The following is a 115,343-nucleotide window of genomic DNA, read 5'->3' on the forward strand; positions in this document are numbered from 1 at the left end:
AGAAAAAAATAAAGAGGCGGAATATATTGTGTTTTGCGGCGTGCATTTTATGGCGGAAACCGCTGATATGCTGACTGATGATAACCAAACCGTCATTTTGCCCGACATGCGCGCCGGATGCTCGATGGCTGATATGGCAGATATTCAGCAGACGGACAAAGCATGGCAAGAGCTTCAAGAACTGTACGGTAACACCATCATTCCGTTAACATATGTTAACTCGACGGCGGAAATTAAAGCATTCGTCGGTCGGCACGGTGGAGCGACCGTCACCTCTTCGAATGCCCGGAGTGTGCTGAAATGGGCTTTTAAACAAAAAGAAAGAATTTTATTTTTGCCGGATCAGCATTTAGGCAGAAATACAGCCTATGACCTCGGCATTCCGCTGACAGAAATGGCTGTATGGGACCCGGGGCAGAACCGATTGCTTACTGACCATCCGGAAAACATTAAAGTCATCCTTTGGAAAGGACATTGCTCCGTACACGAAAAGTTTACAGCGGAAAATATTTCTCAGCTGCGGCAGCGGGATTCCGGCATCCGCATTATCGTTCATCCGGAATGTTCGCGGGAAGTGGTCTCGCTCAGTGACGACAGCGGGTCTACCAAATATATTATTGATACGATTGAACAGGCTGAACCGGGAAGCAAGTGGGCGATCGGCACGGAAATGAATCTTGTTCAGCGCCTCATTCACTCGCACCCGGATAAACAGATTGAATCATTGAATCCCGATATGTGTCCGTGTCTGACAATGAACAGAATCGACCTGCCGCATTTATTGTGGTCGCTTGAGCAGCTTGAAAAAGGCGAGCCGAAGGGTGTCATTAAAGTTCCGGAAGCGGTTCGGACAGAAGCGCTTCGTGCTTTGAACAGAATGCTGAGTCATACGTAATCATAAAAATTTCCCCTCCTTCCCAAATTTTTTATCATCATGCCCAGTCCACCGGCATATAGTGTGAAGAAACGTATTGTAATGACAAATGTACCGTTCACGTTTTGTGCATAGGAGGGGAAAACGTTGAAAATTCATATCGTTCAAAAAGGCGATTCGCTCTGGAAAATAGCTGAAAAATACGGAGTTGATCTTGAAGAGTTAAAAAAACTGAATCATCAGCTTAGCAATCCAGACTTAATTATGCCTGGAATGAAGATAAAGGTGCCTTCAGAAGCCGTTCCGGTCAGAAAAGAACCCAAGGCCGGCTTCGGAACGTCTGCGCATAAGCATGAGCATCCATATGCCAAAGAAAAACCGAAATCAGTTGTGGACATTGAAGACACCATACCGGAAGAACCGAAGCCGTCAATTCCGTATGTGCCGCCAATCCCTGAAAAGCATGAAAATGTGCTGCCGGAAGCTGATATGAACCAATATTATCCGTCCAATCAGCTGTTTCAGCCGTGGTCGCCTCCTAAGCCGGAGGAACCGGTGACACATTTTGTCGAGCCGAAAGAAAAAGAGCATGACAATAACATTCCACAACAGGAGGAAATGATCAACATGGAAAACGCGAATTACCCGAATATGCCGAAGGCGCCTGAAGCCGGAAAGATGGAAGAAGAAAACGCCGCTTATCATCTGCCGAACATGCCAAACATTCCGAATGTCCCGTTTCCGAATATGCCGGCCGTTGAACCGCCTTTTATGCATTACCCGATGCCGTGCATGCCTTGTCCTTGTCCGGTTCCGGTGACACCGATGCTGCCGGGTTCGGGACTATGCCATCCGTGCTTCCCGGTAGGCGGAGGTTTCGGCGGTTTTGGAGGAGGTTATGGAGGCTTTCCGGTAATGCCGATGCCGTTACCGTACGGATTCCATCATCACGGATTCCATCATCCGGGATTTGGGCCGCAAGCGGGTTACGGTGAATATGAAAACCAGGCCCATGAAAATGCAGAGCATTACGATGGTTCTGCATCCGGTTTCGGCGGTGTTCCGTACGGTCAAATGCCGTATTACGGCGGATATTCGTCACATTACGCAAACGCGCCTCATCATGATGGGAAATTTAAGGATGATGATTGCGGCTGCCATGATTCACATCACCACCACCATCATCACCACGGTTCACATCACCATCACGCAAATATGCCTGTGCAGCCGTATCCGAATGTGGGTGCAAACGCCGGATATTTTATGCCTTACGGCGGAGCAAATCCTAATGCCGCACCGAATCAGCCGAGTCCAAATCAAGTATTCGGACGGCCGGAGGAAGAAGAAGATTAATGTTTCGGGACGATGTATGTCGTTCCTTTTTTTATGTCCAACTGAGGAATGGACATAACTGACAAGCTTAAACCCGCCGTCGGCCGCACATCCTAAACATGAGCGGAAAACGCTCAAACAGCGATGAATCCACGGGGGGTTTTTCCATTGGGTAAAAAACTGATGACGATCGCAGGCGTTTTAGCCGTGACGGCAAGCTTAACGGCATGCGGAGCAAATAATGCCATGAATGACGGACGCTACAATCAGTCAACACGTCCGGTCGGATATTATTCGAATGATAATGATAACGGCAGACGCCAGTACGGAATGGACCATCAAGGACCCGTTTCTGAAATGATGGAAAACCGAAACGGCCGTCATAATACGACAAACGTGTCTGACCAGTATGCGCCTAATGACGGGGTTCCGTTAACGACGGACGGCACATATAACGGCCGAAATGTCAATACGCCGCCGGCAGCTATGTCTTATAATGGGTATGACAACGCCGAAAACATCAGGCTGGCGGCAAAAGTTGCAAACCGCGTGAAAAAAGTAAAAGGCGTACAGGATAGTCAGGTCATCGTGACTGACACGAGAGTCGTCATTGCCGTCAGAACAAATCATCCTTTTACGAAAAATGATGATAAACATGTCAAACATGCGGCCAAAAGATTTGCGGACGGCCGTACAATTCAAGTGTTTACCGACAACGCTACTTTTACAAAGCTGCAAGACATGAACAGAAACAGCCGTTAAACGGGACTGCCGGATGATTTCATCCGGCAGTATTTTTATGGATAAAGCTTCATCATTTCTTTACATATTCTTAAAACGCTCTTTATGTTGCGGTGTTAACATAAAAGTAATAAAACGTAACGGAGGGGCCGGAATGAAAAAAACGGAGCATGACAAAAGCCGCGGAGAAAAAACTGTGTATCTGACCGTAAGGGGATACCGGCTCAAACTGACGTCCGGACAAATGAAACTGATTTCAGCCGGCCGGGCATAATCATCGGGGCAGCCTTCATAATAGAGGCTGCTTTTATTCGGCTGAAACAGACAAATGAAAGAAAACGGTTAAGCGCCGGCATCTTTGGTCAAACTAGCATCAAGAGTTTGATTGAATAAAGAGGTGTTATTGGTGAAACGAATTTGCGGTGCTCGTCTATTGTTTATGCTTATCTTATCGGCTGCAGTCCTGATTTGCGGAGGAAAAGGCGCATACGGGGCGGAGGTTGAGCATTACGGGCCGCTTCGGGTGCACGTCCAGCTGGAAAAGGTCTATCTGGACGGTGATGTCGGCATCGAACATACGGATGAAACCGTTTTGGCGATGGAGGATTTTTGGGCCGCATATGCGGGCTGGACGCTCGTTGAGCAGAAAAAAGGCTTCGTTCTTTTCCGTAAGCATGTTGATGACATTTCTCCGCTCAGTAAGGTTAACGGTTATATCGGCGTCACGGACGGAGGCGTCATCTCCACTTTTCACGGCCGTCCCGGATCGCTGGCCGAGCCGATTCAATCTTTCTTCCAGATTGATATAGAAAGGCTGGAAAGCCGATTGCAAAAGCACTTGGAACACGGCATACCGTACAGGACAAAAGCGGAGTTTGAGAGCGTGATCGATCATATTAAGACTTACAGCGGCTGACTTTGACGCAAGACATGTGACACATGTCTTTTTTTTCTGAATGGAAGATGTCAAAGCGAACATACGTTAACTTTTCTATAAGACTTTGGCTGTTTTTGTGTTACAATGATAAGCAGTCAAAGAGGTGAATAGGTGTGATTGAATTCGTGAAGGGGACGATTGATTATGTATCTCCCCAATACATCGTGATTGAAAACGGCGGAATCGGCTATCAGGTCTTCACTCCGAATCCGTTTATTTATAAGGTAAGCAATCAAGAGACCATTTTTACGTATCATCATATAAAAGAAGACGCCTTTTCTTTGTACGGTTTTTCAACCCGGGAAGAAAAAGCGCTTTTCACAAAGCTGCTGAACGTCACCGGCATCGGGCCGAAAGGGGCCCTCGCCATCCTCGGTTCCGGTGACCCCGGAGCCGTCATCGAAGCGATCGAACAGGAAGATGAAGCCTTTTTGGTGAAATTTCCGGGTGTGGGCAAAAAAACGGCGCGGCAGATTATTCTTGATTTGAAAGGCAAACTGGCCGACGTCGTGCCTGAAATGATTGACAACCTGTTCAATCATGAAGCGCGCATTGAAAAACAAGAGGCTGAAACGGCGCTTGACGAGGCGCTTGAAGCGCTTAGGGTTCTCGGCTACGCCGAAAAAGAAATTAAAAAAGTGCTTCCTCACTTAAAAGAGGAAACAGCGCTCTCAACAGATCAATATGTGAAAAAAGCATTGCAAAAATTATTAAAGTAAGGTGATGTTCATGGATGAACGGCTCGTTTCAAGTGAAGCAGACAGCCATGAATCAATAATCGAGCAAAGCCTCAGGCCGCAGAATCTCGCCCAGTATATCGGCCAAAAGAAGGTGAAAGAAAATCTGCGCGTGTTTATCGATGCGGCGAAAATGAGGCAGGAAACGCTGGACCACGTTCTTTTATATGGGCCTCCGGGTCTCGGGAAAACAACGCTTGCGTCTATCGTGGCCAATGAGATGGGTGTGGAGATGCGGACGACGTCAGGTCCCGCCATCGAAAGACCGGGAGATTTGGCAGCCATTTTAACGGCGCTCGAACCAGGGGATGTGCTGTTTATAGACGAAATTCACAGGCTGAACCGCTCGATTGAGGAAGTGCTGTACCCGGCGATGGAGGATTTCTGCCTTGATATCGTCATTGGAAAAGGCCCGTCCGCCCGCTCCGTCCGTCTCGACCTTCCCCCTTTTACGCTTGTAGGAGCGACGACAAGGGTCGGATTATTGACCGCACCGCTCAGAGACCGGTTCGGGGTGCTGTCGCGCCTTGAATACTATACGCAGGAAGAGCTGACAGATATCGTGTCAAGAACGGCTGACGTTTTTGAAGTGGATATCGAAGAAGCTCCGGCTCTGGAGATCGCCAGACGGTCAAGGGGAACGCCGCGGGTTGCAAACCGGCTTCTCAGAAGGGTGAGGGATTTTGCCCAGGTGCTCGGCGACAGCCGCATCACGGAAGAAATCGCTCACGACGCGCTCGAACGTCTTCAAGTCGATGCGCTCGGCCTTGACCATATCGACCATAAGCTGCTGATGGGCATGATCGAAAAATTCAGCGGCGGTCCCGTCGGCCTTGATACGATTTCCGCGACAATCGGCGAAGAACCGCATACAATAGAGGATGTGTACGAACCGTATCTGCTGCAGATCGGATTTCTCCAGAGGACGCCGAGGGGACGGGTCGTGACTCCGGCTGTGTATGAACATTTTCGATTGGAGGCGCCCGCCCGTGACTGACTTTCCGAAGGTTCTCATGGTTCTCGGTGCCGTTTTGCTTATTGCCGGCGCAGTCTGGCACTTTGTCGGAAGGCTGCCCGGAGATATTTTCGTTAAGAAGGGAAATGTTACATTTTTCTTTCCCGTTGTCACTTGTATTGTGATCAGTGTGATACTATCCATTCTGCTTAATTTTTTCGGCAGAATGAAATAACAATAGACAGAATAAAGGTGAAATGATGAAAGTCGATTTATTTGATTTTGAACTGCCTGAACGCCTCATTGCCCAAGTGCCGCTGAAAGAACGTGACGCATCGCGGCTGATGGTGCTCGACAAACAGACGGGCGGGCTGACGGACAGTTCATTTAAAGAGATTGTAAGCTTTTTTAATGAAGGGGATTGTCTCGTCTTGAACAATACCCGTGTGCTGCCTGCAAGATTATTCGGCACAAAAGAAGATACGGGAGCGAAAGTGGAGCTTCTGTTATTAAAACAGGAAGAAAATGATACATGGGAAACGCTCGTAAAGCCGGCGAAACGCGTAAAAAAAGGAACGGTCCTGACATTTGGCGACGGCCGGCTGACAGCGGTCTGCACGGAGGAGCTTGATCACGGAGGCAGAAAAATAGAATTCCGGTATGACGGGATTTTTTACGAAGTGCTTGAATCACTCGGTGAAATGCCGCTGCCTCCTTATATCAAAGAGCAGCTTGATGATAAAGAACGGTATCAGACCGTCTTTTCAAAAGAAATCGGATCTGCCGCAGCTCCGACGGCCGGACTTCATTTTACGGAAGAGATTCTGGACGAGCTGAAGCAAAAGGGTGTGCGGATTGAATTTATCACACTTCATGTGGGACTCGGCACATTCCGCCCGGTCAGTGCGGATGATGTGGAAGAGCATAACATGCACGCGGAATTTTATGAAATGACGGAAGAAACCGCCGCCTCTTTAAACGAGGTCAGAAAGGCGGGAGGGCGCATCGTGTCGGTCGGGACGACATCAACGCGCACCCTGGAAACCATTGCCGGCGAGCATGACGGCGTATTTACCGCTTCAAGCGGCTGGACGTCCATCTTCATTTATCCGGGATATGAATTTAAAGCGATTGACGGCATGATCACCAATTTTCATCTGCCGAAATCTTCCCTTATCATGCTCGTTTCTGCGCTTGCCGGCAGAGAGCATGTTCTTTCCGCCTACCGTCATGCGGTAGAAGAGGAATACCGTTTCTTCAGCTTTGGCGACGCCATGCTGATTATCTAATTTGAATGACAGGAGGCCTCATACAAAGTGGCTGAACAACCGATACGTTATGAATTTATAAAGGAATGCAAACAAACGGGAGCGCGGCTGGGCAGAGTTCATACGCCCCACGGCTCCTTTGAGACGCCTGTATTTATGCCGGTCGGCACGCTTGCTACGGTAAAGACGATGTCTCCGGATGAGCTGAAATCTATGGATGCGGGCATTATTTTAAGCAATACGTACCATTTATGGCTCCGCCCGGGACACGACATTGTAAAAGAAGCGGGCGGGCTTCATAAGTTTATGAACTGGGACCGCGCGATTTTAACAGATTCCGGCGGTTTTCAGGTCTTTTCATTGAGCAAGTTTCGTAATATAGAAGAAGAAGGCGTTCATTTCCGCAATCACTTAAACGGAGACAAGCTGTTTTTATCTCCGGAAAAAGCGATGGAAATTCAAAACGCCCTCGGCTCTGATATCATGATGGCGTTTGATGAGTGTCCGCCGTATCCGGCAGAGTATGATTACATGAAACGCTCTGTGGAACGGACCAGCCGCTGGGCGGAACGCTGCCTGGAGGCGCACGGGCGCTCAGATGAGCAGGGGCTGTTCGGAATCGTACAGGGCGGAGAATACGAAGACCTGCGGACACAAAGTGCAAAAGACTTGGTTTCGCTTGATTTTCCGGGGTATGCCATAGGCGGATTATCTGTCGGCGAGCCGAAGCACGTCATGAACCGAGTGCTTGAGTTTACAACCCCGCTTTTACCGAAGGACAAGCCGAGATATTTAATGGGTGTGGGTTCACCGGATGCCTTAATTGACGGCGCCATCCGCGGCGTGGATATGTTTGACTGCGTACTGCCGACCCGGATTGCCCGAAACGGCACGGTGTTTACGAATGAAGGGCGTCTGAATATGAAAAACGCCAAATATGAGCGTGATTTCCGTCCGATTGACGAAGAGTGCAGCTGCCATACATGCCAAAATTACTCCCGCGCTTACATCAGACATTTGATCCGCTGTAATGAAACGTTTGGAATTCGATTAACAACTTACCATAACCTTCATTTTCTGTTACACTTAATGGAGCAGGTCAGACAAGCCATCCGGGAGGATCGTCTTGGTGATTTCCGAGAAGAGTTCTTTGAGCGTTACGGCTATAATAAGCCAAATGCGAAAAGCTTCTAAATAAAACCATTCATGAAAGGAGGGAAACAGATGGGTACTTTAGGCACAATCGTTCCTATTATTTTAATGTTTGCAGTGCTTTATTTCCTGCTCATCCGTCCGCAGCAAAAGCAGCAGAAGGCCGTCCGCCAGATGCAGGAAGAGCTGAAAAAAGGGGATTCAGTGGTGACAATCGGAGGATTGCACGGCACTGTTGATTCAATTGATGAAAGCAAGGTCGTCATTAAAACAGGTGATAACACCCGTTTAACATTTGACCGCCGCGCAATCAGAGAAGCTTCCGCTGAATAACAGCGAAGCTCATACATACAAAAAAAGAGCGGAGAATCCGCTCTTTTTTTATTACGCTGATCTGCTTCCTTTCAAATTCACTCCGAAAATGCCGCCCAGCATACTGACTCCCAAAAAGCCGAGATGAAACAAAAGCTGACCGGATGTAAACGTTTTTCCGAACCCTAAATATTGAAAAAGCAAGATGATTAATGAAAAACAGACGGCGGTTAACGCTCCGATCATCCAGCCTTTTTCCTTCGCTTTGCCGCCCGATATAAAACCTCCCGCAAATAAAGAAAGAAAAGAAAGCGCGGTGATCAGCCAGCTGAAAGATGATTCTTCCATTGAGGTGACTGTCAGTAAAAGCGAAATCGCCAAACTCGTAAGAAGCATCACCGCAAAAATAGCCACTAAGCCGTACAAGACGCCTCTTCCCACTTGTTTCGTTTCTTCCATTTTTATCTCCTCTCCGCTCTGCGGCCTGATATATGACAAGCCGGAGCCCGTCTTTTTCTAAATGTATTCTCTGAATGTTCGAATTAGACGTAAATGCATGATGTTCAGCCCGTTTCTTACATAATTCAGAGCCGATGGCAAATGCTATGACCGTTGGAGGTGCGATATGGAAGATATTTTCATTATTACGTTTCGTACGATTGTGCTTTATTTTATCATTCTTGTGATTTTCAGACTGATGGGAAAACGGGAAATCGGAGAACTGAGCATTTTAGACCTTGTCGTCTCCATTATGATTGCCGAGATTGCCGTATTGGCAATTGAAAATGTAAAAGATAAGCTTTTGCATACAATTGTGCCGATTGTCGTTTTAATGATTATTCAAGTAAGCCTTGCTTTTATTTCGCTCAAAAGCCAAAAAATACGGCAGCTGCTTGACGGAAAACCCACCATTATTATAAAACAGGGAAAAATTGATGAACGGGCGATGAGATCGCAGCGCTACAATTTTGACGATCTTCTTATGCAGCTGAGGGAGAATAACATCGATAGAATCTCTGACGTGTCGTACGCCATTTTGGAGTCTTCGGGCAAACTGTCAATCGTCAAAAAGAAAAACAATAAGGATAAGCAGATGGAAACATCGCTTATCGTTGACGGGGTCATTCAGAACGAGCATCTGGACAGAATCGGGAAAGATAAACACTGGCTTGAAAAAAATTTAGCAAAAAGAGGATATCGCGATCTTTCGGTTATATCATTCTGCACGTTTACGGACGGCGCTTTTTTTATTGATCTCAAAGATGAAAAAGGGGAGCCATAAATCGGTTTCACCGCGTCACGAACTTGCCGATGACCGGAATCCGGATCAGCTCTTCCCTTTTAATCAGCCTGAATAACAGAAGAAGCGCAATGTACAAAATCGCGGTCATTGCAATCCAGCCTGTGAGATTAACAGCTTCTGATCCTGAAAAATGAACGGTGTGCTTGATGATGCGGCTGACATAACCGCAAATGAATATGACGGCAAAACAGAGCGCGTATTCTTTTATTTTAATGCTGATCGGAAGCACCTTGCTTACGGTGGCCGCATGCAGCAGGGTGACAAGGACCATCCCCGTTACAATCGCAAGTGCGGCGCCCATGATGCCTAAGGAAGGCCTGGTCGCCAAAACAAAAATTAGGCCGGTTTTGACAGCGGCGCCGATAAAACTGTTCATCATGGCGGCCCCGGCTAAATTGAGAGCCTGCAGCACCGCCTGAAGAGGCCCCTGAAAATAGTAAAGCAGAAAAAACGGCGCCATCACTTTAACAAATACCGCCGCATTAGTTGATCCGTACATGACGGACATCAGTTCATCAGCGAAAGAGAATAAAATAACCACCGAAATGCCTCCGCTTAAAAGACACAGCCTCATCGCCTGTTCCAGACGGTATTCGACAACTTGCAGCTTTTTTTGCTCCATTCCTTCACTGATCGCAGGAACAAGCGCCGTTGACAGAGAATAGGTTATAAAGCTGGGCAGCGTCAAAACCGTCATGGCAAATCCGGTCAGCTCCCCGTACTGGCTGGTGGCGGCAGCGGTGGCCACTCCTGCAATCGCAAGGCTCTGCGCGACGACAATAGGTTCAAAAAACCAAGATAAATTTCCGATGAAGCGGCTTCCGGTTGTCGGGAGCGACACGCTCATCAGCTGGCGGAAGGTTTCTTTTCCATTTGCAATCGACTTGAAAAATTGTTTTCTGATTCTGATTGTTTTATTTGCTTTAAAACAAATGAATAAATAAATTAGAGAGGCAAGCTCCCCGATGACAGACGAAATCATGGCTCCTGCTGCGGCATATTCAATCCCGTACGGCAGAAACACCGTCGTGCAGACTGCGACAAGTGAAATCCGCACGATCTGCTCAAGCACTTGGGAAAACGCCAGCGGGTTCATATTCTGCCTGCCCTGAAAGTAACCTCGCAGCACGCTGGATATCGCGATAATCGGCACGACGGGCGTAATCGCCAGAAGCGGGTAAACCGTGCGCTGATCCGTCAGCATCGTTTCTGACATAATCGGCGCAAAGCATAAAAACAGCGGCGTGAAGATGAGACTTAATATCCCGGTGACGGTAAGCGCCATCACTAAAATGTGTTTCATTTTCTGCCGGTCCCCCCGCGCGCTTGCTTCAGCGACAAGTTTGCTGATGGCAACGGGGAGGCCGAATTGAGTCAAAGTGGTGGCCAAGAAAAATGTCGGGGCAGCCATCATGTATAAACCGACCCCTTCTTCACCGATAAACCGGGCGATAACCACCCGGTTGACAAAGCCGAGCATTCTCGTAATCATCCCGGCTGCAATGAGAATAAGAGTGCCCCTTAAAAAAGTCTGTTTTGCCATTTTATAAACCCCTGCCTTCTCAAACTACCTGGAATCATATACAATAAAGATATGCGCCGATGTCGTCCGAGCATGACAAGTCTTCGAGAAAAATGGAAAAAGGAGCGAGCGCCCAGTGGAGAAACATCCCGCCGAAATGTACAAAGATCATTTGCGGCCTTTCTTGTACAGTAAACTTGAAGAGTTCAAAATCCTCGGATACGATGATGTTGAGCACGAGAGTTTATGGTCATACTTAATACATAAAAAGTGGAAACAGAAAAAGGAATTGCCGCTGCATGAATTGGCCGGTAATATTTTATCAGTTAAAATTGGCGATTTTATGAACTATGCAACCGTTGAAGCTTTCAAGTCGTCTAATTGGCTGGAAAGCGATGAGGGTCAGGAAGCTTTGGATGAACTGCTGAGATAATGATTTGACGGCATAGGTTTAAGGAGGAAATACATAATGAAAAAAGGACGCTTGATTGCGTTTTTCCTGATCGTATTATTGATCGGCACAGGGCTGGGGTATTTTACAAAACCGGCTGCCAATAATATTACGTTAGGATTGGATTTACGCGGCGGGTTTGAAGTTCTGTACGATGTGCAGCCCGTCAAAAAAGGCGATAAAATCACAAAAGACGTGCTCGTCAGCACGGTGCAGGCGCTGAACCGCCGGGCTAACGTTCTCGGCGTAAGCGAGCCGAACATTCAGATTGAAGGAAATAACCGCATACGCGTTCAGCTGGCGGGCGTCACGAATCAGAACAGGGCGCGCGAAATTCTGTCAACGGAAGCGCAGCTCTCGTTCAGGGATACGAATGATAAAGAGCTGTTAAACGGCTCTGATCTCGTGGAAAACGGCGCGAAGCAAACCTTTGATCCGACGACGAACGAACCGATTGTCAGCGTTAAGCTGAAGGATGCGGATAAGTTCGGAGAAGTGACGAAAAAAGTCAAGAAAATGGCCCCTAATAATCAGCTTGTGATCTGGCTTGATTACCAAAAGGGCGATTCATTTAAAAAAGAAGTCGGAAAAAAACATCCGAAATATGTATCCGCTCCGAATGTGAGCCAGGAATTAAACACGAAGGATGTCACGATTGAAGGTCAGTTCACCGTTCAAAAAGCGAAGGACTTGGCCAATATTTTAAACGCGGGTGCGCTGCCTGTGAAACTGACCGAAAAATACTCTACTTCAGTAGGGGCGCAATTCGGACAGCAGGCTTTGCATGATACGGTAGAGGCCGGCATCATCGGTATTGCAATTGTTTTCTTATTTATGCTGCTTTATTACAGACTGCCTGGACTCATAGCGGTCATTACGCTTTCTGTATACGTGTATATTACGCTTCAAGTGTTTGACTGGATGCAGGCGGTGCTGACGCTTCCGGGTATTGCGGCGCTCATTTTGGGTGTCGGGATGGCGGTTGACGCCAACATCATCACCTATGAACGGATAAAAGAAGAACTGAAACTCGGCAAATCCGTCCGCTCAGCTTTCCGTTCAGGGAACAGACGGTCATTTGCGACGATCTTTGATGCGAACATCACAACGATCATCGCAGCGGTCGTGCTCTTTATTTTCGGGACAAGCTCTGTAAAAGGGTTTGCGACGATGCTGATTTTGTCAATACTGACAAGCTTTATTACAGCTGTCTTCCTTTCAAGATTCCTGCTCGCCCTTCTTGTGGAAAGCAGATGGCTTGACCGGAAAAAAAGCTGGTTCGGCGTCAAGAAAAAACATATTATGGACATTCAAAAAACAGATGAAAATACTGAACCGCATACGGCATTCCAGAAATGGGATTTCACGAGCAAACGAAAATATTTCTTTATTTTCTCAAGCGCTGTAACCATTGCGGGAATTATCATCTTACTGGTCTTTAAACTCAACCTGGGAATCGATTTTGCAAGCGGTGCGCGGATTGACGTGCAGAGCAATCATGCATTGACGGCGCAGCAGGTTGAAAAAGACTTTGACTCTCTCGGCATGGATCCGGAAAACATCGTACTCTCGGGTAAAGAGAACCATGTTGCCGCGGCCCGGTTTGTCGGAGAGCCATCCAAAGAAAAAATCGCTGAAATCAAAACGTACTTTAAGGACAAATACGGATCTGAACCGAACGTCAGCACGGTATCGCCGACAGTCGGAAAAGAACTGGCCCGTAATGCTTTATATGCCGTGGCAATTGCATCAATCGGCATCATTATTTACGTGTCAATCCGTTTCGAGTACAGAATGGCAATCGCCGCGATTGTATCCCTGCTGTATGACGCTTTCTTTATCGTCGCGTTTTTCAGCATTACAAGGCTGGAGGTTGACGTAACCTTTATCGCCGCTATTCTCACCATAATCGGTTACTCGATAAATGATACGATCGTTACATTTGACCGGATACGCGAGCAGATGAAAAAACGCAAGCCGAAGTCATTTGCCGATCTGGAACATATCGTGAATCTGAGCTTGCAGCAAACCTTTACACGTTCGATCAATACGGTCTTGACCGTTGTGATTGTTGTCGTCGTGCTGCTCATTTTGGGCTCATCGTCAATTACAAACTTCTCCGTCGCTTTATTGGTCGGTTTATTGACGGGCGTTTATTCCTCTCTTTACATCGCCGCGCAGCTGTGGCTTGTATGGAAAGGAAAAGAATTTAAAGGGAAAAAATCAATCGAAGAGTAAAAGGAAACAGGCTGTCTTCCGGAAGGCAGCCTGTTTTTTTTAGGCCGCATTGAACTTAAAACCTGCATTTGCTATAATGACATACGCTTACATAATCAATCATCATTGTAAAAACATGTAGGGGGGTTCTTATGAACGTTCGTGAGTCGGAGCTTCCGGGCATCGGCCAGAAAGTAGAAGTCATTACGAAAAATCACGATAAAATCAGTATTATTCTTCATGATGACGGCAGAAAAGAGCTCTATTACTTCGATGAGAATGATTATGACGAATGCTTGGCATCTGTTGAATTTAACGACGAAGAGGCGAGGCAGATTTCCGCTATTTTAGGCGGGATGACGTATAAGCCGAAAGCGCTGGAATCTGTGGAAGTCGCGCTTGATGACCTCGTCATTGAGTGGTTTAAAGCCGAATCTCATGCACCGGCTGTCAGCCGCACAATCGGAGATTTGGAGATCAAGAAACATTACAACGTCCAGATTATTGCGATCGTGAAGAAAAACCGGCAAAAACAGCTGAGCCCCGGCATTGATACCGTAATTGAAGAAGGGGACACCCTCGTTATATCGGGAGAAAGAAGCGGACTGAAAAAGCTGGTCCGCGAGCAATTAACGGCCCGGATTTCCTGAGACCGGGGTTTACTCCCGGGAAAATGGGGGAAAAGATAAGAATCAATAATTGGGGGCAGACGCATGAATAAACAATGGACTATTATATTCGCTTTACTATTTACTCTGATTGTCGCCATCTTTGCTGTCATTAACGTGCGGGCGGTTGAGGTTGATTATCTGTTCGGAACCGCTGAATGGCCGCTGATTTTAGTCATTTTAGGCTCTGTGTTAATGGGAGCGCTGATCGTGTTTTCAGCCGGTATATTTCAAGTGATGAAACTGAAGCGCGAAATTAAAATGCTGCGGAAAGAAAACAGATCCGCAGGTGAATTGACGGCTGATTCGGACGGCAAAAAAACAGCCGCGCCGCCGGAAGAAATGCTTGAAGAGAAAAAAGGATCAGAATAACATTTGAAACCCCTCAGTCCGCTCTAGTATAATAGGGTGGTTGAGGGGTGAATTTATGTTAGCGTCAAAAATGCGCTGGGAAATCCAGCAGCCGGATCAGGAAAAAGTCAAATCACTCACAGAACAATTGGACATAACACCTCTTGTGGCATCACTGCTTGTAAAAAGAGGTTTTGATACTGCCGAAAGCGCAAGGCTGTTTTTACATACAAAGGATGCAGACTTTTATGACCCGTATGAATTAAAGGGAATGCGGGAAGCAGTTGATCGGATAAAACTGGCGGTTTCTCAAGGGGAACCGATTATGATTTACGGAGATTACGATGCAGACGGCGTTACAAGCACGTCAGTGATGCTGACGGCACTCAGACAGCTGTCGGCGGACGTTGACTTTTATATTCCCGACCGTTTTACAGAAGGCTACGGCCCGAATGAACAAGCTTTCCGTTCCATAAAAGAGCGGGGATTTTCGCTGATCATTACAGTGGATACGGGAATCGCCGCCGTCCATGAAGCTGAAGTCGCAAAAGAGCTGGGCTTAGACGTCATTATTACCGACCACCATGAGCCGGGACCCGAGCTTCCTGACGTATTTGCGATCATCCACCCGAAGCAGCCGGGATGCGGCTATCCGTTTAAAGAATTGGCCGGCGTCGGTGTGGCGTTTAAGCTTGCCCACGCGCTTACGGGTTCTTTACCGGAAGCTATGCTGGACTTGGCGGCAATCGGTACGGTTGCAGATCTGGTGCCTCTTCATGATGAAAACAGATTAATTGCGTCACTCGGAATTGAAAGGCTTCGTACGACAAATCGGCCGGGCCTCAAAGCTCTGATTAAACTTTCCGGCGGAGATATCGGACAAGCTGATGAGGAAACGATCGGATTTCAGGTCGCACCGAGGCTCAATGCCGTCGGAAGAATAGAACAGGCCGATCCTGCCGTACACCTGCTGATGACTGAAGATCAGTTTGAAGCGGAGGAACTGGCTTCGGATATTGACCGGCTGAATAAAGAGCGGCAGAAAATGGTGAAAACCATGACCGAAGAGGCTGTTGAAATGGTTCAGCAGCAAGGCGGAAACCCGTCTGCCATTGTAGTGGAAAAAGCCGGCTGGAATCCGGGTGTCGTCGGTATTGTCGCATCGAAGCTGGCTGAACGTTTTTACCGGCCCGCTGTTGTGCTTGGGATAGATGAGGAGCAGGGAATCGCCAAAGGGTCGGCGCGAAGCATCAGAGGCTTCAACCTTTTTACGAGCCTTTCACAGTGCAGAGACATTCTTCCTCATTTCGGCGGGCATCCGATGGCGGCCGGAATGACGCTGAAGGCTGAAGATGTGGCGGAATTAAGGGACAGGCTGAATCAAATGGCTGAAGAAACCCTTACGGAAGAGGATTTTATTCCCGTTCAGGAGGTTGATCTTGTCTGCGGCGTTGAAGACATAACCGTTGAAAGCATTACAGAATTGAATATGCTGTCGCCGTTCGGCATGCTTAACCCTAAACCGCATGTGATGGTGAAAAATGCCGTGCTTGATGATGTGCGCCTGATCGGAGCGAATAAAAACCACGTGAAAATGACGGTGAAAAGTGATTCCGCCGTCCTTGACTGCGTCGGCTTTAACAAAGGAGAGCTGGAAGCCGGTGTTGTTCCCGGATCAACGATTTCCATTGTCGGCGAGATGTCCATTAATGAATGGAACAACAGAAAGAAGCCCCAGCTGATGATTAAAGATGCTGCGGTGCCGGAATGGCAGCTTTTTGATATCCGGGGCAAGCGGACGTGGGAAGATACGGTCGCCGCGCTGCCGAAGGAGAAACGGGTGCTCATCAGCTTTAACGAAAAAACCGCTCAGAAGCTCCGTGAAAAAGAGCTGACGGGCGAGCTTGCCGAGATCACTTCGGAATCCGAGGCGGAAGCTCTCCAGCTTGACGGAAAATATGCCGTTTTTCTGGATGTGCCGCCGTCAGCGGATCGCCTGCAGCATTTGCTTGACGGAAAGAAGCCGGAACGGATTTATTTTGTTTTTATCAATCATGAAGAACATTTCCTGTCCTCATTTCCATCGCGGAATGATTTCAAGTGGTTTTACGCATTTCTCTTGAAAAGGGGCGCTTTTGACTTCGGCAAGCATGGTTCAGAGCTTGCGAGACACAGAGGATGGTCAATTGACACAATCAATTTCATGACAAAGGTGTTTTTTGATCTCGGTTTTGTTAAAATAGAAGATGGTGTGCTGTCTGTCGTGAGCGGCGCGAAAAAACGCGACCTGGCAGATTCGCAAACCTATCAGGTAAAACAGCAGCTGATGGAATTAGACCAGAAGCTCAATTATTCCGCAGCCCATGAGCTGAAGGAATGGCTGAATAAGCTGATGAACCAAGGTTCAGAGGCTTATGAAAGTACGAGGAGGACATAGAACAGATGGATCTTAAAAAATACGTAACAATTGTGCCCGATTACCCGAAAGAAGGCGTACAATTTAAAGATATTACGACATTGATGGACAAAGGCGACGTATACCGTTACGCCACTGACCAAATTGTTGAATATGCAAAAGAAAAAGAAATTGATTTAGTTGTCGGGCCTGAAGCGCGCGGCTTTATTATCGGCTGTCCGGTTGCATACGCACTCGGAGTCGGCTTTGCGCCGGTTCGGAAAGAAGGAAAACTTCCGCGTGAGGTCATTAAAGTCGATTACGGTTTGGAGTACGGAAAAGACGTACTGACGATTCATAAAGATGCGATCCTGCCGGGACAGCGTGTGCTGATTACTGATGACTTGCTTGCAACAGGCGGCACGATCGAAGCAACGATTAAGCTGGTCGAAGAACTGGGCGGCATCGTAGCCGGTATTGCGTTCTTAATCGAGCTTTCTTACCTTGACGGCAGAGACAAGCTTGACGATTATGATATTTTAACATTAATGAAATATTAACCGCATATGGAAAAAAGCACTCGTGTCAGGGTGCTTTTTTCCTATTATTTCATCATCCTGACAGATTCTTTAGGTGTTTTGAACTTCTGCCCTTTACATCTCTCGTTTTTTTCTTGATAATAAACTAATACAGTTTACATTTAAAAAAGGTGATTCCATGGCGAACGAACAAGTATTGACTGCCGAGCAAGTAATAGATAAAGCGCGCACTTATCTGCCGGAGGAGCAGATTGCGTTTGTTGAGAAAGCTTACCTGTATGCGCAAAACGCGCATCGCGAACAGTACCGCAAATCAGGTGAGCCGTACATCATTCATCCGATTCAGGTGGCGGGGATCCTCGTCGATCTGGAAATGGACCCTTCCACAATTGCGGGCGGATTTCTGCATGATGTGGTGGAGGACACGGATGTCACCCTCGACGACCTGAAGGAAGCATTTTCTGAAGAAGTGGCGATGCTTGTCGACGGCGTGACGAAGCTCGGTAAAATTAAGTATAAATCTCAAGAGGAGCAGCAGGCGGAAAACCATCGAAAAATGTTTGTCGCTATGGCTCAGGATATCAGAGTCATATTGATCAAGCTGGCGGATCGCCTTCACAATATGCGGACGTTAAAGCATCTTCCGCAGGAAAAGCAGCGGAGAATTTCAAATGAGACGCTGGAGATTTTCGCTCCGCTGGCACATCGGCTCGGGATTTCTAAGATCAAATGGGAGCTGGAAGACACCGCTCTCCGTTATTTGAATCCTCAGCAATATTACAGAATCGTCAACCTCATGAAGAAAAAGCGCGCGGAACGCGAACTTTATGTCGAAGAGGTTGTCAATGAAGTGAAAAAACGCGTTGAAGAAGTGAATATTAAAGCGGACTTTTCAGGGCGTCCGAAGCACATCTACAGCATTTACCGCAAGATGGCGCTGCAAAATAAACAGTTCAATGAAATATATGATCTGCTCGCCGTCCGTATTCTTGTCGGAAGCATTAAAGACTGCTACGCCGTACTCGGCATTATTCATACGTGCTGGAAGCCGATGCCTGGCAGATTCAAAGATTATATTGCGATGCCTAAGCCGAATATGTATCAGTCTCTGCATACGACCGTAATCGGGCCTAAAGGCGATCCGCTGGAAGTGCAGATCAGAACGTTTGAGATGCATGAGATCGCTGAATACGGGGTGGCCGCACACTGGGCTTATAAAGAAGGCAAGGCTGCAAACGAAGAAGCGACATTTGAGAAAAAACTGTCCTGGTTCCGTGAAATTTTGGAATTCCAAAACGAGTCTACGGATGCGGAAGAATTTATGGAATCGCTGAAAATCGATCTGTTTTCTGACATGGTATACGTATTTACGCCAAAAGGCGATGTCATTGAACTGCCGTCAGGCTCTGTGCCGATTGATTTTTCCTACAGGATCCACTCAGAGATCGGCAACAAAACAATCGGGGCGAAAGTGAACGGAAAAATGGTGACGCTTGACCATAAGCTCCGGACGGGCGACATCGTCGAGATTCTGACGTCCAAGCATTCTTACGGTCCGAGCCAAGACTGGGTCAAACTGGCGCAGACGTCCCAGGCGAAACACAAAATACGCCAATTCTTTAAGAAACAGCGCCGTGAAGAAAATGTCGAAAAAGGCCGTGAGCTTGTCGAGAAAGAAATTAAAAATCTTGATTTTGAAGTGAAAGATGTTTTAACGCTCGAAAATCTTCAAAAAGTTGCCGACAAGTTCAATTTCTCAAATGAAGAGGATATGTACGCGGCGGTCGGATATAACGGCATTACCGCTCTTCAGGTGGCCAACAGGCTCACCGAAAAAGAACGGAAGCTGCGTGACCAGGAAGAGCAGGAAAAAATCGTTCAGGAAGTCACTTCCGAGCCGAAACATTATCCTCAAGGGAGAAAACGGGAAGCGGGTGTGCGCGTAAAAGGCATTGACAACCTTCTCGTCCGCTTGTCGAAATGCTGCAACCCGGTGCCGGGCGACCATATCGTCGGTTTTATTACAAAAGGGCGCGGTGTATCCGTTCACCGGGACGACTGTCCGAACGTCAAAACGAATGAAGCGCAGGAACGTCTGATTCCCGTTGAATGGGAGCATGAATCACAGGTTCAAAGACGCAAAGAATATAACGTTGAGATTGAGATTTTGGGGTATGACCGTCTCGGGCTTTTAAATGAGGTGCTCCAAGCCGTAAATGAAACGAAAACCAACATCTCCTCTGTTTCCGGCAAATCCGACCGCAATAAAGTCGCTACGATTCATATGGCGATTTTTATTCAAAACATTAATCATCTGCACAAAGTGGTCGAGCGGATTAAACAGATCAGAGACATCTATTCAGTCCGGCGGGTAATGAACTAAAAGGAGCTTGCTATGAAATTAGTTGTTCAGCGTGTAACAGAAGCAAGTGTGACGGTTGACGGCGCTGTCGCCGGCCGGATCGGACCCGGTATTATGGCGCTTGTCGGCATCACTCATGAAGATACAGAAGAAGATGCCGCTTACTTGGCGGATAAAATCGTGAATCTTCGGATTTTTGATGATGAAAGCGGCAAGATGAATTTATCGCTTTTGGATACGGGCGGGGAGATTTTATCCGTTTCCCAGTTTACGCTTTACGGCGAAACAAAGAAAGGGAGACGCCCGAATTTTATGAATGCGGCTAAACCGGATCAGGCTGTGCTCCTTTATGAAAAGTGGAACGGACTCCTTCGGGAAAAAGGAGTCAAAGTGGAAACCGGAAAATTCGGAGCCATGATGGATGTTCAGCTGACGAATTCCGGGCCGATTACATTGATTATGGATTCTAAACAATAAAAAAGCTGCCGTTCGGCAGCTTTTTTTTATGATTGAAAATAATGTTCCAATCCGCTTTCAATTCCGTCTGTCACTTTTTCCTGATAAGAGCCGCTATGTATGATTGTTTCTTCTTGCGGTTGACTGAGATAGCCGAGCTCATACAGCATGGCAGGCCGTTTATTTTCCCTCAGGACGTAATAATCGCCAAACAGAACGCCGCGATCAGGAATAGGGGAACGCTTCACTACTTCAGAATGGACGTCTGAGGCAAGCTGGCGGTCCTTAGACGGACTGTAATAATAAGCCGTGCTTCCCCGCGTTGACGTATCGGCATAACTGTCATAGTGAATGCTGATAAAGGCATCCGCATTCCGGTAATGAGAGGTTGAAACCCTGGCCTGCAGGCTGATAAATGTATCATCCTGTCTGGTGATATACACGTTTGCACCGGCCGCTCTCAATTTTCCGGCTAACAGCTTAGCGGTTTTAATCGTTACGTTTTTTTCAAACTTTCCGGAGTAGCCGATCGTTCCGCTGTCTTTTCCTCCGTGTCCGGGATCAACGACGATCGTTTTGTTTTTAAGTGAGCCGCTGCCGCCTGACGTGTTGGGAGAAGGTGCTTCGCCTGTTTCCTCACCGCTTTTTGACGTTTGTACGACCCAGTCTGCCACATATGCGGTTTGTCCGTTTTCAAGCCGGACTTCATACCATTTGCCGCTTGAGCCGACAATCGGGTAGGCTGCGCCTTTATCTGCTCTTTTTACGATAGAAGCGGAAGTCGAGGCCGAGCTCCTTAAGTTGGTGCCGCCGTAAACAATATACGCTTTTTTCGAGGAGCCTGAGCCCGCAGAACCGTCTCCCGAGCCGGATGCGCTGCCCGATGAGTCAGAATCCTTTATGATGTAGTGGCTTGCTGCCCAGCCTTTTTGCCCGTTTGCTTCAATTTTCAGCCAGCCGTGGTCTTCACTTAAGATGGAAACCTTTGTTCCGCGTGATAATTTAGTCATAATCGCTGAATCATGTGACGCTGCACTTCTGACATTCAATGAAGAAACGCCGACCGTCCCGCTTTTTGACCCGCTTCGGGCCGAAGTTGCTTTCGTATCCGATCCGCCGCTGTCCGCGGTGACGTATTCGGAAGAAACCCACCCGGTTGTGCCTTGATAAGAAATGTTCACCCATCCGCTGTTCTTGTCCAGCACGGATGCATGCGCGCCTTGCGGAAGTTTGCCGATGACTTCATACGATGTCCCCGGGCCTTTTCTGATGCGGAGGTCAGGATCGGTGGAAGTGACCGTTCCGCTTTTTGCGGATGAATTGTCTGCTCCCCCGGCTGTTTTTGATATCAGCCAGGAAACGACCCATCCGGTTTTACCGGGGCTCAGCTGAAGCTGTACCCAGTCTCCCTCTTCTTTAACGATCGGGTATCTTTCCCCTTTTTTTACTTCAGCCTTTATTCCGTAGCTCAGGCCGGGACCGCCTCTGACATTGATCTTGTCTGTCGCGATGACCGCTTCTCCCTCTGCGGCGATTGCGGTGTGAAATGACGGAAGAAGCGCTGTGATGATGACGCCGCATAAAATAAGAGCAAGAGTTCTCTTCTTCATGGCTGTCCTCCTTTCTGAACTAACTAAAATACATTCTTGTATAATATCGTATTTTCCTTGCTGAATGTTAAATAAAAATAAAATGGTTTGTTTATACTAGTCATAAATACAGCGAAAAGGTGTGCAAATCATGAAATATCAACCAAAAATGGGACGCGCGCTGCACGATGCGGAAGGAAATCTGCACTTCAGTGATCAGAGCGATAGAGAAAAGGCGGGTTTTCTTGAAGAGACGGCGACGGAGTTCGGTCTCTTATCGAAAGAAGCGGTCGCAAGGAAAAACAGACGGAATAAAACTTGACAGGGGAGTGCAATCCCATTATTATAATAGAAATTGATGTACATAACTCATGATAACGATTTTGAACCGATAATGGAGAAGAGTAGGTCAGAATGCATGGAAAAGAGAGGAACCGTCCCGGGCTGAAAGCGGATCCGCACTGCATCTTTCTCGAAACAACACTCCGGAGGTTCCCTGCTGAACGCTTTTGCAAGTCATTAGGCAGCGGACGTGAACCTGCGTTAAAGGTCAGAGCGGGGATGCTTCGGCATTCCAACTAGGGTGGCACCACGGGTATAACTCTCGTCCCTACTATACATGTATAGTAGGAGCGGGAGTTTTTTTATTTGAAGAAAGACATTAAGGAGGCCTGTAACATGGCATATCACATTCCAAGAGGCACACAGGACATACTGCCGGGTGAATCAGACAGATGGCAGTTCGTCGAACAAATTATGAGGGAGACGTGCCGCACTTATCAATATAAAGAAATCCGCACGCCGATCTTCGAACATACGGAATTATTCGCAAGAGGCGTCGGTGAGTCTACAGATATCGTGCAGAAAGAAATGTACACGTTTGAAGACCGCAAAGGGAGAAGCTTGACGCTTCGGCCGGAAGGAACAGCCGCCGCAGTCCGCGCGTTCAATGAAAATAAATTATTTGCGAACCCGGTGCAGCCGACGAAGCTTTATTATGTCGGACCGATGTTCCGTTACGAACGTCCGCAGACAGGGCGTTTCCGCCAATTTTATCAATTCGGAATTGAAGCGATCGGCTCCAAAGATCCGGCCGTGGATGCAGAAGTCATTGCGCTTGCGATGAGTATTTACCGTAAAGCCGGTTTGAAACATGTCAAGCTTGTGCTGAACAGCCTTGGTGATCAGGAGAGCCGCAAATCCTACCGGGAAGCGCTCGTCAAACATTTTGAACCGCGCATCGGAGAATTTTGCTCAGACTGCCAATCGCGTCTGCACACAAACCCGCTCAGAATTCTTGACTGCAAGAAAGACAGAGAGCATGAACTGATGAAAACGGCTCCGTCCATTCTTGATTACTTAAATGAAGAATCAGCCGCTTATTTTGAGAAAGTAAAACAATACTTAAACGGTCTCGGCATCCCGTTCGAAATAGATCCGAACCTTGTCAGAGGGCTTGATTATTATAACCATACCGCTTTTGAAATTATGAGCAATGCCGAAGGGTTCGGAGCGATTACAACCCTTGCCGGCGGGGGCCGCTATGACGGGCTTGTTGAACAGATCGGCGGACCTGAAGCGCCGGGTATCGGATTTGCGATGAGCATCGAACGACTGCTGGCAGCCATTGACGCTGAGAAAACAGACCTTCCCGTCAATCAGGGGATCGACTGCTACATCGTGACGCTCGGAGAAAAAGCGAAGGATTATTCCGTTTCCCTCGTGTACAAACTGAGAGAAGCGGGCATCTCAAGTGAAATCGATTATGAAAATAAAAAGATGAAGGGCCAATTCAAAACGGCTGACCGTCTCGGCGCACGTTTTATTGCGATTTTAGGGGAAGATGAGCTTGCCCAAAATAAAATCAATGTAAAAGATGCGGAAACAGGAGAGCAGCGTGAAGTGGTGTTAGACGAGCTGATACAAGTGTTAAAGGCAGATCAAAAGCAGTGAAGGAGAGGAACGCTATGTTTGGAAGAACATATTATTGTGGCGAGATAACTGAAAAAGCGATTGGCGAAACCGTCAAACTGAAAGGGTGGGTGCAGAAGCGGCGCGATCTCGGCGGCTTGATTTTCATTGATTTGCGTGACCGCTCGGGTATTGTGCAAGTCGTGTTCAACCCTGACGTATCGAAGGAAGCCCTTGCCGCAGCGGAAGCAATCAGAAACGAATATGTGCTTGATATCGAAGGCACGGTTTCTGCCCGTGAAGAAGGCACGGTGAATCCCAACCTGAAAACCGGTAAAATTGAAATCAAAGCTGAAGCGGTGACGGTGCTCAGTACGGCGAAAACGCCTCCGTTTCCGATCAGTGACCAGGCGGCTGACGTTTCTGAAGACGTCCGGTTAAAACACCGCTATTTGGATTTGCGCCGCCCGGCGATGTTTCAAACATTGCAAATGCGGCATCAAGTCACAAAATCCATCCGCCATTTCTTGGATGAAAACGGATTTCTTGATATTGAAACACCGATTTTAACAAAAAGTTCTCCCGAAGGCGCCCGTGATTACTTAGTGCCGAGCCGGGTGCATGAAGGGGAATTTTACGCCCTTCCGCAATCGCCGCAGATTTTTAAACAGCTTCTGATGGTGTCGGGCTTTGAACGGTATTATCAAGTGGCCCGCTGCTTCCGCGATGAAGACTTGCGTGCCGACCGCCAGCCGGAATTTACGCAGATTGATATTGAAATGTCCTTTATGAGTCAAGAGGACATCATGGCTCTGGCGGAAGAGATGATGGCGAAAGTCATGCTCGAAACAAAAGGCGTTGAAGTATCGCTTCCGCTTCCGCAAATGACATATGAAGAAGCGATGAACAGCTACGGTTCCGACAAACCCGATACCCGCTTCGGCATGCTGCTGACGGACGTGTCAGACATAGTGAGAGATACTGAATTTAAGGTGTTCTCATCAGCCGTGGCAAACGGCGGCGTTGTAAAAGCGATCAATGTCAAAGGCGCTGCCGGCGACTATTCCAGAAAAGATATCGATGCGCTCGGCGTTTTTGCCGGAAATTACGGCGCGAAAGGTCTCGCTTGGGTGAAAGTAGAAGCTGACGGCGTAAAAGGCCCGATTGCGAAATTCTTTGATGAAGAGAAGCAGGCAAAACTGGCTGAAGCGCTTGATGCTTCTGAAGGCGATCTGCTCCTGTTCGGCGCTGATAAGTTTGAGGTTGTGGCTCAATCCCTCGGCGCGCTTCGCTTAAAGCTCGGCAAAGAACGCGGCCTGATTGACGAAAGCCTCTTCAACTTCCTGTGGGTTGTGGACTGGCCGTTATTGGAGCATGATGAGGAAGAAGGCCGTTTCTATGCGGCTCACCATCCGTTTACAATGCCTGTCCGTGAAGATCTTGACCTGATTGAAACGGCGCCTGAAGATATGAAAGCGCAGGCTTACGACCTCGTCTTAAACGGCTATGAACTCGGCGGAGGCTCAATCCGTATTTTTGAAAAAGACGTTCAGGAAAAAATGTTCGGGCTTCTCGGCTTTACAAAAGAAGAAGCGGAGCAGGAGTTCGGATACCTTCTTGAAGCCTTTGAATACGGCGCCCCTCCGCACGGCGGAATCGCGCTCGGCTTAGACCGGTTGGTTATGCTTCTTGCAGGCCGCACTAACTTAAGAGATACGATCGCTTTCCCGAAAACGGCAAGCGCAAGCTGCCTTCTTACGGAAGCGCCCGGCGAAGTGAGCGACGCCCAGCTTGAAGAACTTCACCTTTCTGTCAAAAGAAAAGTGAAACAGTAAAGATCGGCAGTTTGTTTCTTGAAAATCAAAATCTGCTGTGATATGATTTTGACAAGTTAAATAAAGTCCTGATGTGTTAGTTGTACACCTAGTTTTGACCGAACATTTTTTTGATTTGGGAGCCCGCATTTTTAAATGGCGTACATGCCTCTTTTCATTCGCTAAAGAGGACTTACAAGATTTAAAAAAGGGCACCCACCTGCTGAGAGCGGGTTCAAAACGAAGGAAAGCTGCAACGGCACAATTGGGACTTTATTTTTTGTGCGCTAAAACCAGCGGCTTTTTGACAAGCCGAGTTTATAAAACCAGAATGTGGAGTGAGGTTCTTGTTACATCAGTTTTCCAGAAATGAGCTAGCGATTGGAAAAGAAGGGCTGGACACGTTAAAAAACAGCACGGTGGCCGTTCTCGGCGTCGGCGGAGTCGGTTCATTCGCAGCCGAAGCATTGGCGAGGTCCGGAGTGGGGCGGATCGTGCTTGTCGATAAAGATGATGTTGATATTACAAATGTAAACCGCCAGCTGCATGCGCTCTTGTCGACGGTGGGACAGCCGAAAACAGAATTGATGAAAGAGCGGATCGCTGATATTAATCCGGATTGTGACGTCGTCGCCTTAAAAATGTTTTATACAGAAGAGACGTATGAGCAGTTCTTTGAGTATCCGCTCGATTACGTCATTGACGCGTCGGATACGATTCATTATAAAATTCATCTGATGAAAGAATGTCTGAAACGGAATGTTCCGCTGATTTCAAGCATGGGAGCGGCGAATAAAACAGACCCGACACGCTTTCAGATTGCTGATATTTCAAAAACCCATACTGATCCGATTGCCAAAGTCGTCCGCACAAGGCTTCGTAAAGAGGGCATTAAAAAAGGCGTACAGGTCATTTTTTCTGATGAAAGCCCGATCGTCATCCGTGAAGACGTCAGAAAAGAAGTCGGGAATGATGAAGCGAAAATCCGCAAAGCGCAAATGCCGCCGTCTTCCAACGCCTGGGTTCCGTCAGTGGCCGGTCTGATTATGGGCGGACATGTTGTCATGGAGCTCTTAAAGGACATCGACATTAAACGGGTTAAAGATAAGTAAAAAGAAAAACAGCCTTCTTCAGGAAAGGCTGTTTTTTTATTTGAATCCGCCGTTTACACGAAAGATCTTGTCCGGTTATTTTTTCTGCTTCATCAGTTTTTCATACACTTGCTTTATGGCGGCTTCAAATTTCCCCGTTTGTTTCGGTTTATAGTATTGCTTGTTTTTTAACGGATCGGGCAAATATTGCTGTTCGACCCATCCGTTCTCGAAATCGTGGGGATATTGATAGCCGATCCCGCGTCCGAGCTCTTGGGCCCCTTTATAGTGGGCGTCTTTTAAATGTTTCGGCACATCGCCGATTTTACCCGTCCTGATGTCTTTGAGCGCCTCATCAACGGCTGAAATGGCGGAGTTTGATTTCGGCGAGAGGCATAATTCGATTACCGCATTGGCCAGCGGAATTCTCGCTTCCGGAAAGCCGATCCGTTCTGCGGTCTGGATCGCGCTCAGCACCCGGGGGCCTGCCTGCGGGCTTGCGAGGCCGATATCTTCATAGGCGATCACGAGAAGCCTTCTTGATATGCTTTCAAGGTCTCCGGCTTCGATCAGACGGGCCAGATAATGAAGGGCGGCGTTTGCGTCCGAGCCCCGGATCGATTTTTGGAACGCGGATAAGACGTCATAATGCGCATCGCCGTTTTTATCATGGGTATAGCTTTTTTTCTGCAGACATTCTTCCGCCGTTTCCCGTGTAATCCGGATCGTCCCGTCGCTTGATTCCTTTGTGGAGAGCACGGCAAGCTCCAGTGCGTTCAAAGCGGAGCGGACGTCTCCTCCGCACCCTTGTGCGAAATGATCCATCGCGTCGTCGTCCACCGAAACGCTGTAGGAACCGAGTCCCCGGTGTTCATCTGTGAGCGCTCTTTTCAATGCCTGCCTGATCAGATCGGGTGTTAACGGTTCAAGCTCAAATATCTGGGTCCGGCTTCTGATGGCCGGGTTAATGGCATGATAAGGGTTGGCGGTCGTCGCGCCGATTAAAATAATCATGCCGTTTTCTAAATAGGGCAGCAGAAAATCCTGCTTTCCCTTATCAAGTCTGTGCACTTCATCAAGGATTAAAATGACCTGGCCTGACATTTTCGCTTCCTGTACGACAATCTCCATGTCTTTTTTATTATGAATGACGGCATTCAATTTCCTGAATGCGATGCTTGTCGATCCTGCGATCGCTGTGGCGATGGACGTTTTTCCGATGCCCGGCGGTCCGTACAGGATCATGGATGATAAGTGCTTCGCACGCACCATTCTGCCGATGATTTTATCTTCTTTGACCAAATGTTCCTGACCGATAATGTCTTCGATATTGGCAGGCCGCATCCGATACGCCAATGGTTTCATGAACATCTCTCCTTACATATACAGGGTAACGGAAAACGGACGATTAGAAAAGCGAATTGCGGCGGGCCCCGTGTTTCAATGAAAATTAGGATAAGTTATGTTATAATAACAGTTGGTCTATAAGATACTAAACAGATTATTCATATCCATTTACTTGTATAAATTAACAATTAGAATTGACTGGGGTGTTCATATTGAAAATATCGACAAAGGGAAGATACGGGCTCACCATTATGATTGAATTGGCGAAAAAGCACGGAGACGGTCCGACGTCGCTCAAAAGCATCGCCCAAACAAACAGCCTTTCTGAGCATTACTTGGAACAGCTTGTATCACCGCTCAGAAACGCCGGACTCGTAAAAAGCATCAGAGGCGCTTACGGGGGTTACGTGCTCGGGGGTCAGCCTGAAGAGATAACGGCCGGAGATATTATCAGAGTGCTGGAAGGGCCGATCAGCCCGGTAGAAGTGCTTGAGGATGAAGAGCCTGCCAAGCGGGAGTTATGGATCCGCATCCGCGACGCTGTAAAAGACGTGCTGGACAGCACGACGTTAGAAGACCTTGCGAGCTACACGGACGGCGAGCAGGAAGCTTATATGTTCTATATTTAAACCAGAGGTGTACAGACAATGGAACGGATTTATTTAGATCATGCCGCGACTTCCCCCATGGATGAACGTGTGCTCGAAGAAATGAAGCCCCATTTCTTCGGCAGTTTCGGCAACCCGTCAAGCATTCATTCATTCGGGAGAGAATCCCGGAAATGGGTCGATGAAGCGAGAGCGGACATCGCGCGCGAAATCAGTGCGAAAGAACAGGAAATTATTTTCACAAGCGGCGGTACGGAGGCTGATAATTTAGCCATTTTCGGAACGGCTGCCGCCCGGAAGAATGAAGGAAAGCATATCATTACGACCGCTGTTGAGCATCATGCTGTATTGCACGCCTGCGAAAAGCTGGAAGAAGACGGCTTTGAGGTGACATACCTCATGCCCGGCCCTTCAGGACGGATCAGTGCAAATCAGGTGAAAGAAGCGCTCCGTGATGATACAATCCTTGTTACCGTCATGTATGGCAATAACGAAGTCGGAACCATTCAGCCGATTGACGAAATCGGAGAGCTGTTAAGCGGGCATCAAGCCTATTTTCACACAGATGCCGTCCAGGCATTCGGTTATATGCCGATTGATGTGAAAAAAAGCAGAATTGACATGCTGTCTGTTTCCGGTCACAAGCTTAACGGGCCTAAAGGGACAGGCTTTTTATATGTAAATCAAGAGGTGAAGCTGTCACCGATTCTTCTTGGGGGAGAGCAGGAACGAAAGCGCCGCGCGGGGACGGAAAATGTACCGGGCATCGCCGGCTTAAAAGAAGCGGTCGTCCTTTCAAACCGTGAGAGGGAAGAGAAAACAGCGAAGTATAAGGAGTTTAAGAACATCATCATGAGCACGCTGGAAGAAGCCGGCGTTACAGCGGAGGTGAACGGAGATGCCGAGAAATGCCTGCCTCATATTTTAAACCTTTACTTTCCCGGTGTGCCGGTGGAAGCGCTGCTGGTCAATCTTGACATGGAAGGCATTGCCGTCTCCAGCGGATCTGCTTGTACGGCGGGATCCATTCTTCCGTCCCATGTGCTTACGGCCATGTTCGGAAGTGAGAGCGGCAGGCTGACTTCGTCAATCCGCCTCAGCTTCGGCCTCGGCAATACGGCGGAACAAATCGAAACAGCCGCCGAAAAGCTTGCCGCCGTCGTTAAACGGCTTGCTTAAAACGGCGGACTTATGTTTTTAATGGAGTGAATGCAAATGGAAAAACGGCCGGAGGATACAAGAGTCGTAGTCGGCATGTCCGGCGGCGTGGACTCTTCCGTGGCGGCCCTTCTGCTGAAGGAGCAGGGCTACGATGTAATCGGAATCTTTATGAAAAACTGGGATGATACGGACGAAAACGGTTTTTGCACGGCGACGGAAGATTATGAAGACGTCATCCGGGTCTGCAACCAGATCGGAATTCCGTATTATGCCGTCAATTTTGAGAAGCAATATTGGGAAAAGGTATTTCAATATTTCCTTGATGAATATAAAGCCGGAAGAACCCCCAATCCGGATGTCATGTGCAATAAAGAAATTAAGTTTAAGGCTTTCTTGGATCATGCTCTGTCACTCGGCGCGGATTATCTTGCGACGGGCCATTACGCCCGCGTGGACAGAAGCGCAGGTACAGTGCGCATGCTCCGCGGTCTGGATGAAAACAAGGACCAGACTTATTTTCTGAATCAGCTCAATCAGGAACAGCTCAGTAAAGTCATGTTCCCGATCGGTGATCTGCAAAAAAGACGCGTGCGGGAAATTGCCAAAGAAGCAGAACTTGCGACAGCTGCGAAAAAAGACAGCACGGGAATCTGTTTTATCGGCGAACGCAACTTCAAAACGTTTCTCAGCCAATATCTCCCCGCTCAGCCGGGCGATATGATGACAATGGACGGAGAAATAAAAGGGCGTCATGACGGTCTGATGTATTATACAATCGGACAGCGCCACGGTCTTGGAATCGGCGGAAGCGGCGAGCCGTGGTTCGCCGTCGGTAAAGATCTTGAAAAAAACATACTGTATGTTGATCAAGGGTTCCATAATCCGCTTCTGTATTCCGATAAGATCACGGCGACAAATGTCAGCTGGACGCGTCCGGGTCTGATGGACGGCGGCGAAATGACATGCACGGCGAAATTCCGCTACCGTCAGGAAGATCACAAAGTAACGGTGAAAATGACGGGTGATGATGAAGCGGAAATCATTTTTGACGGGCAGGTACGCGCCGTTACGCCGGGACAAGCCGTCGTTTTTTATGACGGAGAAGAGTGCCTCGGCGGCGGAACGATAGATGACGTTTATAAAGACGGAACAAAACTGTGGTACGTATAACACATGTAAAAAACCTCAACTCGCATGTTGGGGTTTTTTAGCGAAAGGAAGTTAAAAATGGATTATAATAAAATCGGGATTGACGCCATGCAGGAGGGCGATTTTGAAAAAGCGGCAGAGGCTTTTACGAAAGCGATTGAGGAAAACGGCCAAGATCCGGTGCCGTACATCAACTTCGCAAATCTGCTTTCTTCTGTGAACGAACTCGAACGGGCGCTTGCATTCTATAACAGAGCGCTTGAATTGGACAATTCGGCGGCAGCCGCTTATTACGGTGCGGGAAACGTATATGTGATGAAAGAATCGTTTTCCGAAGCGAAGGATATGTTTGAAAAAGCGCTTCGCTCCGGAATGGAAAACGGAGATTTGTTTTATATGCTGGGGACCGTTCTCGTTAAATTAGAGCGGCCGAAGCTTGCACTGCCGTATCTGCAGCGTGCCGTTGAATTAAACGAAAATGACACGGAAGCGCGCTTCCAGTTCGGAATGTGTCTTGCAAATGAAGAAATGCTGGATGAAGCTCTTGCGCAGTTTGAGACGGTGATCGAGCAGGATCCAGGCCACGCGGACGCATTTTATAATGCCGGGGTCGCTTACGCATACAAAGAAAATCGTGAAAAGGCGCTTGAGATGCTGGAAGGCGCAATCGGCATACAGCCTGATCATATGCTTGCGCTTCATGCGAAACAGCTTATCACCCAGTCATAACAAAAGGAGGGAAGGCTCGTGGATCAGCTGAACATCGAAGAACAGCCGTATGTAAAAGGCGTCATTCATACGGTCATTTATCATAATGACACCAACCTGTATACAGTGCTGAAAGTCAAGGTTGCAGAAACGTCTGAGGCGATCGAAGACAAGGTCGTATCCGTAACGGGCTACTTCCCTCTGCTGCAAGAAGATGAGACCTACACATTTTACGGAAAAACTGCCACGCATCCTAAGTTCGGCCTGCAATTTCAGGCTGAACACTTTAAAAAAGAAATTCCGACCACAAAAGAAGGAATCATTCACTATTTATCAAGTGATCTGTTTGAAGGAATCGGAAAAAAAACGGCGGAAGAAATCGTCAAAAAGCTTGGAGACGGCGCGCTCAATAAAATTCTGGCTGATGCGTCGGTGCTTTATGATGTGCCGAAAATGTCAAAAAAGAAAGCGGACAAACTGGCGGGAGAGCTGCAGCGGCATCAGGGGCTTGAACAGATTATGATCTCTCTGAACCAATACGGTTTCGGGCCCCAGCTATCCATGAAAATATATCAGGCCTACGAAACGGAAACCTTGGAGAAAATTCAGGAAAATCCTTATCAGCTTGTAAAAGACGTTGAAGGCATCGGCTTTGTGAAAGCTGACGAGCTGGGCGGAAAAATGGGTCTGTCAGGAAACCACCCGGAGCGGATCAAAGCGGCAATCTTATATACGATTGAATCGACCTGTCTTTCAGAGGGCCATACGTACATAGAAACGAAGCAGCTGATTATCAATACGCAAACGCTTCTGAATCAGTCAGCTGAAGGCGGCCGCGTCACGGAAATGGATGCGGCTGACGGCATCATCGCCCTCGGGGAGAGTAAGGATATCGTCATCGAAGGAGAGCGCTGCTATTTTCCGTCCTTGTTTTACGCGGAACAAAACGTCGCAAAACGCGTGCTCGACATTGCCGCTCAGACGGAGTATGCCGATCAATTTCCTGAATCGGAATTTCTGCTTGCACTCGGTGAACTGGAAGAACGGATGAATGTTCAATACGCACCAAGCCAAAAGGATGCCATTCAAAAAGCGCTGTCTTCACCGATGCTTTTACTGACCGGAGGACCTGGAACGGGGAAAACGACCGTTATTAAAGGAATCGTGGAATTATACAGTGAACTGCACGGCGTATCCCTTGACCCCGGTGATTATAAAAAAGACGAGGCGTTTCCGGTGCTGCTTGCCGCGCCGACCGGAAGAGCCGCAAAACGGATGAGCGAATCTACGGGTCTGCCGGCTGTTACGATTCACAGGCTGCTCGGCTGGAATGGCGCTGAAGGCTTTACCTACAACGAAGATCAGCCGATTGAAGGGAAACTGATCATTATAGACGAAGCGAGTATGCTTGATATCTGGCTCGCCAGCCATTTGTTTAAGGCGCTTCCTAAGCACATTCAGCTCATTGTTGTCGGTGATGAAGACCAGCTTCCTTCAGTAGGACCGGGGCAGGTGCTCAGAGATCTTTTGGCTTCTGAGGTGCTGCCGACCGTGCGCCTGACAGATATTTACCGTCAGGCTGAAGGATCATCCATTGTGGAACTTGCCCATGATATGAAAAAAGGGCTGCTTCCAAAGGGGCTGACCGCGCCGACAAAGGACCGCTCATTTATCCGCTGTAATTCTTCACAGATTAAAGAAGTCGTGGATCAGGTCGTCTCGAACGCGTTAAAAAAGGGGTATACCTCCAGAGATATTCAAGTGCTTGCCCCGATGTACAGGGGAAAAGCGGGAATTAACGAGCTGAATATGCTTCTTCAGGACATCATGAATCCGCCGAAAGAAAAAAGGCGGGAGCTGAAATTCGGAGATGTCGTCTACAGGACGGGCGATAAAATATTGCAGCTTGTCAACCAGCCGGAAAACAATGTGTTTAACGGCGATATCGGCGAAATCGTGTCCATTTTTTATGCCAAAGAAAATACGGAAAAAGAAGACATGGTCGTCGTCTCGTTTGACGGCAACGAAATCACCTTTACGAAAAAGGATTTCAGCCAGTTTACCCACGCTTACTGCTGTTCCATTCATAAGTCGCAGGGGAGCGAATTCCCGATTGTCGTCCTGCCTGTCGTCAAAGGCTACTATCGAATGCTCAGGAGAAATCTGCTTTATACCGCCATTACAAGAGCGAAAAAATTCCTGATTCTTTGCGGAGAAGAAGAAGCGCTTGAATGGGGCGTTAAAAACAATGATGCCACCGTCAGACAGACGTCGCTTAAAAACAGGCTCACAGAGCAGACTGAAGAGATGGATGCAGAACTGGCCGCCCTGCAAAAAGAGCTGCCGTTCAGTGTATATGATGCGAACATCGGAATGGAAGGCATCACGCCTTTTGACTTTATGGAAGAAAAAGCGTAAATAAAACCCGGCACATGTTCATGCGCCGGGTTTTCGCCTGTGGAAGTCATTTCAAAGTATGCTGCCCGGCTTCTTGGCAAAACCTATACGTGTTCAACAAAAGGTGGTTGATCACACTTTGAGAACATGCCATGCAGCTGAAGGACGAACAGTATATGACGAAAACACCGGGCGCAGTCTCGGGATGATATCGGATGTATGTTTCTCTCTGGACGGCCGGTTTCTCGGTTTCGTGCTGGAGCAGAAACGCCTGTTTCACAACCGTCATCTTTTTTTAGGGGCAAGTGATATAAAAGAGATGGATCAAGAAGCCGTAGCTGCCGGTCATGCTCATTTGCAGCCTTTGCCGAAGAGCTGTTTCACCTTTGAACAGATTAAAATGCAGCCGGTGAAATCGCCTGATGGTGAAATGTTCGGTTTGCTGGAAGATGTATACTTTTGTTTGGACAGGGGCATAATCGTAGCATATGAACTCTCGGACGGCTTCTTTTCAGATCTGGCTGGCAGACGCCAAGTGCGCCGCGCCGCCGATATGCTTATTGAAGCGGGGAAAGAAGGCATCGTCCTGAACGGATAAGAGGTGTAGTCTGTGCTTGTATGTCCGAACTGCAAAAGTAAAGATATCGGCAAAATCGGCGTAAACCAATACTATTGCTGGGGCTGCTTCATTGAGCTGACGGTGGCCAAAGGCAAAATTGCGACACATCAAGTAGAGGAAGACGGCACGTTAAGCAGTCTTGATGATTTGTTTTCTGAAGACGAACGCAGTATCAATTTTTAAAGTTGAAAGGAGATACGCGCGATGGGCAGAACAATGACCTCTCTGTTGGCTTTAGGAGCTGGAGCCGTTATGTATCGTATGGCTTCTCAGTCCGATATGCTGAATAAAAAAGGTATGAAACGGATGAGAAGACGAGTCATGAAAATGTTTTAAGCGGAAAAAAGGATACTTCTCCGGAAGTATCCTTTTTACGTTTGTCTCGCTTCCAGCCGTCTGGCAGCGAGAGACAGGCTGTAATTGACCGCGAAATACATCAGGGCCGCCAGCAGAAAGATCGGGAAAAAATACCCCCCGTCAGCGCTTTGTCCGTTTAAAATCTGCGCGTTATGAATCAGTTCGGGCAGAGCGATGACGACCGCAAGTGACGTATCCTTTAATAAGGAGATAAACTGGCTCACAATCGGAGGAACCATACGCCTGAGCGCCTGCGGCATGACGACGAGAAAAAGAGTCTGCGTGTACGTCAGTCCTGAAGAACGCGCCGCTTCAATCTGTCCTTTGTCAACGGATTGCAAACCGCTTCTGATGATTTCTGACAGCATGGCCGATTCAAAAATCGTCAGCGCCGTGATGGCGGCCGCGGTAATTTCCAGTTTGATCCCGATTTCCGGAAGGGCAAAAAACGTAAAGAAAATGATTAATAACAGCGGCAGGTTGCGGATGGTTTCCACAATGGCCGCTATAATGCCCGAGACGATAGGAATGTTCGCATAGCGCAAAGTGCCGGCGGCAAGCCCGAACATAAAACTCAGGACAATGGAGATCAGCGCAACATAAAGTGTGACCAAAAAGCCGTCCCATAAAAACAGCAGATGGTCAGGTGTATAGGCGCCGCTAAAATCCATGTTATTCACTCTCCTTCTCTAATAACTCTTTCCGAGACGTCTTTCCAAATAGTGAACCCCGATGCTGAGCGGGATCGTTAATATCAAATAAAAAAGCGCGACGAAAATATAGACATCAAACACGACAAGAGTGCTCGAGGACACGAGATCCGCCTGATACATCAAATCGAGTCCCGCCACCACTCCGAGTATTGATGAGTTTTTGACAAGGTTGAGAAATTGGTTTCCGAGCGGGGGAATGACGATTTTTACGGCCTGAGGAAGAATGATATATCTCATCGCCTGACTGTAGGTGAAGCCTGACGATCTGGCCGCTTCCATCTGCCCTTTGGGGACAGTCTGAATTCCGGCTCTGATGGCTTCTGCGATAAAGGCGGACGTGTAAATCGTAAGCGCAATCGTTCCCGCCTGAAAGCCGTCCAGTCTCAGCCCGGCGTTCGGAAGTCCGAAATAAAAAACGAATGTGATGAGGAGAAGCGGGATGTTACGGATAAATTCCACATACGCAGTGCCGATCCATTGAAGGGGTTTGAAAGCCGTGATTCTCATGACTGCGATCAGAACGCCCAGCGCAAAGCTGCCTGCCAGCGCGATGAAGCTCGCAAGCAATGTGTGCAGGAAACCGTCCATATACATATCGAAGTTTTCCGTTAAAATTGAAAAGTTCATCTATGTCACTCCTTATAAAACGGGGATGAGCATGCATGCTCATCCCGCGGTCCGTCCTATTTTGCCGGTTCTTCTTTTATCCATTTTTTATAGATTTTTTCGTACCTGCCGTCGGCTTTCATTTTTTTCAAAGAGGCGTTGATTTCTTTGACAAGGCCGGATTGGCCTTTTTTGACGGCGATTCCGTAAGGTTCATCGGTAAAGGTTTCGCCCGTCAGCTGATATTGTTTATTTTCATCGGCCATGCCGTATAAAATCGCATTATCGGTTGTGAGCGCATCTCCCTGTCCAGCTTTAAGCGCAGTGAACGCTTCGGCGTAATTTTCAAATTCCAGCACTGAGGCGTCAGGCGCTTTTTCTCTGATGTTCTGTGAGGAAGTGGAGCCTTTTACCGCCAATACTTTTGAGCCTTTTCCCAGGTCTTCGGTGCTTTTGATGCTGCTTCCTTTTTTGACGAGCAGGGATTGCCCGGCTTCAAAATAAACATCTGAGAAATCAACTTCTTTTTTCCGCTCATCCGTTATCGTCATCGTGGCGGTGATGGCGTCGATATCGCCGTTTTGCAGCAGCGGAATCCTCGTTTTTGACGTCACTTCTTTAAATTCCGCTTTCTTCTCATCCCCCAGAATATCTTTTGCGAGCTGTTTTGAGATATCAATATCGAAGCCTTCAATATCACCGGAGCTTGGGTTTTTCAGCCCGAATAACCTCGTATCGGTTTTGACGCCGAAGATGATTTTGTCTCTGTCTTTAATAGAGGCTAACGTGTCTTTTCCCGTTCCTTTTGAATCCCCGGACGTTTCTTTCCCTCCGCAGGCTGCCAGCATAAAGACGGCCAGCAGTGATATCAATCCGAATGACAACCATTTTGTTGCGCGTGACATAAGCGCTCCTCCGTTTCTTTTCAGTGATTTAAAATACGGCTTAAGAATAAACGCGCCCTCTCTTCACGGGGGCTTTCGTAAAATTCAGCCGGTGCAGCTTCTTCTAAGATGGATCCGCCGTCGATAAACACGATGCGGTCCGCCACTTCTTTTGCGAATCCCATTTCATGTGTGACGACTGCCATGGTCATGCCTTCCTTTGCGAGTGTTTTCATGACATCCAGCACTTCCCCGATCATTTCCGGATCAAGCGCGGATGTGGGTTCATCAAACAGCATAATTTCGGGCTTCATCGCAAGCCCCCTGGCGATGGCGACACGCTGCTGCTGGCCGCCGGAAAGCTGTGAAGGATAAGCGTCCGCTTTGTCCGGTATACCGACTTTTTTCAAATAGTATAAGGCCGTTTCCTTTGCTTCTTCTTTTGATTGCTTGAGCACTTTGATCGGTGCGAGCATGATATTTTGCAGAACGGTTTTGTGCGGGTACAGATGAAAATGCTGAAACACCATGCCGATATTCCGGCGGACCTGATTTATATCCGTTTTCTTGTCACGGATGGAGACGCCGTTTACCGTTAAGGCGCCTCCATCAACTGTTTCCAGCTGATTAATGCAGCGGAGAAGCGTGCTTTTTCCCGATCCTGAAGGTCCGATGATAACGACGACTTCCCCTTTTTTAATGTGCAGATTAATGTTTTTCAGCACGTGGAAATGTCCGTAGTGCTTATTTACATCCTGAAATGAAATCATGGCCATCCTCCTTAAAAAAACATGAGTCATATTGACTGGACAGTTTTGAAATCCTTTAACACATTACGATGGTTATACAGACTTTTATGAATATTATTTAGATTATTTCGTAATTTCTGATAATTATTCCCGTCAAGAGGTCTGCGTCATAAGGCGGAGTTTATGAAACGAGAATAATTCCGGCTTTCTGTCAAAAGATAAAGCAAGAGGTGAAACGTCATGCTTCAAAAACCGCTGCAGCTCTTACTGTGGACGGCTGTATGTCTGCTCGTTTTGTTAACAGTGTATGTCTTTTGCATGCTCGATATGTTATGGTCTCCCATTTGGCTTGTTATAAAATCTCTCTTTATTCCTATATTCATCGCAGTATTTATTGCTTATCTTTTACTTCCGATTACTGAATGGCTTCATAGAAAAGGGATGCCTAGAACTTTAAGCCTGCTTCTGATTTATTGCCTGTTTTTCGGCGGAATCGGCTGGGGGGTTTATAAAGGGGTTCCTGTTTTAATTGAACAGCTGCAGGATCTGTCTGAGAGCATTCCCGGTCTTGCCGAAAACTACAACAGCATGCTGAGGCATCTGCATAATCACACGGATCATTGGCCTGACGGCATGCACCATCGGATGGACAAAATGATTCAGCAGACAGAAACGTTTCTTGCCGGCACGATTGAAAGCACGATCAGAAGCATCCGTTTCGTGCTTGATTATATCCTGATCGCGGCGACGATTCCTTTTCTCGTGTTCTATATGGTGAAGGATATAGGCGTCATGAAAAAGACGGTCTGGTATTTGACGCCGAAGTCCTGGAGAAAAAGGGGGAGTGAATTTCTGCGGGATGTGGACGACTCTCTCGGTGATTACATCCGCGGTCAGCTTCTCGTTTGTTTTTTGCTCGGGTTAATAGCCGGCGTTTCATTTTGGCTCTTCGGGCTTCCTTACCCGCTGATTTTGGGCCTTGCCATCGGGATTACAAATGTCATCCCGTATTTCGGCCCGTTTATCGGCGCTGTGCCGGCGCTGCTCCTTTCGCTGGCGATTTCCTCCAAGGCTGTGATCATCGTAATCGTCACGATTTTTATTCTTCAATTTATAGAAGGAAACATTTTGAGCCCGCTCATTGTCGGGCGAAGTCTCAGAATGCACCCCGTCGTGATCATGCTTGCGCTTCTTGCCGGAGGAGAGCTCGCGGGCATTCCCGGCATGATTCTCGCTGTTCCGGCGGCAGCCGTTTTAAAAGTGACGGCCATTCACTTTTTGCGGATCAGGACGGAACATTGACATTCGGGTTCTGCTTGTCTATAATTTCGAGTAGAATACATACGAATCTCGAGTGACGGATATGAGTACGCCGAAGCCCTGTTTAAGAGAGAAGCTCCGATACGCTGAAAGGAGCTTCAGCAGAAGATCGGCCGAAGCTAATCCTGAGTGCAGTTAAAGGCTGCCGCAATCCTGCGTTACGGGATGAAAGGTGACAGGCCTTTTTCGGCCTGTAATCAGGGTGGTACCGCGAGACAGCTCTCGTCCCTGTGTGAACGCATGGTTTGCATAGGGAGAGAGCTTTTTTGCTGTCGCAAAAGAGAATTTCGGGTAGTGATAAGGAGGAATATAGATGAAACACTTAACTTCTGCTGAAGTGCGTCAAATGTTTTTAGATTTCTTTAAAGAAAAAGGCCATGCCGTTGAACCGAGCGCCTCATTGGTTCCGCATGAAGATCCGTCTTTACTGTGGATCAACAGCGGCGTTGCGACGCTGAAAAAGTACTTTGACGGCCGCGTTGTGCCGGAGAATCCGAGAATTGTAAACGCGCAAAAATCAATCCGCACAAATGATATTGAAAATGTGGGGAAAACGGCGCGCCACCACACGTTCTTTGAGATGCTCGGAAACTTTTCCATCGGTGATTATTTTAAAGAAGAAGCCATCACGTGGGCATGGGAGTTTTTAACGAGCGAAAAGTGGATCGGCTTTGATCCGGAGCTGCTGTCTGTAACAGTTCACCCTGAGGATGAAGAAGCTTATACGCTATGGGCGGAAAAAATCGGCGTTCCGGAAGAAAGAATCATCCGTCTGGAAGGGAACTTCTGGGATATCGGCGAAGGCCCGAGCGGACCGAATACGGAAATTTTCTATGACCGCGGCGAGAAATACGGCAATGACCCGTCAGATTCTGAATTGTATCCGGGCGGCGAAAATGACCGCTATCTTGAAGTATGGAACCTGGTATTCTCAGAGTTCAACCACAACCCGGACGGCACGTACACACCGCTTCCGAAGAAAAACATTGATACGGGCATGGGGCTTGAACGGATGGTCTCCGTGATTCAGGATGTCCCGACAAACTTTGACACTGATTTGTTTATGCCGATTATTGAAGCAACAGAGCGCATTTCCGGAGATGCTTACGGAAAGGACGCAATGAAGGATACGGCCTTTAAAGTGATCGCCGATCATATCAGAACGGTCGCATTTGCGGTAAGCGACGGAGCTCTGCCGTCAAATGAAGGGCGCGGGTATGTACTGAGACGCCTCTTGCGCCGGGCGGTGCGATACGCGAAAACCATCGGTATCAGCCGTCCGTTTATGTACGAGCTGGTACCGACTGTTGCAGGAATTATGGACGCTTTCTATCCGGAGGTGAAAGAAAAGCAAGAGTTTATCGCCAAAGTCATCAAAACGGAGGAAGAGCGCTTCCACGAAACATTAAACGAAGGTCTGGCTATTTTATCTGACGTGATAAAGAAAGAGAAGGAAAAAGGCAGCGGCATCATCTCCGGAAAAGACGTATTCAAACTGTACGATACGTACGGATTCCCGGTTGAATTGACGGAGGAATACGCGGAAGATGAACAAATGAAGGTTGACCATAAAGGCTTTGAAGCCGAAATGGAAAAACAGCGTGAACGGGCGAGAAATGCGCGCCAAGATGTAGGAAGCATGCAGGTGCAGGGCGGCGCATTGCGCGACATTACCGCAGAAAGCACATTTGTCGGCTACAGTGCCGTAAAAGCTGAAGCGAAGGTGATCGAACTTCTTCATGACGGGCAATTAATCAGCGAGGCGCATGAAGGGGATACCGTCCAAATTCTTCTTGACAAAACGCCTTTCTATGCTGAAAGCGGCGGACAGATCGGTGACAGAGGAGTGCTGAGAAGCGAGCAGGCTGTCGTAACCATTAAAGACGTGAAAAAAGCTCCGAACGGCCAGCATGTACACGAAGGCACGGTGGATAGCGGCACGATTCAAAAAGGCGCAAGCGTGACGGCTGAAGTTGAAGATCAAATGAGAAGCGGTGTGGTGAAAAACCATACAGCAACCCACCTTCTGCACCAGGCGCTGAAAGACGTTCTCGGCACACATGTCAACCAAGCGGGTTCACTCGTTACCGAAAATCGTCTGCGTTTTGACTTCTCTCATTTCGGTCAAGTGACGAAAGAAGAACTTGAACGCATTGAAGGAATCGTCAACGAAAAAATCTGGGAGAGCATTCCGGTAGCGATTGATTTGAAACCGATCAATGAAGCGAAAGAAATGGGCGCGATGGCCCTGTTCGGCGAGAAATACGGCGATATCGTCCGCGTCGTACAAGTCGGAGATTACAGCCTGGAGCTTTGCGGCGGATGCCATGTCACGAATACGGCTGAAATCGGCCTGTTTAAAATCGTATCCGAATCAGGGATCGGCGCAGGTACGCGAAGAATCGAAGCCGTAACAGGAAAAGGCGCTTATCAGGAAATGAACAGCCAGCTCAGCCTTCTGCAGCACGCTGCGGATGAGCTGAAATCAAACGTAAAAGACGTACCGAAGCGAATTCAGTCTCTTCAAGCGGAGCTGAAGGAAGCGCAAAGAGAAAATGAATCATTGCTCAGCAAACTTGGCAATGTGGAAGCCGGAGCCATTCTGTCTAAAGTAAAAGACATCGGCGGCGTAAAAGTGCTGGCTGAAAAAGTAAATGCGAAAGACATGAACCACCTTCGCACTATGGTGGATGATCTGAAAGCGAAGCTCGGTTCTGCGGTCATCATTCTCGGCGCCGTGCAAAACGAGAAAGTCAACCTTTCAGCAGGCGTAACAAAAGACCTGATTGAAAAAGGCCTTCACGCCGGCAAAATGGTCAAACAAGCGGCTGAAGTCTGCGGAGGCGGAGGCGGAGGCCGTCCGGACATGGCGCAGGCCGGCGGAAAGCAGCCTGAAAAATTGGAAGAGGCGCTCGCATCTGCGGAAGATTGGATAAAATCCGTTTTATAATCCTTTCAACTAGTGTAGAATGATGATAAGATGAGGACCTCAGGCTGAACTTTGCCTGCGAATTTGGGAAAGAGGTGCAAAACGGTGAGCTCGTTTGATAAAACGATGAAATTTAATTTCTCCGATGATTCTGCTGAAACAAACGTCGAAGAAGTGCTGATTACGGTATATGATGCGCTTCAGGAAAAGGGGTACAATCCTATCAACCAGATTGTCGGATACTTGCTGTCTGGAGATCCTGCATACATTCCTAGGCATCGCGACGCCCGGAACTTAATTCGCAAACTGGAACGTGACGAATTAATCGAGGAATTGGTAAAATCCTATCTAGAACAGCATAAAGAGGCGTAAATACATTCATGAGAATATTGGGACTTGATCTTGGAACGAAAACACTCGGCGTAGCTTTAAGCGATGAAATGGGCTGGACCGCTCAGGGCATTGAGACGATAAAAATAAACGAGGCTGAAGGAGATTACGGTCTGGACCGTTTATCCGAGCTGATGAAAGACTATAATGTAGAGAAGATCGTGCTCGGTTTTCCGAAAAACATGAACGGGACGATCGGTCCGAGAGGCGAAGCCAGCCAAACATTTGCGAAACTGCTTGAAACAGCGTACAATGTCCCTGTTGTGCTGTGGGACGAGCGTCTGACGACGATGGCGGCTGAAAAAATGCTGATCGCGGCTGACGTCAGCAGGCAAAAACGAAAAAAAGTCATTGATAAAATGGCGGCTGTCATGATCCTTCAAGGATATCTGGACAGTTTAAACTAAGAGGTGAAAGAAATGGAACACGGCGAAAAACATATTACAATTGTCGATGATCAAGGCAACGAACAGCTTTGCGAAGTGCTGTTCACATTTGAAAACGACACATTCAACAAATCTTACGTACTTTATTATCCGATTGATGCTCAAGACGATGATGAAATCGAAATTCACGCTTCAAGCTTCGAACCGAACGAAAACGGTGAAGACGGCGAACTGATGCCGATTGAAACCGATGAAGAGTGGGAAATGATCGAAGAAACGCTGAACACGTTTTTAGCGGAAGAAGACGAAGAATAAAATGAACGGAAAAAGCCGGAGCGCATATGCGCTTCGGCTTTTTTTTGTAATAAATTGCCGAATGCACATGAATCATGTAGTATAAGAGCTGTTGGGAGGAAAATACTTGTATGAATATCAATCAGACTAAAAATTCATTTCCGCGTAAAAACAAAAAAACAACGATAATACTGTCCTCCGTGATTGCTCTGCTTATCATCATTTGCGGTGCTTTTTTCTATGGAAAATCTCTGCTGTCCCCGGTTGACAAAGGCAGCAAAACGGCAGTCAATATTAATATTCCGAGCGGTTCTTCCGTTTCGGCAATCGCTGAAATTCTTGAGGATCAGCATGTCATCAAAAGCAAAAAAGCATTTCAGCTGTATGTGAAGTATAAAGGCGCTTCCGGGTTTCAGGCGGGATTTTACCACCTGAATAAAGGAATGGATGCGGATGCGATTATCAAAAAACTGACCGCGGGATCAACGGGATATGCCTTTCAGATCTCCGTTCCTGAAGGAAAACAGCTTACACAGATTGCGGATGCGATCGCAAAAGAAACATCATATTCAAAAGAAGAGATCATGGCAAAACTGGATGACAAAACATTCATCGGCAAACTGAAAAAACAGTTTCCTGATACAATAACGGACGCACTTTCAAACAAGAAGCTCAAGCATCCGCTCGAAGGCTATCTGTATCCGGCCACATATCCGTTTAATGATCCGGATGCATCGCTTGACACGATTTTGACGGCAATGGTTCAGGAAACAAACACCCGTGTTGAAACGTATAAATCTGAACTGGAAAAAAAGAAACTTTCCGTCCATAACGCGCTGACGATGGCATCGCTTATTGAAGAAGAAGCCACCGCCAAAGCCGACCGTCACAAAATCGCCAGCGTTTTTTACAACAGGCTTGCAGAAAAAATGCCGCTGCAGACTGACCCGACGGTATTATATGCGGCCGGTAAGCATAAAAGCCGGGTCTACTACAAAGACCTGAAAATTGATTCTCCGTTTAATACGTATAAACATAAGGGGCTGCCGCCGGGACCGATTGCAAATGCCGGTGATTCATCATGGGAAGCGGCTCTCCGCCCTGACAAAACGGATTATCTCTATTTCCTTGCAAAATCAAACGGCGAGGTTGTTTTCACGAAAACATTAAAAGACCATAATAAAGCGAAGGAAAAGTATATTTCCAAAAAAGACAGCGAATAAAAGGAGGGCAAAAGCTCTCCTTTTATTCCATTCTGAAAGGTTTTATGATAAAATATATCGGGTTGTTTACTTATGGATAAAGAAGTGTCTTAAGAGAGTGTCCCCGCGGATTCGTCAGGGGCACTCCTTTTTAGAACGGAGGCTGTTTGCCGTGAATGATCGGTATGAACAAATAAACGAGTATATAAACGCGATGCTGAAGCCTCGGCCTGATAAAGTGAAAAAGCTTGAAGCCTATGCAAAAGAGCACCATGTTCCGATTATGGAAGAAGCGGGTATTGAAGTGCTGCTTCAAATGCTGTCGATTCAACAGGCGAAAAACATTTTGGAAATCGGCGCGGCAATCGGATATTCCGCCATACGGATGGCGCTTGAGCTTCCGGATGCGAATATTTACACGATTGAACGGGACGACAAACGCTATGAAGAAGCTGTGAACAATATAAAAGACTTTGAAATGGAAAACCGGATTCGCGTAATGCACGGGGATGCGCTGGAACTTTCTGAGTCTGTCCGTGTCACGGCTCCTTATGATGCCATTTTTATCGACGCGGCCAAAGGCCAGTACACGAACTTTTTTGAGCTCTATGAACCGATGCTTGCGCCGGATGGAGTCATTTTTACAGACAATGTTCTGTTTAAAGGACTGGTGGCACAAAATCACTCGGACATTGAGCCGAAAAGAAGACGGAAGCTTGTTGAAAAAATTGATCAATATAACCAATGGCTGATGAACCGGCCTGACTATCAAACGGTCATACTGCCGGTCGGAGACGGCATCGCCATCAGTAAAAAGAAGAGGTGAATGATCATGAAAAAACCTGAACTTTTGGTGACTCCGACTTCTGTACAGGATATTCTTCCGCTCATTCAAGCGGGCGCAACGGCCCTGTTAGTCGGAGAACAGAGATACGGCCTGAGACTGGCCGGTGAATTTTCAAGAGAAGATATAAAAGAAGCCGTAAAGACAGCTCATCAGGAAGGCGCGAAAGTGTACGCCGCCGTCAATGCTATTTTTCACAACGAAAAAGTGGACGAGCTGAACGGCTATCTTGCCTTTTTGCAGGAGGCCGGCGTTGATGCGGCTGTTTTCGGTGATCCGGCCGTTTTAATGGCGGCGCGTGAAGCGGCTCCCGATCTTAAACTGCACTGGAGCACGGAAACAACGGGTACCAACTACTATTCCTGCAATTACTGGGGACGCAAAGGTGCACGGCGGGCAGTGCTGGCTAAGGAATTAAATATGGACAGCATCATTGACATAAAAGAAAACGCCGAAGTTGAAATTGAAATTCAAATCCACGGCATGACGTGCATGTTCCAATCGAAGCGTTCTTTAGTGGGCCATTACTTCGAATACCAGGGAAAAGTCATGGATATCGAACAGAAGAAAAAAGAAGCGGGAATGTTTCTGCATGACAAGGAACGGGGCAATAAATACCCGATTTTTGAAGATGAAAACGGCACGCACATCATGAGCCCGAACGATGTGTGCATGATTGATGAATTAGAGGACCTGATGGACGCCGGCATCGATTCTTTCAAAATCGACGGAGTTTTGAAGTCTCCTGAATACTTAACTGAAGTGACCCGCATGTACAGAGAAGCAATCGATCTGTGCTTCGAAAGCCGAGAGACATACGAAGAGAAAAAAGAGAGCTGGATAGAGCGGATTGAAAGCATTCAGCCTGTGAACAGAAGCATCGACACAGGATTCTTCTTTAAAGAAACGGTCTATTAAAAAGGAGGGTGCAACGGATGACAGCCGTAAATCAAACCATTTCCAAAGTCATAAACGGAAAACGCGTCATTACGAAAAAACCTGAACTCCTTGCTCCGGCAGGAAACCTTGAAAAATTAAAAATTGCCGTTCATTACGGAGCGGACGCGGTTTTTATCGGAGGACAGGAATACGGACTCCGCTCAAATGCGGATAACTTCTCAATAGAAGAAATCGCAGAGGGCGTAGAATTTGCCAAAAAATACGGGGCAAAAATATATGTGACAACAAACATTTTCGCCCATAATGAAAATATGGACGGTCTGGAAGAATACTTAAAAGCGTTGGGAGACGCAAAAGTTGCCGGAATTATCGTCGCTGATCCGCTGATTATTGAAACATGCCGGAGAGTGGCCCCGGACGTAGAAATTCACCTCAGCACACAGCAGTCCCTTTCCAACTGGAAAGCGGTGCAGTTCTGGAAAGAAGAAGGGCTTGACCGCGTGGTGCTTGCCCGTGAAACGAGCGGACTGGAAATTAAAGAAATGAAGGAAAAGGTGGATATTGAAATCGAAACCTTTATCCACGGCGCCATGTGTATCGCTTATTCAGGACGATGCGTGCTGAGCAATCACATGACAGCCCGGGATTCCAACCGCGGCGGCTGCTGTCAGTCCTGCCGCTGGGATTATGACCTGTATCAGACAGACGGTGCAAACGCGGTCGCGCTTTATGACGAAGAAGACGCTCCGTTTGCGATGAGCCCGAAAGATTTAAAATTGATTGAATCCATTCCGCAAATGATTGAGATGGGTATCGACAGCCTGAAAATTGAAGGCCGGATGAAATCGATTCATTACGTTGCGACGGTTGTCAGCGTGTATCGCAAAGTCATCGACGCATACTGCGCTGATCCTGAAAACTTTGTCATTCAAAAAGAATGGCTGGATGAGCTGGACAAATGTGCAAACCGGGATACCGCGCCTGCTTTCTTTGAAGGCACGCCCGGGTATGAAGAGCAGATGTTCGGCGAACACGGAAAGAAAACAACATTTGATTTTGCCGGTCTCGTGCTCGCGTATGACGAGGAAACTCAAATGGTGACGCTCCAGCAGCGCAATTTCTTTAAACAAGGTGACGAAGTGGAATTTTTCGGTCCTGAAATCGACAATTTCACATTCACAATCGGCACTATTTGGGACGAAGACGGAAACGAGCTTGATGCTGCCCGCCATCCCCTGCAAATCGTTACATTTAAAGTAGACAAAAAGATTTATCCGAGCAACATGATGAGAAAGGGGAAGTAATCACCAATGGGTAAGAGTCCTGTAGTTATAGGCATCGCAGGAGGTTCCGGATCAGGAAAAACAAGCGTCACCCGTTCCATCTATGAACAGTTTAAAGGACACTCGATTTTAATGATCCAGCAAGACCTTTATTATAAAGACCAAAGCCATCTTCCGTTTGAAGAAAGGCTGAACACAAACTATGATCACCCGCTCGCATTTGATAATGACTATTTAATCGAGCATATTCAAGAGCTTTTGAATTACCGGCCGATAGAAAAGCCGATTTATGATTATAAGCTGCATACGCGTTCTGAGGAAACCATTCCGGTTGAGCCGAAGGATGTCATTATTCTGGAAGGCATTCTCGTTCTCGAAGATAAAAGACTTCGCGACCTCATGGATATGAAACTTTATGTCGACACGGACGCGGATCTCCGTATCATCAGACGGATTATGAGAGATATTAACGAAAGAGGCCGTTCAATCGATTCTGTCATTGAGCAGTATGTGTCCGTCGTCAGACCGATGCACAATCAGTTTGTTGAACCGACGAAACGCTACGCGGACATCATTATTCCGGAAGGCGGACAAAACCACGTCGCAATCGATCTGATGGTCACGAAGATTCAAACGATCCTTGAACAAAATGCAATTTTGTAATACCATAGCATAGACATAAATAACTCAGACCATATTATGTATAGGCTGGAAGGGAATGAGACAGTTCCCTTCTTTCCCTGTTTATAAACCGAAACATTTGCAGAAAACACACATTCAGTTTAAGATAAACAGTACCTATATGGGAGAGAAGAACGAGGACTGCCCTGTGTTCTCATTCTTGATTTTTTCGTTTATGCTCTCATACATAATCACACGTTATTGTTGAGGGACAACCACCAAGGAGTGAAGGAACATGGCACAAGAAAAAGTTTTTCCGATGACTCACGAAGGAAAACAAAAACTTGAACAAGAATTAGAGCAATTGAAAACGGTTAAACGTAAAGAAGTAGTAGAGCGCATTAAAATCGCAAGAAGCTTCGGAGATCTGTCAGAGAACTCTGAGTATGATTCCGCAAAAGAAGAACAGGCATTTGTGGAAGGGCGCATCACGACGCTTGAAAACATGATCCGCAATGCGAAAATCATCGAGGACGACGGCGGTTCAAATGTAGTCGGTTTGGGAAAAACCGTATCATTCATCGAATTGCCCGACGGTGAAGAAGAATCTTACACGATTGTCGGAAGCGCTGAAGCTGATCCGTTTGAAGGAAAAATCTCAAACGACTCGCCAATCGCAAAAAGCCTGCTCGGCAGAAAAGTGGACGAAGAAGTGACAGTTCAGACGCCGGGTGGAGAAATGCTCGTGAAAATTGTGAAAATTTCATAAGATCCGTTTAACAATGAAACACCTCGTCCAAAATGTGGATGAGGTGTTTTTTATGATCGTATCAAAAAGGCTGAAAACGGCCGTGATTTGTTTTCTGCTCGTGTTTTTCTTTCTGCTTGCAAGGCTGGCTGAAATTCAGCTGTTTTTTACAGAATCTTTTTCAAAATCCAATATTAATCTGATTCAGGAAAGCGTCAAGCAGCGGACGGAAGAAGTCCTTATTTCAGACGGCCGCGGCTCTTTTCTTGATCGGAACGGCAAAGAACTGACCGGAAAAAAGCAGCCTGCCGTCATACTGTTTCCCTTTCTCGTGACGCAGGATTGGCCGGTTGACCGGGTATCAGACATTCTCGGAATGAAACAGGGGGAGCTCAGGCAGCTGCTGACGGAAGCAAAAAAACCGGTGATCCTGAACAGCAGAAAAATAAAACATTTGACGAAACAATCCGTGGCAAATATCAATTCTTTGAAATATCCCGGCATTTACGGCGTATATATGAAAGACAGCAAAGAAACAAACATAGCCGCTCATCTGTTGGGCGCGACAAACCAGGACCCTGAGCTTTTGAAAAAGAAATACCCCGGCAGGAAGGAACTGCCGATCACGGCAAAAATCGGGACAAGCGGGATGGAGCGGACGTTTGATGAGTTTTTACTGGCGGATCAGGACACAAAACTTTTGTATCATGTCGACGGAAGGGGAAACCCTTTATTCGGAATGGACGTCAAATATACGGCTGAAGCAAACGCGTTTTATCCGCTGCAAGTCAAAACCTCCATCGACCGCAATATTCAAAAAGCAATGGAAGATGTATTGAAAGACCGCGGGTTAAAAAAGGGGGGAGCCGTCCTTTTAGACATTGAAAAAAGCAGTGTGCTCGGAATGGTATCAAAGCCTGACGCCGACATGTCAAAGCAGCAGACACTGCAAAATTACATGCTGACGCCGATTTATCCGGGATCAGTGTTTAAAACGGTGATCGCCGCAGCCGCAATAGAACAAAACGAAGTGAAGCCGGGCACATCCTTTAACTGCAATCTCAACCTGTACGGAGAGCCGGGGGATGATAAAGGCACGCTCAGTTTTGGAGAAAGCTTTGCCCAAAGCTGCAATTATACGTTTACAAGTCTTGCGGAAAAATTGATCAAAAAAGATGATTCCGTTATTGAAAACATGGCGGAGAAACTAGGTCTCACACAGCGGGCGGGCTGGGAAGGCAAGCTGTACCGGGAAGACGGATTCAGGCAGCTGTATAATGAAAAAAGCGGGGTCATTTGGGGAGATGACAAAGACAAAACCGTAAAAAAAGCCGTCGCACAGACGGCGATCGGGCAAAAAAACGTGAAAGTCACGCCTCTTGAAGTCGCCAATATGATGGCGGCGATCGCGCGCGGCGGTGAGAAAAAACAAGTCAAAATCGCGGACAAAATTGAATACAAAAACAAAACGACGATGGCGTCATTCAAAGAACAGCCGTTAAAAGGGGAAAACATCGACAAATATACGGCGCAGCAGCTTCAAAAAATTCTCAGAGAAGTCGTCACCTCACCGAAAGGAACCGGCCGAAGGTTTCAGGATCTGCCGTATGAGATAGCAGGCAAATCGGGAACGGCCCAGACGGGAATGTTCACAAAAGAAAAACAGACGCTTTACCACAAATGGTTTGCGGGATACTTTCCCGCGGACAAGCCGAAATACGCTCTCGTGGTGCTGCACATGGACACGCCGGGGGATAAGGCTCTGACAAATACAGTGTTTTATGATATTGTTAAAAAGGTACATGAAAATGAAACAAATCAGACATAGAACAACCGCTCAGCCCATGTTAAAATATATGCTGAGCAAGAGGGATAAAGGAGTGCAGAATGATTGAGCAATAAACAATCTCGTTTTGAAAACCGTGATAAGCGCAGAAAAGCAAATATGGTGCTTAACATTTTAATTGCTATCGTATCTATTCTTATTGTCGTCGTTGCAGTCAGCCTCTTCATCAACAGTCCGTCGAGCGACGTGAGCGAAAAAGCGGACACGAGCCAGAAGCAGGAAACACCTGCATCAGGCAAGACGAAGCAGACATCGGATGAAGACATAAAAGACAGCAAAAAAGATACGGCATCAGACGATGACAAAAAAGATAAACAGGATAAGGACACATCTGATTCATCTTCAGACTCTGACAGCAAAAAAGACGATGATTCATCGAAAAGTGATGACAGCAGCAAAAAAGACTCTAATTCAAGCGATCCTTTTAAAGGAGCAAAAATAACAGAGGGCGGCTCATCAAGCGATGTCGAGAAAACAATTGTTAACCCAAAATGGAAAGCGGTCGGAACAAAGCAGACGGGAGAACATGCGGCGACGTATGACTCAAGCTCTGAAGACTGGTCCGAAATGCTTGACGCCATCTCTTACGCAACAGGCGTGTCAAAAGATCACATGACAGTGCTGTGGCTCGGAAACAATGGAAGCCCGCAAGATGCGAAGGGTAAAGTTTTAGACAAAACGAACGGCAAAAAGTATCAGGTCACCATCACTTGGAAAGACAAAAAAGGCTGGAAGCCGACAAAAGTAGAAACGTTAAAATAACCGCAAAAAAGCAGCTGATTATTCAGCTGCTTTTTTCTGTCATACGTCAGCTGAAAAATGCACCGACGCGCTGTAAAGGATTCTGCCGTCAACGGCCGTCACCTGATGGGATACAGAACGGACGCGAAGCATAATCGCCTGGTTGTTTTCAATCTGAACGTTTATTTTCTTTTCAAGCTCCTGCAAAGATGCCGCTTCGAAAAATTCTACTTTATCTTTGATTAAATCCAATTGAAAATTCATCAGTACAGATCCTCCTGATTTTTCTTCTGAGTCAATGAAAGTATAAGCCTTTCTGCCGTAATTGCGCAATAATCCCAAAGTATTTTAGTACCCTTCCATTCTTTTTTGTGATAGGATAGGAACTGTTCCACGATTAATCCATACTATACTCATAGGAATTATAAATTATGGAGAGTGAAAAATATGGGCCGTGAATTTATTCCATTATTTGAAGATTGGGCAGCGACTTATGATGCCACAGTGCACGGGGCAGACAAACAATACGCTGATGTTTTTAAAAGGTATGACAATATTCTTGACAGCATCGTCGCACTTTCGGGTTCTAACGTTTTAGAGTTCGGACCGGGCACAGGGAATTTAACGGCGAAATTAGCCGCCGCGAACAAAAAGGTGTTTGGTGTAGAACCGTCTCCGTCAATGAGAAAACTGGCGGCTGACAAGCTTTCTGACAAAGCCGTGTTCAGTGACGGAGATTTTCTGGAGTTTCCCGTTCCGCCTTTTCAAATAGATACCATCGTCAGCTCGTACGCCTTTCATCATTTAACCGATGAAGAAAAGCAAGCGGCTGTAAAGCAATATGGCACAATCCTTCAGAAGCATGATAAAATAGTGTTTGCCGATACCGTCTTTAAAGATCATGAAGCTTATGATGAAACAATTAAAAAAGCAATCCGAAACGGCTATCATCAATTAGCGGACGATTTAAAGACGGAACATTATCCGACACTTGGGACAATGAAAAACATCTTTTCAGAAGAGGGATTTGCCGCGCGGTTTACGCAGCAAAATGACTTTGTCTGGATAATGGAGGCGATTAAACGGTAAATCGAAGGGATTGTGTATAAATGAAACTGGCAGTCATCGGAGCAATGGAAGAGGAAGTTACGATTTTAAGAAGCAAACTGAAAGACGCAAAACAAGAGATGATCGCTCACTGTGAGTTTACGACTGGCAGCTATGAAGGCGTCGAAGTTATCTTGCTGAAATCGGGGATCGGAAAAGTCAACGCCGCGATCAGCACGACGCTTCTGCTTGACCGTTTCAAACCTGATTATGTGATTAACACAGGCTCAGCGGGCGGTTTTCATCATACATTGAATGTAGGCGACGTCGTCATCTCAACAGATGTCCGCCATCATGACGTGGATGTGACGGCGTTTGACTATGAATACGGACAGGTGCCGGGTCTTCCGGCAGCATACAAAGCTGATGAAAAGCTGATCAGTATTACTGAGGAAGCGGTTTCTGAACTGAACGGCATTCAAGTCGCCAAAGGCACAATCGCTACGGGAGATTCTTTTATGAATGATCCGAAGCGGGTTGAAGACGTACGCGCCAAATTTGCGGATTTGTACGCGGTTGAAATGGAAGCTGCGGCTGTCGCACAGGTGTGCCACCAGTTCAAAACGCCTTTTGTTGTCATCAGAGCTTTATCTGATATTGCCGGAAAAGAATCTGACGTTTCATTTGATAAATTTTTAGAACAGGCTGCCGTTCATTCAACTGAGCTTGTCCTGAATGTCATCAAACGAATTCACTAAGCGGGGGATTCTCGTTCTCCTCCGCTTTTCCAGGAGGAGGACACATATTGAACGTGATAACAGATATTACAGAACTGATCGGAAATACACCGCTGCTCCGTCTCAAGCATTTTGATATACCGGAGGGAACAGCGGTTTATGCTAAACTTGAGATGATGAATCCGGGCGGAAGCATTAAAGACAGGCTGGGCGGGATGCTCATTGAAGATGCGCTTCGCACGGGAAAGGTGAAACCGGGAGGCGTTATCATCGAAGCGACTGCCGGAAACACCGGGATCGGACTCGCTCTGTGCGCCATAAAGCATCAGCTTCGCGCCGTTTTTTGCGTCCCGGAGCATTTCAGCAGAGAAAAGCAGCAAATTATGAAAGCTCTCGGAGCGGACATCGTGCATACGCCGAGAGAAGAAGGTATGCAGGGAGCCATTCGAAAAGCGCTTGAACTGGAGAAAGAGATTAATAATTCTTATGCCGTTCTGCAATTTAAAAACCGAGTAAATCCATTGACTTACTATAAAACGATCGGACCTGAAATATGGAACGCGCTCGGCGGGGATATCCACACCTTTGTCGCAGGAGCGGGTTCCGGCGGCACCTTTGCCGGTACGGCAGCTTATTTAAAGGAGAAAAATCCTGCCGTCAAAACGGTGATCGTTGAACCGGAAGGCTCGATCCTGAACGGAGGAGAGCCGCATGCCCATAAAACGGAAGGCATCGGCATGGAGTTTATCCCGGATTATATGGACGAGAACCATTTTGACGCCATTTACACAGTGGAAGACGATACGGCGTTTTCGCTTGTCAGAGAAGCGGCCGAGAAAGAAGGCCTCTTAATCGGAAGCTCTTCAGGGGCGGCTCTTTATGCAGCGCTTGAAGAAGCGAAAAAAGCGCCCGCCGGATCAAATATCGTCACTATTTTCCCTGACGGCAGCGATCGATATATAAGCAAAAACATTTTTCAAGGAGGTCAGTAAGATGAAGAAAAAAACGCTGATGGTGCACGGAGGAATTACGGGAGATGAAAAAACAGGAGCGGTTTCCGTACCGATTTATCAAGTAAGCACGTACCGGCAGCCGAAAGCGGGCGAGCATACGGGTTATGAATATTCAAGAACGGCCAATCCGACGCGGACGGCGCTTGAAAGCTTAATTGCGGAGCTTGAAGGCGGCGCGGCGGGATATGCGTTCGGCTCAGGCATGGCTGCGATTACTGCCGTCATGATGCTGTTTGACAGCGGCGATCATGTTATTTTGACGGATGATGTATACGGCGGCACTTACCGGGTGATGACAGGTGTGCTGAACCGCTTCGGTATTGAAGCGGACTTTGTTGATACGAGCAGTGAAGAAAAAGTCAAAAAGGCCATTCGCCCGAATACGAAAGCCATTTATATCGAAACACCGACAAACCCGCTATTGAAAGTGACTGACCTCAAACTGATGTCTGACATCGCAAAAGAAGCGGGCGTATTGCTTATCGTCGATAATACGTTTTACACGCCGTATTTCCAGCAGCCGCTCAGCTTCGGCGCGGACATCGTGCTGCACAGCGCGACAAAATATCTCGGCGGCCACAGCGATGTCGTCGGCGGCTTAGTCGTCACGGCTGATAAAGAGCTCGGTGAAAAGCTTCATTATGTGCAAAACTCAACAGGCGGCGTTTTAGGACCGCAGGATTCATGGCTTTTAATGAGAGGCATTAAAACACTGGGACTCAGAATGGATGCCATCAATCACAGCGCCGGGAAAATCGCCGAGCTGCTTGAAGCGCATGATGCCGTTCAGACGCTCTACTATCCGGGATCAGCGAAACATCCGGGCCATGAGCTGACAAAAGCGCAAAGCTCCGGTTTCGGCGGAATGATTTCCTTTGATATCGGCAGCAGTGAACGCGTCGACGCGTTTTTAGAAAAATTGAACCTGTTTACAATCGCGGAAAGTTTAGGAGCGGTTGAAAGCTTAATCTCCGTGCCGTCCAGAATGACGCACGCTTCGATCCCGCGCGACCGCCGTCTTGCTCTTGGCATTACCGACGGGCTCGTACGGATCTCAGTCGGTATTGAGGATACTGAGGATTTAACGGCGGATGTGAAACAGGCGCTTGATTCACTTTTATAAAGAATGGATAGATTTACATTCTCTGTCGGCTGTCAGCTTGTATTATAATGTTGGTAGACTATAAAACTGGCAGGTGACCTTATATGGAGAAGAAAAGACTGAAATCATTAATAGAAGATTTTAAGCATTACGCATTTATTCTGCTTGCAGTCAGCACCTTCATTTATATCGGCGCGGTTCTTCCCGGACAAGGGCTGACTGCGGGCCAGAAAATGCTGATGTTTGTAACGGATTGTGCATTTTTAGCGGGCGCTTATTTCTGCGTTGACCGTTCACTTATTTATAAAAAGAGGCTGGAAGAGGCCGAAGAATAAAAAAAAGCCATTGTCTTTTGACAATGGCTTTTTCATTTCTTATTCAGACGGGGTTTCGCGTAATTCTTTTCCCATTCCTTTTAAAAACTGCAGCCCGAAGCCGAGCGCGCGGTTAATATCAGGATCACCGACGGCTTTCATCAGTTCAAACATACTGACTTTCCTGTCCTCTTTTAAAAATCTTTGCGCCTGATCCGTCCCGGCCATGGCGCTTTCTAAAAGTCTGCCCATAAATTCGGGATCAGCTTTTGACAGCGCGCCTCCCGCGGCCATCATCGTATTCAGGAGATTGGTGACAGGTTCCCGGGAAATCTGTCCGAGTGCGATTTTGGCAATCTCCTCTTTTGCCTGGAGCATATAGCCGGCGGCATCAAAAATGCCCAAGCCATTCAGCTCTGCCATAATGGACATCGTTTTCGCGACGGCTTCTTCATTTTCTGCGAGAAGCGTCTTCAGTTCTTCCAGTTTTTCAGCTTTCAGCTGTTCCTCTGTTTTCGTTTCTTTTTGAATTTCAGTAATTGGGCTTGCCATTATGTTTCCTCCTTTCCTTAATCAGTTAGGTGCACATAGCCCGGACGGTTCCATTTTCGCTGAGCTTCCACACCGTTTTGCGGATGACGTTTTTTGTTCCGCGGATTCGTTTTCGGAAGCGGCGGTGTATCACAGGAACCGAGCACTTCCATGCGGACTTTTGTCTGTTTATAGGCAGGTGTATGTGTCCGTGAATCATACGCAGGCCCGGTCAGGAAATTAATCGCAGAATCTTTATCTGTAGAGTTCATCGGCAGATAAAGCTCATTTGCGCGGACACGGTCTGTCACAAGCGCATTCAATTTAACCGCCCCAAAAGGAGAGACGAGCCGGATCATTGTTCCGTCGCAAATTCCGCGTTCAGCCGCGAGCTCCGGCGATACTTCAACAAATACATCCGGCACTTTAGACTGAATGCCCTTCGATTTGTTTGTCATGTTTCCTTCGTGGAAATGTTCAAGCATCCGTCCGTTGTTAATATGCAGGTCATATTCTTCAGGGAATACGGCAGGCTCCACCCAATCGCTCAGCGCAAAACGGGCTTTTTTGTCCGGGAAGTTAAAGCCGTCTTCATAAAGAAGCGGAGTGCTTTCTCCCGTAAAGCTTCCCCACAGGAAGCTGTTCCAGCCGCTAAGAACGTCGTAGCTTGCTTTTCCGAACAGCGGAGAAAGGCTCGCCATTTCTGAGAAAATGTCGCTTGGATGCGTGTAATTCCAATCAGCGCCTAAACGATTGGCGACTTCCTGAATAATCCACCAGTCGGGTTTGGCATCGCCGAGTGTCGGAAGCGCCTGATACAATCTTTGTACACGACGCTCTGTGTTTGTAAATGTTCCGTCTTTTTCAAGAGATGGAACCGCAGGCAGGATGACATCCGCGTATTGCGCCGTTCTTGAAAGGAAAATATCCTGTACAACAAAGAAATCAAGGCTGGATAAAATGTCATGAACATGGTTGGCGTTTGAATCGACGAGCGCCATATCTTCACCGACGAGATACATGGCTTTCATGTTTCCTTCTTCAATCGCATGGAGCATTTCAATATTATCAAGACCCGGCTTGCCGTCGATTTCAACACCGTAAGCTTTTTCGAATTTAGCGCGTGCCTCATCATCGGTAATATGCTGATACCCCGGAAGCCAGCCTGGAAGAGTTCCCATATCGCAAGCGCCTTGAACGTTGTTATGTCCCCGCAGCGGATAAGCTCCGGCGCCCGGACGGCGGTAGTTTCCTGTGGCAAGCAGCAGGTTGGAAATCGCCGCTGATGTATCAGAGCCGCCTGTATTCTGGGTAACGCCCATGCCCCAAAGAACACAAGTGCCGTCTGCATCACGAATCATTTCGGCAATGCGGATGATCGTATCCTGAGAAAGTCCGGTGATGCGCTCCGCATATTCTAATGTATACTTTTTCAGCGTTTCTTTATAATCTTCAAAGTAGTTGACATTCTCATCAATAAACGCTTGATCGTGCCAGCCTTGGTCAATCATATATTTTGTCACTGCCATGAGCCAGACTTGGTCAGTCCCTTGTTTCGGGCTGATAAAGAGGTCGGACCGTTCAGCCATTTCATTTCTGCGCAGATCGGCAACAATTAATTTTTGTCCGTGCAGCTTATGTGCACGTTTCACGCGTGTGGCCAGAACCGGATGTCCTTCCGCCGGATTGGCGCCGACGATGAGCACGAGGCCCGCTTTTGCGATATCTTTAATTGTGCCGGCGTCACCGCCCATACCGACTGTGCGGAATAAGCCGTCCGTTGCCGGTGACTGGCAGTAGCGTGAACAGTTATCCACGTTGTTGGTTTCAAATACTTGACGCGCTAATTTTTGAATAACGTAGTTGTCTTCATTCGTAATTTTAGAAGAAGAAATAAAACCGACAGAACCATTTCCGTGTTCGGCCTTGATCGAACCGAGTCTTGAAGCGACAAGATCAAGAGCTTCTTCCCATGACGATTCAACAAATGCGCCGTTTTTCCGGATAAGCGGTTTTGTAATCCGTTCTTCCGAATTCACGAAGTCCCAGCCGAATTTCCCTTTCACACAAGTGGAAATCGCATTAACCGGAGCATCGGAAACAGGCTGAATTTTAAGGATGTCACGGCCTTTTGTCCATACTTCAAAAGAGCATCCGACGCCGCAGAACGTGCAGACTGTTTTTGTTTTTTTCGTCCGTTTATCGCGCATAGCCGCTTCCACTTCTGACACGGCGAAGATGCTTGTATAGTCGGGTTCAACATTTTTCACTAAATCAATCATCGGTTCCATGACATCTTCTTTTATTCCTGTCATAAATCCGGCTTGGCCGAGCATTGATTTTTCCATCAGTGCGTTACAAGGGCAGACAGTGACACATTGGCCGCAGCTGACGCAGGATGATTCATTAATGGCGACGCCTTCATCCCAAATGACCCGCGGGCGGTCGCGCTCCCAATCAATTGAAAGGGTCTCATTCACCTGAAGGTTTTGACACACTTCCACACATTGGCCGCAGGCAATGCATTGGTTCGGATCATAGCGGTAAAACGGGTGAGACATATCAACCGCGCACTTTGAATCATCTTTCGGCGTATACGGATATTTCTGATGCTCAATTCCCATCATTTCCGCTGTATTATGCAGTGTGCAGTTGCCGTTGTTGTTATCGCATACCGTACAGTAAAGCAGGTGATTCTCGAGCAGGCGGTCCATGGCCTCTGTCTGAGCCTCTTTTACCCTTCCCGACGTAAGCGAGATGGACATCCCGTTTTCTGCAGCCGTGGAACAAGAGCGCTGCAATTTCCCGTTTACTTCAACAATACAGGTGTCACATGTTTGAATCGGATCTACTTCCGGTACATGGCATATTTGCGGAATCTCAATTCCGTTTTGGTTTAAAATATCTAAAATCTTAGACCCCTCTGGTGTTTCATACTCCGTGCCGTCAATTTTGACACGGATAGACTGAACGTCTGTCACTTCCAATTCCCCTCCATCTTTTAAACTCGAAAAAAAGCCATGCACATAGATACCGGCCTCCTGTCCGGAGAACGGTATAAATACGCATGGCGGAATAGTTCACTAGCAAGTCTTACTAACAGACCAATCCTATTTGTATAAAACGATAGACTCATAACACGTTTCCTATTACAAATCCATCTTCACTGCTTTTATTATAAGGTGATATTTATTATAATACAATACGAAAGGAAAACTTTAACCAGGTGAAATGTCACAAAGGGGAACCGGGAATGTCTTTCATAGGCTAAAATCGGAGGGGACAATATGTCTAAAAAAATTCATGAATTTAACGATATTATCCGGAAATTGCGCAAAGAATTATTTGGAAAGGGGCCGGAACGAATTCACACCGTTTTTGTGGATAACATGGCGGTATCAACGCTTTACGGCAATCTAAGCGCAAGTGAGCAGTTTATCGCACGCACGCCTGAAGGAAGAGAAATGGTTCATGCGGCGCGGACCAGCTTAATTCAGGAACTGTATTCAAAACAAACGCCTGACGGAATGGAAGAGCTCATCGGAGCAAAACTCGTGCATCTGTTTTCAGACATCAAGATCGAAGAGAATATTGCGGTGTCTGTATTTGTCTTTGACCGAACAATTGAAGAGCGCCGTGAAGAAATCAAAAGCTGAAAAAAATTCAATTGACACGAAATTGTCACATTTGATATGATATGAACTGCCTGCAGTGGCTTAAGGACGAATTTTATGGAATGTGTGCATGATCTGTACATTTTCTATAGCTGATATTTTCATTCTGCTTGATATTGTTGTATGGGTATGCATACAAGTTAGGCAGCATTCAAACCCGTTTTAGACGGGCTGTTTGAATGCTGCCTTTTTTGTTAGGCGTCTTTGGAAACTGCGGGGCTGAAATGATAAATGGAGGGGTTATTATGGCTTTTCGTAAACCGGACGAAATAGCGGAGCTTGCGGTCGAATCAGGGGTAAAAAAGGTGCATTCACCGCTTTCAGCACTGATTGTATTAGGATTTTTGGGAGGAGCGTTTATCGCACTCGGTTATTTGCTTGATATCCGTGTCATCGGCGACCTTCCGAAAGAATGGGGAAGCCTGTCGAGTTTAATCGGGGCGTCCGTGTTTCCCATCGGATTGGTGCTCGTCGTTCTTGCCGGCGCGGAGCTGATTACGGGTAATATGATGTCGGTATCTATGGCGCTTTTTTCCAGAAGAATATCCGCCGGTGCATTAGTGAAAAATTGGGTGATCGTGACGTTGATGAATCTTGTCGGCGCACTGTTTGTCGCTTACTTTTTCGGACATGTTGTCGGATTAACCGAAACAGGACCTTACTTGGAAAAAACGATTGCGGTCGCACAAGGCAAATTGGATATGCCGTTTGGAAAAGTCATTGTTTCGGCGATCGGCTGTAACTGGCTTGTCTGTTTGGCCGTCTGGCTTTCTTTCGGCGCAGAAGACGGAGCCGGAAAAATCGCGGGTATATGGTTTCCGATTATGGCGTTTGTCGCGATTGGTTTTCAGCACGTTGTAGCCAATATGTTTATCATCCCGGCTGCGATTTTTGCAGGTTCTTTTTCGTGGGGTGATCTGATTGGCAATCTCATTCCGGCCTTTATCGGGAATGTAATCGGCGGGGCAGTGTTTGTCGGCCTTATTTATTTTATTGCATATTCAAAAAAAGATCAGAAAAAGCAAGGGATGAAAAGAGTTTCCTGAGGTAAGAAAGATGCCGGAAAACACGGACAATTGAAGCGGAATGCCAGCACATTTTCCGTCCAAATCTTGAAAAAAATGTTTACAAAATGGAAGCTGATGGATATACTTACAAAGTAAGAAAAAAGCAAAGGGAGGTTGAATCACATGACGACTTTAAACGGCAATCAAAATTTACAATTGAACCGATTCAGCCTGTGGAAGAGTTCGTGTCCTTCCTTAACCTCTGCCCGTCAAGCACGTTAATTTCGGAGTATCAGGACATTCGCAGCTCCCCGCAGGGAAAGAAGCACGTCTTCTTTTGTCTGCGGATTTAGTCTGCCCGCAGCGCATATGAAGTTTGCTGCGGGTTATTTTCGCTTGTGCGGATATTGAAAGGGGGTGAGCGATAATGACCATTAATCTTTTCTTTTTAACACTGACCATTTCAAAGCGTTTTAAAAGTGCGGAAGAGTATGAACGAGAACAGCAGGTCGAAGAGTTTTATAATGAAGCGAAAGAACGCCAGCTGAAACACTTTTATATGAACTGAACGGACACGAAGGGCCAAAACGGAGGAGAAGGAGGAGATCATCATGTTCAGAATTGAACTGCTGAATCATTACACAATGGAGAAGGACCAGGTTTAGCGAGGATGTTGCTGTCACGTCGCAGACGGCCTGCATACCATGGTAAAGAAAGAAAAATTGGTAAGCGGGTGATAGCATGCAAGGCGGTCAGAACAGAATTCCATCCATCGGGCACGGGTATGCGTCAATGCCCCATTCATTTAAACACGGCTACGGCAACCCGTATCGCCGGCAGAGAATGGCGGCGCTTTCCCGGCAGACAAGATATATAGCACCGTATTATTGGTACTAGAGCAGGCGGAAAACCTACGTTTTCCGTCTTTTTTTTATGAAAACAAATATAAATTTCAAATAAATCGAAACGTTCATGAAGAGAAGTGCGTCTAGTTAGTACCTCATACTAATACGAGGTAATATTATTTCTGAATAATAAATCACAGGAATGGAAAAGCGGGTGTTATACAATGTTGCAACATACATCTTCAGCATTAAAACGAATGCGCGCGAAATACTTTGCTGCATCAGAACCGGCAGAGTCAGTCATTCAGCAAATCTTGATGGACATACAGGAATACGACCGCATTTTGGAAATCGGGACCGGAAACGGCTCAATGTTTAAACAAATCATCGGACAGCTTGAAAAGGGCAGTCTTAAAAGCATAGAAACATCGAAACGTAAAATACGGAAAACACAGCGCGCAAACCGTTCGGTTATAAAAGCCGGGCGCGGAAACATTCAGCAGGGGAGGCCTGAAAGCTTACCGTTCCGCGATCGCAGCTTTCATAAAGTTTTCTCATTACATACTGCTGAAACAGTCAGCGATTACAGGACAGCATGTAAAGAAGTGTACCGCGTTCTTCAAATTGACGGGTGTTTCTATATGGTTTTGAAACCTTCGCGGATGAGTGAGAAGGATGTGATTGAGGTGCTCTATGATCAGCATTTCAGAGACATTTCAGTTGTCAGCAGAGATTCGTTCCATTTTATTACTGCCATTAAATAGAATATTTCTTGGGAAATAAAAAGAGCTGCTTAAGTCACTGCAGCTCTTTTTGTGAAATTGGGCATATTTCCTTATTTTTGGTTATTTCACATCTATTTTATATTAAAAAAAGTTTTTTTCTTATACAATGGTAATCAGATGACCGTACATTTTAAATATTTTGAACAAACGGAATGAATATTCATTCCGCATCTGGAAAGGGGGATGAAATGACAGCTTCAAACAAGGTTGAACTCATTATGAAAGCGTCGCTTACTTTGTTTACAGATAGAGGATTTGACGCCACGACGATTCCGATGATTGCCGCTCAGGCCGATGTCGGAACCGGCACAATCTACCGTTACTTTGACAGTAAAGAGACACTTGTGAACGTACTGTATCAGGAAAGTGCGCAGCGTTTTATGAAAAAAGTCAAAACGGACTTTCAGGGTATCTCTGTAAGAGAAGGGTTTCATCACCTGTTTTATTGTCTGATTGATTTTACGAAGGAAAGTGAGTATGCATTGTTTTTTCTTGAAACGAATAAGGACGCCTACTTTCTGAATGAAACGAGCCGTAAGCTTCTTGATGAAATAACACAGATGCTTGACGTCTTTTTTCAGCGCGGCAAGTCTGAAGGTGTGCTCCGCAATCTGCCGTCCAATGTGCTGATGGCGCTGCTGCTCGGGGCATATCTCAAACTCTATCAGCTTATCCGGACGGGAAGCGTCGAAATAACAAAACCGTTTCTGAAAGAACTGGAACAATGTTCTTGGGATGCCATCAGAACTCATTAACTATTCGCCGAAGGAAGGAAGATCGATATGAAACAGCTAAGCGCTATACCGCAGCCGAAAACATACGGACCTCTGAAAAATCTCCCTCACTTGGAAAAAGAAAAACTGTCACAATCACTCTGGAAAATTGCCGAAGAATACGGCCCGATCTTTCGTTTCGAATTTCCGAGCTCTGTCGGGGTCTTCGTCTCAGACCGCGAGCTCGCGGCAGAAGTCTGTGATGAAAAGCGATTTGATAAAAACCTCAGCAAAGCCTTGCTGAAAGTCCGTGAGTTTGGCGGTGACGGACTATTTACGAGCTGGACTCACGAAAAGAATTGGCAGAAAGCGCATCGGATTTTATTGCCGAGCTTCAGCCAGAAGGCGATGAAAGGCTATCATTCAATGATGCTTGATATTGCCATGCAGCTCGTGCAGAAGTGGAGCAGATTAAATCCGAATGAAGAAATTGACGTTGCCGAAGATATGACGCGCCTGACGCTGGATACAATCGGCCTGTGCGGATTTCATTACCGCTTTAACAGCTTTTACCGCGACACACAGCATCCTTTTATCACAAGTATGCTTCGCGCGCTGCAGGAGGCAATGCGCCAATCGCAGAGACACAGCCTGCAGGACAAGCTGATGATCAAAACGAGACATCAGTTCCAGCAGGATATTGAAGTGATGAATGAACTCGTAGACCGGATCATCGCTGAGCGGAGGGAAAATCCGGATGAGAATCTGTCTGACCTTTTAGCATTGATGCTTGAAGCGAAAGATCCTGTAACGGGTGAAAGGCTGGATGATGAAAATATCCGTTATCAAATCATTACCTTTTTGATCGCGGGGCATGAAACCACAAGCGGACTGCTTTCATTCGCGATTTACTGCCTGCTGAAAAATAAAGATAAATTGAAAAAAGCCGTTCAGGAAGCCGAGCGGGTGCTGACGGGAGAGACACCTGAATATAAGCAGATTCAGCAGCTGACATATATCCGCATGGTGTTAAACGAGACTTTGCGGCTGTATCCGACTGCCCCGGCATTTTCCCTGTACGCGAAAGAAGATACGGTTCTCGGCGGGAAATATCCGATTGCGAAAGGACAGCCGGTGACGATTCTGACTCCGCAGCTTCACCGGGATAAAAGCGCGTGGGGAGAAGATGCCGAGCTATTCCGTCCGGAAAGGTTCAGCGATCCCGCGGCAATTCCGGCTGATGCGTATAAGCCGTTCGGAAACGGACAGCGCGCATGCATCGGGATGCAGTTTGCCCTGCAGGAAGCGACAATGGTGCTCGGCCTTGTCCTTAAACACTTTGAACTGATTGATCATACTGATTATGAGCTTACGATTAAAGAAGCTTTAACCATTAAGCCCGGTGATTTTAAAATCCGTGTAAAAAACAAGGACGTGTCCAATCATCAGCCCGTACAAAACCATAAAGCTGAAGGCGGCGGTCACAAAGAAGAAACGAAAGAAATCCCGTCCCACGGAACGCCGCTTCTCATTCTTTACGGTTCAAATTTGGGAACTGCGGAAGGAATCGCGGAAGAGCTGGCTGACATCGGCAGAAGCAAAGGATTTTCAACTGAAACCGGCCCGCTTGATGATTATGCCGGGAAACTGCCTGTAAAAGGCGCAGTCGTTATTGTGACGGCTTCTTATAACGGGGCGCCGCCTGATAATGCGGTGGGTTTTGTGAAATGGACGGAAACCCTTGAGGATCAGGAATTAAAGGGTGTTTCTTACGCCGTCTTCGGCTGCGGAGACCGCAACTGGGCCGCCACTTACCAGAGAATCCCCCGCCTGATAGACAAAGTGCTTGAAGAAAAAGGGGCAAAACGGCTGACTTCTATCGGGGAGGGCGACAATGCCGATGATTTTGAGTACAGTCAGGAAGCCTGGGAAGACTCATTCTGGAAGGACATCATGAAGGCTTTTCATATAGAGGCCGCTCCAAAACAGGCAAACAAATCACAGTTATCAATCGAATACGTAAGTGAAGCAGCCGAGACGCCGATTGCCAAAACGTACAAAGCATTTGAGGCGGAAGTCATCACAAACAAAGAGCTTCATACCGAAAGCAGCAAGCGTTCAGTCCGGCATATTGAGCTGCGTCTCCCGAAGACCGAAACGTATCGGGAAGGAGACCATCTCGGGGTGCTTCCGCAAAACAGCGGGGAACTGATCAGCCGTGTCATTCGCCGATTCGGTCTCGACCCAAATCAGCACTTTAAGATCAAGGGCCGGCAGCTGCCTCATCTGCCGATGGACCGGCCGGTTAATGCGCCTGAGCTTTTGGCGTCATATGTAGAGCTGCAGGAACCGGCAACGAGAGCCCAGCTTCGCGAACTTGCCGCCCATACCGTGTGCCCGCCGCACCAAAAAGAATTGGAGCATCTTTATTCTGACGATGCGGCATATAAAGAAAACGTGCTGAAAAAACGAATGACCATGCTGGACCTGCTGGAAGATTATCCGGCTTGTGAACTGCCGTTTGAGCGCTTTTTAGAACTTCTGCCGTCCTTAAAGGCGCGCTATTATTCAATCTCAAGCTCACCGAAGGCAAACAAAAGGGAGCTCAGTATCACGGTCGGCGTTGTGACGGCTCCGGCGTGGAGCGGCCGGGGAGAATACAAGGGCGTGGCTTCGAACTATTTAGCCGGATTACAAAATGGCGATTCTGCCGTCTGTTTCATCCGCTCGCCGCAGTCGGGTTTCGCATTGCCCGAAAATACGAAAACGCCTCTCATTATGATCGGAGCAGGCACCGGAATTGCACCGTTCAGGGGATTTATCCAGGCGCGGGCTGCAGAAAAAATGTCCGGTAACAGCCTGGGCGAAGCTCATTTATACTTCGGCTGCAGACACCCTGAAGAAGACGATCTGTACAAAGATGAATTCGACCATGCGGAGAAAAACGGCCTTGTCACCGTGCATCGGGCGTATTCCAGATTAGATCAGGACTGTAAAGTTTACGTACAGGATGTCCTGCTTCGCGAGGCTGCACAGATTATTGCGCTTCTTGACCAAGGCGGCCATCTTTATATATGCGGAGACGGAAGCAAAATGGCTCCGGCTGTCGAAAATGTACTGCTTCAGGCGTATGAAAAGGTGCATAACACTGATTCAAAAGTTTCCTCGAATTGGCTTGAACAGCTGCAGGCGGAAGGAAGATATGCGAAAGATGTTTGGGCAGGTGTGTAACAGAAGCGTAAGGCAATTGAAGATTGTGTTTTAATTGAAGAAAGCCGGCACGATATTTGAAATCTACTGAATCAAAAGGAATAGTTATAGGGAGTATCGTGCCGGCCTTATCTTTAGTATCGGACAAAAGACACAAATCTTTAATGTTTTTATTGATTTACATGCAGGCGGCTATGTCCCTTTTTTCTGAATTCCGCCAGAAATAAAACCGGATAAGACAGCAATAGCAAAACCGAAATAAATGAAATGATACCGATCCAATGAAAATGCGTCCAAAAGAAACCGCCGCAAGACCCGGCCGCGCTTGACCCGATATAGTATGCAAGCAGATATAATGAAGAAGCTTGCGCGCGCTGATCACCGGCTGCTCGGCCGACCCAGGCGCTTGCAATTGAATGTGCGCCGAAAAAGCCGAAGGTAAACACGGCAATGCCCGCAATTTTAAGGGCAAGCTGGGGCAAAAGTGTCACCGCTGCGCCGGCAAGCATAACAAAAATCGCAATCTTAATCATTTTTGCACTTCCGAAAAGATCTGCTTTTTTCCCCATGTAGACAGAGCTGAACGTTCCCGCGAGATAGACAATAAAAATAAAACCGATTACAGTCTGTGACAAATGATAAGGAGCCGCCATTAAATGAAAGCCGATATAATTATATAATGTCACAAAACTCCCCATTAATATAAATCCCAGAGATATTAACAAAAGCAGCCGTTTGCGGTGTAGAACCGCTCCGTATTCCTTACATGCCGCTTTTACGCCCGCATGCCGCTGAGATGAATGGCGCGGAGCCGGAAGAAAACGCCAAAACAAATAGCTTAATATAATAGAAAGAATGCCGATAATGGCAAGCGCCGGCCGCCAGCCGAATACATCAGTCAGAAGCCCCGTTAACAGCCTGCCGCTCATTCCCCCGATGCTTGTGCCGCTGATATACAGGCCCATCATTTTCCCGAGGCCCTTCGGATCAAACTCCTCGCCTACATATGTCATAGCGACAGCAGGAACGCCTGCCAGAAAAATACCGAGCAGCCCCCTCATCGCCAAAAGCGCCGGAAAAGCCGGACTGAACGCTGTTAATAGACCTAAAACAGAAGTGGCTGTTAACGACAGCACCATTAATTTTTTTCTGCCGAATCCGTCAGACAACGAAGCAGCGGCCAATAATGAAAATGCCAAAACGGCTGTTGAGATGGATAAAGTTAAGCTGGCAGCCGCAGCGGAAATATGAAACTCTTCCGAAAACAAAGGCATAAGCGGCTGTGTCGTGTAAAGCGTGGCAAATGTCACAAAGCCGCTGATAAACAGTGCCAAGCTGGCCTTTCTGTAAGCCTTTGTATGAGGCTGAATAAACGTCATGAATGTCCCTCTTTTCTCACTGTTGGTTATATATGTATCGTACGCTTTTCATTTCAATGTGTCTAATTTATAATAACTATAGAATTAATGCGTGTAGGTTATGAAGAAAGGGGAGAAGGAGAAAATGGAGCTTCATCAAATTGACAACTTCATTGCGGCGGCAACTCATCAGCATTTCACAAATGCGGCAAAAGAAAGAATGATTTCTCAGCCGGCATTAAGCCGATCGATTATCAGGCTCGAAGAAGAATTAGGCGCGCCGTTATTTTACAGAGAGACAAAAGCCGTCCGGCTGACAAGGCACGGAGAGCAGTTCTTAATAAAAGCAAAACAAGCGAGACGAGCTTTAAATGAAGGCGTTGAACAAGTGAAAAAAAATATGAGCCTGGAGCACGGCGAAATATCTGTATCTTTTCTTCATACGCTCGGGCTGCGCTTGATGCCTCAGCTGATTGCCGAATTTAAAAAGCTATACCCAAACGTGACCTTCCGGCTTTATCAAGGCGCAAATGAAACGCTTCGCAAAATGGTGGAAACGGGAGATGCGGATATCTGTCTCAGCTCCCCGCCGCTTCCCAGCGAGCTTTTACAATGGACAGTGCTGGAGAAAGAGCCTCTTTATGCGGTGCTTCCTGAGAACCACCCGCTTGCAGGAAATAAAAGCATTCAAATGAAAGAGATGCAGGACGAGGATTTTGTCGGATTTAAACCGGGATACGGGCTGAGATATATGTTTGATCTGATGTGCCGGGATTTGAATATACACCCGCATCTCGCATTTGAAGGAGAGGAAGTGTCAACCATATTAGGGTTGACCGCCGCGGGTCTGGGGGCTGCAGTGCTGCCGAAAACTGCGGAGCATTCATACTTTCCGGTCGTTTTTCTCCCGGTTGCAGATTACCAATGCGAACGCACCATAGCGTTAGCCCAGTTAAAAAACCATGCTCTCTCTCCCGCTGCTGAGCGTTTTAAACAGTTTGCACTTGATTATTACAAAGCACGCAACTGAGCGGTCATTTTATTAAAATCGAAGTTGAAAATAAAGCAGAAAGAAATACAGAAAACGGAGGAAAACCATGGCGAAAAAAACAGTGAAAACAAATGCTGTCCGTATCATTGAGCAGCAAAACATTCCCTATGAGCTATTAGGTTACAAAACAGAAGGGGGACAGCCCGCAGACGGTCTTTCCGTTTCACAAAAAATCGGATACTCTGCCGAATATGTTTATAAAACCTTAGTGGCATCTGCAGGAACTGATCGTTATTACGTCTTTGTCGTTCCCGTTGCAAAAGAACTGAATCTGAAAAAGGCTGCGAAGGCGGCAGGTGAGAAGAAAATAGAAATGATTGCCATGAAGGACCTTTTGGAAGTGACCGGCTATATACGCGGCGGCTGCTCTCCGATCGGAATGAAAAAAAGGTTTCCGACTTTTATTGATAGATCCGCTGAAACACTGGCGTTTATGATTGTCAGTGCGGGGAAAATCGGAATGCAGCTGAAAGTAGCGCCTCGAGATTTAGCCGAAGCAAGCGGGGCGGTATTTACAGACATTGTATAAATGTCCGGTGGATCTAATGGAATACACGTTTCAAGGGAGAATGATAATGAAAAAAAGATATGAAAACTTGAATGGCGTGAAGAATGAACATGGATTCATGGACATGTGGAAATGGATGAAAGAACGAAGAGAAAAAAGTAAAGATTTAAGCGAGAATATTCCGAAAGCGGTCACAAGGGATGTCCGTGATGTTGCCGTCAATCGGACGGAAACCGCCATAACATGGATCGGCCATTCTTCATTTCTGATCCAAATACAGGGGCTTAACATAATGACCGACCCTGTATGGGCGCGGAGGATGGGTTTTCAAAAACGGCTGACAGAGCCGGGATATGAATTGAGCGAACTGCCTGACATTGATGCCGTGCTCATCTCACATGGGCATTATGACCATCTTGATTTTCCGAGTATAAAAAAACTGAGAGGAAACCCGGATTTTTACGTGCCTGCGGGACTGAAAAAGCTGTTCATCAAAAAAGGCCGCAAAAAGGTTCATGAAATGAATTGGTGGGATCGTTTTGAGATGCGGGGGGTGAATATATCATTTGTTCCGGCCCAGCACTGGACCCGGAGAACGCTTTGGGATACCGATACTTCTCATTGGGGAGGCTGGGTCATAGAAAGCGAAAACGGCGAGTCCATCTATTTTGCAGGAGATACAGGCTATTTTGAAGGCTTTAAAGAAATCGGAGAGAGGTTTCGTATTAAGGCGGCCCTGATGCCGATCGGAGCATACGAACCCGAATGGTTTATGAAAGTGTCACATATCAATCCGGAAGACGCCGTGAAAGCTTTTTTAGAGCTGAAGGCTGACAGCTTCATTCCCATGCATTACGGGGCATTCCGGCTTGCTGATGATACAGGCCCGGAAGCATTAAGCAGACTGCACGGTGAGTGGGACCGGCTTGCATTACCTCCTGAAAACCTGAGTGCATTAGCGCTTGGCGAAACATTTTGGCTGTAACAGCAGGTTTTCGCTGCCGACACCAATCGTTTAAAAACGGTTGGTGTTTTGTTGTCAACCAAAGGTGAACAGACTCAGTATAAAACATGATTTTTCCGGAATCTGCGGTAAAAAACAAAACTTTTTACTCTTTTGTTTCACTATACAATGAAAACGGTTTCGTATGCGCAGTATATTTAACCTATCACAATTGCTCCAGCAGAAACGGACAGGAAGGATAGAAAAACAGATGAAATACATGAATTCAAGACAGAAAAAGATTTTGTATCTGTTGTTATCTGAACCTGATGACTACTTAGTTGTGCAAGATTTCGCAGACAGGGTCCGCTGTTCTGAAAAAACGATCAGGAATGATTTGAAAACGATTGAAGATTTTCTGAATGAACATGCTCAAGCTCAGCTGATCCGCAAACCGGGATTAGGCGTCTATTTACATATATCTGAACAGGAAAGGTCACGGTTAAGCCGGCATATTTATAATGAGCACTTTACATGCAGGCACAAGACCGATGAAGAAAGAATACTTCACATCGCTTATGATTTATTAATGAATTCAAAGCCCGTTTCCGCAAAAGAAATTGCCGCACAGCATTTTGTAAACAGAGCTTCCATTAAAAAGGATATCAGTGCGGTTGAAGAGTGGCTGAAGCGATTTGATCTCACACTGGTTTCTAAACAGCGGCTCGGCTTAAAGATTGAAGGGGACGAAAAAAACAAAAGAAAAGCATTGGCGCGAATTTCAGATTTGATTGATAATGCGGAGTTTACAAGCCAATTTATAAAAAGTAAGTTTTTAAGTCATGAAGCGGACTTTGTGAGAAAAGAAATCAAGTTATTACAAAAAAACCATTCTATCTATTTTACGGATGAAACATTTGAAAGTTTGCTGCTGCATACATTGCTGACCATCCGCCGTATCAAAATGAAACAGCCGGTCGCCATCTCTGCAAGGCAGCTGGAGGCGGTAAAAAAGAAGAAAGAATATGAATGGACACTGGCTTGTTTAAAACGGCTTGAGCCGGTATTTGCCATCCGGTTTCCCGAGGAAGAAGCCGTCTATTTAACTTTACATATAATAGGCGGGAAAGTGCGCTATCCATTGCAGCAAGAAAAGAAGCTTGATCTTGAAGATTCTGAGCTTTCCAAAGTCGTCAGGCATTTGATCAATCGCGTTTCAGAACTGAAAATGCTGGATTTCCATAAAGACCAGGAATTGATCAACGGATTGAACATTCATCTCGATCCGGTGTTGAAGCGGCTGAGCTATGATCTCTCTGTTTCAAACCCCATGCTCCACGATATCAAAAAAATGTATCCTTATTTGTTTCATCTTATCATTGACGTTTTAGAAGACATCAATCAAACATTTGATCTTTATATTCCTGAAGAAGAGGCGGCCTATTTGACCCTGCATTTTCAGGCAGCGATTGAACGGCTGCGCCGAAGCAGTCATAACCCTAAAAGGACGATCATCGTCTGCCATATGGGCATTGGCATGTCGCAATTGCTGCGGACTAAAATTGAACGCAAATTTCATCACATTACGATAAAAGACTGTATCGCAAAAGCGGAGCTGACAGAGTATATCAAAAAGCATAAAGATATAGATTTCGTCATTTCTACGATAGGGCTTGGAAATGTAACGATCCCTCATATCGTCGTATCACCGCTTTTGGAACCTGCTGATGAAAAGAAGCTCAGCGCATTTATGCAACAGCTTGATACATCACACCGCCGGGAGCAAAAAACGTTTAAAATGCTGAATGATACGACTCCGTTTCTCGTTTTTTTACAGCAAGAGACAGAGCACCGTTATCAGGTCATTGAAAAGCTGGCGCAGGCTTTGTATGAAAAAGGCTATGTAGAAAAAGAGTATGGCATTCATGCAGTAATGAGAGAAAAAATGTCGGCGACAAATATCGGAGCGGGTATTGCCATCCCTCACGCGAACTCTAAATATATCAAACAATCAGCCATTGCAATCGCCACCTTAAAAGAGCCCATTGAGTGGGGGACGGAAAAGGTGTCGCTTGTATTTATGCTTGCCGTCAAACACGAAGATCAAAACAAGGTAAAGCAATTATTCAGTGAGCTTTCCTATCTTAGCGAGCAGCCGGCATTTATTCAAAAACTGACGGAAGAAAAAAATGTGATGACGTTTTTATCGTATTTAAACTATTAAAAGCAGGGGATGGCTCCCTGCTTTTTTTCTGTTTATAGGGAAAAATGCCGTTATTTCCGGAACTTATGGTAAAAAAACGCGCTTATCACAGGCTGATTTCAGTATAAAGTTGAGACAAGATCTTGAAATTCAGACTGCAAAGGAGGATTTATATGAAACTGTTAGCGATTACATCATGTCCGAACGGCATTGCCCATACGTATATGGCTGCTGAAAATTTACAAAAAGCAGCCGGCAGATTAGGCGTTGAGATCAAAGTGGAAACCCAGGGCGGAATCGGGGTGGAAAATAGGCTGACCGAAGAGGAAATCCGGGAAGCAGACGCAATCATTATCGCGGCGGACCGTTCGGTGAACAAAGACCGATTCGCGGGAAAAAAGCTGCTGGCCGTCGGGGTTCAGGAAGGCATCCGCAAACCGGAAGAATTAATTCAAAGAGCGCTTAGCGGTGAAGTGCCGGTCTATCAATCTGCTTCAAAAACTGAATCCGCAAGTCAGCAGGGCAAAAAACAAAATCCGATTTACCGTCATTTAATGAACGGCGTTTCTTTTATGGTTCCTTTCATTGTCGTCGGCGGATTATTGATAGCGGTTGCATTGACGCTTGGAGGAGAAAAAACACCAAAGGGCTTAGTCATTCCGGATGCGTCTTTTTGGAAAACGATTGAACAGATCGGCAGCGCTTCTTTTTCATTCATGATCCCGATTTTAGCCGGGTACATCGCGTTCAGCATCGCCGATAAGCCGGGTCTTGTCCCCGGAATGATCGGCGGATATATTGCGGCATCCGGCAGCTTTTACGACAGTGCGAGCGGCGCAGGATTTCTTGGAGGAATCATTGCGGGATTTTTGGCGGGATATGCGGCGCTTGGAATCAAAAAATGTAAAGTTCCTAAAGCAATACAGCCGATTATGCCGATCATTATTATTCCGGTGTTTGCCTCACTGATCGTCGGTTTGGCGTTTGTATTTCTGATCGGCGCCCCCGTCGCTCATATTTTCGCATCATTAACGGTTTGGCTTGCGGGAATGAAAGGCTCGAGCTCAATTCTCCTGGCATTGATTTTAGGAGCGATGATCTCTTTTGATATGGGAGGACCCGTAAACAAGGTGGCCTTTCTATTCGGATCGGCAATGATCGGAGAAGGAAATTATGAAATTATGGGCCCGATTGCCGTTTCCATTTGTATACCGCCGATAGGGCTTGGGATTGCGACGTTTTTAGGAAAAAGAAAATTCGCCGCCGCAGAAAGAGAAATGGGAAAAGCGTCATTTACGATGGGCCTTTTCGGTATCACGGAAGGAGCCATTCCATTTGCGGCCCAAGACCCCCTTCGTGTGATCCCGAGTATTATGGCGGGTTCTATGACCGGCTCGGTGATAGCGATGATCGGCCATGTGGGGGACAGAGTGGCACACGGCGGCCCCATCGTTGCTGTACTTGGAGCAGTAGATCATGTATTGATGTTTTTTATCGCTGTAACAGCAGGCTCTCTTGTCACCGCTCTGTTGGTTAATGTACTGAAGAAAGATATGGCGAAATCCCCCTCGCCCGGTGAGGTGCTGCCGTCTGCCGCACCAAATGAAGCTGCAGCGGCAAAAGAAACAAAGGAACCATCTCAGGCTGACAGCCGAAAAGCCGGGATGACCGAAATCAAAAAACTGACTGACATTATCAGCACGGACTTGATTGAACCGCATTTATCCGGCGAAACGAGGGATGACATTATCGATGAAATGATCGAGAAATTGTCCCGTAAAGGTATGCTTCTGTCTGACAGCGGATTTAAACAGGCCATTTTGAGCCGTGAACAGCAGGGAACCACGGCGATAGGTATGAATATCGCCATTCCGCACGGAAAGTCTGATGCCGTCAGAACGCCGGGTGTCGCATTCGGAATAAGACGTTCGGGTGTTGACTGGAACAGCCTTGATGGTTCTGATGCAAAACTGATTTTTATGATTGCCGTACCGAAGGAAAGCGGCGGAAATCAGCATCTGAAAATATTGCAGATGTTATCCCGAAAACTGATGGATGACAGCTATCGGGAAAGGCTGCTCTCCGTTCAGACAAAAGAAGAGGCGTATGAGCTTCTGGAAGAAATCGAATAAAGCGGGGGATGATCATGTCTACTGAACCGATATTTTTCAATCCGGTTTTCAAAGAAAGAATTTGGGGAGGCGCCGCCCTGCGTGATTTTCACTATAATATTCCGTCCGAGCGGACAGGGGAGTGCTGGGCCTTTGCCGCTCATCAAAATGGGCAAAGCACAGTTCGAAACGGGATGTATAAAGGATGTACGCTCGGTGAATTGTGGGAGCATCACAGAGATTTATTCGGAAACCTTGAAGGAGACCGTTTTCCTCTTCTTACAAAAATTTTGGATGCGGACCAAGATCTGTCCGTTCAGGTGCATCCGAATGATGACTTTGCCAAAATGCATGAAAACGGGGAACTTGGAAAAACCGAATGCTGGTATATCATTGATTGTGAAAAAGATGCGGAGATCATTTTCGGCCACAGCGCAACAACAAAAGAAGAACTGATATCCATGATTGAGCGCGGAGAATGGGACGGGCTTCTGAACAGAGTTAAGGTAAAGCCGGGAGATTTCTTCTTTGTCCCAAGCGGCACCGTTCACGCGATTGGAAAGGGCACACTTATTTTAGAGACGCAGCAAAATTCAGATACGACTTACAGATTGTATGATTACGGAAGAAAAGATGCGGACGGCAGGCTGCGCGAGCTCCATTTGGAAAAAAGTATAGAAGTGACAGACGTTCCATCTGTCCGTGAACGGCCGATCGTTCAATATAAACAAACAGATGATCTGCTGGCAGCTGTTTTAATAGAATGTCCTTATTTTTCAGTCGAAAAGTGGGATGTAAAAGGTGAAGCAAATTTATTCCAGAATCATCCCTTCCTTCTTGTCAGCGTGATCGAAGGAGACGGAATAATAATTGCAGGCGGGCATGAACATCCCTTTAGAAAAGGAGATCACATTCTCCTGCCTTCCGGTTTGGGAGAATATAAACTGGCGGGCCATGCAAAGTGTATTGTGTCTCATCTGTGATCTTCAAAACCCTTCTCTGGCAGCAGAGAAGGGTTTCTCGTTACTTTTACAAAAAGGCCGAAATCTCCGTGGTCCGTTCCTGAATTTAATCTCTCAATTTGTATATCTCCCGAGCCATTGATTCAAGTATGTACATAGCGGGGATTTGGGTGGTGATATTCGCATTTTCAACCCATTCTTCCGTCACGTAATATGAAATATTCACATCGGACATTTTGGCAATGGTTGAATGCTTATGATTTGTAATACTGATGACCCGGCTTCCTTCTTGTTTCAGCTGATTCAGATGAGTCACCGTAGAATCTCCTTCACCTGAAACCGATAATGCGATCGTGATGCTGTTATGGCGGAAATGGGAATGGGCCGGAAAGTAAGGATCTTTAATATACATTGAAAGTTTCCCTAAGCACGAAAAATATCTGGCTCCGTATTCGGCGAGAATTCCTGAACTACCCACTCCGATAAAAATGACGCTTTCTGCATCGGCTGCAAGGGCTGCTGCTTCCTTCAGCTTTTCTTCCATCCCTCCGCTTACTGTTCTTTCAAAAAACTCGGCAACGGAATGATGGGGACTCTTTAAAATCGTTTTTTTATTTGCCTCCGCATACATTTTCAGCTTCACCTTAAACTCCGAAAACCCTTCACAGTTTATTTTTTTGCAGAAACGTAAAATAGAAGCCGTCGATACATGGGTTTCATTTGCCAATTCACGGATTCGCATATAGACGACTTTCTCGCTGTTTTGGGAGATGTAGTTGTATAAAGAAGTTTCAAGCTCGTTAAATGAAGCAATCATTTCGTGTGTGAACATGCAGGGGGATTCTCCTTTTTATGAGAATGGTGAATGTACATCTCATCGTAACATATCATTTTTAAAAGAAACATAGTGTTATTTTTATGTGACAAATCACTTTTTGTGTCATTCAAAACAAGACGTCAGCCAATGATTTACGGTGCAAAACAACTGCGGATATAATTCGTTCATACGCTTATGCATGATCTCTTCAAGGGTCTCTGACAAAAGCGGCCGAAAAAAGGAGGACAATATGAGTATCAAACTGATAGCGGTTGATATGGACGGAACGTTTTTGAATGATGAAATGGCATATAACAAAGAGCGTTTTATGAATCAGTATCGTGAATTAAAAGCGCGGGGAATTAAATTTGCCGTAGCAAGCGGAAACCAATATGCGCAGCTTACATCCTTCTTTCCGGAAATCAAAAGTGAAATCGCTTTCGTTGCCGAGAATGGCGCTTTCGTCGTGAATGCCGGAGAAGAATTATTCGCGGGTAACATGTCTGAAGACACTATAAAAGAAGTGATCCGTGCTTTAGAGCAGTATGAGGTGAAAAACGTCATTGTCTGCGGAAAAAAAAGCGCGTATATTCATGAAAATGCCAGTGAAGATGAATATCTGCATGCCAGTAAGTATTATTATGTGTTAAAAAGGGTGCCGCATTTTGAAAACATCGATGATGACATTTTAAAATTTTCCATCAGTTTTCCCGCCGAACATTGTTCCGCACTTCTGAGGCATTTAAAAGACGCCATCGGGTCTTTCGTCACGCCTGTATCAAGCGGGCACGGTGACATAGATCTGATCATACCGGGGCTTCATAAAGCAAGCGGGATTAGGCTTCTCCAGAAACAATGGGGGATAAATGATGAAGAATGCGCGGCCTTCGGAGACAGCGGCAATGATTTGGAGATGGTGTTTGCCGTGAAATACGGAGTCGCTATGGATAATGCGCAGGAAAGCATTAAACAGGCCGCGGCGCATATCGCGCAATCAAACAATGAGGAAGGGGTCTTAAACGCGATTGATTCCATTCTCAAATGTGAAAAACCCTTTGTCTGAAAAAAGACATTTTAACTGCGGAGGTGCTGAACGATGATTAAATTAGTGATTACGGATTTAGACGGCACATTTTTAAATAATCAAGGCGATTTTGACAGAACGTTATTTGAAAAGACAAAACGAGTAATGGAGGAACAGCATGTCGCTTTCGCCATCTGCACCGGGAAACAGTGTGAAAGGGTGGAAGCCTTATTCGGAGAAGACGCGAAAGATTTTTGGATTTTAGGAGACAGTGCCGCACGTATGAAAAAGAACGGCAAATTCGTATATGAATCTTTGATCAGCAATAAAGCCGGACTGTCAATTATAGACGCTTTAGAAAAAATCAGCTGCGGGCACACCATTATCGCGTGCACAAAAAAAGGCGCGATCGTAAAAGAAAATCTGTCTGAAAGTGAAATGAAATATGTAAATGCCTCTTATGCACATGTAACGAAAATAACTGATTTTACTGAGATAAAAGACGATTTTATCAAGATTACGGTTCATGACCCCGACGCCAACTGTCCGGAAACGAGAGAAAAGCTGCATGAATTTTTTCACCAATTATATATCGTAGCATCAGAAGATACCTGGATGGACATATCAAATATCGGAATACATAAAGGATCAACAGTACAAGAACTGCAGCGATTATTAGGGGTTTCGGCTGATGAAACAATGGCATTCGGAGACGGCCGCAATGACAAAGAATTGATGGAAGCGGCTTCCTACAGCTTTGCGGTTAAGAACGCCATTGATGAAATAAAAGATGCGGCGCACTTTGTCATCAAATCAAATGACGAAAGCAGCGTCATGCACACGATTATGAGAATATTAGCGCTGCAAAAACAATGAGAAAGCAGATCGGCTAAAGCCAATGCGGCAGGGCTTACTAGGAAAAGAAAAAGCGGGCTATCCTCCGACTTTAAATCACTCCTGATTTTCCGAAAATATGTTAAAAATGAACAAATATCTATATTTGACCCAATTGTATTGGTATAATATGTATAAAATGAATGAAAAGACGTAATATCAAGATGAAATAAATCACTTCAAATCATTTGATATCAGACAAAAAGTAGGAACTTCCTCGTTTTGAAATTGGGAGGTGTTTGTATTAGCCCGCTGTTGAGTCCCGCGTATATCATTCTCATTTTTCTTCCGGCAGCTTCTTTTCTGTTAGGGATTTTAGGATATTTCATCTTCAAAAAAGTATGGATGATGGTTGTTATTGTATTCATTTTGTCCTTGATATTTATGTTTATTGTAATAGGTGCCGAACCGACATTTTTCATTTGGGTGGCTATGATGACGGGGAGCTGTTTTATCTCCGGTTCAATCACTAAGACGGTATGGACTTTTGTAAAGCGAAAATATTAGACACTGAAGAATCCTGTTTGAACAGCTATCCTTTTTTGCCGATTGAAGAAAAGGAAGTATAGAGTGATCTGTTTGTTCTTATATTTTGTCTGTTATTGTATTGTCTGTCTATCGTTTTGTTCTTTTTTAACTAAACGGAGCACTATAATTGAACTGCAGATACATAGAAATACAAAAAAGGATAAGGAGGATTTTTATGTTTCAAACCTTAGACCATTTTTTGAAATCTTGGGAATTCGAAGCCGATGCGACACAAAAACTGCTGAATCATCTGACTGATGAATCACTTAAACAAGAAATCACTTCACAACATTGGACTTTAGGCCGTATTGCATGGCATACTGTCGCGGCCATTCATATCATTACCTCGAACACAGATTTAACGTTCCACGCTCCGGCTGAAGATTATCCTGTTCCTGCGTCGGCGCAGTTTATTGCTGAGAGTTATCATCAAGCCAGTAATGCATTTGTGCAGGCGTTAAAAACGCAATGGACTGACGATACACTTCAAGAATGTGTCAACTTTATTGGTCAGCAAATGCCGAATGGTTCACTTTTGATGTTTTTAATTCAACATCAAAACCATCATCGAGGACAAATGACTGTCCTTATGAGACAAGCAGGTTTACCTGTTCCGGGTATTTATGGTCCGGCAAAAGAGGAATGGACAACATTTGGATTGGAAGCTCCGAAATAGGATGTTGTTGTAAGGGCTCGAACGAATAGATGATACCAATCGATGTTGGTATCTTTTTTGTTTTAGTCTTCGTGACATGCAGACGAATCAACAGTTCAAAAGGTGTAAAGTGAGTTCAATAACTGCAGAAAGGCGATTATGATGATAACTAAAATGACTCAATTCAATATGAAAGACTTCAATAAACCAAACGAACCTTTCGTTGTTTCAGGGAGAATCATCCCTTCATTTGAAAACAATGTTTGGACATATACAGAGGAGAAATTTGCTGAACCTTATGTCAAAAAATATGACGATGAAGACATTGATGTCAGTTATATTGAAGAAGAGGATAAAGTTGTCTTTTTTTATTACGCAGAGAACGACTGTGTCGGCCGGAGTAAGCTTCGTTCTAATTGGAATGGATACGCACTGATTGAAGACATTGCCGTTGCAAAAGATTATAGAAAAAATGGTGTCGGGACGGCTTTATTACATAAAGCGATTGAGTGGGCAAAGGAGAATCATTTATGCGGTCTTATGCTTGAAACACAAGATATTAATGTTTCAGCTTGTCATTTTTATGCCAAAAATAACTTTGTCATAGGAGCGGTCGATACAATGCTTTATTCCAATTTTTCAACAGCAAATGAAATTGCGGTTTTTTGGTACTGTAAATTTTAAAAATAACAGTATTTGATGTTTCGTCATTTAGCGGGTGTGTGCCGCAAAGTATTCAAAACATCGGCTTGAGGATTTATAATAAGGTATATCAATCAATGCAGGGGGAGTTATGTATGAAGTGCAAAAAAATGAACAGGGTACAATTAAAAGAGGGAAGCGTATCAATGGCCCTATAAACTGCGTCTGCCCTCATTAATGGAGGGAAATTTGTGAATACGCCTTATTCACAGTCAGCTTTACGGCACAACCAAGTGTTCATTTGGCTTTGTGTTTTGTCATTTTTCAGCGTATTAAATGAAATGGTTTTGAACGTCTCGCTACCTGATATCGCTAACGATTTTCATAAACTGCCAGCGAGTGTAAACTGGGTGAACACGGCCTTTATGTTAACCTTTTCCATCGGAACTGCTCTGTATGGGAAGTTATCAGATCAGCTGGGCATCAAAAAACTGCTCCTATTTGGAATTATGGTAAATGGCTTCGGGTCGATCATTGGATTTGTCGGACACTCTTTCTTTCCTGTACTCATTCTGGCCCGATTTATTCAAGGGGCTGGTGCAGCCGCATTCCCGGCTCTTGTGATGGTTGCAGTAGTACGCTATATTCCGAAAGAAAACAGGGGTAAAGCATTTGGTCTGATCGGGTCGCTGGTGGCAATGGGGGAAGGTGTCGGACCAGCTATTGGCGGAATGATCGCTCATTATATTCACTGGTCATATTTGCTGCTTATTCCGACAGCAACAGTTATCACCGTTCCATTCCTGGTGAAACTGCTGGAAAAGGAAGAAAGAATCAGCGGGCGCTTTGATATGACGGGGATTATATTAATGTCTGCAGGCATCGTATTTTTTCTGCTGTTTACAACGTCATATAGAATGTCTTTTCTGATCATCAGTATTCTGGCTTTCCTGATATTTGTGAAACATATTAGGAAAACTCAAGATCCCTTTGTTGACCCTGCACTGGGGAAAAATGTTTTGTTTATGACGGGCGTCCTTAGCGGAGGCCTGATATTCGGCACTGCTGCAGGATTTGTGTCTATGGTTCCTTATATGATGAAAGATGTTCACCATTTAAGTACTGCGGCAATTGGAAGCGGGATTATGTTCCCCGGGACGATGAGCGTCATCATCTTCGGTTACATTGGAGGATTGCTTGTTGATCGGAAAGGTTCTTTGTATGTGCTGACCATTGGGATTGTATTGATGTCTTCCAGCTTTTTAATCGCTGCCTTTTTCATAGATGCGGCACCTTGGCTTATGACCGTCATAATCGTTTTTGTTTTTGGGGGGCTCTCCTTCACAAAAACGGTTATATCTACAATTGTGTCTGGCAGTTTGAAACAAAAGGAAGCCGGCGCCGGAATGAGTCTGCTTAATTTTACGAGCTTTTTATCAGAGGGAACGGGTATTTCGATTGCAGGCGGTTTATTATCGATCAGCTTGCTGAATCAAAGGCTGCTACCTGTTAACGCTGATCATTCCGCTTATTTGTACAGTAATATGCTCATTCTTTTTACAGGAATCGTTGTTATGAGCTGGCTGGTGACCATGAATGTCTATAAACGTTCGCGAAGAAATGACTAAAAAGGGAAAAGGATCAAACTTGATAAAAGTTTTGATCCTTTTTTTAAGGAGCTTCCTTATTACGGAACCTTTTGCCGATCAATGAAAGGGGAGTTAAAGTGAATTACATTTATAAGAAAAAGGAAAAGAAAAATGGAAAATTGTATCATTTCAATCAGAGATAAATGGGAGAATGCACTTATTGGGTCTGAACAAAAAAATAATCAAATTGAGATCGTAATCAATTACCGCAACGAGAAAACAACCAAGTTTTTACTGCCAATCGAGACTTTTGAAAAAGTGTATGAGGATATTAAAATAGGCCGGAGAGAAAGTTAATCACTGTTTGAAAATGACTATGAAGTTCGTAAGCGGTATGGTTTTAACCGCATCTGGATTCCCCTGGCAAAGTAAAGGTTTTTGGGGATTTATGTCAAAATAATAGTAAGTATCTTATGCAACAGGGAGTTTGGTTGCTTCATAAGGAGGGGAAGTATGAAAAATAAGATTCACATATTGGGAGCCTCTGGTGTCGGAACGTCAACATTGGGTGTTGCATTATCAAAGCATTTGCCGCATACGCATCTTGATACTGATGATTACTATTGGACAGATAAATTCACTAAAAAAAGAGAAATCCCTGAAAGAAGAAAGTTGCTTGAAAAAGACTTGACAATAAATGAGAAATGGATTCTTTCTGGCGCAGTGTGCCGCTGGGGCGATGATCTAAAAAGTTATTTTGACCTTGTCATCTTCTTATGGATTCCGCAGGATATACGGCTTGAGAGATTAAGGCATAGGGAATTTCAGCGTTATGGAAACGAAGTGTTAGCCGGCGGCAGTAAATATGAACAATCAAAAACATTTTTAGAGTGGGCTTCTTTATATGATCATGCCGGAATGGAAGTTAGAAGCAAAGCTTTACACGAACATTGGATGGCGGATTTATCTTGTCCATTGTTAAAAATTGAAGGAGATTACTCAGTCAATGAAAGAGTTGATCGTGTCTTGGATTATCTGAATTCTAATTAAACTAACGGATGGAGATAACTGCAAATTGAAAGACAGTTCCGGCCATTTTAACGGAGCTGTTTTTTTATACCGCCTTCAGTTTGTCTGTTGTGAAGTGATTTATTTCCGGAAAGAAGCAGCGGAATTAATAGAGAACTCACTTCGGGAAACCGTGAAGGCAGGAATCAAAACGGGAGACTTGGCGGTCAATCATCAACGTCAGACTTTGGGGAAGAATTGCAGAAATGATCGGACGTTAAGGCGGAAAATAAGAAGTGAGAAGCAGATCATCAAAACGCAATACACCTCAATTTATATTTTCAGTAAGAACGGCTCTGCTCATTAAAAAACTCAATTCAAAGATTAGCGGCATCAATATTGCCGCAGATCGGGTTAGTGACATAAGAGGAAGGGATAAGACCCCTTCCTTAAAACCTTTAATTCCTCTAATTTCATTGTCAGATATATTCCTTTTTTGAAATGGGTATCCAAATTTCACTTTTAAAAGATGGCGATGTTACATCCTTATGCTCGTTCCACAGGATTTCTGGGCCTTCAATTTGTTCATAATGTGACGATGGAAACCATTCGGAATAAATCCGCCCCCATACTTCCTGCAGTGCATCCGGAAATGATCCGGCTGCTTCGAATACAGCCCATGTTGAGGCAGGGACTTCAAGCTGTGATAGGTGATTTGGGCAATGTTTCGTTGTGGCTGCGCCAATATAGTGATCAAGCTCTCCGTTTTCCTCTGTCCGGCCTTCAGAAAAGTTCGTGGATGCACTGATGAGCCCTGCAGGCGCTGTATTAGAAAGCTCTTTTAGTTGTTTGATTGCTGCTTCATCTAAACTTTCCCACATCGATGCAATGTCAGGATTCACGCCTTTGAACAAAATAGGGACTCTTTTTTTAATGCCGACGATGCGAAATGCCTCTTTTTCTTCAATGCGATAGTTCATTTCATTTCCTCCTTTGATTGATAACTGGAAGGTCATTCGCGGATAAGCTTTAAGTGAATGGCCATTATGTTTAGCTTCTGATGGGTTTATGCCATGCAGATTTTGAAATGCTCGTGCAAAAGAATCTGGTGAGTGATAACCGTATTTTATTGCAAGATCAATCACCTTTACGCTTCTGTCTTTAAGTTCAAAAGCTGCAAGAGTAAGACGTCTGCGGCGAATATATTCCGATAATGAAATACCTGTAAGGAAGGAAAACATCCTTTTAAAATGATATTCAGAGCAGAAAGCAAGCCTTGCTGCTTCTTTGAAATCAATAGCGTTCGTGAGGTTTTCTTCAATATACGTTAATGCGCTGTTCATCCTTTTAAGCGAATCCATTTATTTGACCTCCTTTAACAAAAGAATAACAGGAGCGAAATGTATCTGCCCGACATTTCGTGCACAGTTTTGCAGGATAACTTATATGTAATAAATTAAGTTACTCACCTGTATTTGTACAGATAAAGAAAACATCTAATAACTGGTTGGGTTTCATAAGATGAAAGAAAGTTATCATTGTTTTATATTGAAAAGAAAATAGAAAAAGACGGAGTTTTCTTGCGGGAGGGGTTTACTATCAATCAATTGAAAGCTGCATACGCGGAGGCAGTTAAAAAATTTTAGTTGATGTCGAGAACGATGTTCATCTTCACTGCTTGTTCAATTAGAGGAAGTGATTCTTCCTTAAGGGAGATCACTTTTTTTATTCGACTAAAGCAGCAGTTTAGCGGAAGAAGGAGAAAAATCAGTTGACTTACTTGATACTGAATAGGTGGTGAAAAGTGGTTATTCATACGGATTGAAAAAGAAGAACGCGCAGCAGATTCACTTGCTCTTGTTGGGGGGCAAGTGTTGACAACCCTATTAGCTGGTTTAATTAAAGAAGGGGTATAAAACCTGTATCAATAATGTTACTAGATATCTGCGACACAGGTTTTATATTTAGCTAAAATATTCTTATATATTCCACATTGCATTTTTTTATTATGCAATAGTTCACTCTATTTCTGCTTTCAATTTTTCGAACCACTCTAAATTAACCAAGTGATGTGAACGGGAATTTTCATTCATACGGCGAAAGTAATTGATTGTGCCGGGAATTTCTTGAGTGATGGACAGGTATTCATCAAGGAGCTCGATTCGAGTTTTAGTCTGATCAATTTGTGATTGGATCAGATCCAGTAATTTATTTTTGTCGATTTCATCGGCAAAGAGTAACGCCCCATAAAATTGCAGGTTCACATATTCCGATTTGGTGCCGTATTTGATCATTAATTTTTCAAATTCTGCCCTTCCCGAATCTGTGACGTTAAAGTTACGGATTTCACGCCCGCTGGTTGAGGGTTTCTGCTGAATCTGTTCAATCAAACACTTTTCTTCAAGTTGCTGCAGATTGTAATAAAATGAACCTTTCGTAAAGTTAACAATGTATTTGTAATGACGTCTTTCCATTAAGGCCAGAAGTTCATAGCCGTGAGCTCCGGGGTTTTGGATGAGCAAGCCAAGGATAAGTAAGGGAATCATGGTTTCATCACCTTCGCCATCCGCGCCTCAAATTCCGCGTACGTGATTTTACCCGAAGCCAAATCCATACTATGAAGGTAAATCTGTTCTGTTTTAGAATAGTCACCCTTCACTTTCAGTGATTGCTCCTCTCCCGAAATGGGTTTCAGGATATGGTGCTTTTTCGAAAAAGCCTCGAAATAGCGGTAACCGAATTTGCGTTGTGAAGCTGCGTCTAAATGAATGCCATCAGGATTCGCAGTCAAACCTGCCGCAGTAACAAAATAACAATTCTGTTGTTCATTAGCAAAACGCAGCAATTGTTCATTAACCTGTCGAAATTCAGACGCGTGCTGTCCAAAACCGGTCTTCCCAAGAAAGTCACCAAGCCCTCCAATAATCAACGGTACATCATCAAGTTTCAACTCGTTTCTTAGCGTCTCAATGATAAGAGTTAATTTCTCGTAATAAGTTTCATGCAGCGAACGATAACTGTCACTCTCACCTTGGTGCCAAAGGATTCCGCAAATTTGACTGGAACGGAGGGCGAAGCGGGCTTCGGACAAAGCATGCTGAAAAAGGATGCCTTCCGGATGCCAGTCATTCAATGAACTGCCGCCTTCCGCACAAGGGATCAAGCCAATTTCTTCATCGGGATGAGCTTTCGACCAAGCATCTGCAAAAGATGCCGCCAAGCCAACGCCGGAAACCGGACGGTCGTAATTAATCGGCTCTGTCATCATCTGCCACTGTCCATTGCGCAGCATTTTTATTTTTTCATTATAGATAGGGTCTACTTCATTCAAAAATCCACGGCCCGCCATATTCGACTGCCCCAACATTAAAAAAGACTTTATCATTTAATTTTTCACTTCTTTACATCAATATTTTAGTCTAATTAGACTATAGTCAATTCAGCTTGTCTTGTAAAGTTCTAATAAGGTCTTACTTTTATTAGTAGTATGTATGAAAAGCAAACTAACATTGAAAATTTGGTGGATGTATTTGAGAAATAGCAAGTTCTTTTGCTTTAGATCTTGATAAACAATGAAAAACAACAAAAATCCTGTCATGTAAGGGTTCCTATGAGGTTCAAAATCATTAAAAAGGTTAACGATTGTACCAATTCTATTCATTTGTTATGTTTTACTTTTAAATCCTGAAGTTATACTTGAAGAGGAATGTCCTAAAATGCAGAAAAAGCCGGAGTGTCAGATCCGGCTTTTCGCTCACTTTCCCTTCTTCTTCCGCTTCTCCTTTTCCGCCCGGTAAAACTCATGAAACATCTTCATCAATGCGCGTTTTTCAATCCGCGACACATAACTCCTTGAAATGCCGAGCTCCTTTGCGATCTCGCGCTGCGTTTTTTCTTTTTTTAAATCAAGCCCGAAGCGGCCGACGATGACTTCTTTTTCGCGGTCGTCTAAAATATCGATATATTTTTTGACCTTTTCAAGTTCCATGTTGAGCTGAATGGTGTCGATCACATCTTCGCTTTCCGACTTGAGGACATCGATCAGGCTTATTTCATTCCCTTCTTTATCCTGGCCGATCGGATCATGAAGGGAGACGTCTTTTTTCGTTTTTTTCAATGCGCGCAGATGCATTAAAATCTCATTTTCAATACATCGTGCGGCATATGTGGCAAGCTTCGTGCCTTTTCCGGCTGAATAGCTTTCAATTCCTTTGATCAGCCCGATTGTACCGATGGAGATCAGATCTTCTGCGTCCTCTCCCGTATTTTCGAATTTTTTCACAATATGGGCGACTAAACGGAGATTGTGTTCGATCAGCATGTTGCGGGCATGTTCATCGCCTTCAGCCATAAGGTCTAAGTATTTTTTCTCCTCACTATTTGAGAGCGGTTGTGGAAAGGCATTATTTTTCACGTATGATACTAAAAACACGAGTTCTTTCACAATAAACCCGAGCGCTGCAAAAACACCTGTCACCATCCTCACCTCCACAAAGTTATGTAGGCAAAAGCCTATATGTAACTGTATGTGGCAGTCACGCTGTTTGTGTCTGTACAGGGAAATTAATCAAAGGCAGGTTTTATTTCTTACAGCCTCTTGATTTTTGCTGATTGAGCCTGTATATTGTTAAAAAAAGTAAGGGTGAAAAGAATATAACGAAAAGCGCTGAAGAGACGAGTAGACAGATATCATTCATGACAGAGAGCTCCAGGAGCTGTGAAGGAGTATGAATGGATGTGTTGAAACAAACCTCTTAGCTTCGCATCGGAATCATGAAAAACGAGGATGATGCGGCGGATACTCCTGTTACCGAGTAAGCTTTGTACCCGGCAAGGCCGGCACCAAACCGAATTGAGGTGGCATAGCGGGCTGTTTCCCGTCCTCAAGACTTTATTGTCTTGAGGGCGTTTTTTATTTCTAAGGGAGGGATAAGATGAAAAACCTGAAGTCTTGGCGGTACCCGATGCTTCTGTTAACCGGAATCGGGATAGCAAATATTGGTGAATGGATTTATTTTTTGTCTCTTAATCTTATTGTTTTAAAAGAAACGGGGTCTGCTTTTGCGGTTTCCATCCTTTATTTAATCAGGCCTGCGGCTGTTTTGATGACAAATGGGTGGGCGGGCAGCATCATCGACAGGTGTAACAAACGGAATATGATGATGTCGCTTGATTTCATCCGGGCTGCATTCATTGCCGTTCTGCCGCTGATGTTTACTGTAAGGTCTTTATTTTTCATTTATTGTATCGTGTTTTTGATTCAAATGGCCAATGCGATGTTTCGTCCGTGTTCCATGGCGTATGTGACGATGCTTATTCCGGCTGAAAGGAGAAAACGATTCAATTCACTAAGGGCTTTGTCGGAATCAGGGGCTTTTCTCCTCGGGCCGGCTGCGGCCGGGCTGCTTTTTATCGCCGGCACGCCGATTTTTGCGATTTGGGTGAATGCGGGGGCTTTAGTGCTGTCCGGTTTCATCACGATGATGCTGCCGAGCCTTGAAAATGAGCCTCACGTACATTCTCCCAGACAGAAGCTTTCTTTGGCAGTGTGCAAAGAAGACTGGAAGCTCGTCTATCGCTTCAGCCGAACGGCGCGAAACGTCATGATCATTTATTTTTTATTCAGTCTGGTCATGACCGTTATGCCATCCGCGCTTGATTCGCTTGAAGCCGCTTTTTCAAAAGAAGTTCTTCAGCTGACTGATGCCGATTACGGTTTTCTCGTCAGTGTCTCAGGGGCAGGCATTATTGCGGGGGCGCTTGTCAATGTAATCTTAAATAAAAAAATGCCGGCTTCTTTATTGATGGGAATGGGCTCTTTATTCACAGCGGCCGGATATATGATTTATGCGTTTTCTGACGTTTTTTGGACGGCTGCTTTCGGATTTTTCCTTCTCGCTTTTTTTCTGGCGTTTGCCAATACAGGCTTTCTGACGTTTTATCAAAAGAATGTTCCGGTGGACATCATGGGGAGAGTGGGGAGCTTTTATTCATTAGTCGAAGCCGTCTTCATTATATTGGTAACGGCGGTTTTCGGAGCGACGGCTGTCAGTTCTTCCGTCCGCGTCATCGCCATCGCAGGGGCTGCTGTTATGCTGGCGTTGGCAGCCGTTTTATGCTCGTTCTTATTTGCGGCCTCAAAAAGGAGGACTCCCGATGTGTTTCAAGCGGATCAATTTAAAGAAACATAAAGAGACGGCCGTTTCATTTCGTGAGGATGAGTATCTCAGGTGGCTGTCATCCCAAATCTAATGCTCACCCGACAATTTTAAGCTGCTTCTTCATAACGGGCAGCCGATCGGACAGCTTGAAGCTTCCATCAACTTTTACCGCAGCCAAAAAATCGGTTATGTGCACCTTTACTGAGCAGCAAAGAGAACGCGGAACGAAGCTGCATCAATTTAGAATTAAACGGAAAAGTTCTCAGAATGAGAGGAGCCGTACCGCCGGAATAGGGAGCGGTACGCGCTTCATTTTTTCGTTGTTTTTAAAAGGCCGGGAAACTTCTTATAAATGACCGCCATTAAGACGAGCATATACATTCCGTAAATCCCGAAAGACAGCAGTTTGTTGCTTGTAAATGAAGCGCCTGCGACGGTCACGATCACAATGTTCGGAATTTTGCCGAGCACCGACGCAGAAAAAAAGATCGGCCATCGTATGTTACTCAGCCCGCAGACGGTATTCATGGCAAGCGACGGTATAATCGGAATGAGCCGCCCGAAAAGCACCGCCGTAAACGCGTGCTGATGAAATGAACCTTCATATTGAGCCGCGGCCGGGTAAGCCACCAGTTTTTTTCTGGCCCAGTCTCTGAATCCGTACCGGACGAGAAAAAACAATGCCATTGTTCCGAGCATTGCGCCTGACAATGTAATCCACACTCCGTTTACAATCCCGAAAACCGCTCCGTTTAAGGCCGCGATAATGGCGAATGGAACGATCGGAAAAAATACGTCAGCTGCGACCAGAAGGATACTCATAAGCACGGCGTACATGCCGCCCGCGCGAATCATGCTGAGCCAGACGTCTTTTTGCATAAAGCCGATCATCACGACAGCAATGATGACGGCAAGACTGAATCCCTTTTTTATCATCTGTACGTTCACCTCTTTTCAATTAGTATACAGCACAAATCTATCTCCTTCTATTAAAATAAGCTGTCCGATAAGCGTACTTGTTTATCAGCATTTGCCGTTTGATGAGAAACGACTGGCAGCCGGGTTTGGACAAAAACAGGCGGGAAGCGGGTGATGTGCATCATTTGATGCAGAGAATGATTTTATACAAAAGGGGACACGTTAACAGTAGTGTTTACTGGAGGTGTAAACGTTGAGATGCTTTCATCTGATCATCATGATATGCGTCCTCACGGGTCTCACTGCCGTGTCCGCCGATGCGAAATCTTTAAAAAGAAGTGACATGGAGAAGACGGGAAACGTGTACTGGGATATAAGGTCTGAAAAAAAGAAGCTATCTTTAACCTTCGATGACGGCCCCCATCCTGTCTATACGGAGGCTGTGTTAGACGTGCTGAAACAGCACAATGTTAAAGCAACCTTTTTTTGTATCGGGAGCCGTATAGACAAATACCCCGTAACGGCAAAACGCATCGTTGAAGAAGGGCATGAAATCGGCAACCATACGATGAACCATGTTTATTTTCACCGTTTAAAACGCAGAGACATTTTACAAGAGCTTCACAGCTCCGCGCATCATATCAGATCGCTGCAGCCGGAAGGGGACAAGTTATTCCGCCCGCCGGGAGGGTCGCTGAATCATACGGCTTTCAAAAGCCTCTTAAAAGAGGGCTATCATATCATCATGTGGTCATGGAACCAAGATCCGAGAGACTGGAAAAGGCCCGGAAAAGGAAAAATCGTCAGGCACGTTGTTTCACATGCCAGAGATGGAGATATCGTTCTTCTGCATGACGGCGGAGGAAACCGGCGCCAGACGGTTGAGGCTTTGAAAGAAATCATTCCCCAGCTGAAAAAGCAGGGCTACACGTTTGTTAAGGTTTCGGATTTGATCGGACAGGATTCCGGTCCTTTTCATATCCAGTAAAGAGAGCGCCGCGTTGAAAGCCGCCAAAGAGATGTGTACCATAGGAGGTAAGGTTTGGGGGGAGAGAAAATGAAGTTTGCTGTTCTTTTTATTACGATAACCTGTCTGTTATCAGGATGCGCTGCGGGCAAAGAGAAAAGTGTTGTCGCGTTCGGCGACAGCAATACGCGCGGTTCCAACTGGGATTATCGTGATTATCCGAAGGCGCAGCAGTGGGTAAACATTTTAAAAACAGCGGAACGCGGCCGTCTTACGGTTATAAATGCGGGAATAGGCGGCCAGACGACTGAGGATGCGCGCCTGCGCTTTCAAAGCGACGTGCTGGAGCGTAAGCCCCAATATTTATTTATCATGTTCGGAACAAATGATGCGGGCATTTTGACGGGAGATCAGCCGCGAGTATCAAAGAAACGGTTTAAAGAAAACCTGACTTATTTCATAAACGAAAGCAGAAATCACGGCATAAAGCCGATTTTAATGACGTGCATCCCGGTTATAGAAGGAAACGGAACGCATCATCTCTATTACTATTCGAGATATAAAGCCTCAGCCTTTAAAGAAAAAGGCGGCGCGAGAACATGGCATAATTCCTATAACGGCGTTACGAGGCAGGTTGCAGCTGAGTTGAAAGTGCCGCTGGTGGATAACTGGAAACACTTTATACGCGCGGACGGCGGCAAAGATACAGACCGGGCGCTGATCCAATCCGGACTGATAGATCCCTCCGGAAATCATATGACGCCAAAAGGCGCCAGAATCTTAATTGAAGGCATAAAAAATGGGCGGGTTTTGGAACGCTGACGCCGTCAGCTGCCTAAACCGTTTTGCTTCTGCTTCATAGGCTGTAGAAAAAACATCTTTTGGAGGCGATTGCTATGAACCGCGGTTTCCCTCCGCAATATCCTGTATGCCCGCCTCCTCGGGTGAATGCGGGGTACTGGTACGCATTTTTTGTTGTGCTGCTCGTCGTCATTCTCGTTCTGGGCGGTCTGTATTGGTTCAATATATAGCAGCCGTCCTCTTAAACACCTCTATTTTAGGGGTGTTTTTTATTGAAAGTGGTAGTAATGCGCATAACCGAAGTGATATAATATCAGTCATCTGAGTAAAAAAAGGAAATTCGCCCGGGAATTTTTTCTGTTTAAGAAGAAACGGAAATAATGTGTCCGAGCGATCTTCTTTTGATTTCGTTTTCAATTAACTCGATAAATTCACGGCTCAAATTCATTTCATTGGCTTTGAAATAAGATTCTATTAGTAATTCATCAGAAAGCTTTCTCATGCCGGGGACCCAATTAATGGGAGTGGCACCTCCTTACAATTGTAATCAATCATCAGACGCAAGCATATGATGGAAGGTTGCGTTTCAATCATGGTGAGGTTATCTTTAATCTACCATGAAATACAAATAAGAACAATCGTTCTGTTATCCACACTCGTAAGTGGATAACTTGTTAGTATCTTGTTTATAATCTGGATAAATCCGGATGTAATAAGAGTGGATAATGTGTGTAATTTTATCCACAACTGGTGAAGAAACCCAATTTTTGTCGAAATTTTTTTACTGAGTCCGACTTTGTTTTTAAATCTGACAGGTTTCGACATATAGATGATAGAAAGAAAAGGAAGGGTGCGGGTTTTGTTAAAAAAGTTTTTTTTACCTGACGAATTTGTGAAAAATATATTTCATATCACACCGGAAAAGCTCAAGGAACGCAATGTGAAAGGGATTATTACAGACCTTGACAACACGCTTGTGGAGTGGGACAGACCGAGTGCGACACCTCGATTAATCGAGTGGTTTGAAGAAATGAAGGAGCACGGCATTAAAGTCACGATCGTCTCCAATAATAATGAACGAAGAGTGAAATTATTCTCGGAGCCGCTTGGCATACCGTTTATTTATAAGGCAAGAAAACCGATGGGGCGCGCCTTTAAAAGAGCCGTCAGCAGCATGGAGCTGAAAAAAGAAGACTGTGTGGTCATCGGCGATCAGCTGCTTACTGATGTTCTCGGCGGAAACAGAAACGGGTATCATACGATCCTTGTCGTGCCTGTCGCTTCCTCTGACGGAGTCATGACGCGCTTTAACCGCCGGATTGAACGGAGAATATTGAGTTCTTTGAAACGTAAAGGCCATATTCAGTGGGAGGATTAGGAATGGAAAAGGTTGTTTGCATCGGCTGCGGAGTAACGATCCAGACCGAGGATAAACAAGGTCTCGGATACGCGCCAAAGGCATCGCTCATGAAGGAGAATGTCATTTGTCAGCGCTGCTTCAGACTGAAAAATTACAATGAAATTCAAGATGTTTCATTAACGGATGATGACTTTTTAAATATCTTGCACACAATCGGCGATACTGACTCTCTAATTGTCAAAGTCGTTGATATTTTTGATTTTAACGGAAGCTGGATAAATGGGCTGAACCGCTTTGTCGGCGGTAATCCGATCATTCTTGTCGGTAATAAGGCCGATATCCTGCCGAAATCCGTAAAGCGGGAACGGCTCGTCCAATGGATGAAACGCGAAGCGAAAGAATACGGCTTAAAACCCCTTGATGTCTTTTTAATCAGCGCTTCCCGCGGACAAGGGATGAAGGAAGTCATTGACGCCATTGAACATTACCGCGAAGGGCGGGATGTGTATGTGGTGGGGTGTACCAATGTCGGCAAATCCACATTTATCAACCGGATTATTAAAGAGGTCTCAGGGGAAGAGAATATTATTACCACCTCTCAATTTCCGGGCACGACGCTTGATGCGATTGAAATCCCGCTTGATGACGGATCTGCGCTTTATGATACGCCGGGAATCATTAACCATCACCAGATGGCGCATTACGTGGACAAGCGTGACTTAAAGGTGCTGACACCGAAAAAAGAACTGAAGCCGCGCACTTTTCAGCTGAATGAAAAACAAACGCTTTATTTCGGCGGGCTTGCCCGGTTTGACTATGTATCAGGCGATAAAACGGCGTTTGTATGCTATATGCCGAATGAATTGATGATTCACAGAACAAAGCTTGAAAATGCTGATGCCTTATACGACAAGCATGCGGGAGAACTGCTTACCCCGCCCGGAAAAGATCATTTGGATGAATTTCCGGAGCTTACGGCCCACACGTTTACGATTAAAGAAGGAAAGACGGATATCGTTTTTTCCGGACTTGGCTGGGTCACGGTGCAGCAAGCAGATAAAAAAATAACGGCATACGCTCCGAAAGGCGTACACGTATTTGTCCGCCGTTCATTAATATAGAGAGAAGGGGAGAGGGAGCATGAAACAATTGTACGGAGTAATCGGAAATCCGATCGGGCATTCAATGTCACCCGATATTCATAACGCGGCTTTGCAAGATAAGAACATCAACGGGCAGTATTTTGCGTTTCAGGTGGAACCTCATTATCTCAAGGACGCCGTTAACGGAATCAAGGCGCTTGGCATCTGCGGAGTGAACGTCACAGTCCCGCATAAAGTCGCGATCATGGAGCATCTGGATGAAATACATGAAAGCGCGAAAGTACTCGGGGCCGTAAATACCGTCAAAAGAGAGGGAGACAGGCTCATCGGGTATAATACTGACGGAGATGGGTTTTATAAATCCTTAGTCAAAGTATTGGACAAACCGATATCAGAGCTCTCCATCCTCATGATTGGGGCAGGAGGGGCGGCAAGAGCGATTTTTACGACAATCGTCCGCAGAGAGCCGAAACAATTTGACGTTTGCAACCGCACGCCGGAAAAAGCGGAAAGTCTGATTGCGGCTGCTCCCTCTTTTCAGCAGAAACGCGCCCTTACTTTAAAAGAAGCTGAAAATCAGCTTGAACAATATGACGTCATTATTCATACAACATCTGTCGGCATGTATCCGAAAACGGATGCCGTGCCGCTCTCGTTGGAACGGGCCAAAACGGGCGCCATCGTTTGTGATATCGTATACAACCCGATTCAAACGGCGTTCTTAAAAGAAGCTGAAAAAAGAGGTTTAACAACCCTTGACGGTGTCGGCATGTTTGTGGAACAGGCTGCACTGTCTTTCAAGCTGTGGACGGAACAAGAGCCTGACAGCGGCTTAATGAGAGCAATTGTTGAAGGAAAACTAGGAGGAACACAATGTTAACAGGAAAACAAAAACGGTTTTTGCGTTCAAAAGCGCATCATTTAACGCCTATTTTTCAAGTGGGAAAAGGCAGAGTCAACGAAAACATGGTGAAACAGATTGCAGAGGCTTTAGAAGCAAGAGAGCTGATTAAAGTCAGCGTGCTTCAAAACTGCGAAGACGATAAAAACGATGTCGCAGAAGCGCTTGTGAAAGGCAGCCGCTCACAATTGGTGCAGACGATCGGAAATACGATCGTATTGTATAAGGAATCAAAGGAAAATAAACAAATCGAGCTTCCGTAAGGTGGTTGACATGAAGAAAATCGGAATATTCGGGGGCACATTTGACCCTCCGCACAACGGACATCTTCTGATGGCTAATGAAGTCCTTCATCAGGCGGAGCTCGATGAGATTTGGTTTATGCCCAATAAAATCCCGCCGCATAAGCAGAATGAAGACTTTACAGACAGCCGGCACCGGGTGGAGATGCTGAAGCTTGCCATCAGCTCTAATTCCTTCTTTAAGCTTGAGCTTGCGGAAATGGACCGTAAAGGCCCTTCTTATACCTATGATACCGTCCGTTTACTGAAGGAGCGGCACCCGAACGACAAGCTTTTCTTTATTATCGGGGCGGATATGATTGAATATCTGCCGAAATGGTACAAACTGGACGAACTGCTCACGCTCATTCAATTTATCGGAGTGCGGCGCCCGGGGTATCATATCGAGACCCCGTACCCTCTGCTTTTTGCCGACGTTCCGGAATTTGACGTTTCGTCAACGATGCTTAGAGAACGTCTCAAAGCAAAAAAGCCGACGCAATACTTAATGCCGGATAAAGTGAGGCAGTATATAGAGGAGAATGATTTATATGAATCGTGAGGAAGCACTTGCCTGCGTCAAAGAACAGCTGACCGAGCATCGCTACATCCACACAATCGGCGTGACAGATACGGCGGTTATTCTCGCAGGCCGATTCGGAGCAGATCCGAAAAAAGCGGAAATGGCGGCTATTTTTCATGATTATGCGAAATTCCGGCCGAAAGAAGAAATGAAGCAGATCATCGTGCGGGAAAAAATGCCGGCTGAGCTCTTGGATTACAATGCCGAGCTGTGGCATGCCCCTGTGGGAGCGTATTTGGCTGAGAAAGAAGCGGGGATCACTGATCCCGAGATCTTAGATGCAATCCGCTATCACACGTCAGGGCGTCCCGGAATGACCCTTTTAGACAAAGTCATCTACGTTGCGGATTACATTGAACCCGGCCGCCAGTTTCCCGGAGTGGAAGAGGTGCGCCGTCTGGCGGAAACAGATCTGAACGAAGCGCTCATACAAGCGATGAAAAATACAATGATATTTCTGATGAAAAAAAACCAGCCGGTCTTTCCGGAGACGTTTGCAACCTATAACTGGCTGGTGTCTCAAAAACGACAGGAGGAATATGGAAAATGAATCAAGCTTCCGTATTAAAAATCGCGGCAAAAGCATGCGACGATAAACGTGCAGAAGATATTTTAGCGCTGGACATGGAAGGAATCTCACTTGTAGCGGATTACTTTTTAATCTGCCACGGGAATTCTGATAAACAGGTTCAGGCCATTGCGCGCGAAATTAAAGATCAGGCAGAAGAAAACGGCATTGATGTCAAAAAGATGGAAGGGTTTGATGAGGCCCGCTGGGTTTTAGTTGATCTCGGCGACGTCATTGTCCACGTTTTCCATAAAGATGAAAGAAGCTACTATAATCTTGAAAAGCTATGGGGCGACGCGCCGCTCGCAGAGCTTGAACTCGGCTTAAACTCATGATTTACCAAGGCTTCGCCGGTGTATATGACGAGTTAATGTCCCATGCGCCGTATGATGAATGGGCGGGCTGGATCGAAGCGTCTCTTCCGGAAAAGGGAAGGGTGCTTGATCTTGCCTGCGGAACCGGAGAAATATCCATCAGGCTTGCTGAAAAGGGCTGCGAAGTCACGGGGATTGATTTGAGTGAAGATATGCTGAGCTGTGCCCAGCAGAAAAAAACAGGAAAGCCGATTCTTTTTCTCCAGCAGGATATGAGAGAGCTTTCCGGTTTTGAAGAACAGTTTGATGCCGTAGTCATCTGCTGTGATTCCCTAAATTACTTAAAAACGAAAAATGATGTCTTAAGCACCTTCAAAAGTGTTTTTCAAGTTTTGAAGGAGGGCGGCCTGCTTCTGTTTGACGTCCATTCCCCGTATAAAATGACGGAGCTTTTTCCGGACAGCACCCATGCGGATCAGGATGAGCAGATCAGCTATATCTGGCAAAGCTTTGCCGGCGATGAAGAGCTTTCTGTCATCCATGATATGTCCTTTTTCGTATGGAACGGACAATCTTATGACCGCTATGACGAGACGCATGAGCAAAAAACATTTTACATTGAAGAATATAAACAAATGCTTGCAGAGACCGGATTTGAATTGAAGAAAGTGACGGCTGATTTTACAGACCGGCCTCCTTCAACAGAGTCTGAACGTCTTTTCTTTACGGCAGGCAAACCAAAAACCATCGTTTAAACGGAACGATGGTTTTTAAAATGCATTTTTTGCGATTGGCGCGATAAAGCTCTTTATGGCATACTCAGTTACACGTGAAATTGCTTCTTCACTAACGATATATCTTCATCGTATTTGTCATGTGTACGCTGAAAGACACGATTGAACATATCCTGAACACCGCTTTCGAGAGCCTTCAGTCCTTCTCCGGTGACGCCGCCTTTTACGCATACTTTTTCCTGCAAGGCGGGAAGCGTGTAATGCCCCGTTTCAAGAAGCTTTCCGAGACCGACAAGCATTTCTGTCGACATAATCACGGCTTCTTCTTTGGTGATGTCCGTTTCTTCCACTGCCGCGTCAATAAAGCGCTGAACGAGATAACTCATAAAAGCGGGCCCGCAGCTGACAATGTCTGACGCCGCTCTTGTAATGCCGCTGCTGATTTCCACAGGTTTTGAAATATGAGTGAACAGCGTTTGAATATCCGCTTTTGCAGACTCGCTGCAGCTTTTGCCGAACGTAACAAGCGAGACGCCGGCCAAGGCGCGGTTCGTAATGCTCGGAATGACGCGGGCCGTCTGACACGGAACCGTATGTTCAATCTGATCCGTCTGAACGGGGCTGGTAATGGAGATTAAAATGTGATCTTTCCGTAAATGCGGTGTGAGTTTTTTCAGCAAAGGATATATATCCAGCGGTTTTACACAAATGAATATGATTTCATTATTCTGTACGAGCTTTTCCTGATCCTCGGTGACGTGGATGCCGCTGAAACGTTCTTTTAGTTTTAATGCTTTTTCGATTGTTCTGTTTGTGATGGTGATATGTGAGGGATCGGCAGCGTTTGATTCGATAAACGATTCAATCAGGATCGTTCCCATGTTTCCGGTGCCGATAAAGCCTATTTTCAATGAATTCCCCTCCTTTTTCCCTTAATCCTCTAAACCTTATGCGGGGAGGCAATGCAATATGACGAAAGCGATGATGACGGAGCGGATGCGGCGGAACCTGAAAATTCTGGGCGCTTGTCTTGCGGCAGGGGCGGTTTTTATCTGTATTTGGCTGTTTCGTTCTGAAAAGGAAGAGCCGGTCAAACAGCAGTCCGTGCTCGGTCAAACAGCCTCCGCATCCGTCGCGGACAAAAAAGACACCGCAGACGATAAGATTATGATTGATGTGAAAGGAGCGGTCCGAAATCCCGGCGTGTATGAAATGAAAGCGGGAGACAGAGTGACGCAAGCCATTGAAAAAGCCGGCGGCCTGAAGAAAAAGGCGGATGAATTGAATGTTAATTTAGCAGAGCAGCTGCAGGACGGGACGATTGTTTATATTCCGAGTGAAGGCGAAGAGGAGAATCATCCGAAAACAGCAGTTGGTGAAAAGGAGAATGCAGCTGTCAATATCAATACGGCATCTCTGGACGAACTTCAGGCGATTTCCGGGGTGGGGCAGAAAAAAGCGGAAGCCATTATCGCCTACCGAGAAGAAAACGGAAGGTTTCAGACTGCTGAAGATTTGATGAAGGTATCAGGCTTTGGAGAAAAGTCATTTGAGCGGATAAAAACTTCCATTACGGTAAAGTGAATTGACGGTTCTGCTTAAATCTATGTAAACTTAGAAAAGCAACAAGACTTTTTGGAGGGAACACTTGTGGAACGAATCTCATGGAATCAATATTTTATGGCGCAAAGCCATTTGCTGGCGCTGAGAAGCACATGTCCGAGACTGTCAGTCGGGGCAACCGTAGTCAGAGATAAGCGGATGATTGCCGGCGGATACAACGGCTCAATCGCCGGCGGCGTCCATTGCGCTGATGAAGGATGCCTTTTAATAGATAATCATTGCCAGAGGACCATACATGCAGAGATGAATGCGATTCTGCAATGTTCTAAGTTCGGTGTTCCGACGGAGGGCGCGGAAATTTATGTGACGCATTATCCTTGTATTCAATGCTGCAAATCAATTATCCAGGCAGGCATCAAAACGGTCTATTATGCCGAAGATTACAAAACACAGCCTTATGCAAAAGAGCTGTTCAGCCAAGCCGGAGTCAAGGTGGAGCAGGTCGAACTTGATGAAATGATCATCGATCTGAAAAACCGCGAAAAATTGTCTTTTGTCGCAGGTCTGATTCAGCAATTATCTGATGCGGGAGTTAAGGCAGATGAACTGAAAAAAATTCATGAACAGGCCAATGAGCTGTTTACCAGTTACGTATAAATGAAATATAAATACCTTCTTCTGCCTCTGGCGGCGGTTTCTGCAACTGCGGGAATTGCCGCCGCTCATGTCTTCTGGGTTCTGCTCCTTTTTCTTCTGTATCTTCTCTTTATTATGATAAAAACAAAGCAGCCTGCTCCGGTTGTTGTCTGCCTCGTTTCTTTTTGTGTTTATTTCTTTCTTTATACGGTTTGTGACGCTGCGAATGTAACGCGGTATCAGGCCGGCAGTTATACTGAACAGGCCGTCATCACTAATATTCCGAAGGTTGACGGAGCGAAAATGTCAGCCGTTATCCGTACACATGACAAGGAAAAATGGGCGGCTTCGTACAAAATCCGGTCTCTTGAAGAAAAGAGACGCATTGAACAGCTTGAACCGGGGATGCGCTGCACGTTTACAGGCTCTCTGGAACAGCCTGCACATGCGACGATTCCCGGGGGTTTTGATTATAAGGAATATCTTTACTCTCAGCAGATTCACTGGTTATTTACCGTGACTTCCATTCAGCAGTGTGAAAAATCCAAACAGCCGCTGTTTAAACTGCTGAGCATCAGAAAAAATTTGATTTCGATCATTCGGAATCACGTGCCTGAATCTTCCGCCGGAATTGTTGAAGCGCTGACCTTAGGTGAAAGATTTTCTATAGAAGACGATATACTGAGTGCATATCAAAATTTGGGAGTCATTCATTTAATGGCGATTTCCGGAATGCATGTCGGTCTTATTACGGCGGGACTATTTTATGCTCTGATCAGAATCGGGCTGACAAGAGAAAAGGCGGGGATGTTGCTGCTGCTGTTTTTGCCGGTCTATACGCTGCTGAGCGGTGCCGCCCCATCCGTATTGCGCGCATCCCTCATGCTGGGAGTTTATATCGCCGGAACTCTTGTTAAACGCGGCATTCATTCCTCTGCTGCATTGTCTCTGTCTTATCTGCTGCTCCTGCTGTTTAATCCTTACCTCCTTTGGCAGGCGGGCTTCCAGCTTTCCTTTGCGGTAAGCGCCTCTTTAATTCTGTCATCCTCCATTTTAAAGAAAGCAGGGAAAAGCAGACTTGCCGGGCTTGCGATGGCCTCATTCATCGCAGAGCTCAGCTCACTTCCGTTTCTTCTCTATCATTTTCAGCAAATTTCACTTGCCAGTTTTCCGATGAATATGGTGATGGTGCCATTTTATACGTTATTTGTCATTCCGGTTTCTGTCATCGGTTTCCTTCTTCTTTTACTTTCAAGGCAGATGGGAGAATGTTTGTTTAATATGTTTGACCTTGTGATGAAGCCTGTGCATGATTTCATTACATATGCGGCATCCGTTGATTTATTTACTATGATTGTGTTAAAGCCTGACTTTCTTTCCCTTCTTCTGCTTGCGGTTTCCGTTTTTACGCTTTTTGCGGCTTTAGAAAAGGGAGGTTTTTTAAAATTCAGGAAATCGGCTCTTTTTTTCTGCGCGGTTTTGGCTTATTTAATATGCCGTCCGTATTTCAGCCCATGGGGAGAAGCGGATATGCTTGATATCGGGCAGGGAGACTCGCTGTTTATAAGCGCGCCGCACCGCAAAGGGACCGTAATGGTTGATACAGGGGGAGTGATTGCTTATCCCGGAGAATCATGGAAAGAAAAACGCCACCCGTATTCTATCGGCGAGAAGGTTTTGATTCCGTTTTTAAACGGAAAAGGGGTGAAAAAGCTGGATGCGCTGATTTTAACCCATGCGGATCAGGATCACATCGGGGAAGCCGGAGTGTTAATCAAAAATCATAGAGTCAAACGGTTAATTGTCCCCGTGGGATTCGTAAAAGAACCGAAGGATCAGAACATATTAAATATGGCGAAAGAAAACAACATTCCCGTTGCCGAAGCAAAGCGGGGCGACACCATTACAGCCGGTGATCTTCAGTTTCAGGTGCTGTCTCCGGAGTCGTCTGACGGAAAGAGTAAAAATGATTCGTCACTGGTGCTTTGGACGGTTTTAGGCGGAGTGAGCTGGCTTTTGACGGGAGATTTAGAATCGGACGGCGAAACAGAAGTGCTGAAAACGTATCCGAAACTGAAGGCTGATATATTGAAGGCGGGTCATCACGGCAGCAAAAGCTCAACGAGTGAAGCCTTTTTGAAACAGCTTCAGCCGGAAGCAGCGCTGATTTCAGCAGGAAAAGAGAATCGATACCATCATCCGCACGAAGAAGTGCTGGATCGTTTGAAGGCGTACTCTGTCAATGTGCTTCGCACCGATATCAGCGGAACGATTCAATACAGATTTGAAAAAGGCGCCGGAACGTTTTCCGTCTTCCCTCCATATGATATAGAAGAAACCAGGGCGCAAGAAGTAAAAAAGACTGCCGATTGACAGCAGCCCGGAATGCGGCTAAGAGCCGATAAGATGGATGGCTGTTGCCATCACGAACAAAAAGGCGAAAAATCCGAAGGACACGACAAAACCGACAGCTGAGTCAACAGCATCATTTCGTTTGCTTTGAACGTTTTTTTCAAAATCATTCAATTTCATCCCTCCTGACTTCCCTAAGTATACTGGAATTGTTTTGAAAAATCTAGAAGTGATGGTAACGTTTTCTGTTCTTGTGATTATCGCCTTTTTACAAGCAGACCCGGGAGCTTGTGAATCAGGCGTTTATTATAAATGAGGAAGCTGTCCTTTTTAAAGCTTCCTCTTTACTATTTGCCGAACTCAATTTAGGATAGAAGGGGATCAAGAAAGAGAGGAAGTCATACGATCATGGTATTTGATGTTTGGAAAGCCCTGAAAAAAGGGGATGTCCGCTCCGTTTATTGCTTATACGGAAAAGAAACGTATCTGCTCCAAGAGACTGTCAGCCGGATCAGACAAGCTGTCGTTGATGAGGAGACTAAAGATTTTAACCTGTCTGTTTTTGATCTTGAAGAGGATCCGCTTGACCAGGCCATAACCGATGCGGAAACGTTTCCGTTTATGGGAGAGAAGCGGCTGGTTATCGTAAAAAATCCGTCTTTTTTAACAGGGGAAAAAAAGAAAGAAAAAATAGAGCATAATACAAGCGCTTTGGAGACTTACCTGAAGGAGCCTGCGCCTTATACGGTCTTTGTGATTGTGGCTCCGTATGAAAAGCTGGACGAACGGAAAAAGCTGACGAAAGCGCTGAAGCAAAAAGCCCTTATGATTGAAGCTAAGGAGCTGAATGCAAAGGAGACGACTGATTTTACGATTAATCTGGCGAAATCCGAAAATAAAACGATGGATACAGAAGCTGCCGAGCATTTGGTTCTGCTTGCAAACGGCCATCTGTCTTCCATATATCAGGAAATACAAAAACTCTCCGCCTACACCGGTGACAGACATGAGATCACGCTTGAAGATGTCCGGGAGCTTGTCGCAAGAAGTTTGGAGCAGAATATTTTTGAGCTGATCAACAAAATCGTGAACCGAAAACGGACGGAAAGTCTTCAAATATTTTATGATCTTTTAAAACAAAACGAAGAACCGATCAAAATTATGGCGCTGATCGCCAACCAATTCCGTCTGATTATGCAGACAAAGTATTTTGCGGGACAAGGATACGGCCAAAAGCAAATCGCTTCCAACTTAAAGGTGCACCCCTTCCGGGTAAAGCTGGCGATGGATCAGGCGAGGCTATTTTCTGAAGAAGAGCTGCGGCGTATTATAGAAAGGCTCGCAGTAATGGATTATGAAATGAAAACGGGGAAAAAGGACAAGCAGCTCTTGCTGGAGCTCTTTCTCCTTGAGCTTCTCCGGACTGAATGAAAAAAACGATCCCCGTTAAAGGGATCGTTTTTGTATTATGCAGAAAGTCCGTTCACTTGTTTCGCAAGTCTAGATTTGTATCGAGCTGCGGCATTTTTGTGTACAAGACCTGTTTTCACTGCTTTATCAATGCGTTTCGCTGCTTCAGAAAGAGCAGTTTTCGCTTTATCCGCTTCATTGTTAGCAACAGAAGCTTCAACTTGTTTGATTGCAGTACGCATAGCAGATTTGATTGTCGCGTTATGAGCGCGGCGTTCGTTGTTTGTTTTTGTACGTTTAATCGCTGATTTAATGTTTGGCATGTGTTTCACCTCCTAAGATACAACCTGTAGCACAGTGTCTTAAGGTTAAATCTTCTTCACAATAGAACAAATTGTATTCTATCAAACAGAACTTTAGATTGCAATATAAATGTAAAGTATTTTTCGTTGATGGGTAAATTCGCATGATTCGTTTTGTAAATGGCCACACTATGTACCACGATGATTGAAGGAGGTCTTTCCTGTGAAAAACAACGAACTGGATGTCAATCAATTTCTGATACGGACGGATTTAGCGGTAGAAACGAAACAGGCGGTAAAAGACGGACAAGCCGGTCAGACAAAAGAAATAAACGGGTTTATTGAAAAAGAACGCGACAAGGGCGGCATTAAAGTCAGAACCGTCGATATTACCAAAGAAGGCGCCGAGCTATCGGGGAAAAAGCAGGGACGCTATGTCACGATCGAGGCTCAAGCGGTTCGGGAACACGACTCTGACATGCAGGAAAAAGTAACGGAAGTGTTTGCCGAGGAATTTTCCGCCTATCTGTCGGCATTAAAGATTCCAAAGGATGCAAGCTGTTTGATCGTCGGTCTCGGCAACTGGAATGTGACGCCGGATGCGCTCGGCCCTCTCGTGACCGAAAACCTTCTTGTGACAAGGCATCTGTTCAGGCTTCAGCCGGAAAACGTGCAGGAAGGGTACAGGCCGGTCAGCGCGCTCGCTCCCGGTGTGATGGGATTAACGGGAATTGAAACGAGCGATATTATTCAAGGTGTGATCAAAGAATCAAAGCCGGATTTTGTGATTGCGGTAGACGCTCTTGCGGCAAGAGCCGTTGAAAGGGTGAACACGACCATCCAATTTTCTGATACGGGCATTCACCCGGGATCAGGCGTCGGCAATAAAAGAAAAGAATTAAGCAAGGAAACGCTCGGCATCCCCGTCATCGCAATCGGGGTACCGACTGTCGTTGATGCGGTTACGATCGCGAGCGATACGGTGGATTATATATTAAAGCATTTCGGCAGAGAGATGAAAGATGACAGCCCGTCAAGATCTCTGGTGCCCGCCGGAATGAACTTCGGCAAAAAGAAGGTGCTGACAGACGAAGACCTTCCCGGAGAAAAAGAACGCCAATCCTTTCTCGGTATTGTCGGCACACTGGACGAAAACGAAAAACGCCAGCTGATTCACGAAGTGCTCTCTCCGCTCGGCCATAATCTGATGGTCACGCCGAAGGAGATTGACACCTTTATTGATGATATGGCGAACGTGCTTGCAAACGGGTTAAACACCGCCCTTCATGAAAAAGTGTCACAAGATAACAAAGGTTCTTATAATCATTAAAATGGTTCTACCTCCTCTAGCTTGTTCATAGAGTAATTACTAGACAAGCGCTGGAGGGATTCAAATCATGAGAAAAAAACGCAGAAACCGTCAAATTGTCGTTGCAGTAAACGGTGGAAATGCGCTCAAGGGCATGTTTTTGTTTATGACAAGCCTTATCGTTATTTTCGTATTATCGGGTGTGCTCACATCGCTTCGCCCTGAACTGAGGCTTTCTTCGAATTCTCTTCACGGAATTGCCGGAGAACTTCCGGGTGACGCGTTTGCACACCTCCTCGGTATGGAAAATCATTATTTCGCCTCAGAGCTTCCTGAAAAAGACTCTTTTCAGCTGTCCCGGCTTTCCTTAAAACTGGCGACAAGCATTAATATGGAAGACCCGCGGAGTTTCTTGGGACGTGAGCTGCCGGGATTTGCCCAATACGATACGGAGATCCTTCTGGCGGGGCAGGGGACTGATTATACGAATATGCCTGCTGAATCCCCGCCGCCGTCAAAGGTGATGGAAAAAGAAAAAGAAGTGAACCTGGCAGAAATCGAAAACAAAACGAAAAAAGAAGAAAAGGCGCCGCCGAAACATTCAACAGGCAGCAAAAAAGTCGTTTTTATTTACCACACTCATAATACCGAATCCTATCTTCCTCTGTTAAAAGGGGAAACAAATCCGGATAACGCCCGCCATTCGAAGGCCAATGTCACGCTTGTCGGAGATATGTTCGGAAAAGCGCTTGAAGCGCAAGGTGTAGGAGCGACCGTAGATAAAACCGACATTCAGGCCCGCCTGAACAAAGACGGTTTAAATTATGCGCGAAGCTACGACGAATCAAGGCCGGTCGTAAAAAGCGCGCTCGCCAAAAATAAAAACCTGCAATATACCATAGACATTCACCGGGATTCCCGCCGCAAGAAAAATACGACAGCCGACATCAAAGGAAAAAGCTATGCCAGGGTCGCCATCGTCGTCGGCAAAAAAAGCGCTAATTTTGAAGAAAACTATAAACTCGCAAGTGAACTTCATAAGCTGATGGAGAAAAAATACCCAGGCTTAAGCGTCGGTGTTTTATCAAAAGGCTCTCCGGGAGATAATGGAGTGTACAACCAGGATTTAAACGACCGGTCGCTTCTGCTGGAATTCGGGGGCGTGGATAACAATCTTGAAGAACTGAGGCGCGCATCAGATGCCGTGGCCGATGTATTCAGCGAACTGTACTGGGATGCAGACAAGGTCAGCTCGCAATCAGGAGAGAAGAAAAAACAATAGAAATCAGGTGATGCAAATGATCCGTTTTACCGGCAAATGCCTGCTGATCGCTATTGTCATGTTTGTCGGCGTTTTGTTCGGCATGCAGCAGGCAAACAGCGGAATGCTTGATATGAAAGGATACAAAGATCCCTCCTTAAAAGGAGCATTCACGCTCGGCGGCGGAGAAGGACAGGAAAAAGAAGCTTCCATTTTGGGGCAAACCGTTACGGCGAAAGATCTGGAAGAAAAACAAAAACAGCTGGAACAGGCGGAAACCTTCAACCTGTTTTCAAAAGCCGGAGAAACCCTTTCAAATACCGTGACGGACTCGGCGCAGGCGATGTATGAGTGGGTTTCGAAACTGAACCGTTAGCATTGATGAAGAGAAAAGCGGATGATTCCTTAAAGGAAGCTTTTCTCTTTCTTGTTTTAATTGAATGTTTACAATCCTATTGATATAATCTAAGCTAGTGTATTTTGCGTTTAATAGTAGGAGTGATAGATTGTGACAGATAAAGAAAAGCGTTTAGAGAGGCAGTCAAGAATCCGGAATTTCTCCATCATCGCCCACATAGACCACGGCAAATCGACCTTGGCGGATCGGATTTTAGAAAAAACATCGGCGATCACCCAGCGGGAAATGAAAGAACAATTGCTTGATTCAATGGACCTTGAACGCGAACGGGGAATTACCATCAAATTAAATTCCGTTCAGCTGAAATACAAAGCAAAAGACGGAGAAGAATATATATTCCATCTCATCGACACGCCCGGACACGTCGACTTTACATATGAAGTTTCGCGAAGCCTGGCTGCCTGTGAAGGCGCGATTCTTGTTGTTGATGCGGCTCAGGGAATAGAAGCGCAGACATTGGCGAACGTCTATCTGGCGCTTGATAATGATCTTGAGATTCTTCCTGTCATTAATAAAATCGATCTTCCGAGCGCAGAGCCAGAACGTGTGCGTCAAGAGGTTGAGGACGTTATCGGCCTTGACGCTTCAGACGCCGTCCTCGCTTCAGCGAAAGCGGGCATCGGCATCGAAGACATTTTAGAACAGATCGTAGAAAAAGTGCCGGCTCCCGCGGGAGATCCGGAAGCTCCGCTGAAAGCGCTCATCTTTGACTCGCTTTATGACGCGTACCGCGGAGTCGTCGCGTATATCAGAGTCGTAGAAGGAACGGTCAAACCGGGCCAGAAAATTAAAATGATGGCAACCGGAAAAGAGTTTGAAGTCATCGAAGTCGGCGTCTTCACGCCGAAAGCGCAGCCGGCTGACGAATTGACAGTCGGTGACGTAGGCTATTTGACAGCCGCAATCAAAAACGTCGGCGACACCCGTGTCGGTGATACGATCACGAGCGCGGTTAAGCCTGCGGCAGAAGCGCTTCCGGGCTACCGCAAACTCAATCCGATGGTATACTGCGGACTTTATCCGATTGACACAGCCAAATATAATGATTTGCGCGAAGCTCTGGAAAAACTTGAATTGAACGATTCATCTCTTCAATACGAGGCGGAGACGTCACAAGCCCTCGGCTTCGGTTTCCGCTGCGGCTTTTTAGGAATGCTTCACATGGAAATCATTCAAGAGCGGATTGAACGGGAATTTAAAATTGACCTTATTACGACCGCGCCGAGCGTTATTTATGACGTTTATATGACGGACGGCGAAAAGATCATCGTGGATAACCCGTCAAACATGCCTGACCCGCAGAAAATAGAGCGGGTGGAAGAACCTTATGTCAAAGCGACGATGATGGTACCGAACGATTACGTCGGAGCGGTTATGGAGCTTTGTCAGGGGAAACGGGGCAACTTTATCGATATGCAGTACTTAGACGCCAACCGGGTCAGCATTGTATATGAGATGCCTCTTGCGGAAATCGTATATGAATTTTTTGATCAGCTGAAATCCAGCACGAAAGGGTACGCCTCTTTCGATTACGAGCTGATCGGCTACAAACCGTCCAAACTCGTCAAAATGGACATTATGCTGAATGCAGAAAAAATTGATGCGCTGTCGTTTATCGTGCACCGCGATTACGCATACGAGCGCGGGAAAGTCATCGTCGAAAAATTGAAAGAATTGATCCCCCGCCAGCAATTCGAAGTGCCCGTGCAGGCAGCGATCGGACAGAAAATCGTGGCCCGCTCAACCATTAAGGCCATGCGGAAAAACGTCCTTGCAAAATGTTACGGAGGAGACATCTCGCGGAAACGGAAGCTTCTTGAAAAACAAAAAGAAGGAAAACGCCGGATGAAGCAGGTCGGCTCGGTAGAAGTGCCGCAGGAAGCGTTTATGGCCGTTCTTAAAATGGATGACAGCCCGAAAAAATAACGGAAGCCGCCGCAGTCCCGCGCTGCGGCTTCTTTCTGTAAAGAAGAAGGTGTTTCAAAATGAAATCAGCTTATATTCATATTCCGTTTTGTGAGCATATCTGCCACTATTGCGATTTCAATAAATATTTTATTCAGAGCCAGCCTGTCGATGAGTACTTAAACTCACTCGAAAAGGAAATGATAAATACAATAGAACGGACGGGACGCCCTGATCTCCGCACGATTTTCATCGGGGGAGGCACGCCGACATCGCTCTCACCCGCCCAGCTGGAAAAATTGATGGATTCCATTCACCGCGTGCTGAAGCCTTCTGACGGACTCATAGAATTTGCCGCGGAAGCGAATCCGGATGATTTGTCTCCGGAAAAATTAAAAATCCTGAAAAATGCCGGTGTCAACCGGCTGAGCTTCGGTGTTCAAACCTTTGAAGATGAGCTTTTACAAAAAATCGGCAGAGTGCATAAACAAAAGGACGTATTCACTTCCTTTGAACGTGCGAGGGCTCTCGGCTTCGACAACATCAGTCTCGATTTGATGTTCGGCCTGCCGGGTCAGACGCTGGCTGATCTTGACAATTCCGTCAAAACAGCTTTGTCTCTTGATGCGGAGCACTACTCCGTTTACTCGCTGATCGTAGAGCCGAAAACGGTGTTTTATAATTTAATGCAAAAAGGCCGCCTGCATCTCCCGGCGCAAGAACAAGAGGCCGAGATGTATGAAACGGTCATGAGGCAGATGAGTGAAGCGGGCATCCGTCAATACGAGATCAGTAACTTTGCAAAGCCCGGATACGAGTCCCAGCATAATCTGACGTATTGGAGCAATGAAGCGTATTTCGGTTTTGGCGCAGGCGCTCACGGATATATCAGCGGCACGCGCACCGTCAACGCCGGGCCTGTGAAACATTACATGCAGCTCATCGAAGAAAAGGGGCTGCCTTACCGTGACACGCACGAGGTGACACGTGAGGAGCAGATTGAAGAAGAAATGTTCCTCGGTCTCAGAAAAATGTCCGGCGTACAAAAGCAAGCTTTTCTCGATAAATTCGGACGCTCGGTCGACGAACTGTTTCCCGATGTTCTCAAAGATTTAACCGAAAAAGGCCTGATCTGTGACACGGAAGAATCGGTTGCATTAACGCATGAGGGCAAATTATTAGGAAATGAGGTTTTTGGCGCTTTTTTGGGTGAGTTATAATTGACATTTTTCTTTTGGTTTGTTACTTTTGATATAGAATTAGCACTCGCTGACCTTGAGTGCTAACAGGGGTGATGATGATGTTAACAAATCGTCAGCTGTTGATCCTGCAAGTGATTATTAATGATTTTATACAATCGGCGCAGCCTGTAGGATCAAGAACTCTTTCAAAAAAAGACGAGATTACATTCAGCTCTGCAACGATCAGAAACGAGATGGCTGACTTGGAGGAATTGGGCTTTATTGAAAAAACCCATTCATCCTCAGGACGGATTCCGTCGGAAAAAGGGTACAGGTATTATGTCGATCATTTGCTGTCACCCGTCAAGCTGACAAAAACCGATCTGGATTTAATTCACTCGATATTTAAAGAAAAAATCTTCGAGCTGGAAAAAACAGTCCAAAAATCAGCGCAAATCCTGTCCGATCTGACAAACTACACATCGATTGTCCTCGGGCCGACGCTGAGCGAGAACTATCTTAAACAGATTCAAATCGTTCCGATCCAGCCGGATAAGGCGGTCGCCATCCTCGTCACGAACACGGGGCATGTCGAAAACCGCACCATCAATTTCCCGGCTAAAGTGGATTTGGCCGATATTGAAAAACTGGTCAATATACTAAACGATCGATTAGCGGGCGTGCCGATGGACGAACTGAATGAGCGCATTTTCAAAGAGGTTGTCACATATTTAAGGCAGCATATCGCCAACTATGACAGCATACTTGAATCGCTCCGCTCCACATTCCATCCGGCGGCCCACGTTGAAAAATTGTTTTTCGGCGGAAAGATCAACATGCTGAATCAGCCGGAGTTCCATGATATTGAAAGGGTCCGCTCGCTCTTATCTTTAATTGAAAAAGAGCAGGATGTTCTGAAGCTGTTTCAGTCATCAAAAGCCGGGATTTCAATCAAAATCGGGAAAGAAAACGACTACGAAGAAATGGAAAACTGCAGTTTAATCACGGCCACCTATACAGTTGATACGAAACAGATCGGATCAATCGCCATTATCGGGCCGACGCGCATGAATTATTCAAGAGTCGTCAGCCTGCTGCAGCACGTGACTTCGGACTTGTCAAAAGCATTCACAAGTTTGTATGATGAATAAGGGAATTTTGGCAATCATTTTCAGTCATCTTTTTACAGCATTTGAGGGAGGTGAACACAATGTCAGAAGAAAAACAAACCGCAGAACAGGTTGAAGCAGCAGAACAAGAAGAAGTGACAGAACAGGCAGAACAAGCCGCTTCACAAGAGCAGCATGAAGAAACGGCAGGTCAGGAAGAAGCCCTTCAGCACCAAATTGATGAATTGCAGGGTTTGCTTGATGAAAAAGAAAACAAGCTTTTGCGTGTTCAAGCAGACTTTGAAAACTATAAACGACGCAGCCGCCTTGAAATGGAAGCTGCTCAGAAATACCGTTCTCAAAACGTCGTAACGGAAATCCTTCCGGCTCTCGACAACTTTGAACGGGCGTTACAGGTAGAAGCTGAAAGCGAGCAGACAAAAAGCTTGCTGCAAGGTATGGAAATGGTCCGCCGCCAGCTGATGGACGCACTTGAAAAAGAAGGCGTTGAAGCCATCGAAGCTGTCGGTCAGGAATTTGATCCGAACCTTCACCAAGCCGTCATGCAGGTGGAAGATGAAAACTTCGGCAGCAATATTGTTATCGAAGAACTGCAAAAAGGCTACAAACTGAAGGATCGCGTCATCCGTCCTTCAATGGTAAAAGTGAATCAATAACTACATAGCAGGAGGTAATTCAAAGTGAGTAAAGTAATCGGAATTGACTTGGGTACGACAAACTCATGTGTGGCAGTGCTTGAAGGCGGAGAGCCTACAGTTATCGCCAACGCTGAAGGAAACCGTACGACTCCGTCAGTCGTTGCATTTAAAAACGGCGAGCGCCAAGTAGGGGAAGTGGCGAAACGCCAATCAATCACAAATCCTAACACAATCATGTCTGTCAAACGCCATATGGGTACTGACTATAAAGTGGAAATCGAAGGAAAAGACTACACGCCTCAAGAAGTGTCAGCTATTATCCTTCAGCATCTGAAAGCATACGCTGAAAGCTACCTCGGCGAAACAGTTTCAAAAGCTGTTATCACGGTTCCTGCATACTTCAACGATGCAGAGCGCCAAGCGACAAAAGATGCCGGTAAAATCGCCGGTCTTGAAGTAGAGCGTATTATCAACGAACCGACTGCAGCAGCGCTTGCATACGGACTTGATAAAACAGACGAAGACCAAACGATTCTTGTTTACGACCTTGGCGGCGGTACGTTTGACGTATCTGTTCTTGAACTTGGCGACGGCGTGTTTGAAGTCCGTTCAACTGCCGGTGACAACCGTCTTGGCGGGGACGACTTTGACCAAGTCATCATCGATCATCTCGTAGCAGAATTCAAAAAAGAAAACGGCATTGATCTTTCAAAAGACAAAATGGCGCTTCAGCGTTTGAAAGATGCGGCTGAGAAAGCGAAAAAAGATCTTTCCGGCGTATCATCTACACAAATTTCTTTACCGTTTATCACAGCGGGAGAAGCAGGGCCTCTTCACCTTGAGCTGACACTGACCCGCGCTAAATTCGAAGAGCTTTCCGCTCACCTTGTTGAGCGCACAATGGCTCCTGTCCGTCAGGCTCTTCAAGATGCGGATCTTTCTGCGAGCGAAATCGACAAAGTTATCCTTGTCGGCGGATCAACACGTATTCCTGCCGTACAGGAAGCAATCAAAAAAGAAACGGGTAAAGAAGCGCATAAAGGCGTAAACCCTGATGAAGTTGTAGCGCTGGGTGCAGCGATTCAAGGCGGCGTCATCACGGGAGACGTAAAAGACGTTGTTCTTCTTGACGTTACACCGCTTTCTCTCGGTATTGAAACAATGGGCGGCGTGTTCACGAAACTGATCGACCGCAACACGACAATTCCGACGAGCAAGTCTCAAGTATTCTCAACTGCAGCTGACAACCAAACGGCTGTTGACATTCACGTGCTTCAAGGTGAGCGCCCGATGTCTGCGGACAACAAAACGCTCGGCCGCTTCCAGCTTACTGATATCCCGCCTGCACCGCGCGGCGTACCGCAAATCGAAGTTTCTTTCGATATTGACAAAAACGGTATCGTAAACGTAAGAGCGAAAGACTTAGGCACAGGAAAAGAACAAAACATTACAATCAAATCTTCTTCAGGTCTTTCTGATGATGAGATCGAACGCATGGTAAAAGAAGCGGAAGAAAACGCTGACGCTGATGCGAAGAGAAAAGAAGAAATCGAAGTCCGCAACGAAGCTGACCAGCTTGTGTTCCAAACGGAAAAGACATTAAAAGATCTGGAAGGCAAAGTGGACGAAGAGCAAGTGAAAAAAGCAAACGACGCGAAAGACGCGCTGAAAGCCGCTATCGAGAAAAACGAAATTGAAGACATCAAAGCGAAAAAAGATGAGCTTCAAACAATCGTTCAAGAGCTTTCTATGAAGCTTTATGAAGAAGCGGCAAAAGCGCAGCAGGCTGAAGGCGCAGCAAACGCTGAAGGCAAAAAAGCGGACGACAACGTTGTCGATGCGGAATACGAAGAAGTAAAAGACGACGAAACGAAAAAATAAGTTCTTTCCCGCATGGCTATAGGCGGAAGAACACACAGCATATTCTGATTCAACAGACAGAAAGTCAAAGTCAGGCATCTCTTGGCTTTGACTTTTTTTCTTGCCCGGGATAAAAGGAATTGAAAAAACATAATTCAAAATGATACAATCTAATTTATGTGAGAAATTCGGGAGAGTGAAGCGAGATGAGTAAGCGTGATTACTATGAAGTGCTTGGGGTAAGTAAGAGCGCTTCAAAGGATGAAATCAAAAAAGCCTATCGGAAGCTTTCAAAAAAATATCATCCTGATATCAATAAAGAATCCGGAGCAGATGAAAAATTCAAAGAGGTAAAAGAAGCGTACGAAGCGCTCTCAGACGACCAAAAACGCGCTCAATATGACCAATTCGGCCATACAGACCCTAACCAGGGATTCGGCGGCGGTTTCGGAGGCGGCGGAGACTTCGGCGGCTTCGGTTTCGATGACATATTCTCAAGCATCTTCGGAGGCGGCACGAGACGCCGTGACCCGAATGCGCCGCGGCAAGGCGCGGATCTGCAGTATACAATGACCCTGTCATTTGAAGACGCGGCTTTCGGAAAAGAAACGATCATTGAAATTCCGCGCGAAGAGAATTGCGAAACATGTAAAGGATCGGGCGCAAAGCCGGGAACAAAGCCGGATACGTGCTCGCACTGCGGAGGTTCAGGCCAGCTGAACGTCGAACAGAACACGCCGTTTGGCAAAGTGGTTAACCGAAGAGTCTGCCACCACTGTGAAGGAACAGGAAAAATCATCAAAAACAAGTGTTCTGACTGCGGCGGCACGGGCAAAGTGAAAAAACGGAAAAAAATCAATGTCACGATTCCTGCCGGTGTGGATGACGGACAGCAGCTGCGCGTTCCGGGTCAAGGTGAACCTGGCGTAAACGGAGGGCCTGCGGGAGATCTGTTTGTCGTATTCCATGTGCGCGCCCACGAGTTCTTTGAACGCGACGGAGACGATATTTATTGCGAAATGCCGTTAACGTTTGCCCAAGCGGCACTCGGAGACGAAGTGGAAGTGCCGACGCTTCACGGAAAAGTGAAATTGAAAATACCTGCCGGCACACAAACCGGCACGAAATTCAGATTAAGAGGCAAAGGCGTTCAGAACGTCCGGGGCTACGGACAAGGCGACCAGCACATTGTCGTCCGCGTCGTCACACCGACGAATCTGACAGACAAACAAAAAGACATCATCCGCGAGTTCGCTGAAGTCAGCGGAAACCTGCCGGATGAACAAGAAATGAGTTTCTTTGACAAAGTAAAACGCGCATTTAAAGGCGAGTAATGATTGGATAGGAGTTGGTAGTTTTGAAATGGTCCGAAATCAGCATTCACACAACACATGAAGCGGTCGAACCCATCTCAAATATTTTGCATGAAGCTGGTGCGAGCGGGGTTGTCATCGAAGATCCGCTTGATTTAATGAAAGAGCGTGAGAATGTTTACGGGGAAATCTACCAGCTCGACCCCAATGATTACCCCGATGAGGGTGTCATTGTCAAAGCGTATCTGCCGATCAACAGTTTCCTAGGCGAAACGGTGGACGGCATTAAAGAGACGATTAATAATCTGCTTTTGTACGACATTG

118 protein-coding genes, 1 other RNA gene, 3 pseudogenes and 2 other annotated features (2 of these 124 running past the window's edge) are annotated in these 115,343 nt (G+C 46.1%); of the genes and pseudogenes, 100 read left to right on the forward strand and 22 right to left on the reverse strand.

The features are described 5' to 3' along the window. The 11 genes from nadA to yajC form a co-directional block, all read left to right on the forward strand. Positions 1-895, forward strand: partial view of a quinolinate synthase NadA gene (gene nadA / locus AC2CGA_RS13230; protein WP_024085652.1) — the 3' portion only. Its footprint begins 209 nt before the window's first position; 895 of the gene's 1,104 nt are visible here — the last part of the coding sequence; the start codon falls outside the window, past its left edge; it ends in the stop codon at positions 893-895. A gap of 126 nt (positions 896-1,021) precedes the next feature. Further along, on the forward strand, positions 1,022-2,227 hold the full coding sequence (gene safA / locus AC2CGA_RS13235; protein ID WP_058906215.1) for a SafA/ExsA family spore coat assembly protein: 1,206 nt from the start codon (positions 1,022-1,024) through the stop codon (positions 2,225-2,227). A gap of 147 nt (positions 2,228-2,374) precedes the next feature. After that, complete coding sequence (locus AC2CGA_RS13240; RefSeq protein WP_003152677.1) at positions 2,375-2,968, forward strand: YhcN/YlaJ family sporulation lipoprotein; 594 nt, start codon at positions 2,375-2,377, stop codon at positions 2,966-2,968. A 133-nt stretch (positions 2,969-3,101) separates the two neighbouring features. Next, positions 3,102-3,221, forward strand: a complete 120-nt coding sequence (locus AC2CGA_RS13245) for a hypothetical protein (RefSeq protein ID WP_024085651.1) — start codon at positions 3,102-3,104, stop codon at positions 3,219-3,221. 132 nt (positions 3,222-3,353) lie between these two features. Further along, entirely contained in the window at positions 3,354-3,863 is a 510-nt protein-coding gene (locus tag AC2CGA_RS13250) for an intercompartmental signaling factor BofC (protein WP_012118093.1), read from the forward strand. Between the two features lie 134 nt (positions 3,864-3,997). After that, positions 3,998-4,603, forward strand: a complete 606-nt coding sequence (gene ruvA / locus AC2CGA_RS13255) for a Holliday junction branch migration protein RuvA (RefSeq protein WP_003152683.1) — start codon at positions 3,998-4,000, stop codon at positions 4,601-4,603. Positions 4,604-4,613: 10 nt separating this feature from the next. Then, positions 4,614-5,618, forward strand: coding sequence for a Holliday junction branch migration DNA helicase RuvB (gene ruvB, locus AC2CGA_RS13260; protein ID WP_003152685.1), 1,005 nt, complete (start codon positions 4,614-4,616; stop codon positions 5,616-5,618). Next, entirely contained in the window at positions 5,611-5,811 is a 201-nt protein-coding gene (locus AC2CGA_RS13265) for a DUF2905 domain-containing protein (protein ID WP_003152687.1), read from the forward strand. The genes ruvB and AC2CGA_RS13265 overlap by 8 nt, the downstream gene beginning before the upstream one ends. Positions 5,812-5,836: 25 nt before the next feature. Continuing rightward, complete coding sequence (gene queA / locus AC2CGA_RS13270) at positions 5,837-6,865, forward strand: tRNA preQ1(34) S-adenosylmethionine ribosyltransferase-isomerase QueA (RefSeq protein ID WP_003152692.1); 1,029 nt, start codon at positions 5,837-5,839, stop codon at positions 6,863-6,865. 27 nt (positions 6,866-6,892) lie between these two features. Next, a complete protein-coding gene (gene tgt, locus AC2CGA_RS13275) occupies positions 6,893-8,038 on the forward strand; it encodes a tRNA guanosine(34) transglycosylase Tgt (RefSeq protein WP_014305500.1) in 1,146 nt (381 codons plus the stop codon). Positions 8,039-8,068: 30 nt separating this feature from the next. Continuing rightward, positions 8,069-8,329, forward strand: coding sequence for a preprotein translocase subunit YajC (yajC, locus tag AC2CGA_RS13280; protein ID WP_003152695.1), 261 nt, complete (start codon positions 8,069-8,071; stop codon positions 8,327-8,329). 51 nt (positions 8,330-8,380) lie between these two features. Here yajC and AC2CGA_RS13285 read toward each other — a convergent pair whose 3' ends face one another. Beyond that, entirely contained in the window at positions 8,381-8,767 is a 387-nt protein-coding gene (locus tag AC2CGA_RS13285; RefSeq protein WP_003152697.1) for a TIGR04086 family membrane protein, read from the reverse strand. A gap of 166 nt (positions 8,768-8,933) precedes the next feature. Here AC2CGA_RS13285 and AC2CGA_RS13290 point away from each other — a divergent pair, with 166 nt between their 5' ends. Continuing rightward, positions 8,934-9,590 (forward strand): DUF421 domain-containing protein, encoded by a 657-nt coding sequence (locus AC2CGA_RS13290; protein WP_003152699.1) that lies wholly within the window; start codon positions 8,934-8,936, stop codon positions 9,588-9,590. Between the two features lie 7 nt (positions 9,591-9,597). On the opposite strand, the gene spoVB is transcribed toward AC2CGA_RS13290, so the two are convergent. Beyond that, positions 9,598-11,154, reverse strand: a complete 1,557-nt coding sequence (spoVB, locus tag AC2CGA_RS13295) for a stage V sporulation protein B (protein WP_003152700.1) — start codon at positions 11,152-11,154, stop codon at positions 9,598-9,600. 115 nt (positions 11,155-11,269) lie between these two features. Between spoVB and AC2CGA_RS13300 the strand changes: the two genes are divergently transcribed. The 8 genes from AC2CGA_RS13300 to dtd all read left to right on the forward strand — a co-directional run bounded on the left by AC2CGA_RS13300 (position 11,270) and on the right by dtd (position 20,593). Next, complete coding sequence (locus AC2CGA_RS13300; protein ID WP_003152702.1) at positions 11,270-11,566, forward strand: post-transcriptional regulator; 297 nt, start codon at positions 11,270-11,272, stop codon at positions 11,564-11,566. 36 nt (positions 11,567-11,602) lie between these two features. Next, positions 11,603-13,822 carry a protein translocase subunit SecDF gene (gene secDF, locus AC2CGA_RS13305; protein ID WP_003152704.1) on the forward strand — a complete coding sequence of 740 codons (2,220 nt, stop codon included), beginning with the start codon at positions 11,603-11,605 and terminating at the stop codon, positions 13,820-13,822. Positions 13,823-13,953: 131 nt separating this feature from the next. Then, positions 13,954-14,451, forward strand: a complete 498-nt coding sequence (locus AC2CGA_RS13310) for a cation:proton antiporter regulatory subunit (protein WP_003152707.1) — start codon at positions 13,954-13,956, stop codon at positions 14,449-14,451. 63 nt (positions 14,452-14,514) lie between these two features. Continuing rightward, positions 14,515-14,841, forward strand: coding sequence for a LapA family protein (locus tag AC2CGA_RS13315; protein ID WP_003152709.1), 327 nt, complete (start codon positions 14,515-14,517; stop codon positions 14,839-14,841). A 55-nt stretch (positions 14,842-14,896) separates the two neighbouring features. Then, positions 14,897-17,257 (forward strand): single-stranded-DNA-specific exonuclease RecJ, encoded by a 2,361-nt coding sequence (gene recJ, locus AC2CGA_RS13320; RefSeq protein ID WP_014305498.1) that lies wholly within the window; start codon positions 14,897-14,899, stop codon positions 17,255-17,257. Positions 17,258-17,262: 5 nt separating this feature from the next. After that, the gene (locus AC2CGA_RS13325; RefSeq protein WP_139885334.1) at positions 17,263-17,775 is read left to right on the forward strand and encodes an adenine phosphoribosyltransferase; all 513 of its coding nucleotides are present in this window, start codon (positions 17,263-17,265) and stop codon (positions 17,773-17,775) included. A gap of 157 nt (positions 17,776-17,932) precedes the next feature. Further along, on the forward strand, positions 17,933-20,137 hold the full coding sequence (gene relA, locus AC2CGA_RS13330) for a GTP diphosphokinase (RefSeq protein WP_003152716.1): 2,205 nt from the start codon (positions 17,933-17,935) through the stop codon (positions 20,135-20,137). Positions 20,138-20,149: 12 nt separating this feature from the next. After that, positions 20,150-20,593, forward strand: coding sequence for a D-aminoacyl-tRNA deacylase (gene dtd / locus AC2CGA_RS13335; protein ID WP_139885333.1), 444 nt, complete (start codon positions 20,150-20,152; stop codon positions 20,591-20,593). A 26-nt stretch (positions 20,594-20,619) separates the two neighbouring features. Here the strand turns inward: dtd and AC2CGA_RS13340 are convergent, their stop codons facing one another. Further along, complete coding sequence (locus tag AC2CGA_RS13340; RefSeq protein ID WP_057080454.1) at positions 20,620-22,182, reverse strand: N-acetylmuramoyl-L-alanine amidase family protein; 1,563 nt, start codon at positions 22,180-22,182, stop codon at positions 20,620-20,622. Between the two features lie 130 nt (positions 22,183-22,312). On the opposite strand from AC2CGA_RS13340, the gene AC2CGA_RS13345 reads away from it, so the two are divergent. From AC2CGA_RS13345 to AC2CGA_RS13365, 5 genes are all read left to right on the forward strand, one after another. Further along, positions 22,313-22,483 carry a YrzK family protein gene (locus tag AC2CGA_RS13345; protein WP_003152722.1) on the forward strand — a complete coding sequence of 57 codons (171 nt, stop codon included), beginning with the start codon at positions 22,313-22,315 and terminating at the stop codon, positions 22,481-22,483. Between the two features lie 60 nt (positions 22,484-22,543). Next, positions 22,544-22,776 (forward strand) — a binding site (T-box leader). A 63-nt stretch (positions 22,777-22,839) separates the two neighbouring features. Beyond that, positions 22,840-24,114, forward strand: coding sequence for a histidine--tRNA ligase (hisS, locus tag AC2CGA_RS13350; protein ID WP_003152726.1), 1,275 nt, complete (start codon positions 22,840-22,842; stop codon positions 24,112-24,114). Between the two features lie 14 nt (positions 24,115-24,128). Then, positions 24,129-25,907, forward strand: a complete 1,779-nt coding sequence (gene aspS, locus AC2CGA_RS13355; protein WP_025853063.1) for an aspartate--tRNA ligase — start codon at positions 24,129-24,131, stop codon at positions 25,905-25,907. A gap of 62 nt (positions 25,908-25,969) precedes the next feature. Beyond that, positions 25,970-26,162: non-coding RNA, 6S RNA (gene ssrS, locus AC2CGA_RS13360), on the forward strand. Positions 26,163-26,233: 71 nt separating this feature from the next. Next, on the forward strand, positions 26,234-26,998 hold the full coding sequence (locus tag AC2CGA_RS13365; RefSeq protein ID WP_003152728.1) for a tRNA threonylcarbamoyladenosine dehydratase: 765 nt from the start codon (positions 26,234-26,236) through the stop codon (positions 26,996-26,998). Between the two features lie 75 nt (positions 26,999-27,073). On the opposite strand, the gene AC2CGA_RS13370 is transcribed toward AC2CGA_RS13365, so the two are convergent. Further along, entirely contained in the window at positions 27,074-28,342 is a 1,269-nt protein-coding gene (locus AC2CGA_RS13370; RefSeq protein WP_044053489.1) for a replication-associated recombination protein A, read from the reverse strand. 194 nt (positions 28,343-28,536) lie between these two features. Here AC2CGA_RS13370 and cymR point away from each other — a divergent pair, with 194 nt between their 5' ends. From cymR to AC2CGA_RS13410, 8 genes are all read left to right on the forward strand, one after another. Then, entirely contained in the window at positions 28,537-28,953 is a 417-nt protein-coding gene (cymR, locus tag AC2CGA_RS13375) for a cysteine metabolism transcriptional regulator CymR (protein WP_003152730.1), read from the forward strand. 18 nt (positions 28,954-28,971) lie between these two features. Beyond that, positions 28,972-30,111, forward strand: coding sequence for a cysteine desulfurase family protein (locus AC2CGA_RS13380; protein ID WP_139885332.1), 1,140 nt, complete (start codon positions 28,972-28,974; stop codon positions 30,109-30,111). 36 nt (positions 30,112-30,147) lie between these two features. Then, on the forward strand, positions 30,148-31,263 hold the full coding sequence (gene mnmA / locus AC2CGA_RS13385; protein WP_014305492.1) for a tRNA 2-thiouridine(34) synthase MnmA: 1,116 nt from the start codon (positions 30,148-30,150) through the stop codon (positions 31,261-31,263). A gap of 87 nt (positions 31,264-31,350) precedes the next feature. Next, positions 31,351-31,971, forward strand: coding sequence for a tetratricopeptide repeat protein (locus AC2CGA_RS13390; protein ID WP_088005508.1), 621 nt, complete (start codon positions 31,351-31,353; stop codon positions 31,969-31,971). 18 nt (positions 31,972-31,989) lie between these two features. Further along, complete coding sequence (gene recD2 / locus AC2CGA_RS13395; protein WP_014305491.1) at positions 31,990-34,368, forward strand: SF1B family DNA helicase RecD2; 2,379 nt, start codon at positions 31,990-31,992, stop codon at positions 34,366-34,368. Between the two features lie 118 nt (positions 34,369-34,486). Beyond that, complete coding sequence (locus AC2CGA_RS13400) at positions 34,487-34,945, forward strand: PRC-barrel domain-containing protein (protein WP_003152735.1); 459 nt, start codon at positions 34,487-34,489, stop codon at positions 34,943-34,945. 12 nt (positions 34,946-34,957) lie between these two features. Next, on the forward strand, positions 34,958-35,149 hold the full coding sequence (locus tag AC2CGA_RS13405) for a hypothetical protein (RefSeq protein ID WP_003152738.1): 192 nt from the start codon (positions 34,958-34,960) through the stop codon (positions 35,147-35,149). Positions 35,150-35,170: 21 nt separating this feature from the next. Further along, on the forward strand, positions 35,171-35,302 hold the full coding sequence (locus tag AC2CGA_RS13410; protein WP_003152741.1) for a YrzQ family protein: 132 nt from the start codon (positions 35,171-35,173) through the stop codon (positions 35,300-35,302). A 35-nt stretch (positions 35,303-35,337) separates the two neighbouring features. Here AC2CGA_RS13410 and AC2CGA_RS13415 read toward each other — a convergent pair whose 3' ends face one another. The 4 genes from AC2CGA_RS13415 to AC2CGA_RS13430 are packed head-to-tail and all read right to left on the reverse strand — an operon-like array spanning position 35,338 to position 38,296. Next, complete coding sequence (locus AC2CGA_RS13415) at positions 35,338-35,994, reverse strand: amino acid ABC transporter permease (protein ID WP_024085646.1); 657 nt, start codon at positions 35,992-35,994, stop codon at positions 35,338-35,340. Positions 35,995-36,012: 18 nt separating this feature from the next. Further along, positions 36,013-36,663, reverse strand: a complete 651-nt coding sequence (locus AC2CGA_RS13420; RefSeq protein ID WP_003152744.1) for an amino acid ABC transporter permease — start codon at positions 36,661-36,663, stop codon at positions 36,013-36,015. A gap of 56 nt (positions 36,664-36,719) precedes the next feature. After that, positions 36,720-37,547 carry a transporter substrate-binding domain-containing protein gene (locus AC2CGA_RS13425; protein ID WP_139885331.1) on the reverse strand — a complete coding sequence of 276 codons (828 nt, stop codon included), beginning with the start codon at positions 37,545-37,547 and terminating at the stop codon, positions 36,720-36,722. A 20-nt stretch (positions 37,548-37,567) separates the two neighbouring features. After that, complete coding sequence (locus tag AC2CGA_RS13430; RefSeq protein ID WP_003152746.1) at positions 37,568-38,296, reverse strand: amino acid ABC transporter ATP-binding protein; 729 nt, start codon at positions 38,294-38,296, stop codon at positions 37,568-37,570. A gap of 219 nt (positions 38,297-38,515) precedes the next feature. Here AC2CGA_RS13430 and AC2CGA_RS13435 point away from each other — a divergent pair, with 219 nt between their 5' ends. From AC2CGA_RS13435 to AC2CGA_RS13495, 13 genes are all read left to right on the forward strand, one after another. Further along, on the forward strand, positions 38,516-39,577 hold the full coding sequence (locus AC2CGA_RS13435; protein ID WP_069448888.1) for an AI-2E family transporter: 1,062 nt from the start codon (positions 38,516-38,518) through the stop codon (positions 39,575-39,577). Positions 39,578-39,620: 43 nt separating this feature from the next. After that, positions 39,621-39,828: a binding site (T-box leader), on the forward strand. An 80-nt stretch (positions 39,829-39,908) separates the two neighbouring features. Further along, positions 39,909-42,545: an alanine--tRNA ligase gene (gene alaS, locus AC2CGA_RS13440; RefSeq protein ID WP_003152748.1), complete on the forward strand. Its 2,637-nt coding sequence runs from the start codon at positions 39,909-39,911 to the stop codon at positions 42,543-42,545. Between the two features lie 84 nt (positions 42,546-42,629). Further along, positions 42,630-42,896, forward strand: coding sequence for an IreB family regulatory phosphoprotein (locus tag AC2CGA_RS13445; protein WP_003152749.1), 267 nt, complete (start codon positions 42,630-42,632; stop codon positions 42,894-42,896). A gap of 8 nt (positions 42,897-42,904) precedes the next feature. After that, a complete protein-coding gene (gene ruvX, locus AC2CGA_RS13450; RefSeq protein WP_003152750.1) occupies positions 42,905-43,321 on the forward strand; it encodes a Holliday junction resolvase RuvX in 417 nt (138 codons plus the stop codon). 12 nt (positions 43,322-43,333) lie between these two features. Continuing rightward, on the forward strand, positions 43,334-43,615 hold the full coding sequence (locus AC2CGA_RS13455) for a DUF1292 domain-containing protein (RefSeq protein WP_003152751.1): 282 nt from the start codon (positions 43,334-43,336) through the stop codon (positions 43,613-43,615). Between the two features lie 110 nt (positions 43,616-43,725). Then, positions 43,726-44,817 carry an endolytic transglycosylase MltG gene (gene mltG, locus AC2CGA_RS13460; protein WP_069473520.1) on the forward strand — a complete coding sequence of 364 codons (1,092 nt, stop codon included), beginning with the start codon at positions 43,726-43,728 and terminating at the stop codon, positions 44,815-44,817. A 151-nt stretch (positions 44,818-44,968) separates the two neighbouring features. Then, positions 44,969-45,622, forward strand: a complete 654-nt coding sequence (locus AC2CGA_RS13465) for an O-methyltransferase (RefSeq protein ID WP_046559912.1) — start codon at positions 44,969-44,971, stop codon at positions 45,620-45,622. A gap of 6 nt (positions 45,623-45,628) precedes the next feature. Then, on the forward strand, positions 45,629-46,558 hold the full coding sequence (locus tag AC2CGA_RS13470; RefSeq protein ID WP_003152757.1) for a peptidase U32 family protein: 930 nt from the start codon (positions 45,629-45,631) through the stop codon (positions 46,556-46,558). A 17-nt stretch (positions 46,559-46,575) separates the two neighbouring features. Next, positions 46,576-47,844: a peptidase U32 family protein gene (locus tag AC2CGA_RS13475; RefSeq protein ID WP_052586372.1), complete on the forward strand. Its 1,269-nt coding sequence runs from the start codon at positions 46,576-46,578 to the stop codon at positions 47,842-47,844. Positions 47,845-47,850: 6 nt separating this feature from the next. Next, positions 47,851-48,486 carry a uridine kinase gene (udk, locus tag AC2CGA_RS13480; RefSeq protein ID WP_003152763.1) on the forward strand — a complete coding sequence of 212 codons (636 nt, stop codon included), beginning with the start codon at positions 47,851-47,853 and terminating at the stop codon, positions 48,484-48,486. A gap of 253 nt (positions 48,487-48,739) precedes the next feature. Continuing rightward, complete coding sequence (greA, locus tag AC2CGA_RS13485) at positions 48,740-49,213, forward strand: transcription elongation factor GreA (RefSeq protein ID WP_003152766.1); 474 nt, start codon at positions 48,740-48,742, stop codon at positions 49,211-49,213. 52 nt (positions 49,214-49,265) lie between these two features. Then, positions 49,266-51,020 carry a peptidoglycan D,D-transpeptidase FtsI family protein gene (locus tag AC2CGA_RS13490; RefSeq protein WP_015387957.1) on the forward strand — a complete coding sequence of 585 codons (1,755 nt, stop codon included), beginning with the start codon at positions 49,266-49,268 and terminating at the stop codon, positions 51,018-51,020. A 63-nt stretch (positions 51,021-51,083) separates the two neighbouring features. Then, complete coding sequence (locus AC2CGA_RS13495; protein WP_058906204.1) at positions 51,084-51,800, forward strand: YrrS family protein; 717 nt, start codon at positions 51,084-51,086, stop codon at positions 51,798-51,800. A 39-nt stretch (positions 51,801-51,839) separates the two neighbouring features. On the opposite strand, the gene AC2CGA_RS13500 is transcribed toward AC2CGA_RS13495, so the two are convergent. Next, positions 51,840-52,043 carry a YrzA family protein gene (locus AC2CGA_RS13500; RefSeq protein ID WP_003152771.1) on the reverse strand — a complete coding sequence of 68 codons (204 nt, stop codon included), beginning with the start codon at positions 52,041-52,043 and terminating at the stop codon, positions 51,840-51,842. Between the two features lie 183 nt (positions 52,044-52,226). On the opposite strand from AC2CGA_RS13500, the gene AC2CGA_RS13505 reads away from it, so the two are divergent. The 5 genes from AC2CGA_RS13505 to AC2CGA_RS13525 all read left to right on the forward strand — a co-directional run bounded on the left by AC2CGA_RS13505 (position 52,227) and on the right by AC2CGA_RS13525 (position 56,013). Then, positions 52,227-52,868, forward strand: a complete 642-nt coding sequence (locus AC2CGA_RS13505) for a class I SAM-dependent methyltransferase (protein WP_139885330.1) — start codon at positions 52,227-52,229, stop codon at positions 52,866-52,868. 20 nt (positions 52,869-52,888) lie between these two features. Next, positions 52,889-53,584 carry a 5'-methylthioadenosine/S-adenosylhomocysteine nucleosidase gene (mtnN, locus tag AC2CGA_RS13510; RefSeq protein ID WP_003152774.1) on the forward strand — a complete coding sequence of 232 codons (696 nt, stop codon included), beginning with the start codon at positions 52,889-52,891 and terminating at the stop codon, positions 53,582-53,584. Between the two features lie 47 nt (positions 53,585-53,631). Next, a complete protein-coding gene (locus AC2CGA_RS13515) occupies positions 53,632-54,555 on the forward strand; it encodes an O-acetylserine dependent cystathionine beta-synthase (RefSeq protein WP_095318421.1) in 924 nt (307 codons plus the stop codon). A 1-nt stretch (position 54,556) separates the two neighbouring features. Further along, on the forward strand, positions 54,557-55,699 hold the full coding sequence (locus AC2CGA_RS13520; RefSeq protein WP_003152778.1) for a bifunctional cystathionine gamma-lyase/homocysteine desulfhydrase: 1,143 nt from the start codon (positions 54,557-54,559) through the stop codon (positions 55,697-55,699). Positions 55,700-55,782: 83 nt separating this feature from the next. Then, complete coding sequence (locus tag AC2CGA_RS13525; RefSeq protein ID WP_003152779.1) at positions 55,783-56,013, forward strand: YrhC family protein; 231 nt, start codon at positions 55,783-55,785, stop codon at positions 56,011-56,013. Between the two features lie 39 nt (positions 56,014-56,052). Here the strand turns inward: AC2CGA_RS13525 and AC2CGA_RS13530 are convergent, their stop codons facing one another. Both AC2CGA_RS13530 and fdhF read right to left on the reverse strand, forming a co-directional pair. Next, entirely contained in the window at positions 56,053-56,544 is a 492-nt protein-coding gene (locus AC2CGA_RS13530) for a helical membrane plugin domain-containing protein (protein ID WP_003152780.1), read from the reverse strand. 17 nt (positions 56,545-56,561) lie between these two features. Then, on the reverse strand, positions 56,562-59,504 hold the full coding sequence (fdhF, locus tag AC2CGA_RS13535; RefSeq protein WP_088005506.1) for a formate dehydrogenase subunit alpha: 2,943 nt from the start codon (positions 59,502-59,504) through the stop codon (positions 56,562-56,564). A gap of 306 nt (positions 59,505-59,810) precedes the next feature. Here fdhF and AC2CGA_RS13540 point away from each other — a divergent pair, with 306 nt between their 5' ends. From AC2CGA_RS13540 to AC2CGA_RS13570, 7 genes are all read left to right on the forward strand, one after another. Further along, positions 59,811-60,179 (forward strand): Na-translocating system protein MpsC family protein, encoded by a 369-nt coding sequence (locus AC2CGA_RS13540; RefSeq protein ID WP_003152783.1) that lies wholly within the window; start codon positions 59,811-59,813, stop codon positions 60,177-60,179. Between the two features lie 263 nt (positions 60,180-60,442). After that, positions 60,443-61,243, forward strand: a complete 801-nt coding sequence (locus AC2CGA_RS13545; RefSeq protein WP_007408225.1) for a formate/nitrite transporter family protein — start codon at positions 60,443-60,445, stop codon at positions 61,241-61,243. Between the two features lie 388 nt (positions 61,244-61,631). Next, on the forward strand, positions 61,632-61,772 hold the full coding sequence (locus tag AC2CGA_RS13550; protein WP_003152787.1) for a YrzI family small protein: 141 nt from the start codon (positions 61,632-61,634) through the stop codon (positions 61,770-61,772). A gap of 173 nt (positions 61,773-61,945) precedes the next feature. Continuing rightward, positions 61,946-62,101: a hypothetical protein gene (locus AC2CGA_RS13555; protein WP_007408227.1), complete on the forward strand. Its 156-nt coding sequence runs from the start codon at positions 61,946-61,948 to the stop codon at positions 62,099-62,101. Between the two features lie 172 nt (positions 62,102-62,273). After that, on the forward strand, positions 62,274-62,813 hold the full coding sequence (locus AC2CGA_RS13560) for a class I SAM-dependent methyltransferase (RefSeq protein ID WP_015387964.1): 540 nt from the start codon (positions 62,274-62,276) through the stop codon (positions 62,811-62,813). 209 nt (positions 62,814-63,022) lie between these two features. Continuing rightward, positions 63,023-63,589 (forward strand): TetR/AcrR family transcriptional regulator, encoded by a 567-nt coding sequence (locus AC2CGA_RS13565; protein WP_003152789.1) that lies wholly within the window; start codon positions 63,023-63,025, stop codon positions 63,587-63,589. Positions 63,590-63,616: 27 nt separating this feature from the next. Then, positions 63,617-66,778 (forward strand): bifunctional cytochrome P450/NADPH--P450 reductase, encoded by a 3,162-nt coding sequence (locus tag AC2CGA_RS13570; protein WP_139885329.1) that lies wholly within the window; start codon positions 63,617-63,619, stop codon positions 66,776-66,778. Between the two features lie 149 nt (positions 66,779-66,927). Here AC2CGA_RS13570 and AC2CGA_RS13575 read toward each other — a convergent pair whose 3' ends face one another. Then, complete coding sequence (locus AC2CGA_RS13575; protein ID WP_024085642.1) at positions 66,928-68,136, reverse strand: MFS transporter; 1,209 nt, start codon at positions 68,134-68,136, stop codon at positions 66,928-66,930. A gap of 124 nt (positions 68,137-68,260) precedes the next feature. Between AC2CGA_RS13575 and AC2CGA_RS13580 the strand changes: the two genes are divergently transcribed. From AC2CGA_RS13580 to manA, 6 genes are all read left to right on the forward strand, one after another. Next, on the forward strand, positions 68,261-69,145 hold the full coding sequence (locus AC2CGA_RS13580) for a LysR family transcriptional regulator (protein WP_003152795.1): 885 nt from the start codon (positions 68,261-68,263) through the stop codon (positions 69,143-69,145). A gap of 67 nt (positions 69,146-69,212) precedes the next feature. Beyond that, positions 69,213-69,695 carry a Cys-tRNA(Pro) deacylase gene (gene ybaK / locus AC2CGA_RS13585; RefSeq protein ID WP_014305475.1) on the forward strand — a complete coding sequence of 161 codons (483 nt, stop codon included), beginning with the start codon at positions 69,213-69,215 and terminating at the stop codon, positions 69,693-69,695. 46 nt (positions 69,696-69,741) lie between these two features. Further along, a complete protein-coding gene (locus AC2CGA_RS13590) occupies positions 69,742-70,659 on the forward strand; it encodes an MBL fold metallo-hydrolase (protein ID WP_232673847.1) in 918 nt (305 codons plus the stop codon). 229 nt (positions 70,660-70,888) lie between these two features. Further along, complete coding sequence (gene manR / locus AC2CGA_RS13595; protein ID WP_024085639.1) at positions 70,889-72,841, forward strand: mannose transport/utilization transcriptional regulator ManR; 1,953 nt, start codon at positions 70,889-70,891, stop codon at positions 72,839-72,841. Positions 72,842-72,993: 152 nt separating this feature from the next. After that, positions 72,994-74,952 (forward strand): fructose-specific PTS transporter subunit EIIC, encoded by a 1,959-nt coding sequence (locus tag AC2CGA_RS13600; RefSeq protein WP_117614621.1) that lies wholly within the window; start codon positions 72,994-72,996, stop codon positions 74,950-74,952. A 14-nt stretch (positions 74,953-74,966) separates the two neighbouring features. Beyond that, the gene (gene manA, locus AC2CGA_RS13605; protein WP_046559903.1) at positions 74,967-75,914 is read left to right on the forward strand and encodes a mannose-6-phosphate isomerase, class I; all 948 of its coding nucleotides are present in this window, start codon (positions 74,967-74,969) and stop codon (positions 75,912-75,914) included. Between the two features lie 85 nt (positions 75,915-75,999). On the opposite strand, the gene AC2CGA_RS13610 is transcribed toward manA, so the two are convergent. Further along, entirely contained in the window at positions 76,000-76,725 is a 726-nt protein-coding gene (locus tag AC2CGA_RS13610) for a MurR/RpiR family transcriptional regulator (protein ID WP_003152806.1), read from the reverse strand. A 235-nt stretch (positions 76,726-76,960) separates the two neighbouring features. Between AC2CGA_RS13610 and AC2CGA_RS13615 the strand changes: the two genes are divergently transcribed. From AC2CGA_RS13615 to AC2CGA_RS13655, 9 genes and pseudogenes are all read left to right on the forward strand, one after another. Then, a complete protein-coding gene (locus AC2CGA_RS13615; protein ID WP_484480216.1) occupies positions 76,961-77,773 on the forward strand; it encodes a Cof-type HAD-IIB family hydrolase in 813 nt (270 codons plus the stop codon). Positions 77,774-77,806: 33 nt separating this feature from the next. Continuing rightward, positions 77,807-78,610 carry an HAD-IIB family hydrolase gene (locus AC2CGA_RS13620; protein WP_060657435.1) on the forward strand — a complete coding sequence of 268 codons (804 nt, stop codon included), beginning with the start codon at positions 77,807-77,809 and terminating at the stop codon, positions 78,608-78,610. A 273-nt stretch (positions 78,611-78,883) separates the two neighbouring features. Beyond that, on the forward strand, positions 78,884-79,135 hold the full coding sequence (locus tag AC2CGA_RS13625) for a DUF2651 family protein (RefSeq protein WP_015387973.1): 252 nt from the start codon (positions 78,884-78,886) through the stop codon (positions 79,133-79,135). 196 nt (positions 79,136-79,331) lie between these two features. Continuing rightward, positions 79,332-79,832 (forward strand): DinB family protein, encoded by a 501-nt coding sequence (locus tag AC2CGA_RS13630; protein WP_060657437.1) that lies wholly within the window; start codon positions 79,332-79,334, stop codon positions 79,830-79,832. A gap of 141 nt (positions 79,833-79,973) precedes the next feature. After that, positions 79,974-80,495, forward strand: coding sequence for a streptothricin N-acetyltransferase SatA (satA, locus tag AC2CGA_RS13635; protein WP_048368211.1), 522 nt, complete (start codon positions 79,974-79,976; stop codon positions 80,493-80,495). A 113-nt stretch (positions 80,496-80,608) separates the two neighbouring features. Then, on the forward strand, positions 80,609-80,671 hold the full coding sequence (locus tag AC2CGA_RS13640) for a tetracycline resistance efflux system leader peptide (RefSeq protein ID WP_134816631.1): 63 nt from the start codon (positions 80,609-80,611) through the stop codon (positions 80,669-80,671). A 33-nt stretch (positions 80,672-80,704) separates the two neighbouring features. After that, positions 80,705-82,081, forward strand: coding sequence for a Tet(L)/Tet(K)/Tet(45) family tetracycline efflux MFS transporter (gene tet / locus AC2CGA_RS13645; protein ID WP_276123478.1), 1,377 nt, complete (start codon positions 80,705-80,707; stop codon positions 82,079-82,081). A gap of 98 nt (positions 82,082-82,179) precedes the next feature. Beyond that, positions 82,180-82,399 (forward strand): annotated as a pseudogene (locus AC2CGA_RS13650) (hypothetical protein). Between the two features lie 156 nt (positions 82,400-82,555). After that, a complete protein-coding gene (locus tag AC2CGA_RS13655) occupies positions 82,556-83,092 on the forward strand; it encodes an ATP-binding protein (RefSeq protein ID WP_013352982.1) in 537 nt (178 codons plus the stop codon). 437 nt (positions 83,093-83,529) lie between these two features. Here the strand turns inward: AC2CGA_RS13655 and AC2CGA_RS13660 are convergent, their stop codons facing one another. The 4 genes from AC2CGA_RS13660 to sigK form a co-directional block, all read right to left on the reverse strand. Next, positions 83,530-84,411 carry an AraC family transcriptional regulator gene (locus AC2CGA_RS13660; protein WP_196616042.1) on the reverse strand — a complete coding sequence of 294 codons (882 nt, stop codon included), beginning with the start codon at positions 84,409-84,411 and terminating at the stop codon, positions 83,530-83,532. Between the two features lie 657 nt (positions 84,412-85,068). Next, entirely contained in the window at positions 85,069-85,596 is a 528-nt protein-coding gene (locus tag AC2CGA_RS13665) for a PadR family transcriptional regulator (RefSeq protein WP_484480217.1), read from the reverse strand. Next, positions 85,593-86,435: a sialate O-acetylesterase gene (locus tag AC2CGA_RS13670; RefSeq protein ID WP_024085631.1), complete on the reverse strand. Its 843-nt coding sequence runs from the start codon at positions 86,433-86,435 to the stop codon at positions 85,593-85,595. The genes AC2CGA_RS13665 and AC2CGA_RS13670 overlap by 4 nt, the downstream gene beginning before the upstream one ends. Before the next feature lie 369 nt (positions 86,436-86,804). Beyond that, a complete protein-coding gene (sigK, locus tag AC2CGA_RS13675) occupies positions 86,805-87,530 on the reverse strand; it encodes an RNA polymerase sporulation sigma factor SigK (protein ID WP_020956104.1) in 726 nt (241 codons plus the stop codon). 454 nt (positions 87,531-87,984) lie between these two features. Here sigK and AC2CGA_RS13680 point away from each other — a divergent pair, with 454 nt between their 5' ends. Further along, entirely contained in the window at positions 87,985-89,241 is a 1,257-nt protein-coding gene (locus tag AC2CGA_RS13680; protein ID WP_043867300.1) for an MFS transporter, read from the forward strand. Between the two features lie 279 nt (positions 89,242-89,520). Here the strand turns inward: AC2CGA_RS13680 and AC2CGA_RS13685 are convergent, their stop codons facing one another. Then, entirely contained in the window at positions 89,521-90,147 is a 627-nt protein-coding gene (locus AC2CGA_RS13685; protein WP_003152841.1) for a TVP38/TMEM64 family protein, read from the reverse strand. A 235-nt stretch (positions 90,148-90,382) separates the two neighbouring features. On the opposite strand from AC2CGA_RS13685, the gene AC2CGA_RS13690 reads away from it, so the two are divergent. From AC2CGA_RS13690 to AC2CGA_RS13700, 3 genes are all read left to right on the forward strand, one after another. Further along, complete coding sequence (locus tag AC2CGA_RS13690) at positions 90,383-91,117, forward strand: polysaccharide deacetylase family protein (protein WP_043867299.1); 735 nt, start codon at positions 90,383-90,385, stop codon at positions 91,115-91,117. 69 nt (positions 91,118-91,186) lie between these two features. Then, entirely contained in the window at positions 91,187-91,918 is a 732-nt protein-coding gene (locus AC2CGA_RS13695; protein WP_003152845.1) for an SGNH/GDSL hydrolase family protein, read from the forward strand. Between the two features lie 74 nt (positions 91,919-91,992). Then, complete coding sequence (locus AC2CGA_RS13700; protein WP_003152848.1) at positions 91,993-92,127, forward strand: hypothetical protein; 135 nt, start codon at positions 91,993-91,995, stop codon at positions 92,125-92,127. A gap of 131 nt (positions 92,128-92,258) precedes the next feature. On the opposite strand, the gene sda is transcribed toward AC2CGA_RS13700, so the two are convergent. Next, a complete protein-coding gene (gene sda, locus AC2CGA_RS13705; protein WP_003152850.1) occupies positions 92,259-92,399 on the reverse strand; it encodes a sporulation histidine kinase inhibitor Sda in 141 nt (46 codons plus the stop codon). A 357-nt stretch (positions 92,400-92,756) separates the two neighbouring features. Between sda and AC2CGA_RS13710 the strand changes: the two genes are divergently transcribed. The 8 genes from AC2CGA_RS13710 to AC2CGA_RS13745 are packed head-to-tail and all read left to right on the forward strand — an operon-like array spanning position 92,757 to position 97,762. Further along, positions 92,757-93,275 (forward strand): YqeG family HAD IIIA-type phosphatase, encoded by a 519-nt coding sequence (locus AC2CGA_RS13710; RefSeq protein WP_003152852.1) that lies wholly within the window; start codon positions 92,757-92,759, stop codon positions 93,273-93,275. A 2-nt stretch (positions 93,276-93,277) separates the two neighbouring features. Further along, positions 93,278-94,378: a ribosome biogenesis GTPase YqeH gene (gene yqeH / locus AC2CGA_RS13715; RefSeq protein WP_069448880.1), complete on the forward strand. Its 1,101-nt coding sequence runs from the start codon at positions 93,278-93,280 to the stop codon at positions 94,376-94,378. A 19-nt stretch (positions 94,379-94,397) separates the two neighbouring features. Continuing rightward, entirely contained in the window at positions 94,398-95,240 is an 843-nt protein-coding gene (gene aroE, locus AC2CGA_RS13720) for a shikimate dehydrogenase (protein WP_025852995.1), read from the forward strand. Next, entirely contained in the window at positions 95,234-95,524 is a 291-nt protein-coding gene (gene yhbY / locus AC2CGA_RS13725; protein WP_139885324.1) for a ribosome assembly RNA-binding protein YhbY, read from the forward strand. Before aroE ends, yhbY begins: the two co-directional genes overlap by 7 nt. A 10-nt stretch (positions 95,525-95,534) precedes the next feature. Then, positions 95,535-96,104, forward strand: a complete 570-nt coding sequence (locus AC2CGA_RS13730; protein WP_003152860.1) for a nicotinate-nucleotide adenylyltransferase — start codon at positions 95,535-95,537, stop codon at positions 96,102-96,104. Next, positions 96,094-96,675 carry a bis(5'-nucleosyl)-tetraphosphatase (symmetrical) YqeK gene (gene yqeK / locus AC2CGA_RS13735; RefSeq protein ID WP_014305452.1) on the forward strand — a complete coding sequence of 194 codons (582 nt, stop codon included), beginning with the start codon at positions 96,094-96,096 and terminating at the stop codon, positions 96,673-96,675. Before AC2CGA_RS13730 ends, yqeK begins: the two co-directional genes overlap by 11 nt. After that, a complete protein-coding gene (rsfS, locus tag AC2CGA_RS13740; protein WP_003152864.1) occupies positions 96,672-97,028 on the forward strand; it encodes a ribosome silencing factor in 357 nt (118 codons plus the stop codon). The genes yqeK and rsfS overlap by 4 nt, the downstream gene beginning before the upstream one ends. Continuing rightward, positions 97,025-97,762: a class I SAM-dependent DNA methyltransferase gene (locus AC2CGA_RS13745; protein ID WP_014305450.1), complete on the forward strand. Its 738-nt coding sequence runs from the start codon at positions 97,025-97,027 to the stop codon at positions 97,760-97,762. The genes rsfS and AC2CGA_RS13745 overlap by 4 nt, the downstream gene beginning before the upstream one ends. Positions 97,763-97,830: 68 nt before the next feature. Here the strand turns inward: AC2CGA_RS13745 and comER are convergent, their stop codons facing one another. Then, positions 97,831-98,652 (reverse strand): late competence protein ComER, encoded by an 822-nt coding sequence (gene comER, locus AC2CGA_RS13750; RefSeq protein WP_003152866.1) that lies wholly within the window; start codon positions 98,650-98,652, stop codon positions 97,831-97,833. A gap of 58 nt (positions 98,653-98,710) precedes the next feature. On the opposite strand from comER, the gene AC2CGA_RS13755 reads away from it, so the two are divergent. From AC2CGA_RS13755 to AC2CGA_RS13765, 3 genes are all read left to right on the forward strand, one after another. After that, positions 98,711-99,325, forward strand: coding sequence for a helix-hairpin-helix domain-containing protein (locus tag AC2CGA_RS13755; protein ID WP_095318411.1), 615 nt, complete (start codon positions 98,711-98,713; stop codon positions 99,323-99,325). A 66-nt stretch (positions 99,326-99,391) separates the two neighbouring features. After that, entirely contained in the window at positions 99,392-99,961 is a 570-nt protein-coding gene (locus AC2CGA_RS13760) for a ComE operon protein 2 (RefSeq protein ID WP_003152868.1), read from the forward strand. After that, positions 99,962-102,313 carry a DNA internalization-related competence protein ComEC/Rec2 gene (locus tag AC2CGA_RS13765; RefSeq protein ID WP_484480218.1) on the forward strand — a complete coding sequence of 784 codons (2,352 nt, stop codon included), beginning with the start codon at positions 99,962-99,964 and terminating at the stop codon, positions 102,311-102,313. It begins immediately after the preceding gene. 18 nt (positions 102,314-102,331) lie between these two features. On the opposite strand, the gene AC2CGA_RS13770 is transcribed toward AC2CGA_RS13765, so the two are convergent. Next, positions 102,332-102,466: a YqzM family protein gene (locus AC2CGA_RS13770; RefSeq protein WP_003152870.1), complete on the reverse strand. Its 135-nt coding sequence runs from the start codon at positions 102,464-102,466 to the stop codon at positions 102,332-102,334. Between the two features lie 40 nt (positions 102,467-102,506). On the opposite strand from AC2CGA_RS13770, the pseudogene AC2CGA_RS13775 reads away from it, so the two are divergent. Both AC2CGA_RS13775 and holA read left to right on the forward strand, forming a co-directional pair. Continuing rightward, a pseudogene (locus AC2CGA_RS13775) lies at positions 102,507-102,661 on the forward strand (hypothetical protein). Positions 102,662-102,700: 39 nt separating this feature from the next. Continuing rightward, a pseudogene (gene holA, locus AC2CGA_RS13780) lies at positions 102,701-103,742 on the forward strand (DNA polymerase III subunit delta). Positions 103,743-103,758: 16 nt separating this feature from the next. Here the strand turns inward: holA and rpsT are convergent. Then, on the reverse strand, positions 103,759-104,025 hold the full coding sequence (gene rpsT / locus AC2CGA_RS13785; RefSeq protein ID WP_003152876.1) for a 30S ribosomal protein S20: 267 nt from the start codon (positions 104,023-104,025) through the stop codon (positions 103,759-103,761). A 202-nt stretch (positions 104,026-104,227) separates the two neighbouring features. On the opposite strand from rpsT, the gene gpr reads away from it, so the two are divergent. From gpr to prmA, 10 genes are all read left to right on the forward strand, one after another. After that, the gene (gene gpr / locus AC2CGA_RS13790) at positions 104,228-105,334 is read left to right on the forward strand and encodes a GPR endopeptidase (RefSeq protein WP_139885323.1); all 1,107 of its coding nucleotides are present in this window, start codon (positions 104,228-104,230) and stop codon (positions 105,332-105,334) included. 67 nt (positions 105,335-105,401) lie between these two features. After that, positions 105,402-106,595, forward strand: a complete 1,194-nt coding sequence (gene spoIIP, locus AC2CGA_RS13795) for a stage II sporulation protein P (protein ID WP_063174745.1) — start codon at positions 105,402-105,404, stop codon at positions 106,593-106,595. Positions 106,596-106,611: 16 nt separating this feature from the next. After that, positions 106,612-106,950, forward strand: a complete 339-nt coding sequence (locus AC2CGA_RS13800) for a YqxA family protein (protein ID WP_003152882.1) — start codon at positions 106,612-106,614, stop codon at positions 106,948-106,950. Between the two features lie 132 nt (positions 106,951-107,082). After that, entirely contained in the window at positions 107,083-108,918 is a 1,836-nt protein-coding gene (lepA, locus tag AC2CGA_RS13805; protein WP_013352938.1) for a translation elongation factor 4, read from the forward strand. A 59-nt stretch (positions 108,919-108,977) separates the two neighbouring features. Further along, positions 108,978-110,117 (forward strand): radical SAM family heme chaperone HemW, encoded by a 1,140-nt coding sequence (gene hemW / locus AC2CGA_RS13810; protein WP_046559886.1) that lies wholly within the window; start codon positions 108,978-108,980, stop codon positions 110,115-110,117. Between the two features lie 80 nt (positions 110,118-110,197). Further along, complete coding sequence (hrcA, locus tag AC2CGA_RS13815) at positions 110,198-111,229, forward strand: heat-inducible transcriptional repressor HrcA (protein WP_003152889.1); 1,032 nt, start codon at positions 110,198-110,200, stop codon at positions 111,227-111,229. A 59-nt stretch (positions 111,230-111,288) separates the two neighbouring features. Next, positions 111,289-111,864 (forward strand): nucleotide exchange factor GrpE, encoded by a 576-nt coding sequence (grpE, locus tag AC2CGA_RS13820; protein WP_003152892.1) that lies wholly within the window; start codon positions 111,289-111,291, stop codon positions 111,862-111,864. Positions 111,865-111,888: 24 nt separating this feature from the next. Further along, the gene (dnaK, locus tag AC2CGA_RS13825; RefSeq protein WP_003152893.1) at positions 111,889-113,727 is read left to right on the forward strand and encodes a molecular chaperone DnaK; all 1,839 of its coding nucleotides are present in this window, start codon (positions 111,889-111,891) and stop codon (positions 113,725-113,727) included. Between the two features lie 185 nt (positions 113,728-113,912). Then, positions 113,913-115,040 (forward strand): molecular chaperone DnaJ, encoded by a 1,128-nt coding sequence (gene dnaJ, locus AC2CGA_RS13830; RefSeq protein ID WP_003152895.1) that lies wholly within the window; start codon positions 113,913-113,915, stop codon positions 115,038-115,040. Between the two features lie 23 nt (positions 115,041-115,063). Next, positions 115,064-115,343, forward strand: partial view of a 50S ribosomal protein L11 methyltransferase gene (prmA, locus tag AC2CGA_RS13835; RefSeq protein ID WP_003152897.1) — the 5' end (the start) only. 656 nt of this gene lie beyond the right edge of the window; 280 of the gene's 936 nt are visible here — the first part of the coding sequence; it begins with the start codon at positions 115,064-115,066; its stop codon lies off the right edge, out of view.

Source organism: Bacillus sp. SYZHCR11, assembly GCF_057196865.1.

Excerpts from the sequence above, each read along its gene's own strand:
- AC2CGA_RS13245 (WP_024085651.1), top strand. The coding sequence starts at position 3,102 with ATGAAAAAAACGGAGCATGACAAAAGCCGCGGAGAAAAAACTGTGTAT.
- ruvB (WP_003152685.1), top strand. The coding sequence starts at position 4,614 with ATGGATGAACGGCTCGTTTCAAGTGAAGCAGACAGCCATGAATCAATA.
- queA (WP_003152692.1), top strand. The coding sequence starts at position 5,837 with ATGAAAGTCGATTTATTTGATTTTGAACTGCCTGAACGCCTCATTGCC.
- yajC (WP_003152695.1), top strand. The coding sequence starts at position 8,069 with ATGGGTACTTTAGGCACAATCGTTCCTATTATTTTAATGTTTGCAGTG.
- AC2CGA_RS13285 (WP_003152697.1), bottom strand. The coding sequence starts at position 8,767 with ATGGAAGAAACGAAACAAGTGGGAAGAGGCGTCTTGTACGGCTTAGTG.
- AC2CGA_RS13290 (WP_003152699.1), top strand. The coding sequence starts at position 8,934 with ATGGAAGATATTTTCATTATTACGTTTCGTACGATTGTGCTTTATTTT.
- spoVB (WP_003152700.1), bottom strand. The coding sequence starts at position 11,154 with ATGGCAAAACAGACTTTTTTAAGGGGCACTCTTATTCTCATTGCAGCC.
- secDF (WP_003152704.1), top strand. The coding sequence starts at position 11,603 with ATGAAAAAAGGACGCTTGATTGCGTTTTTCCTGATCGTATTATTGATC.
- AC2CGA_RS13310 (WP_003152707.1), top strand. The coding sequence starts at position 13,954 with ATGAACGTTCGTGAGTCGGAGCTTCCGGGCATCGGCCAGAAAGTAGAA.
- AC2CGA_RS13315 (WP_003152709.1), top strand. The coding sequence starts at position 14,515 with ATGAATAAACAATGGACTATTATATTCGCTTTACTATTTACTCTGATT.
- recJ (WP_014305498.1), top strand. The coding sequence starts at position 14,897 with ATGTTAGCGTCAAAAATGCGCTGGGAAATCCAGCAGCCGGATCAGGAA.
- AC2CGA_RS13325 (WP_139885334.1), top strand. The coding sequence starts at position 17,263 with ATGGATCTTAAAAAATACGTAACAATTGTGCCCGATTACCCGAAAGAA.
- relA (WP_003152716.1), top strand. The coding sequence starts at position 17,933 with ATGGCGAACGAACAAGTATTGACTGCCGAGCAAGTAATAGATAAAGCG.
- dtd (WP_139885333.1), top strand. The coding sequence starts at position 20,150 with ATGAAATTAGTTGTTCAGCGTGTAACAGAAGCAAGTGTGACGGTTGAC.
- AC2CGA_RS13340 (WP_057080454.1), bottom strand. The coding sequence starts at position 22,182 with ATGAAGAAGAGAACTCTTGCTCTTATTTTATGCGGCGTCATCATCACA.
- AC2CGA_RS13345 (WP_003152722.1), top strand. The coding sequence starts at position 22,313 with ATGAAATATCAACCAAAAATGGGACGCGCGCTGCACGATGCGGAAGGA.
- hisS (WP_003152726.1), top strand. The coding sequence starts at position 22,840 with ATGGCATATCACATTCCAAGAGGCACACAGGACATACTGCCGGGTGAA.
- aspS (WP_025853063.1), top strand. The coding sequence starts at position 24,129 with ATGTTTGGAAGAACATATTATTGTGGCGAGATAACTGAAAAAGCGATT.
- AC2CGA_RS13370 (WP_044053489.1), bottom strand. The coding sequence starts at position 28,342 with ATGAAACCATTGGCGTATCGGATGCGGCCTGCCAATATCGAAGACATT.
- AC2CGA_RS13380 (WP_139885332.1), top strand. The coding sequence starts at position 28,972 with ATGGAACGGATTTATTTAGATCATGCCGCGACTTCCCCCATGGATGAA.
- mnmA (WP_014305492.1), top strand. The coding sequence starts at position 30,148 with ATGGAAAAACGGCCGGAGGATACAAGAGTCGTAGTCGGCATGTCCGGC.
- AC2CGA_RS13390 (WP_088005508.1), top strand. The coding sequence starts at position 31,351 with ATGCAGGAGGGCGATTTTGAAAAAGCGGCAGAGGCTTTTACGAAAGCG.
- AC2CGA_RS13410 (WP_003152741.1), top strand. The coding sequence starts at position 35,171 with ATGGGCAGAACAATGACCTCTCTGTTGGCTTTAGGAGCTGGAGCCGTT.
- AC2CGA_RS13415 (WP_024085646.1), bottom strand. The coding sequence starts at position 35,994 with ATGGATTTTAGCGGCGCCTATACACCTGACCATCTGCTGTTTTTATGG.
- AC2CGA_RS13420 (WP_003152744.1), bottom strand. The coding sequence starts at position 36,663 with ATGAACTTTTCAATTTTAACGGAAAACTTCGATATGTATATGGACGGT.
- AC2CGA_RS13425 (WP_139885331.1), bottom strand. The coding sequence starts at position 37,547 with ATGTCACGCGCAACAAAATGGTTGTCATTCGGATTGATATCACTGCTG.
- AC2CGA_RS13430 (WP_003152746.1), bottom strand. The coding sequence starts at position 38,296 with ATGATTTCATTTCAGGATGTAAATAAGCACTACGGACATTTCCACGTG.
- AC2CGA_RS13435 (WP_069448888.1), top strand. The coding sequence starts at position 38,516 with ATGCTTCAAAAACCGCTGCAGCTCTTACTGTGGACGGCTGTATGTCTG.
- alaS (WP_003152748.1), top strand. The coding sequence starts at position 39,909 with ATGAAACACTTAACTTCTGCTGAAGTGCGTCAAATGTTTTTAGATTTC.
- ruvX (WP_003152750.1), top strand. The coding sequence starts at position 42,905 with ATGAGAATATTGGGACTTGATCTTGGAACGAAAACACTCGGCGTAGCT.
- AC2CGA_RS13455 (WP_003152751.1), top strand. The coding sequence starts at position 43,334 with ATGGAACACGGCGAAAAACATATTACAATTGTCGATGATCAAGGCAAC.
- mltG (WP_069473520.1), top strand. The coding sequence starts at position 43,726 with ATGAATATCAATCAGACTAAAAATTCATTTCCGCGTAAAAACAAAAAA.
- AC2CGA_RS13470 (WP_003152757.1), top strand. The coding sequence starts at position 45,629 with ATGAAAAAACCTGAACTTTTGGTGACTCCGACTTCTGTACAGGATATT.
- AC2CGA_RS13475 (WP_052586372.1), top strand. The coding sequence starts at position 46,576 with ATGACAGCCGTAAATCAAACCATTTCCAAAGTCATAAACGGAAAACGC.
- udk (WP_003152763.1), top strand. The coding sequence starts at position 47,851 with ATGGGTAAGAGTCCTGTAGTTATAGGCATCGCAGGAGGTTCCGGATCA.
- greA (WP_003152766.1), top strand. The coding sequence starts at position 48,740 with ATGGCACAAGAAAAAGTTTTTCCGATGACTCACGAAGGAAAACAAAAA.
- AC2CGA_RS13490 (WP_015387957.1), top strand. The coding sequence starts at position 49,266 with ATGATCGTATCAAAAAGGCTGAAAACGGCCGTGATTTGTTTTCTGCTC.
- AC2CGA_RS13500 (WP_003152771.1), bottom strand. The coding sequence starts at position 52,043 with ATGAATTTTCAATTGGATTTAATCAAAGATAAAGTAGAATTTTTCGAA.
- AC2CGA_RS13505 (WP_139885330.1), top strand. The coding sequence starts at position 52,227 with ATGGGCCGTGAATTTATTCCATTATTTGAAGATTGGGCAGCGACTTAT.
- mtnN (WP_003152774.1), top strand. The coding sequence starts at position 52,889 with ATGAAACTGGCAGTCATCGGAGCAATGGAAGAGGAAGTTACGATTTTA.
- AC2CGA_RS13520 (WP_003152778.1), top strand. The coding sequence starts at position 54,557 with ATGAAGAAAAAAACGCTGATGGTGCACGGAGGAATTACGGGAGATGAA.
- AC2CGA_RS13525 (WP_003152779.1), top strand. The coding sequence starts at position 55,783 with ATGGAGAAGAAAAGACTGAAATCATTAATAGAAGATTTTAAGCATTAC.
- AC2CGA_RS13530 (WP_003152780.1), bottom strand. The coding sequence starts at position 56,544 with ATGGCAAGCCCAATTACTGAAATTCAAAAAGAAACGAAAACAGAGGAA.
- AC2CGA_RS13540 (WP_003152783.1), top strand. The coding sequence starts at position 59,811 with ATGTCTAAAAAAATTCATGAATTTAACGATATTATCCGGAAATTGCGC.
- AC2CGA_RS13545 (WP_007408225.1), top strand. The coding sequence starts at position 60,443 with ATGGCTTTTCGTAAACCGGACGAAATAGCGGAGCTTGCGGTCGAATCA.
- AC2CGA_RS13550 (WP_003152787.1), top strand. The coding sequence starts at position 61,632 with ATGACCATTAATCTTTTCTTTTTAACACTGACCATTTCAAAGCGTTTT.
- AC2CGA_RS13555 (WP_007408227.1), top strand. The coding sequence starts at position 61,946 with ATGCAAGGCGGTCAGAACAGAATTCCATCCATCGGGCACGGGTATGCG.
- AC2CGA_RS13560 (WP_015387964.1), top strand. The coding sequence starts at position 62,274 with ATGTTGCAACATACATCTTCAGCATTAAAACGAATGCGCGCGAAATAC.
- AC2CGA_RS13565 (WP_003152789.1), top strand. The coding sequence starts at position 63,023 with ATGACAGCTTCAAACAAGGTTGAACTCATTATGAAAGCGTCGCTTACT.
- AC2CGA_RS13570 (WP_139885329.1), top strand. The coding sequence starts at position 63,617 with ATGAAACAGCTAAGCGCTATACCGCAGCCGAAAACATACGGACCTCTG.
- AC2CGA_RS13575 (WP_024085642.1), bottom strand. The coding sequence starts at position 68,136 with ATGACGTTTATTCAGCCTCATACAAAGGCTTACAGAAAGGCCAGCTTG.
- AC2CGA_RS13580 (WP_003152795.1), top strand. The coding sequence starts at position 68,261 with ATGGAGCTTCATCAAATTGACAACTTCATTGCGGCGGCAACTCATCAG.
- ybaK (WP_014305475.1), top strand. The coding sequence starts at position 69,213 with ATGGCGAAAAAAACAGTGAAAACAAATGCTGTCCGTATCATTGAGCAG.
- AC2CGA_RS13590 (WP_232673847.1), top strand. The coding sequence starts at position 69,742 with ATGAAAAAAAGATATGAAAACTTGAATGGCGTGAAGAATGAACATGGA.
- manR (WP_024085639.1), top strand. The coding sequence starts at position 70,889 with ATGAAATACATGAATTCAAGACAGAAAAAGATTTTGTATCTGTTGTTA.
- AC2CGA_RS13600 (WP_117614621.1), top strand. The coding sequence starts at position 72,994 with ATGAAACTGTTAGCGATTACATCATGTCCGAACGGCATTGCCCATACG.
- manA (WP_046559903.1), top strand. The coding sequence starts at position 74,967 with ATGTCTACTGAACCGATATTTTTCAATCCGGTTTTCAAAGAAAGAATT.
- AC2CGA_RS13610 (WP_003152806.1), bottom strand. The coding sequence starts at position 76,725 with ATGTTCACACACGAAATGATTGCTTCATTTAACGAGCTTGAAACTTCT.
- AC2CGA_RS13615 (WP_484480216.1), top strand. The coding sequence starts at position 76,961 with ATGAGTATCAAACTGATAGCGGTTGATATGGACGGAACGTTTTTGAAT.
- AC2CGA_RS13620 (WP_060657435.1), top strand. The coding sequence starts at position 77,807 with ATGATTAAATTAGTGATTACGGATTTAGACGGCACATTTTTAAATAAT.
- AC2CGA_RS13630 (WP_060657437.1), top strand. The coding sequence starts at position 79,332 with ATGTTTCAAACCTTAGACCATTTTTTGAAATCTTGGGAATTCGAAGCC.
- satA (WP_048368211.1), top strand. The coding sequence starts at position 79,974 with ATGATAACTAAAATGACTCAATTCAATATGAAAGACTTCAATAAACCA.
- AC2CGA_RS13655 (WP_013352982.1), top strand. The coding sequence starts at position 82,556 with ATGAAAAATAAGATTCACATATTGGGAGCCTCTGGTGTCGGAACGTCA.
- AC2CGA_RS13660 (WP_196616042.1), bottom strand. The coding sequence starts at position 84,411 with ATGGATTCGCTTAAAAGGATGAACAGCGCATTAACGTATATTGAAGAA.
- AC2CGA_RS13665 (WP_484480217.1), bottom strand. The coding sequence starts at position 85,596 with ATGATTCCCTTACTTATCCTTGGCTTGCTCATCCAAAACCCCGGAGCT.
- AC2CGA_RS13670 (WP_024085631.1), bottom strand. The coding sequence starts at position 86,435 with ATGATAAAGTCTTTTTTAATGTTGGGGCAGTCGAATATGGCGGGCCGT.
- sigK (WP_020956104.1), bottom strand. The coding sequence starts at position 87,530 with ATGGTGACAGGTGTTTTTGCAGCGCTCGGGTTTATTGTGAAAGAACTC.
- AC2CGA_RS13680 (WP_043867300.1), top strand. The coding sequence starts at position 87,985 with ATGAAAAACCTGAAGTCTTGGCGGTACCCGATGCTTCTGTTAACCGGA.
- AC2CGA_RS13685 (WP_003152841.1), bottom strand. The coding sequence starts at position 90,147 with ATGATAAAAAAGGGATTCAGTCTTGCCGTCATCATTGCTGTCGTGATG.
- AC2CGA_RS13695 (WP_003152845.1), top strand. The coding sequence starts at position 91,187 with ATGAAGTTTGCTGTTCTTTTTATTACGATAACCTGTCTGTTATCAGGA.
- AC2CGA_RS13700 (WP_003152848.1), top strand. The coding sequence starts at position 91,993 with ATGAACCGCGGTTTCCCTCCGCAATATCCTGTATGCCCGCCTCCTCGG.
- sda (WP_003152850.1), bottom strand. The coding sequence starts at position 92,399 with ATGAGAAAGCTTTCTGATGAATTACTAATAGAATCTTATTTCAAAGCC.
- yqeH (WP_069448880.1), top strand. The coding sequence starts at position 93,278 with ATGGAAAAGGTTGTTTGCATCGGCTGCGGAGTAACGATCCAGACCGAG.
- aroE (WP_025852995.1), top strand. The coding sequence starts at position 94,398 with ATGAAACAATTGTACGGAGTAATCGGAAATCCGATCGGGCATTCAATG.
- yhbY (WP_139885324.1), top strand. The coding sequence starts at position 95,234 with ATGTTAACAGGAAAACAAAAACGGTTTTTGCGTTCAAAAGCGCATCAT.
- AC2CGA_RS13730 (WP_003152860.1), top strand. The coding sequence starts at position 95,535 with ATGAAGAAAATCGGAATATTCGGGGGCACATTTGACCCTCCGCACAAC.
- yqeK (WP_014305452.1), top strand. The coding sequence starts at position 96,094 with ATGAATCGTGAGGAAGCACTTGCCTGCGTCAAAGAACAGCTGACCGAG.
- rsfS (WP_003152864.1), top strand. The coding sequence starts at position 96,672 with ATGAATCAAGCTTCCGTATTAAAAATCGCGGCAAAAGCATGCGACGAT.
- AC2CGA_RS13745 (WP_014305450.1), top strand. The coding sequence starts at position 97,025 with ATGATTTACCAAGGCTTCGCCGGTGTATATGACGAGTTAATGTCCCAT.
- AC2CGA_RS13755 (WP_095318411.1), top strand. The coding sequence starts at position 98,711 with ATGACGAAAGCGATGATGACGGAGCGGATGCGGCGGAACCTGAAAATT.
- AC2CGA_RS13765 (WP_484480218.1), top strand. The coding sequence starts at position 99,962 with ATGAAATATAAATACCTTCTTCTGCCTCTGGCGGCGGTTTCTGCAACT.
- rpsT (WP_003152876.1), bottom strand. The coding sequence starts at position 104,025 with ATGCCAAACATTAAATCAGCGATTAAACGTACAAAAACAAACAACGAA.
- spoIIP (WP_063174745.1), top strand. The coding sequence starts at position 105,402 with ATGAGAAAAAAACGCAGAAACCGTCAAATTGTCGTTGCAGTAAACGGT.
- AC2CGA_RS13800 (WP_003152882.1), top strand. The coding sequence starts at position 106,612 with ATGATCCGTTTTACCGGCAAATGCCTGCTGATCGCTATTGTCATGTTT.
- hemW (WP_046559886.1), top strand. The coding sequence starts at position 108,978 with ATGAAATCAGCTTATATTCATATTCCGTTTTGTGAGCATATCTGCCAC.
- hrcA (WP_003152889.1), top strand. The coding sequence starts at position 110,198 with ATGTTAACAAATCGTCAGCTGTTGATCCTGCAAGTGATTATTAATGAT.
- grpE (WP_003152892.1), top strand. The coding sequence starts at position 111,289 with ATGTCAGAAGAAAAACAAACCGCAGAACAGGTTGAAGCAGCAGAACAA.
- dnaJ (WP_003152895.1), top strand. The coding sequence starts at position 113,913 with ATGAGTAAGCGTGATTACTATGAAGTGCTTGGGGTAAGTAAGAGCGCT.